General features: G+C 67.4%; 95 protein-coding genes, 1 rRNA gene and 1 riboswitch. Of the genes, 30 read left to right on the top strand and 66 right to left on the bottom strand.

Features of this window, described 5'->3' with window-relative positions; translation table 11 throughout:
• The first annotated feature begins 88 nt into the window (after positions 1-88).
• A complete protein-coding gene (locus AC5O77_RS07460; protein ID WP_071228577.1) occupies positions 89-469 on the top strand; it encodes a YbjQ family protein in 381 nt (126 codons plus the stop codon).
• Positions 470-517: 48 nt separating this feature from the next.
• Here the strand turns inward: AC5O77_RS07460 and AC5O77_RS07455 are convergent, their stop codons facing one another.
• Positions 518-3,244: a bifunctional acetate--CoA ligase family protein/GNAT family N-acetyltransferase gene (locus tag AC5O77_RS07455; RefSeq protein ID WP_494506665.1), complete on the bottom strand. Its 2,727-nt coding sequence runs from the start codon at positions 3,242-3,244 to the stop codon at positions 518-520.
• A 143-nt stretch (positions 3,245-3,387) separates the two neighbouring features.
• Positions 3,388-4,758 (bottom strand): magnesium transporter, encoded by a 1,371-nt coding sequence (mgtE, locus tag AC5O77_RS07450; protein WP_494506664.1) that lies wholly within the window; start codon positions 4,756-4,758, stop codon positions 3,388-3,390.
• A 346-nt stretch (positions 4,759-5,104) separates the two neighbouring features.
• Between mgtE and AC5O77_RS07445 the strand changes: the two genes are divergently transcribed.
• Complete coding sequence (locus AC5O77_RS07445) at positions 5,105-6,883, top strand: monovalent cation:proton antiporter-2 (CPA2) family protein (protein WP_494506663.1); 1,779 nt, start codon at positions 5,105-5,107, stop codon at positions 6,881-6,883.
• Positions 6,884-7,092: 209 nt separating this feature from the next.
• Here the strand turns inward: AC5O77_RS07445 and AC5O77_RS07440 are convergent, their stop codons facing one another.
• The 28 genes from AC5O77_RS07440 to AC5O77_RS07305 all read right to left on the bottom strand — a co-directional run bounded on the left by AC5O77_RS07440 (position 7,093) and on the right by AC5O77_RS07305 (position 34,540).
• Positions 7,093-10,431 carry an ankyrin repeat domain-containing protein gene (locus tag AC5O77_RS07440; RefSeq protein WP_125893369.1) on the bottom strand — a complete coding sequence of 1,113 codons (3,339 nt, stop codon included), beginning with the start codon at positions 10,429-10,431 and terminating at the stop codon, positions 7,093-7,095.
• Entirely contained in the window at positions 10,424-10,684 is a 261-nt protein-coding gene (locus AC5O77_RS07435) for a YcgL domain-containing protein (RefSeq protein ID WP_107431495.1), read from the bottom strand. Before AC5O77_RS07435 ends, AC5O77_RS07440 begins: the two co-directional genes overlap by 8 nt.
• A gap of 160 nt (positions 10,685-10,844) precedes the next feature.
• Complete coding sequence (locus tag AC5O77_RS07430) at positions 10,845-11,285, bottom strand: hypothetical protein (RefSeq protein ID WP_010482305.1); 441 nt, start codon at positions 11,283-11,285, stop codon at positions 10,845-10,847.
• A gap of 62 nt (positions 11,286-11,347) precedes the next feature.
• Positions 11,348-12,586, bottom strand: a complete 1,239-nt coding sequence (locus AC5O77_RS07425; RefSeq protein WP_494506662.1) for a beta-ketoacyl-ACP synthase — start codon at positions 12,584-12,586, stop codon at positions 11,348-11,350.
• The gene (locus tag AC5O77_RS07420; RefSeq protein WP_012512461.1) at positions 12,586-13,317 is read right to left on the bottom strand and encodes a 3-ketoacyl-ACP reductase FabG2; all 732 of its coding nucleotides are present in this window, start codon (positions 13,315-13,317) and stop codon (positions 12,586-12,588) included. Before AC5O77_RS07420 ends, AC5O77_RS07425 begins: the two co-directional genes overlap by 1 nt.
• On the bottom strand, positions 13,314-13,769 hold the full coding sequence (locus AC5O77_RS07415) for a hotdog family protein (RefSeq protein ID WP_012512462.1): 456 nt from the start codon (positions 13,767-13,769) through the stop codon (positions 13,314-13,316). Before AC5O77_RS07415 ends, AC5O77_RS07420 begins: the two co-directional genes overlap by 4 nt.
• Positions 13,766-14,950 (bottom strand): beta-ketoacyl-ACP synthase, encoded by a 1,185-nt coding sequence (locus AC5O77_RS07410; RefSeq protein WP_494506661.1) that lies wholly within the window; start codon positions 14,948-14,950, stop codon positions 13,766-13,768. Before AC5O77_RS07410 ends, AC5O77_RS07415 begins: the two co-directional genes overlap by 4 nt.
• Positions 14,947-15,504 carry a DUF3261 domain-containing protein gene (locus AC5O77_RS07405; protein WP_494506660.1) on the bottom strand — a complete coding sequence of 186 codons (558 nt, stop codon included), beginning with the start codon at positions 15,502-15,504 and terminating at the stop codon, positions 14,947-14,949. Before AC5O77_RS07405 ends, AC5O77_RS07410 begins: the two co-directional genes overlap by 4 nt.
• Complete coding sequence (locus AC5O77_RS07400; protein ID WP_014038928.1) at positions 15,492-16,742, bottom strand: NAD(P)/FAD-dependent oxidoreductase; 1,251 nt, start codon at positions 16,740-16,742, stop codon at positions 15,492-15,494. The genes AC5O77_RS07405 and AC5O77_RS07400 overlap by 13 nt, the downstream gene beginning before the upstream one ends.
• A 53-nt stretch (positions 16,743-16,795) precedes the next feature.
• Positions 16,796-19,171, bottom strand: a complete 2,376-nt coding sequence (locus tag AC5O77_RS07395) for an MMPL family transporter (protein ID WP_494506659.1) — start codon at positions 19,169-19,171, stop codon at positions 16,796-16,798.
• Entirely contained in the window at positions 19,143-19,769 is a 627-nt protein-coding gene (locus AC5O77_RS07390) for an outer membrane lipoprotein carrier protein LolA (protein WP_277778831.1), read from the bottom strand. Before AC5O77_RS07390 ends, AC5O77_RS07395 begins: the two co-directional genes overlap by 29 nt.
• Positions 19,766-20,197: an acyl-CoA thioesterase gene (locus tag AC5O77_RS07385; RefSeq protein WP_071228589.1), complete on the bottom strand. Its 432-nt coding sequence runs from the start codon at positions 20,195-20,197 to the stop codon at positions 19,766-19,768. The genes AC5O77_RS07390 and AC5O77_RS07385 overlap by 4 nt, the downstream gene beginning before the upstream one ends.
• Positions 20,184-21,734: an HAL/PAL/TAL family ammonia-lyase gene (locus AC5O77_RS07380; protein ID WP_494506658.1), complete on the bottom strand. Its 1,551-nt coding sequence runs from the start codon at positions 21,732-21,734 to the stop codon at positions 20,184-20,186. The genes AC5O77_RS07385 and AC5O77_RS07380 overlap by 14 nt, the downstream gene beginning before the upstream one ends.
• A complete protein-coding gene (locus AC5O77_RS07375; protein ID WP_494506657.1) occupies positions 21,724-22,665 on the bottom strand; it encodes a lysophospholipid acyltransferase family protein in 942 nt (313 codons plus the stop codon). The genes AC5O77_RS07380 and AC5O77_RS07375 overlap by 11 nt, the downstream gene beginning before the upstream one ends.
• Position 22,666: 1 nt before the next feature.
• Positions 22,667-23,437, bottom strand: coding sequence for a glycosyltransferase family 2 protein (locus AC5O77_RS07370; RefSeq protein WP_071228592.1), 771 nt, complete (start codon positions 23,435-23,437; stop codon positions 22,667-22,669).
• Positions 23,427-25,112 (bottom strand): ApeI family dehydratase, encoded by a 1,686-nt coding sequence (locus tag AC5O77_RS07365; RefSeq protein WP_494506656.1) that lies wholly within the window; start codon positions 25,110-25,112, stop codon positions 23,427-23,429. Before AC5O77_RS07365 ends, AC5O77_RS07370 begins: the two co-directional genes overlap by 11 nt.
• On the bottom strand, positions 25,105-25,656 hold the full coding sequence (locus tag AC5O77_RS07360; protein WP_012512473.1) for a COG4648 family protein: 552 nt from the start codon (positions 25,654-25,656) through the stop codon (positions 25,105-25,107). Before AC5O77_RS07360 ends, AC5O77_RS07365 begins: the two co-directional genes overlap by 8 nt.
• Positions 25,657-25,678: 22 nt before the next feature.
• The gene (locus AC5O77_RS07355) at positions 25,679-25,936 is read right to left on the bottom strand and encodes an acyl carrier protein (RefSeq protein WP_006402206.1); all 258 of its coding nucleotides are present in this window, start codon (positions 25,934-25,936) and stop codon (positions 25,679-25,681) included.
• A 17-nt stretch (positions 25,937-25,953) separates the two neighbouring features.
• Positions 25,954-26,211, bottom strand: a complete 258-nt coding sequence (locus AC5O77_RS07350) for a phosphopantetheine-binding protein (RefSeq protein ID WP_005411610.1) — start codon at positions 26,209-26,211, stop codon at positions 25,954-25,956.
• Positions 26,198-26,995, bottom strand: a complete 798-nt coding sequence (locus AC5O77_RS07345) for a lysophospholipid acyltransferase family protein (protein ID WP_006402207.1) — start codon at positions 26,993-26,995, stop codon at positions 26,198-26,200. Before AC5O77_RS07345 ends, AC5O77_RS07350 begins: the two co-directional genes overlap by 14 nt.
• Positions 26,988-27,731, bottom strand: coding sequence for a beta-ketoacyl synthase chain length factor (locus AC5O77_RS07340; RefSeq protein WP_494506655.1), 744 nt, complete (start codon positions 27,729-27,731; stop codon positions 26,988-26,990). The genes AC5O77_RS07345 and AC5O77_RS07340 overlap by 8 nt, the downstream gene beginning before the upstream one ends.
• A gap of 217 nt (positions 27,732-27,948) precedes the next feature.
• On the bottom strand, positions 27,949-28,962 hold the full coding sequence (gene cydB, locus AC5O77_RS07335; protein ID WP_494506654.1) for a cytochrome d ubiquinol oxidase subunit II: 1,014 nt from the start codon (positions 28,960-28,962) through the stop codon (positions 27,949-27,951).
• Between the two features lies 1 nt (position 28,963).
• Complete coding sequence (locus tag AC5O77_RS07330) at positions 28,964-30,361, bottom strand: cytochrome ubiquinol oxidase subunit I (RefSeq protein WP_049462287.1); 1,398 nt, start codon at positions 30,359-30,361, stop codon at positions 28,964-28,966.
• 128 nt (positions 30,362-30,489) lie between these two features.
• A complete protein-coding gene (locus AC5O77_RS07325; protein WP_494506653.1) occupies positions 30,490-31,689 on the bottom strand; it encodes an ABC transporter permease in 1,200 nt (399 codons plus the stop codon).
• Between the two features lies 1 nt (position 31,690).
• Entirely contained in the window at positions 31,691-32,989 is a 1,299-nt protein-coding gene (locus AC5O77_RS07320; protein WP_494506652.1) for an ABC transporter permease, read from the bottom strand.
• 318 nt (positions 32,990-33,307) lie between these two features.
• A complete protein-coding gene (locus AC5O77_RS07315; RefSeq protein ID WP_012512479.1) occupies positions 33,308-33,523 on the bottom strand; it encodes a hypothetical protein in 216 nt (71 codons plus the stop codon).
• A complete protein-coding gene (locus AC5O77_RS07310) occupies positions 33,520-34,173 on the bottom strand; it encodes an RNA polymerase sigma factor (RefSeq protein WP_494506651.1) in 654 nt (217 codons plus the stop codon). Before AC5O77_RS07310 ends, AC5O77_RS07315 begins: the two co-directional genes overlap by 4 nt.
• Positions 34,174-34,210: 37 nt before the next feature.
• On the bottom strand, positions 34,211-34,540 hold the full coding sequence (locus tag AC5O77_RS07305; protein ID WP_005414880.1) for a hypothetical protein: 330 nt from the start codon (positions 34,538-34,540) through the stop codon (positions 34,211-34,213).
• Positions 34,541-34,707: 167 nt separating this feature from the next.
• Here AC5O77_RS07305 and AC5O77_RS07300 point away from each other — a divergent pair, with 167 nt between their 5' ends.
• The 7 genes from AC5O77_RS07300 (at position 34,708) to AC5O77_RS07270 (ending at position 43,460) form a co-directional block, all read left to right on the top strand.
• Positions 34,708-37,077: a S9 family peptidase gene (locus AC5O77_RS07300; protein WP_494506650.1), complete on the top strand. Its 2,370-nt coding sequence runs from the start codon at positions 34,708-34,710 to the stop codon at positions 37,075-37,077.
• Positions 37,074-37,493 carry an NUDIX hydrolase gene (locus AC5O77_RS07295; protein WP_494506649.1) on the top strand — a complete coding sequence of 140 codons (420 nt, stop codon included), beginning with the start codon at positions 37,074-37,076 and terminating at the stop codon, positions 37,491-37,493. Before AC5O77_RS07300 ends, AC5O77_RS07295 begins: the two co-directional genes overlap by 4 nt.
• A 30-nt stretch (positions 37,494-37,523) precedes the next feature.
• The gene (locus tag AC5O77_RS07290; RefSeq protein ID WP_494506648.1) at positions 37,524-38,084 is read left to right on the top strand and encodes a hypothetical protein; all 561 of its coding nucleotides are present in this window, start codon (positions 37,524-37,526) and stop codon (positions 38,082-38,084) included.
• Positions 38,085-38,119: 35 nt separating this feature from the next.
• The gene (locus AC5O77_RS07285; RefSeq protein ID WP_494506647.1) at positions 38,120-39,238 is read left to right on the top strand and encodes a hypothetical protein; all 1,119 of its coding nucleotides are present in this window, start codon (positions 38,120-38,122) and stop codon (positions 39,236-39,238) included.
• Between the two features lie 37 nt (positions 39,239-39,275).
• The gene (locus tag AC5O77_RS07280; RefSeq protein WP_494506646.1) at positions 39,276-40,892 is read left to right on the top strand and encodes a hypothetical protein; all 1,617 of its coding nucleotides are present in this window, start codon (positions 39,276-39,278) and stop codon (positions 40,890-40,892) included.
• Between the two features lie 54 nt (positions 40,893-40,946).
• Positions 40,947-41,843 carry an oxygen-dependent coproporphyrinogen oxidase gene (hemF, locus tag AC5O77_RS07275; protein WP_094002267.1) on the top strand — a complete coding sequence of 299 codons (897 nt, stop codon included), beginning with the start codon at positions 40,947-40,949 and terminating at the stop codon, positions 41,841-41,843.
• A 96-nt stretch (positions 41,844-41,939) separates the two neighbouring features.
• The gene (locus AC5O77_RS07270) at positions 41,940-43,460 is read left to right on the top strand and encodes a hypothetical protein (protein ID WP_494506645.1); all 1,521 of its coding nucleotides are present in this window, start codon (positions 41,940-41,942) and stop codon (positions 43,458-43,460) included.
• An 89-nt stretch (positions 43,461-43,549) separates the two neighbouring features.
• Here AC5O77_RS07270 and AC5O77_RS07265 read toward each other — a convergent pair whose 3' ends face one another.
• Complete coding sequence (locus AC5O77_RS07265) at positions 43,550-44,029, bottom strand: DUF421 domain-containing protein (RefSeq protein ID WP_032129193.1); 480 nt, start codon at positions 44,027-44,029, stop codon at positions 43,550-43,552.
• Positions 44,030-44,357: 328 nt separating this feature from the next.
• Positions 44,358-47,132, bottom strand: a complete 2,775-nt coding sequence (polA, locus tag AC5O77_RS07260; protein WP_494506644.1) for a DNA polymerase I — start codon at positions 47,130-47,132, stop codon at positions 44,358-44,360.
• Between the two features lie 98 nt (positions 47,133-47,230).
• On the opposite strand from polA, the gene AC5O77_RS07255 reads away from it, so the two are divergent.
• Positions 47,231-47,515, top strand: coding sequence for a DUF2782 domain-containing protein (locus AC5O77_RS07255; RefSeq protein WP_005411628.1), 285 nt, complete (start codon positions 47,231-47,233; stop codon positions 47,513-47,515).
• A gap of 134 nt (positions 47,516-47,649) precedes the next feature.
• Here AC5O77_RS07255 and AC5O77_RS07250 read toward each other — a convergent pair whose 3' ends face one another.
• Positions 47,650-48,096 (bottom strand): universal stress protein, encoded by a 447-nt coding sequence (locus AC5O77_RS07250; RefSeq protein ID WP_005411629.1) that lies wholly within the window; start codon positions 48,094-48,096, stop codon positions 47,650-47,652.
• Between the two features lie 183 nt (positions 48,097-48,279).
• Between AC5O77_RS07250 and AC5O77_RS07245 the strand changes: the two genes are divergently transcribed.
• A complete protein-coding gene (locus AC5O77_RS07245; protein WP_494506643.1) occupies positions 48,280-48,426 on the top strand; it encodes a hypothetical protein in 147 nt (48 codons plus the stop codon).
• An 84-nt stretch (positions 48,427-48,510) separates the two neighbouring features.
• Here the strand turns inward: AC5O77_RS07245 and AC5O77_RS07240 are convergent, their stop codons facing one another.
• The 7 genes from AC5O77_RS07240 to rpmB all read right to left on the bottom strand — a co-directional run bounded on the left by AC5O77_RS07240 (position 48,511) and on the right by rpmB (position 55,566).
• Complete coding sequence (locus AC5O77_RS07240) at positions 48,511-49,092, bottom strand: hypothetical protein (protein WP_494506642.1); 582 nt, start codon at positions 49,090-49,092, stop codon at positions 48,511-48,513.
• The gene (locus AC5O77_RS07235) at positions 49,089-49,757 is read right to left on the bottom strand and encodes a hypothetical protein (RefSeq protein ID WP_494506641.1); all 669 of its coding nucleotides are present in this window, start codon (positions 49,755-49,757) and stop codon (positions 49,089-49,091) included. Before AC5O77_RS07235 ends, AC5O77_RS07240 begins: the two co-directional genes overlap by 4 nt.
• 81 nt (positions 49,758-49,838) lie before the next feature.
• Positions 49,839-52,031 (bottom strand): DNA helicase II, encoded by a 2,193-nt coding sequence (gene uvrD / locus AC5O77_RS07230; protein ID WP_006402493.1) that lies wholly within the window; start codon positions 52,029-52,031, stop codon positions 49,839-49,841.
• 9 nt (positions 52,032-52,040) lie between these two features.
• Positions 52,041-53,462 carry an FAD/NAD(P)-binding protein gene (locus AC5O77_RS07225; RefSeq protein ID WP_494506640.1) on the bottom strand — a complete coding sequence of 474 codons (1,422 nt, stop codon included), beginning with the start codon at positions 53,460-53,462 and terminating at the stop codon, positions 52,041-52,043.
• A 45-nt stretch (positions 53,463-53,507) separates the two neighbouring features.
• Complete coding sequence (cls, locus tag AC5O77_RS07220; RefSeq protein WP_494506666.1) at positions 53,508-54,926, bottom strand: cardiolipin synthase; 1,419 nt, start codon at positions 54,924-54,926, stop codon at positions 53,508-53,510.
• 225 nt (positions 54,927-55,151) lie between these two features.
• Complete coding sequence (gene rpmG, locus AC5O77_RS07215) at positions 55,152-55,319, bottom strand: 50S ribosomal protein L33 (RefSeq protein ID WP_170272460.1); 168 nt, start codon at positions 55,317-55,319, stop codon at positions 55,152-55,154.
• Positions 55,320-55,329: 10 nt separating this feature from the next.
• Complete coding sequence (gene rpmB, locus AC5O77_RS07210) at positions 55,330-55,566, bottom strand: 50S ribosomal protein L28 (protein ID WP_005411638.1); 237 nt, start codon at positions 55,564-55,566, stop codon at positions 55,330-55,332.
• 278 nt (positions 55,567-55,844) lie between these two features.
• Between rpmB and AC5O77_RS07205 the strand changes: the two genes are divergently transcribed.
• Positions 55,845-57,059, top strand: a complete 1,215-nt coding sequence (locus AC5O77_RS07205) for a nucleotide disphospho-sugar-binding domain-containing protein (RefSeq protein WP_494506639.1) — start codon at positions 55,845-55,847, stop codon at positions 57,057-57,059.
• Positions 57,060-57,072: 13 nt separating this feature from the next.
• Here the strand turns inward: AC5O77_RS07205 and dnaQ are convergent, their stop codons facing one another.
• Both dnaQ and AC5O77_RS07195 read right to left on the bottom strand, forming a co-directional pair.
• Positions 57,073-57,582: a DNA polymerase III subunit epsilon gene (dnaQ, locus tag AC5O77_RS07200; protein ID WP_049462269.1), complete on the bottom strand. Its 510-nt coding sequence runs from the start codon at positions 57,580-57,582 to the stop codon at positions 57,073-57,075.
• A gap of 55 nt (positions 57,583-57,637) precedes the next feature.
• On the bottom strand, positions 57,638-58,531 hold the full coding sequence (locus tag AC5O77_RS07195; RefSeq protein WP_478445232.1) for a LysR family transcriptional regulator: 894 nt from the start codon (positions 58,529-58,531) through the stop codon (positions 57,638-57,640).
• A gap of 108 nt (positions 58,532-58,639) precedes the next feature.
• On the opposite strand from AC5O77_RS07195, the gene AC5O77_RS07190 reads away from it, so the two are divergent.
• The 5 genes from AC5O77_RS07190 (at position 58,640) to AC5O77_RS07170 (ending at position 65,588) form a co-directional block, all read left to right on the top strand.
• Positions 58,640-59,038, top strand: coding sequence for a RidA family protein (locus AC5O77_RS07190; protein ID WP_478057934.1), 399 nt, complete (start codon positions 58,640-58,642; stop codon positions 59,036-59,038).
• A 482-nt stretch (positions 59,039-59,520) separates the two neighbouring features.
• Positions 59,521-59,856, top strand: coding sequence for a hypothetical protein (locus AC5O77_RS07185; RefSeq protein ID WP_478057933.1), 336 nt, complete (start codon positions 59,521-59,523; stop codon positions 59,854-59,856).
• A gap of 56 nt (positions 59,857-59,912) precedes the next feature.
• Positions 59,913-61,166, top strand: a complete 1,254-nt coding sequence (locus AC5O77_RS07180) for a TolC family protein (protein ID WP_032130522.1) — start codon at positions 59,913-59,915, stop codon at positions 61,164-61,166.
• A complete protein-coding gene (locus AC5O77_RS07175; protein WP_329894023.1) occupies positions 61,163-62,368 on the top strand; it encodes an efflux RND transporter periplasmic adaptor subunit in 1,206 nt (401 codons plus the stop codon). The genes AC5O77_RS07180 and AC5O77_RS07175 overlap by 4 nt, the downstream gene beginning before the upstream one ends.
• Before the next feature lie 10 nt (positions 62,369-62,378).
• Positions 62,379-65,588, top strand: a complete 3,210-nt coding sequence (locus AC5O77_RS07170; protein WP_494506638.1) for an efflux RND transporter permease subunit — start codon at positions 62,379-62,381, stop codon at positions 65,586-65,588.
• 133 nt (positions 65,589-65,721) lie between these two features.
• Here AC5O77_RS07170 and AC5O77_RS07165 read toward each other — a convergent pair whose 3' ends face one another.
• From AC5O77_RS07165 to AC5O77_RS07125, 9 genes are all read right to left on the bottom strand, one after another.
• On the bottom strand, positions 65,722-67,494 hold the full coding sequence (locus AC5O77_RS07165) for a DUF885 domain-containing protein (RefSeq protein ID WP_478057931.1): 1,773 nt from the start codon (positions 67,492-67,494) through the stop codon (positions 65,722-65,724).
• A gap of 257 nt (positions 67,495-67,751) precedes the next feature.
• Positions 67,752-68,099 (bottom strand): lipid-A-disaccharide synthase N-terminal domain-containing protein, encoded by a 348-nt coding sequence (locus AC5O77_RS07160; RefSeq protein WP_032973852.1) that lies wholly within the window; start codon positions 68,097-68,099, stop codon positions 67,752-67,754.
• A complete protein-coding gene (locus AC5O77_RS07155; protein WP_006402840.1) occupies positions 68,099-68,821 on the bottom strand; it encodes a glycosyltransferase family 2 protein in 723 nt (240 codons plus the stop codon). The genes AC5O77_RS07160 and AC5O77_RS07155 overlap by 1 nt, the downstream gene beginning before the upstream one ends.
• A 90-nt stretch (positions 68,822-68,911) precedes the next feature.
• Positions 68,912-69,877, bottom strand: coding sequence for an NAD-dependent epimerase/dehydratase family protein (locus tag AC5O77_RS07150; protein WP_494506637.1), 966 nt, complete (start codon positions 69,875-69,877; stop codon positions 68,912-68,914).
• Positions 69,878-69,923: 46 nt separating this feature from the next.
• On the bottom strand, positions 69,924-70,664 hold the full coding sequence (locus tag AC5O77_RS07145) for a suppressor of fused domain protein (protein WP_478057929.1): 741 nt from the start codon (positions 70,662-70,664) through the stop codon (positions 69,924-69,926).
• Positions 70,665-70,790: 126 nt separating this feature from the next.
• A complete protein-coding gene (locus AC5O77_RS07140) occupies positions 70,791-71,714 on the bottom strand; it encodes a ParB/RepB/Spo0J family partition protein (protein ID WP_019338308.1) in 924 nt (307 codons plus the stop codon).
• Positions 71,714-72,511 carry a ParA family protein gene (locus AC5O77_RS07135; protein ID WP_032128472.1) on the bottom strand — a complete coding sequence of 266 codons (798 nt, stop codon included), beginning with the start codon at positions 72,509-72,511 and terminating at the stop codon, positions 71,714-71,716. Before AC5O77_RS07135 ends, AC5O77_RS07140 begins: the two co-directional genes overlap by 1 nt.
• Before the next feature lie 112 nt (positions 72,512-72,623).
• The gene (gene rsmG, locus AC5O77_RS07130; protein WP_012512505.1) at positions 72,624-73,262 is read right to left on the bottom strand and encodes a 16S rRNA (guanine(527)-N(7))-methyltransferase RsmG; all 639 of its coding nucleotides are present in this window, start codon (positions 73,260-73,262) and stop codon (positions 72,624-72,626) included.
• Between the two features lie 39 nt (positions 73,263-73,301).
• Positions 73,302-73,901: a 4'-phosphopantetheinyl transferase family protein gene (locus AC5O77_RS07125; RefSeq protein WP_494506636.1), complete on the bottom strand. Its 600-nt coding sequence runs from the start codon at positions 73,899-73,901 to the stop codon at positions 73,302-73,304.
• Positions 73,902-73,985: 84 nt separating this feature from the next.
• Here AC5O77_RS07125 and AC5O77_RS07120 point away from each other — a divergent pair, with 84 nt between their 5' ends.
• On the top strand, positions 73,986-74,237 hold the full coding sequence (locus AC5O77_RS07120; RefSeq protein ID WP_005411656.1) for a GlsB/YeaQ/YmgE family stress response membrane protein: 252 nt from the start codon (positions 73,986-73,988) through the stop codon (positions 74,235-74,237).
• Between the two features lie 103 nt (positions 74,238-74,340).
• On the opposite strand, the gene xth is transcribed toward AC5O77_RS07120, so the two are convergent.
• From xth to AC5O77_RS07100, 4 genes are all read right to left on the bottom strand, one after another.
• Positions 74,341-75,123 (bottom strand): exodeoxyribonuclease III, encoded by a 783-nt coding sequence (gene xth / locus AC5O77_RS07115; protein ID WP_478057928.1) that lies wholly within the window; start codon positions 75,121-75,123, stop codon positions 74,341-74,343.
• 193 nt (positions 75,124-75,316) lie between these two features.
• Positions 75,317-76,726: a coniferyl aldehyde dehydrogenase gene (locus tag AC5O77_RS07110; protein WP_494506635.1), complete on the bottom strand. Its 1,410-nt coding sequence runs from the start codon at positions 76,724-76,726 to the stop codon at positions 75,317-75,319.
• A gap of 184 nt (positions 76,727-76,910) precedes the next feature.
• Entirely contained in the window at positions 76,911-78,575 is a 1,665-nt protein-coding gene (locus tag AC5O77_RS07105; protein WP_494506634.1) for an MFS transporter, read from the bottom strand.
• Positions 78,576-78,706: 131 nt separating this feature from the next.
• Positions 78,707-80,134, bottom strand: coding sequence for a DcaP family trimeric outer membrane transporter (locus AC5O77_RS07100; RefSeq protein WP_049399159.1), 1,428 nt, complete (start codon positions 80,132-80,134; stop codon positions 78,707-78,709).
• Between the two features lie 245 nt (positions 80,135-80,379).
• On the opposite strand from AC5O77_RS07100, the gene acs reads away from it, so the two are divergent.
• The 4 genes from acs (at position 80,380) to AC5O77_RS07080 (ending at position 84,650) form a co-directional block, all read left to right on the top strand.
• Positions 80,380-82,323: an acetate--CoA ligase gene (gene acs, locus AC5O77_RS07095; RefSeq protein WP_049462254.1), complete on the top strand. Its 1,944-nt coding sequence runs from the start codon at positions 80,380-80,382 to the stop codon at positions 82,321-82,323.
• A 121-nt stretch (positions 82,324-82,444) separates the two neighbouring features.
• Positions 82,445-83,110 (top strand): response regulator transcription factor, encoded by a 666-nt coding sequence (locus AC5O77_RS07090; RefSeq protein WP_005420420.1) that lies wholly within the window; start codon positions 82,445-82,447, stop codon positions 83,108-83,110.
• Positions 83,111-83,278: 168 nt separating this feature from the next.
• Positions 83,279-83,650 carry a hypothetical protein gene (locus tag AC5O77_RS07085; RefSeq protein ID WP_478445240.1) on the top strand — a complete coding sequence of 124 codons (372 nt, stop codon included), beginning with the start codon at positions 83,279-83,281 and terminating at the stop codon, positions 83,648-83,650.
• Positions 83,651-83,896: 246 nt separating this feature from the next.
• Positions 83,897-83,986: riboswitch (yybP-ykoY riboswitch) on the top strand.
• A gap of 88 nt (positions 83,987-84,074) precedes the next feature.
• Complete coding sequence (locus tag AC5O77_RS07080; protein WP_032128462.1) at positions 84,075-84,650, top strand: manganese efflux pump MntP; 576 nt, start codon at positions 84,075-84,077, stop codon at positions 84,648-84,650.
• A 93-nt stretch (positions 84,651-84,743) separates the two neighbouring features.
• On the opposite strand, the gene AC5O77_RS07075 is transcribed toward AC5O77_RS07080, so the two are convergent.
• Both AC5O77_RS07075 and AC5O77_RS07070 read right to left on the bottom strand, forming a co-directional pair.
• A complete protein-coding gene (locus AC5O77_RS07075; RefSeq protein WP_494506633.1) occupies positions 84,744-88,190 on the bottom strand; it encodes a hybrid sensor histidine kinase/response regulator in 3,447 nt (1,148 codons plus the stop codon).
• Positions 88,191-88,362: 172 nt separating this feature from the next.
• Entirely contained in the window at positions 88,363-90,510 is a 2,148-nt protein-coding gene (locus tag AC5O77_RS07070) for a S46 family peptidase (protein ID WP_494506632.1), read from the bottom strand.
• A gap of 263 nt (positions 90,511-90,773) precedes the next feature.
• Here AC5O77_RS07070 and AC5O77_RS07065 point away from each other — a divergent pair, with 263 nt between their 5' ends.
• Complete coding sequence (locus AC5O77_RS07065; RefSeq protein ID WP_478057922.1) at positions 90,774-91,535, top strand: hypothetical protein; 762 nt, start codon at positions 90,774-90,776, stop codon at positions 91,533-91,535.
• Positions 91,532-92,632 (top strand): hypothetical protein, encoded by a 1,101-nt coding sequence (locus AC5O77_RS07060; protein WP_478057921.1) that lies wholly within the window; start codon positions 91,532-91,534, stop codon positions 92,630-92,632. The genes AC5O77_RS07065 and AC5O77_RS07060 overlap by 4 nt, the downstream gene beginning before the upstream one ends.
• A 52-nt stretch (positions 92,633-92,684) precedes the next feature.
• Here AC5O77_RS07060 and AC5O77_RS07055 read toward each other — a convergent pair whose 3' ends face one another.
• From AC5O77_RS07055 to glyQ, 4 genes are all read right to left on the bottom strand, one after another.
• A complete protein-coding gene (locus AC5O77_RS07055) occupies positions 92,685-96,545 on the bottom strand; it encodes a translocation/assembly module TamB domain-containing protein (RefSeq protein WP_317218075.1) in 3,861 nt (1,286 codons plus the stop codon).
• Positions 96,542-98,338, bottom strand: a complete 1,797-nt coding sequence (locus AC5O77_RS07050) for an autotransporter assembly complex protein TamA (RefSeq protein WP_012512516.1) — start codon at positions 98,336-98,338, stop codon at positions 96,542-96,544. The genes AC5O77_RS07055 and AC5O77_RS07050 overlap by 4 nt, the downstream gene beginning before the upstream one ends.
• Positions 98,339-98,582: 244 nt before the next feature.
• Positions 98,583-100,658, bottom strand: a complete 2,076-nt coding sequence (glyS, locus tag AC5O77_RS07045) for a glycine--tRNA ligase subunit beta (protein WP_478057920.1) — start codon at positions 100,656-100,658, stop codon at positions 98,583-98,585.
• Positions 100,659-100,745: 87 nt separating this feature from the next.
• A complete protein-coding gene (gene glyQ / locus AC5O77_RS07040) occupies positions 100,746-101,657 on the bottom strand; it encodes a glycine--tRNA ligase subunit alpha (protein WP_006403404.1) in 912 nt (303 codons plus the stop codon).
• 83 nt (positions 101,658-101,740) lie between these two features.
• Between glyQ and AC5O77_RS07035 the strand changes: the two genes are divergently transcribed.
• From AC5O77_RS07035 to AC5O77_RS07025, 3 genes are read left to right on the top strand one after another with little or no spacing between them, the layout of a single operon-like run.
• The gene (locus AC5O77_RS07035; protein ID WP_478057919.1) at positions 101,741-103,576 is read left to right on the top strand and encodes a GspE/PulE family protein; all 1,836 of its coding nucleotides are present in this window, start codon (positions 101,741-101,743) and stop codon (positions 103,574-103,576) included.
• Positions 103,548-104,294, top strand: coding sequence for a glutamine amidotransferase (locus tag AC5O77_RS07030; RefSeq protein ID WP_012512519.1), 747 nt, complete (start codon positions 103,548-103,550; stop codon positions 104,292-104,294). Before AC5O77_RS07035 ends, AC5O77_RS07030 begins: the two co-directional genes overlap by 29 nt.
• A gap of 51 nt (positions 104,295-104,345) precedes the next feature.
• Entirely contained in the window at positions 104,346-105,257 is a 912-nt protein-coding gene (locus AC5O77_RS07025; protein WP_065723752.1) for a BPSS1780 family membrane protein, read from the top strand.
• Between the two features lie 89 nt (positions 105,258-105,346).
• On the opposite strand, the gene tatC is transcribed toward AC5O77_RS07025, so the two are convergent.
• The 4 genes from tatC to AC5O77_RS07005 all read right to left on the bottom strand — a co-directional run bounded on the left by tatC (position 105,347) and on the right by AC5O77_RS07005 (position 107,802).
• Positions 105,347-106,096 (bottom strand): twin-arginine translocase subunit TatC, encoded by a 750-nt coding sequence (tatC, locus tag AC5O77_RS07020; protein WP_006403544.1) that lies wholly within the window; start codon positions 106,094-106,096, stop codon positions 105,347-105,349.
• The gene (gene tatB, locus AC5O77_RS07015; RefSeq protein ID WP_006403547.1) at positions 106,093-106,590 is read right to left on the bottom strand and encodes a Sec-independent protein translocase protein TatB; all 498 of its coding nucleotides are present in this window, start codon (positions 106,588-106,590) and stop codon (positions 106,093-106,095) included. Before tatB ends, tatC begins: the two co-directional genes overlap by 4 nt.
• A gap of 15 nt (positions 106,591-106,605) precedes the next feature.
• Positions 106,606-106,833 (bottom strand): Sec-independent protein translocase subunit TatA, encoded by a 228-nt coding sequence (gene tatA, locus AC5O77_RS07010; protein WP_478057918.1) that lies wholly within the window; start codon positions 106,831-106,833, stop codon positions 106,606-106,608.
• Positions 106,834-106,908: 75 nt separating this feature from the next.
• Complete coding sequence (locus AC5O77_RS07005) at positions 106,909-107,802, bottom strand: lipid-binding SYLF domain-containing protein (RefSeq protein WP_478057917.1); 894 nt, start codon at positions 107,800-107,802, stop codon at positions 106,909-106,911.
• 165 nt (positions 107,803-107,967) lie between these two features.
• Here AC5O77_RS07005 and hemH point away from each other — a divergent pair, with 165 nt between their 5' ends.
• From hemH to AC5O77_RS06990, 3 genes are all read left to right on the top strand, one after another.
• Positions 107,968-108,930 (top strand): ferrochelatase, encoded by a 963-nt coding sequence (hemH, locus tag AC5O77_RS07000; protein ID WP_049462244.1) that lies wholly within the window; start codon positions 107,968-107,970, stop codon positions 108,928-108,930.
• Positions 108,927-109,781 carry an alpha/beta fold hydrolase gene (locus AC5O77_RS06995; RefSeq protein ID WP_032128450.1) on the top strand — a complete coding sequence of 285 codons (855 nt, stop codon included), beginning with the start codon at positions 108,927-108,929 and terminating at the stop codon, positions 109,779-109,781. Before hemH ends, AC5O77_RS06995 begins: the two co-directional genes overlap by 4 nt.
• A 290-nt stretch (positions 109,782-110,071) precedes the next feature.
• The gene (locus tag AC5O77_RS06990; RefSeq protein WP_478057916.1) at positions 110,072-112,177 is read left to right on the top strand and encodes a methyl-accepting chemotaxis protein; all 2,106 of its coding nucleotides are present in this window, start codon (positions 110,072-110,074) and stop codon (positions 112,175-112,177) included.
• A 451-nt stretch (positions 112,178-112,628) separates the two neighbouring features.
• Here the strand turns inward: AC5O77_RS06990 and rrf are convergent.
• Positions 112,629-112,743: ribosomal RNA gene (rrf, locus tag AC5O77_RS06985) — 5S ribosomal RNA — on the bottom strand.
• Between the last annotated feature and the right edge of the window lie 160 nt (positions 112,744-112,903).

The following is a 112,903-nucleotide window of genomic DNA, read 5'->3' as shown; positions in this document are numbered from 1 at the left end:
AGATGTGTATAAGAGACAGATGCTCGACTGCTCCACAGCCAGTCGAGCATGGCTCGACTCTACAGAAAGCAACGACACGGACGCGACCATGGCAGACCCCTACAACAGCGGCTCCCCTTCCCCGCCCGCGCTGCGCTTCGACGATGCGCTGGTCACCACCGCCTTCGAGCTGCCCGGCCATCGCGTCGTGCGCAATCTGGGTGTGGTCCGCGGCATCACCGTGCGCTCGCGCTCGATCGTCGGCAACTTCCTGGGCGGCATCCAGACGATCTTCGGTGGCAACATCACCATCTACACCGAGCTGTGCGAACAGGCCCGCGAGGAAACCTACCGCGACATGGTCAAGCACGCGCGGCAGCTGGGCGCCAACGCGATCATCGGCATGCGCTACGACGCCACCGACGTGATGACCGGGCTGACCGAGGTGCTGTGCTATGGCACGGCGGTAGTGGTGGAACCGCTGCGTTGAAGCCGACGTTCCGCCGGGCATGGCCCGGCGCTACCGGCGTGGTAACGATCACGCCGCCGGCGGGGGTGCGGGCACCTCGACCTGCTGCACCGGCAGGGTCACCATCATCACCGTCGGATCGTCTGGATCCAGCCTGGTCTTGAAGCCCAGGCTCTGGCACATCGCCAGCATGGTGCTGTTCTCGCGCAGCACCTGGCCTTCGACCACGTCCAGGCCCAGCCACTTGGCGTACTCGATCATGATCGCCATCAACCGCCAGCCGATGCCGTGGCCCTTCAGGTCCGAACGGATCAGGATGCCGTACTCGCCACGGTGGTAATCGGCATCGGCGTGCAGGCGCACCGCACCCAGCATTTCGCCACTGCGTGGCTCGATCGCCACCAGCGCGATCGAGCGTGCGTAATCGAGCTGGGTCAGGCGCGCGATGAACTCGTGGCTGAAGTGCTTCACCGACTGGAAGAAACGCAGGCGCAGATCCTCGTCACTGACGCGGGCGAAGAACGCACGGAACAGTGCGTCGTCCTCCGGCCGCACCGGGCGCACGAAGGCACGGCCGCCATCGGACAGCTCGATGGTGCGCTCCCACTCCTTCGGGTACGGGAATACCGAGAAACGCGGATGGCCGCGGCCCTTGTGCAGGATGCGCGACGGCGCCACCGCTACGCGGGCATCGAGGGCGAGGATGCCCTTGCCGTCGACCAGCAGCGGGTTGATGTCCAGCGTGCGCACTTCGGGGATATCGGCAGCCAGTTGTGCCAGCTTCACCAGCGCCAGCGCCAGCGCGCGCTCATCGGCGGCCGGCACATCGCCATAGGCCTTGAGGATGCGCGAGGCGCGGGTCTGGCCGATCAGTTCATGGGCCAGGCGCAGGTCCAATGGCGGCAGCGCCAGTGCCTTGTCGTTGATCACTTCGACTGCGGTACCACCACGGCCGACCACGATCACCGGGCCGAACGTCGCGTCATCGGCGATGCCGACGATCAGTTCGCGCGCCTTCGGGCGGACGATGGTGGGCTGTACCAGCAGGCCATCGATGCGTGCATCCGGCCGCAGCTGGCGTGCGCGCGACAGGATCGCGTTGGCCGCGCTCTGCACCGCCGGCAGCGTGGACAGGTTGAGGCGCACACCATCCACTTCGGACTTGTGCGGAATATCCGGCGACAGGATCTTCAGTGCGACCGTGGCACCGCGTTCCAGCAGCGGCTGCGCCAGATCCATCGCCTCGTGCGCATCGCGTGCATGCATCACCGGTGCGGAGGGAATGCCATAGGCCTTGAGCAGTTCATGCGTGGCCAGCGGGTCCAGCCACTGCTGGCCGTTGGCCAGGGCGGCATCGACCACTGCGCGCGCGGCGGCCGTGTCGACACTGAAATCCTGCGGCAGGCTGGGCGGCGTTTCCATCAACGCGTTCTGCGCTTCGCGGTAGCGCACCAAGTGCTGGAAGCCACGTACGGCTTCGGCCTCGGTCGGGTAGGTCGGGACGCGTGCCGCGTTGAGCGTGGCGGTGGCCTGATCGTCGTTGCCCAGCCACACCGCGAAGACCGGCTTGTCGCGGTGATGGCGCGGCCGCAGGCCGAGCGTGCGGGTGAGCGCTTGCGCGGCGTCGGCCGATGACGTGAACGCGGTCGGCACGTTCACCACCATCACCGCGTCATTCTCGTTGTCGGCCAGCAGCGCTTCGATGGCCGCGGCATAGCGGTCACCATCGGCATCGACCACGATGTCCACCGGATTGCTGCGCGACCAGCCCTGCGGCAGCACCGCGTCGAGTTTCTCGATGGTGCTGTCGGACAGGTTGGCCAGCGTGCCACGCAATGCGATCAGCTGGTCCACCGCAAGGCGACCCACGCCACCACCGTTGCTGAGGATGGCCAGGCGGCGACCGGGGAACGTCCCCAGCCGACCCAGCGATTCGGCGGCAGTAAACAGTTCGTCCAGCGCACCCACGCGCAGCAGGCCGGCGCGGTTGAAGGCAGCACCGTACACATCATCGGCGCGGGCCAGGGCCTGCACATGGGTATCGCGGCTGCCCGGCTGCACGCGCTCGGCACGGCCGGACTTCACCACCACCACCGGCTTGGCACGCGCGGCGGCACGCGCGGCCGACATGAACTTGCGCGCATCCTTGATCTGCTCGACGTAGAGCAGGATGGCGCGGGTACGGTAGTCGGTGGCGAAGTAATCGAGCAGGTCGCCGAAGTCGACGTCCATCGTGTCGCCCAGCGAGACCACGGCGGAGAAGCCGACCGAGCGCGCCACACCCCATTCCACCAGCGCAGCGGCAATGGCCGAGGATTCGGAGATCAGCGCGAGGTCACCGGCCTGCGGGAAGTGCGCGGCGATGCTGGCATTGAGCCGCGCATGCGGTGCGATCACACCCAGGCAGTGCGGGCCAAGGATGCGCAGGCCGTGCTTGCGCGCCACCGTTTCCACCTGTTCCGACAACGAGCCCGGGCCTTCGCCCAGGTGCGCGGTGAGGATGATCGCGGCCTGCACGCCGCGTTCGGCGGCGGTGCGCACCACCTGCGGCACGATCGCCGCCGGTGCGGTGATGACGACCAGGTCCGGTACCCAGTCCAGATCCTTCAACCGCTTGATCGTGCGGATGCCATCGATCTCGGCATGCCGCGGGTTGATCCACGCCACCTTGCCAGGGAAGCCGGTACCGCGTAGGTTGCGCATCACCGCGCGCCCGGCCGAACGCTCACGCGGACTGCCGCCGATCACCGCGACCGACTGCGGACGAAACACGGACTGCAGGTGGTAGGTACTCATGCGCCTACGGTACCCAAAAAAGGGGACGGAGGGGATTAAGTCGTTTGTGCCTCATGTGCCTTGAACGACTTAATCCCCTCCGTCCCCTTTTTGTTCTGCGTGCCGACCAAGGTCGGCACCTACCGGAGCACGGTGGTTCCGGCTTACAGCAGCGTGCCGTGCAGGATCATCGCGGCGATGCTGAAGTAGATCACCAGGCCGGTCACGTCCACCAGGGTGGCCACGAACGGCGCCGAAGCGCTGGCCGGGTCGAAGCCGAACCGCTTCAGGATGAAGGGCAGCATCGAGCCGGACAGCGAGCCGAAGGTGACGATGCCGACCAGCGCGGCGCCGATGGTGATCGCCAGCAGGATCCAGTGTTCGCCGTAGTCGTGCAGGCCGCCCAGCTGCCAGATCACGATGCGCACGATGGCCAGGCAGCCAAGGATCGCGCCCAGCACCATGCCGGTGGGCACTTCGCGCAGGGCCACCTTCCACCAGTCACGCAGGCGCAGTTCGCGCAGTGCCAGGCTGCGGATCAGCAGCGAGGTAGCCTGCGAGCCGGAGTTGCCGCCCGAACTCATGATCAGCGGGATGAACAGGGTCAGCACCACGGCGCGCGCCAGTTCATCCTCGTAGTGCTGCATCGCGCTCGCGGTCAGCATCTCACCCAGGAACAGCACGCTCAACCAGCCGGCGCGCTTGCGCAGCATCTCGAAGAAGCTGATCTGCATGTACGGCTTGTCCAGTGCCTCCATGCCGCCGAACTTGTGCGCGTCCTCGGTGGATTCCTCGATCAGCGCATCGAGCACGTCGTCCACGGTGACGATGCCGAGCATCTGCTGCTGCGCGTCGACCACCGGGATCGCCAGCAGGTCGTGGCGGCGGATCAGCCGCGCCACCTCTTCCTGGTCCATCAGCGCATCCACCGTCACCGGCGGATTGACCTGGGCCACATCCAGGATCGACTCCTCGGGCAGGCCGGTGATCAGCCGGCGCATGGTCACTACCTGCTGCAGTTGCTGGCTGGCCGGGTCCAGCACATAGATCGCGTACACCGTCTCGCGGGTGCGCTCGACCTGGCGGATGTGCTGCAGGGTCTGCGCAACGGTCCAGCTTGCGGGTACCGCAACGTACTCGGTGGTCATCAGCGCGCCGGCGGTGTTCGGCGGGTAGCTGAGCAGCTTCTGGATGGCCTGGCGGGCATCGGTGCCGAGCAGCGGGATCAGCCGCGCGCGTTCTTCCTCATCCAGCTCGTGGACGATGTCGGTGGCACGGTCGTCGGCCATCAGCCCCAGCAGGGCCGCGGCGCGTGCCGGCGGCAGCGCGGCCACCAGCTCGCCGCTGCGGTGCAGCTCCGGTGCTTCGAGCATCTTCACCGCGCGCGGCAACGGCAGCGCCGCCAGCGTTTCCGCAGCGCGCGTCAGTTCCAGCGTATTGAGGAATTCCACCGCGTCGGCGGTGTTGTAGTTCGCCAGGGGTGCGGCCAGTGCGGCGGCATCGGCCACCGGGCGCAGCAATTGCTTCTGGTTCATCGGTTTTGCCTTGTGGGGGTGCGACCTCGCGCAACGCCAACGCAGGCAAACCGTCCCGATGTCAGGCGGTGGCCATCGCTGGCGTCGAACGAGGTCGACTTCTACTGTCGCTGGACATGGGTTGGGGACTCCGGGATGCGTGTGCCGGCGGACGCGCCGCCAGCGGCGGGCAGTCTGGACCCGTGGGCCATGCAGGTCAACCCGGCAGCCTTGCGCAGGGCGCCTGCCCGGCAGGTTGTTCTCGTGCATACACAGGCCGGCGCGCATAATGACGCGGTGGCACTCGCCTCCCCTTCCCCCACCCGAACGGACACACCGCGGGCTTCCCCGATGACCAGGTATTCCCATGCATAGCGGTGGTCTGGAACTGGCCCTGGTGCTGCTGCTCGCGGCGGTCATCGCCGTGCCGGTGTTCAAGAAGTTCGGCTTCGGCGCGGTACTGGGCTACCTGGCGGCCGGTGTGGTGCTGGGCCCGGACGGGCTGGGCTTCGTGCAGGACGCCGACCGCATCCTCGGCGCCGCCGAGATCGGCGTGGTGATGCTGCTGTTCGTGATCGGTCTGGAACTGTCGCCGGCCCGCCTGAAGGTGATGCGGCGCTCGGTGTTTGGTGCCGGTGCGGCACAGGTGGCGCTGTCCGGGCTGGTGCTGGGCGGCCTGCTGCTGCTCGACCATTTCCAATGGAAGAGCGCACTGGTGGTGGGCGTGGCACTGGCTCTGTCGTCCACCGCGGTCGGCCTGCAGCTGCTGTCAGAACACAAGGCGATCAACAGCGACCATGGCCGGCTCGGGTTCGCCATCCTGCTGTTCCAGGACCTGATCGCGATTCCGCTGCTGGCGGCCATCCCGCTGCTGGGCGGGGTAAAGAACGAGACCCTGCGCTGGGAAGACGCCGCCGTTGCCCTCGGCGCGCTGGCGGTGGTGATCCTGTGCGGGCGACCGGTGCTGCGCAGGGTGTTCAGCATCATCGCGCGTACCCGCAGCCCGGAAGTATTCACCGCCACCGCACTGCTGGTGGTGCTGGGCACCGCCTGGTTCATGCAGGAGGCCGGCCTCAGCCCCAGCCTGGGCGCGTTCCTGGCCGGCGTGCTGCTGTCCGATTCGGAGTTCCGGCACGAACTGGAAGCGCAGATCGAGCCGTTCAAGGGGCTGCTGCTGGGGCTGTTCTTCATTGCGGTGGGCATGGGCATCGACCTCGACCGCATCGTTACCGAGCCGTGGCTGATCGCCGCCGGCGTGGCGATCCTGCTGGTGGTCAAGTTCAGCCTTCTGTATGTGATTGGCCGTATTGCAAAGCTCAGTTCACGGCACTCGCTGCTGCTGGGCAGCGTGCTGTGGCTGGGCGGCGAATTCGCCTTCGTGGTGTTCAACGAAGCGCAGCGCGCGCACCTGCTGGGCAACGCCAACCATGACCGGCTGGTGGCGATCGTCGGCCTGTCGATGGCGATCACGCCGCTGCTGATGATCGCGCTGCTCAAGCTGCTCGGCCAGGAGAAGGCAACGCCGCGCGAGGCAGCCGAGGCAGACAAGGTGGCACCGGACAACCGGCCGAAGGTGCTGATTGCCGGCATGGGCCGCTTCGGCCAGGTCATCGCGCGCCTGCTGACCGCGCAGAAGGTGCCGTTCGTGGCACTGGAAGCGAACCCCGATACCGTGGCCGACCTGCGCCGCTTCGGCAACCAGCTGTACTACGGCGACCCGACCCGGCCGGAGATGCTGCGCGCGGCCGGCGGCGAGCACATCGATGTATTCGTGATCACCGTGGACGACCCGGAGACCAACCTGCGCGCGGTGCGCATGGTGCGCCGGTTGTACCCGGACGCGAAGGTGCTGGCGCGCGCACGCAACCGCCAGCATGCGTGGCGCCTGATGGACATGTCGGCTGAGCCGTTCCGCGAAGTGTTCGGCACCAGCCTGGAAATGAGCGGGCGCGTGCTGACTGCATTGGGTGTTGCACCTGAAGTGGCTGAACGCCACGTGCAGCGCTTCCGTGAGCACGACGAGCAGCTGCTGCGCGACCAGTACCTGGTGTACGACGACGAGGCTGCAGTGATCCAGACCTCGCGCGATGCACGCAACGACCTGATGCACCTGTTCGAGGCCGACGCGGAAAGCGACGGCAAGTAGGCGTGCCGACCAACGGTCGGCACCCACCACAGATTGCGGTAGTGCCGGCCGCTGGCCGGCCGCCTCGAAATTCCGGTGGTTTCATGAGGTTGCCGGCCAGCGGCCGGCACTACCCACTGCGGATTCCGGCAGTAGATCCACGCCATGCGTGGATGCTTTGGATTCCGGACACGATCATCCACGCATGGCGTGGATCTACTGGGTCCCGATCAGCCGTTGTCGCGCAGGAACCGCGCCATCGACGAGACGCCCGGCACGCGTGGTTCGAACTCGCCGGCCACGTCGATGAAGCCGCGCATCACCGCGATCTCGCGCGGGCTGCGGTTGAGGCTGTCGCGCACTTCCGGGTCGGCACCGGCGCGCAGCAGGCGCTGCACCAGCAGTGGCAGGCCGTGCAGGGCGGCCAGATGCAGCGGGCCGAAACCGCGCGGATCACGCACGTCCAGGCTCACGTCCTCGTCCAGCAGGCGCTCTACCGCCGCCATCACCACCTGCTCGTCGCAGGCGGTACCCGGCTCGGCACGCGCACCCAGCAGCAGCAGCAGCGGCGTGACCGAACCGGCGGCGGCCTGGTCCGGTTCGGCACCGGCCAGCAGCAGGGTGTCGAGCAGGGCCAACAGGCGCGAGCGGTCGCGGGCACTGAAACCGTACAGCGCGGCACAGTGCAGCGGGCCCAGCTGCTGCGCGTCACCGGCATGCACGTCGGCACCGGCGGTGAGCAGGCGCGCGACGATGTCCGGCAAGCCAAGCGCCGAGGCCAGCATCAGCACGGTCACCCCGCCCGGCAGGCGGTGTTCCAGCTTGGCGCCGGCGTCGAGCAGGGCCGATACGATGTCCACCTGGCGCATGCTGACCGCCGCCGACAGCGGCGTCGCGCCACTGGCAGCGGCGTGCTGCGGATCGGCGCCGCGTGCCAGCAGCAAGTCGGTTACTGCCAGATGGCCACCACCGGCCGCACGCAGCAGCGCGGTGCAGCCCTGTGCGTCGACTGCGTCGACGGCAAATCCCAGATCGATCAGGCGGCGCACCGCATCGACGTCACCAGCCATCGCGGCGGCCGGCAGATCGGCCTCGCGCAGGGTGCGGCGCGGCAACGGCCACACCCGCCAGTCGAGCCAGTCGGCCAGGTCACGGCGACCGATCGACAGCGCCACGCCCAGCGGCGTCTGCCCATCGGCGGCACGTGCTTCCGGCGAGGCACCGTGCTGCACCAGCAGCTTCAGCGCGCCTTCGCGGGCCAATGCGGTGGCCAGATGCAATGCGGTCATGCCATGGCTGTCACGCGCTTCACGATCGACACCGGCCTTGAGCAGGGCCTGCTGCAGGCGCAGCCAGCCCAGGCGCACTGCCAGCGACAACGGCGGGTCACCCGCCGGCGAGGCCGCGAACGGATCGGCACCACGTTCCAGCAGTTCCAGCGCCAGCTGCTCCAGGCCGCGGGCGGCCTGATCGTGCTGTGCGCAGGCGGCAAGGAAGCGCGCCAGGCCACCGCGTCCGGCCGGCGACAGGCCGCGCTGCAGCATGACCTGCAGCGCCGGCACCGCATCGATGCCGCGCGACAGCAGCGCGAACATCGGCGTGTCGGAGCAGGCGTCACGCACGTAGGGATCGGCGCCGTGGCCCAGCAGCCAATCGACCGCACGCGGCTCCAGTGCCAGTTCCGGATCGAGCAGCAGGCCACCCAGTTCTTCCGGCTGGCACAGCTTGGCCAGCGCGGCCATGCCATCGGTGTTGCCGAAGCCCAGCGCTTCGCGCAGCAGGGTCAGCGGCGGACGGTCCGGCAGCAGGCCACTGGCGCTGGCGGCTTCGCCGCGCTCGGCCAGGCCATCACTGACGGCGGCCGGCAACGGATAGGACGGGTCCAGCAGGGCCACAATCGCCCAGCGACCGGCTTCGGCGGCGTAGTCCACCGCACGGCGGCCAACCGGATCGGTGGCATCGGCGGCGATGCCCAGCTCGACCAGGCGCTTGATCAGCAATGGCGAGACATCCTCGGCCATCGCCGCCAGCTGCACCGCGTTGCGGCCTTCGCCGTCCACCGCAACCAGATCCGGCTTGTGCGGCAGCAGATGCTCGACCACGGCAGCGCGACCGGCACGGGCCGCTTCCAGCCACGGCGTACGGCCCAGCGCATCGCGCGCTTCCAGGTTGGCGCCAGCGCCGAGCAGCACGCCGATGATCTCGACGTGGCCAGCCAGTGCGGCCTCATGCAGCGCGCTGCGGCGCTGGCGATCACGCGCGTCAGCCCGCGCCTTGTGCTTGAGCAGCAGCTGCACGCCGGCCGGATCGTCGTCTTCGGTGGCGGCGGCGGCCAGCAGCACCGGCGTACCCTCGGCCGGTTCGCTGCGCGCACCGCGTTCGAGCAGGAAGCGGGCCAGGCGCCAGTTGCCGACCTGGCAGGCCACGGCCAGCGGCGACCAGCCCTCGTTGTTCAGCGCGTCGACTTCGGCGGCGGCATCGCGCAGCAGCGCGGCCACGCCCGGGTCGGAACTGCGTGCGGCATGGTGCAGCGGAGTGTTGCCATCGCTGTCGATGGCACGCGAATCGGCACCGTTGGCGAGCAGGGTCATCACCGCTTCGGGACGGCCGTGCCAGCTGTCGCGGGTGGCGGCCAGCAGTGGGGTCATGCCCCGGTGCGGCGCATTCACATCGACGCCGCGGGCGATCAGTTCGCGCAGCAGGCGCAGGTCCGGCAGCACCGCCGCCAGCACTGCCAGGCTGCGCTGGTCGCGCCAGTTCGGGTCCGGCAGCGCATACGGATCGGCACCGGCCTGCAGCAGCTGCAGGCCCCGGTCGATGCGGCCATGGCGGGCGGCTTCATACAGGGCCGGGGTCAGCTCCTGCGGCGCCATCGCCTCCAGCGGCGCGGTTTCGGCCGCAGCGGCGAACATCGGTTCGTGCTCGTTGCCGGCGCTGGCCAACGGGCTCGCGCGCAGCGACACCAAGGGTGCCGGCGCCACCCGCTGCAGCAGCAGGTGCAGTACCGGAGACAGCAGCACCACCGCCAGCGCGGCGGGCCAGCGCGCGCCTTCCGGCAACAGGCCCGGCCAGGCCGGCAGCACCACCAGCGCGGCCAGCGCGATCACCAGCGCGGCGACACCGAGACCGCGCCAGGCGGTCAGGTCGCGTCCGGCCAGCGCCTGCCAATGCTGGGCGAGATTGCCATCCAGGCGTTCGACATCGTTCCACAGCGGCCAGGTGCGCCAGGCCGCCAGCAGGCCGGCACTGACCAGCACGCTCAGGCCCAGCACCGCGGCCAGGCTGCCGCTGTCACGCAGCGCCGCCAGCGGCCAGGCCAGCAGCAGCGCCAGCAACAGCGGCGCTGCCGTCCACAACGCCAGCAGCGCCGGCAGGTCCTGGCGCGCGACGATCTTCAGCGGCAGCAGCGCGCGGCTGCGACGCCACCACGACACACCCAGCGCGAACGCCGGCTGCGCCAGTGCCGCAAGGATGGCGCCCGGAACGCCGCCCACGGCGGCGCCCAGCGCCAGTACGGCACCCACGGCGAAGGCGATCGACAGGGCGCGCGGACGGGACGTGTCAGTCATAGTGGCGCGGCATCAGGCTGGCCACCGACGGCGGCACCTGCAGGTAGAACCCGCGCTCGCTCATTTCGCTGCGGACCTTGTCCGGATCGGCCTGGGCCAGGCGGCGCTGGGCATCCAGGGCCACGTCCAGGACGAAGGCGAGCGTCCCCAGCGAGGTGAGCAGCGGCGCAGGCAGCGCGCTGAAATCATCGCGACGGGGAACGTAGACGTAGGTGTCCGGCTTGAGTTGGCTTTTATAGACGTAGGCGTGCATGTCCGCGGGACGATAACCCGGGAAGAGCCATGATTGTGTCGGAAAGCCGACACCGGGGAAAGCCGTCAGCCGACGATGGCGGCGTGATCGGCGGCGTTTCCCCGGCGGGATTCAGCAATGTGGCGACGGCGTTCAGCCAACGCCGCCGCCACACGGGCGCTTACTTGACCTTGGCGTAGGTGCCCTTCAGCGCGACACCGGCGAGGATCGCACCGGCATAGCATTCGTAGTTGGTGCTGCTCTTGAACTCGTTCTTCTTGTAGTAGCTGACGATGTCGACCACGGCGTTGGCGCCGCGCGACTTGGCACCGTCCTGCAGCGCGCGCAGCGCCGACAGCGCGACCCAGCGGCAGGCCTCGGCATCGCTCTTGTTGGCGGCGTTGGTCTTCTTGTTGGTCACGTCTTCGCCCAGGCGCTGCTGCACGCTGACCGGCTGGCCGGCCAGGTAGAAGCGGACGCTGCCGTCGATGCCGGCGTCCTTGGCAGCCTGCGAGCTGACCAGTTCCTGCAGGGACTGCTCCACGCGGGTATCGCGGGCAGAAGCGGTGGAGGCCAGGGCCAGCAGTGCGGTGGCCGTGGCGATCATCAGGGTGCGGCGCATCGGAACATCTCCTTGTCGAGGGTGCGGGTAGGTTGCGGGAACAGCGGCGGTGGGGCGGTGGATCACTCGCGCCAGCGGCGGAACACCAGCGAGGTGTTGATGCCACCGAAGGCGAAGTTGTTGCTCATCACGTACTCGGCCTGCAATTCGCGACCTTGGCCGGTGATGAAGTCGAGCTGGCCACAGCGTGGATCGACCTCGGCCAGGTTCAGCGTGGGCGCGAACCAGCCGGCGCGCATCATCTCGATGCTCATCCAGGCCTCGAACGCACCGCAGGCACCCAGCATGTGGCCGACGTAGCTCTTCAGCGAGCTGATCGGCATGCGGCTGCCGAATACCTGCGCGGTGGCCTGGGTCTCGGCGATGTCACCGTGGTCGGTGGCGGTGCCGTGGGCGTTGACGTAGTCGATCTGCGCCGCGTCCAGCCCGGCATCCTCCAGCGCCAGGCGCATGGCCTGGGCCATGGTGTCGGCACTGGGCTGGGTGACGTGCTGGCCATCGCTGTTGGTGCCGTAGCCGACCACCTCGGCAAGGATGGTGGCGCCACGTGCCTGCGCGTGCTCCAGGTCTTCCAGGATCAGCGTGCAGGCACCCTCGCCCAGCACCAGGCCATCACGGCCGGCATCGAACGGGCGCGGCGTGGTCTGCGGCGCATCATTGCGCACGCTGGTGGCGAACAGGGTGTCGAACACTGCCGCGGCAGTGGCATCGAGCTGCTCGGCACCGCCAGCCACCATCACCGTCTGCTTGCCGCTGCGGATCGCTTCGTAGGCCGCGCCCACGCCCTGGCTGCCCGAGGTGCAGGCACTGGAGGTGGTGTAGACGCGCCCGGACAAACCAAAGAACACACCGATGTTGACCGGCGCGGTGTGGCTCATCATCTTCAGGTAGGTGGTGGCACTGATGCCGTCGGTCGTGAACTCGTTGAGCATGCGGCCGAATTCACCGGTGGCCTCGTGGCTGCCCGAGGACGAGCCGTAGGCCACGCCGGTGCGGCCACTGCGCAGCACCGGGTGTTCGTGCAGGCCAGCCTCGCGCAGTGCCATCTCGGTGGCGCGCACCGACATGATCGCGACCTTGCCCATCGAGCGGGTGGTCTTGCGGTTGTAGTTCGGCGGCAGCTCGAAGTCCTGCGCCGGCGCGGCCAGCTTGGTGTTCAGGCCGGCATAGACATCCCATTCGGGCATCGTGCGCACGGCATTGCGGCAGCTGCGCAGGTGCGCTTCGATGGTCGGCCAGTCGTGGCCGAGCGGACTGATGGCGGCCGCACCGGTGACCACCACGCGACGATCGGCAGCCATCAGAGCATGCCTCCGTTCACCGAGATTACCTGGCGGGTGATGTAGCCGGCCGGCTCGGACAGCAGGAACGCCACCGTGGCCGCCACTTCGTCGGGACGACCGACGCGGCCGGCGGGAATCAGCTTGAGCGCGTGTTCGATCACTTCATCGTTGAGCATTTCGGTCTCGATCAGGCCCGGGGCCACGCAGTTGACGGTGATCTGGCGGCTGGCCAGTTCCAGCGCCAGCGCCTTGGTGGCACCGATGATGCCGGCCTTGGCGGCACTGTAATTGACCTGGCCGCGGTTGCCGGCCAGCCCGGACACCGACGACAGGGTGACGATGCGGCCCGGCTTGCGCCGCCGCACCATCGGCATGATCAGCGGATGCAGCACGTTGTAGAAGCCATCCAGGTTGGTGTGGATGACCTGGTCCCAATCCTCCGCCGACAGCGCCGGGAAGGCGCCATCACGGGCGATGCCGGCATTGCAGACCACGCCGTAGTACGCGCCGTGCGCTTCGACATCAGCCTCCAGCGCGGCGCGTGCGGCCTCGCGGTCGGCTACGTCGAACGCCAGCACGCGGGCCTGCTGGCCCATGGCCTGGATCTCGGCCACCACGGCCTGTGCCTCTTCCAGGCGGCTGCGGCAATGCACCACCACGTCGAAGCCATCGCGCGCGATGCGCAGCGCGATGGCCCGGCCGATGCCCCGGCTGGCGCCGGTCACCAGCACGCTTCGATTCCCTGTCATGCCTGTCCACTCTCCAGATAGGCCATCGCGTCGGCCGGTTCGAACACCGACACGTTGGCTGTCGCCCATTCGTCCTCGCCCGCCAGGATGCGGCAGGCGAACATCCCCAATCCATTGTCACCCAACAGCTCGCAGCGCGCCTGTACGCGCAGCCGCGAACCGCTGGGGAAGCTGCTGCGCGCGCTGCTGTAGCGGCGGCTGCCGAGCAGGAAGCCCAGCTGCGGCGGCTTGCCGGCCGCACGCGCGCGGCAGCCGGCCCAGGCCGCGATGGCCTGCGCCATGTATTCGATGCCGACCCATGCCGGCACCTGGCCATCCTCGACGAACAGGCCGGCCTCGGGCACCACCAGTTCGGCCTCGAGGGCGTCCTGGTCCCACTGCGTGATGCACTCCAGCAGGCACATGTCCTGGCGATGCGGCACCACGTCCTCGATCGCGTACAGCGTGTTCATCGACGCTCCAGTGCCAGCACGGCATTGCTGCCGCCGAAGGCGAACGAATTGCTCAGCACCCGTCGCGGCGGCTGCGCCAGGCGGGAGCCCGGCGCGACCAGCGGCAGCACCGGCAGTGCGGGGTCGGCCACGCCGTCCCACCAGTGCGGTGGCAGCTGCTGCTGCGGGTTCTCGGCCAGCAGGATCCAGCACAGCGCCGCCTCGATCGCGCCCGAGGCACCCAGCGTATGGCCGGTCAGCGGCTTGGTCGAACTGGCCGGCACGCCATTGCCCAGCACCTGCGAGACCGCCAGGCTTTCCATCGCATCGTTGTGCCCGGTGGCGGTGCCATGCAGGTTCACGTAATCCACTTCGTCGGCGCCCCAGCCGGCGCGCAGCAGCGCCTGCTGCAGGGCGTCGATGGCCCCCATCCCCTGCGGATCGGGGGCGGACATGTGATGGGCATCGGCCGATTCGCCCCACCCGGCCAGGCACACCGGACCCGGCTCGCGGGTAAGCAGGAACAGCGCGGCGCCCTCGCCGATGTTGATGCCGGAGCGGTGCTGCGAGAACGGATTGCAGCGCAGTGCCGACACCGATTCCAACGCGCTGAAGCCGGCCACGGTAAAGCGGCACAGCGAATCGGCACCGCCGGCAATCACCGCATCGACGATGCCGGCGCGCAGCATCCGGGCGGCCGACATCAGCGCCTTGGCGCTGGACGAGCAGGCGGTGGACAGGGTCCATGCCGGCCCCTGTGCACCACTGCGCTGGCGCACGAACTGCGCGGCGGTGCCCATTTCCTGCTGGGCGTAATCGAAGCCCTGCGGCCACTGGCCCTGTTCGGCGTGGCTGCGCAGGGCCTGCTCGGATTCACCAATGCCCGAGGTGCTGGTGCCCAGCACCACCGCCACGCGCTCGGCACCATGGCGGGCGATCGCGGCGGCCACCGCCGGTGCGATCTGCGCCAGTGCCACGTCCAGCAGGGCGTTGTTGCGCCCGCGCAGGGCCACCGGCAGGTCCTCCAGCGCCGGCAGCGGCGTGCGCACCTCTCCCAGCGCCAGGGTGCGCCCCGGCAGCAGGCTGTCGTTGTCGCTGAGCCCGCCCGGCACATCGGCGAACATCGCCGACGCGACCGCGGCGCGGCCATCGCCAAGCGCACAGACCACGCCCAGGTCGTTCAGGTAGATCGGTGCGCTCATTGGTCCGGCCCGGCCATGTCGATCGATTCGATGCGCAGGGCGTAGCCTTCGGCGCGGTTGTCCAGCTGCACGCTGCCGTCGTCCAGGCGCTGCAGCTGCAGCCACACCGTGCCGTCGCGCGACAGGCTGCGCTGCCGGCCGTCATCCCTCACCTGCCAACCGGCCGGCAGCGCGGCGGCAATGGCCGCGGTCGGCCACAGCGCGAACTGCAGGTCATCCAGCACGCGCTCGGCACGCACCTGCGGCGGCAGCCACGGTGCGCGCTGCTGGGTCAGCTGCTGGCCGTCCCACTGCAGGCGCACGCCGGTCTGTCCCATCGCCTGCACCGCCAGCTGCACCTGCTGCGCATCGGCTTCCAGCAGAGCATCCAGGTCGCGCTCATGCGTGCCGAACCGGAAATGCAGCTGCTGCTGCAGTGCCAGCGGCGCCGGCAGGCTGGCCGGCGACAGGCGCAGCGGCGGCAGTTCCACCTGCGGCTTCGGCATGCGGCCGGCACAGGCGGCCAGCAGCAGGCACAGCAACAGCGCTGCAGTACGGGCGATCACGCGCTGCACAGCTGCTCCAGCACGCGCATGCGACGGCCGCTTTCATCGGCCACGTACGGGTTGTTGGTATCCCAGGCGTAGCCGGCCAGGATGGAACTGATCATGTCGCGCACTTCAGGCTGCTGCTGCGGGTGGTAGATGATCTTCTGGAAACCGCCTTCGTACCAGCTTTCGACGAAGCGGCGGAAGGTCTTCACGCCGGCGCGCAGCGGGATCGAGAACTCGGTTTCCCAGTCGACGGTTTCGCCGGCATAGCGGCGCGCGAGGCACTCGCTGGCCAGCTGCGCGGACTTGAAGGCGATGGTGACGCCGGAGGAGAACACCGGGTCGAGGAACTCGCCGGCATTGCCCAGCAGGGCGTAGCCCGGGCCCCACAGCGAACTGACATTGGCCGAGTAACCGGTGATCCGGCGCACCGGCAGCACCGCCCATTCGGCGTTGGCCAGCAGCCGGGTCAGGTTCGGGTCCTCGCCGACGATGGCCTGCAGCTTCTGCAGGTCGTCGCCCTCGTAGCGCTCGAAGAACGACGGCTCGGCGACCACGCCCAGCGAGCAGCAGCCGTTGGAGAACGGGATCGTCCAGTACCAGACGTCGATGTGCTCGGGATGGGTGGTGATCAGGATCTTGTTGCGGTCGAAGTCCGCTTCGGCCGGAATGTTGTCGCGCACGTGGCAGAAGATCGCCCCGCGCACCGGGAAGTTGGACGGCGATTCCAGCTGCAGCAAGCGCGGCAACAAGCGCGCGAAACCGGATGCATCGAGGATGAAATCGGCCTCGATGCGGTACTCGCTGCCATCCGGGCGACGCACGGTCACCGCCGGCTGCTCGCCCGCTTCGACCGACAGCACTTCATCACCGAAGCGCAGCGTGGTGCCCATGCGTTCGGCACCGCGCGCCAGCACGTTGTCGAAGTCGGCGCGCTGCACCTGGTAGGTCGTGCCCCAACCCGGCGAGAACTTCTTCCTGAAGTCGAACGCGGTGCGCGCCTCGCCATGCACGAAGGCGGCGCCGTTCTTGTGCTGGAAGCCCGCTTCGACCACGTCCTGCAGCAGGCCTGCCGCTTCGATGTACTCCATGCTCTGCGGCAGCAGGCTTTCACCGATCGAGAAGCGCGGGAACTGCTGGCGCTCCAGCATCAGCACCTGGCGGCCCTGCTGGCGCAGCATCGCCGCGGCCACCGAGCCGGCCGGGCCCGCGCCGATGATCAGGATTTCAGTACGTTCGACAGCATCCACAGCAGTATTCATCGGTGCGTCCTTGTTGCTCGATCAGGTGGAAAGAAGGAAGTCGGAAGACAGGTTCAAGCTGGCGGCAGGTCATGTGGCGGCGGCCGGAACAACGGCGAGATCAACCAGACCAGGCCGATGCCGAACAGCAGGGTCAGGCCGAACGCGCGCAGCGCCGGGGTCTGCGACAGGCCCAGCAGGCCGAACGACAGCCAGGTGCTGGCCGCGCCCACGCACACTGCCAGCCAGGCGCTGGCATCGCCACGGTGCTCGATCAGGAAGATGCCGTAGTCGATGCCCATGCCCAGCAGCAGCATCAGTGCCAGCACGTTGAACAGCTGCAGCGGCTGGCCGAACAGACCCAGCAGGCCCAGGGTCAAGGCACCGGCAATCAGGGTCGGCGCGAACACGCGCCAGGCCTGGCGGCGGTAGCGCAGCCACAGCGCGCCGAACACCAGCGCGATGCCGACCAGCAGCAGCCCACCCATCAGCTTGCGGTAGTGGCCCAGCAGCGTGGAGAAGTCGGCGGTGCGGTCCACCCAGCGCACACCCGGCAGGCCTTCGGCCGCGCCCTGCAGGGTGGTCAGCGCATCGGCGCGCGACAGGTCATCGACCATCACCACGCTGATCATCTGCCCACCGACCTCGCCCACCCACAGATGACGGAACGGCTGCGAGGCCGGCGAGGCCAGGAAGGCTTCGGCGCTGAGCGGCGCTGCCGCGAACTGCGGTCGCTGCAGCGGCTCGCCCACGGCCTCGGACACGGCTGACAGCACGCCGGGTTCCACCTTCGCGGTCAGCGCGGCATCGGCCTGCTGCCGCGACGGCGACGGCAGCCAATCGCTGATCGCGCGATAGCCACCAATGCGCTTGTCGTTGGCCAATACACGCAGGCGTTCGGTCAGCGCTTCTTCGCGCTGCAGCAGCTGCGCGGCATCGGCACCCTGCACCAGGTAGAACTGCGCCGGGCTGGGCATGCCCAGCAACTGGCTCAGGCGGATCTGCTGCGCCATCAATGCCGGCGGCGACGACTGCAGGCTGCGCAGGTCGTCGTTGCTCTGCAGGCGCGCGATGCCGATGGCAGACAGTGCCAGCGTGATCACCACGAACATAGTCACCGCGCGGCGGCCATGCAGGCGCGGGAAACGCTCCAGCGTGTTGCCCAGCCACTGCGAGAAGCGGGTCTGGCGGATCTCGCCACCATCCAGCCACGGGAACCAGAAGATCACCGTGAGGAAGGCGGCAGCCAGGCCGACCACCGAGAACAGCGCCATCTGGCGCAGGCCCGGGAACGGGGCCAGGCCCAATGCCAGGTAGGCCAGCGCACTGGTCAGCAGGGCCAGCCACAGGCCAGGCAGCAGATGCCGCAGCAGCTTCCAGCGACGATCGGCCGGCTCGGCCTGGCGCGAGGCAAACCAGTGGATGCCGTAATCCTCGGCCACGCCCACCAGCGATGCACCGAACACCAGGGTCAGCACGTGCACCTTGCCGAACACCAGCACGGTCACTGCCAGCGCCACGCCACAGCCGATCAGCAGTGAGGCGGCGACCAGCAGGATCGGCCGCAGCGAGCGGAATGCCAGCCACACCAGCAGCAGCACCGCCGCCAGCGACCCCCAACCGATGGTGTTGATCTCCTGGTTGGCCTGCACCGCGGCCGCTTCGGCGTGCAGTGGCACGCCGGCATGCAGGATTTCCAGCTCCGGCGCCGCTGCCGTGGCGGCCTGCCCGGCGCGTTCCAGCAGGCCATCGAGATGGCGCTCGCCGTCCAGCTGGAACGCCGAGCCGGGCGTATCGAACTGCAGCACGGCCCAGTGCCTGCCCTCGGCTTCAAGCAGGCCGTCATCGCCCAACCGCAGCCCCGACCCCTGCGCCTGCTGCTGCCACCATTGCGACCACAGCGACAACGGGTCCTGCCGCCAGTCGGTCAGGCGCGGCGCGCCCATCAGGCCGTACAGCGCGGCCAACGCCTGTTCGGCCAGCGCGCCCGGCTCGCTGCCCTGCAGCTGCTCGCGCTGGGCCGGGGTCAGCAGGCGGTCACGGTACGGCGCGTAGAACGCGCGCGCCTCATCGAACCAGCCTTCGATCGAGCCGCTGGGTACCAGCAGGGCGTGATCGGCGTCCTTGGCCATGGCCGCGGCAAAAGCCGTCTGCGCACGCTTGGCGGCGGCGCCGTCCTTGCTGCCCAGCAGCACCACCACCTGCCGCGAACTGCCATCGGCAATGCGCCGGGTGACATCGCTCAACAGGCGGTCGTGTGCATCCTGCGGCAGCAGGGCGAGGATGTCGGTGTCGATCCGCGATTGCTGGCTCCACAGGCGCCACTGCTGCGCACCCATTACCAGCAGCACCAGCAGCCAGGCGATGCCCAGCCAGTGCCACCAGCGCCGCAACCGGTCCGGTGCGTTCGATGCCGCGGCCTCACTCAAAGCGGCGGGCCTCGTCGGCATTGAGCGTGGCCGGCGTCTCGCTCAACGCGCTGAACTGGATCTGCGTGCGGTCCTTGTTGGCCTCCACGATCTCGACCTGGCGCACGTAGCGGTCGCCCTGCAGGGTCAGCGATTCGAAAGCCTTGGCCAGCATCGCCGACTTCGGCGTCAGGCGCAGCCGCCAGCCCTGTCCTTCACGGCTGGCCGCCACGTTGAACTGGCTGGACAGCGCCTGCACGTCGCCACTCATCAGCGCGAACATGATCGCGTTCACCGAACGCATCGCCGGTTGCTGCCGTGCATCGAGTTCGACGCGGGTGCTGCCATCGCGCTGGCGGCTGAGGATGCGGTCGGCGGTGACCACCACCTCGGAGGGGAACGGCTTGAGCGTGGACCAGATCACGCCGTGCTGACGCGCGACCACGAAGCGGCCCTGCGAACGCAGCGGATTCTTGAAGCCGCTGACCTGCTTTTCCTGGCTGAACTGGCCACGCAGTACATCCGGCCGCGCCACCGCCTGGGTGATCGCATCGATGGCGGGGTCGGCCGCCTGCACCAGCGGTGCGGCCAGCAGCAGCGCGCACAGCAGCGCACGGGCGAAACGGTTCGCTCGGTTCATGGCGCAGGCACTCCCAGGCGTTCCCACAGCACCGGCGGGCACTGGTACAGCATTTCCTTGCTGGCAGCGTCCACCGCAACCTGGATGGTCATCGCGCGGGTCAGCACCTGGCCGCTCTGCGCATCGAGAATCTCGTACTCGATCTTCAGCCGGTTCTCCCATTCCACGATGCGCGCGATCACGCGCAAGGCCTGGTTGAACAGCAGCGGGCGCACATATTTCACCCGCGCATCGACCACCGGCCACAGGTAGCCCGATTCGAGCATCTGCGGGTAGTCGTAGTCGTAGCGCCCGAGCAGCGCGCAGCGCGCGATCTCGAAGTACTTGAAGTAGTTGCCATGCCAGACCACGTTCATCGGATCGCAGTCATGGAAGGCCGGGGTCAGCGAAATCTCGCCGGCCCGTTCGATTGCTTCATTCACCGGCATACAGCTCCCAACGTTGCGCGCGGATCTCCACCAGCAGTTCCCGCAGTTCGCGATCCAGCGCGCGGTCTTCTTCAACCAGGGCGATGCGCTGCCCCAGGTCGGCGTACATGTCGGCCAGACTGCCATGCAGCTGCGCGTTCATGCCAACCCGTTCGCGCAGCGCCAGGCCCTGGCGGGCAGCGATCAGCATCGCGGCCACCACCTGTTCAGTCAGCTCGATCACGCGCAGGCAATCGCGCGCGGCAATGGTGCCCATGCTGACCTTGTCCTGGTTGTGGCATTCGGTAGAGCGCGAGAACACGCTGGCCGGCATGGTCTGCTTCAGCGCTTCGGCGGTCCACGCCGAAACGCTGATCTGCAGCGCCTTCAGGCCATGGTTGATGGCCGCGCGCGGGCCGGTGGCCGCCGACAGGTTGGCCGGCAGGCCGTGGTTGTAGCGGGCATCGACCACCAGTGCCAGCTGCCGGTCGAGCAGATCGGCAACGTTGGCCACGGTGTTCTTCAGGGTGTCCATCGCCAGCGCAATGTGGCCCCCGTAGAAGTGGCCGCCATGCAGGATGCGCTCGCCGTCGGCATCGATCAGCGGGTTGTCGTTGGCGCTGTTCAGTTCGGTTTCGATCAGCTGGCGCAGGAACGGCAGGCTGTCCTCCAGCACGCCGATCACATGCGGCGCACAGCGCAGCGAGTAGCGGTCCTGCAGGCGCTGTTCATTGCGCGGCGGACGCTCGCTGTGCAGGTCGCTGCGCAGGCGCGCGGCGATGCGGCCCTGGCCCGGGTGCGGCTTGGCGGCGAACAGGGTTTCGTCGAAGTGATGCGCGTTGCCGTCGCTGGCCAGCACGTTGAACGCGGTCAGCCGCGTGGCCATGCGCGCCAGGTAATCGGCGCGCTGCCAGGCCAGGCAGGCCAGGCCGGTCATCACGGCGGTACCGTTCATGATCGCCAGGCCTTCCTTCGGCCGCAGCTTCAACGGGGTCATGCCGATCTTCGCCAGCACATCCGCCGCCGGCTGCACGCGGCCGTCGTGCAGCACCTCGCGCTCGCCGCACAGCACCGCGGCCACGTACGACAGCGGGGTCAGGTCACCGCTGGCACCCACCGAGCCCTCGGCCGGAATCATCGGCAGCACGTCGTGCTGCAGCAGTGTGGCCAGGCCTTCCAGCAGCGGCACACTGACACCGGACATGCCACGCACCAGCGACGCCAGGCGCGCAGCCAGCACCGCACGGGTCTCGACCGGGTCCAGGTAACGGCCCAGGCCACAGCCGTGGTACGTGTACAGGTGGTGCGGCAGCTCAGCCACCAGCGCCGGCGGGATGTTCACCGTGCACGAGTCGCCGTAGCCGGTGGTCACGCCGTAGATCACGCCGTCCTCGCGCAGCAGGCGGTCGAGGAAGTCGGCACCGCGCTGGATATGCGCGCGGAACGCCGGCGCCTCGCTCAGTGCGGCCTCGCACTGGCGCTGGGCCAGGGCAACCACGTCTTCAATGGTCAACGGTGCATCGCCAAAGCGGCACACGGGTACGGCGTCAGTCGTCATGCGGAGCCTGATCCCAGAAGGGGAAGAAGTTGAACCAGTCCAACGGGGACTGGATGACCTGGAGTTCCAGCCAGCGCGCGAAGCGCTGTGCCTGTTCGGCCAGTGCGGCATCGCGCGAGCCACGTGGCAGCGCGATGCGTTCGGCGAACTGTTCAAACGCCACGCGATAGCCCTCGCCCTGGTGCAGGCAGGCCATGGTGTAGACCGGGCAGCCCAGCGCGGCGGCGAGCACGTAGGCACCGATCGGGAACGGGGCGCGGTGGCCAAGGAAATCGGCAATGACGCTGCGGCCGCCCTGCACCGGCGTGCGGTCGCCGACGATGGCGACGAAGCCACCGGCCGCCACGCGCTCGGCCAGCATCATTGCCGTGGCCGGGCCCATTTCGGTTACCTGCACCAGCTCCACCGCCGCCAGCGGGTCCAGCCGCTGCAGCAGGCGGTTGAAGCGCTGCGCATGCGCGGTGTGCACCAGCACGGTGATGCGGAACCCCGGCACCTGTTCGGCCAGTACCTGGCACAGCTCCAGGCAGCCGATGTGCGCGGTCAGGATCAGCCCGCCCTCGCGGCGCGCGATCTTTTCCAGCACCAGGTCGCGATGCAGGTGGATGCGTTCGGCCGGATAGCGTCCGCCCAGGCCGAGGATCTTGTCCAGCATCGTGTCGGCAAACGCGAAGAAGTGGCGCAGGCTGTCACGCCGGGTCGGCGCGCGACCCAGCGCACCGCTGTGCGCCTGCAGGCGCTGCAGGTACTGCATCGAGGCCTGGCGGCCAACGCGGTTGCCCAGCCAGTGGCAGGCCACCACCGGCCACACGCACAGGCGGAACGGCCAGCGCCCGAACCAGCGGTGCACCCAGCACAGGAACAGCACGCCGGCCACCGAGGTGGATTCGCCGATGTCGGCCCAGTGCGGGGCCCCCTGCGCGGCCGCCATCTCAGCGCTGCCCCCGCAGGCGGCGCCACAGCAGGCGCGGTGCGCGCCAGAGCATGCCGAAGAACAAGCGGGTGTGCATGCGGCTGATGCGCACGTTGTCGCGCCACACATCGAAGTGCGAGACGCCATCGGATGGATAGGTCACGCGCGTGGCCAGGTGCTCGACCGGCAGGTGCCGCCAGTACAGGCGCACCATCACTTCGGTATCGAAATCCATGCGCCGGCCGATGGTTTCTTCACCGATCAGGCGCAGCACCGGCGGCAGCGGATACACGCGGAAGCCGCACATGGTGTCGCGCAGATGCAGCGACAGCGTGTTGATCCAGACCCAGATGTGGGTCGCGTAGCGGCCGTACAAACGCGCCTTGGGAACGCTGGCGTCGTAGGCCGGAATGCCACAGATCACCGCCTCGGGATGGGCGCGCGCCGCTTCGATGAAGCGTGGCAGATCGCGGGTATCGTGCTGGCCGTCGGCATCGATCTGCAGCACGTGGCTGTAGCCTCGCGCGCCGGCTTCGGCGAAACCGGCCAGCATCGCCCCGCCCTTGCCCTGGTTGACGTCCAGGCGCAGCAGGTCGACGCCCTGGCGCTGTGCCAGCGAACGCAATGCTGCCGCGCACGCCTCATGCGAGCCATCGTCGATCAGCAGGCATGGCAGGCCGGCGGCCTGCACGCCGTCGACCACCGCCGCGATGGCGTGCTCGTGGTCGTAGACGGGAATCACCACCAGTGGCGCGAACGCGGCACCGGCAACGGCCGGATCAGTCCGCATCGGCGAAGACCACTTTGCCGCTGGCATGCACACCGTGGCTGGAGGTGTAACGGAAGGCCATCACGTTGCGTGCGGCATCCCAGTCCAGCTGCAGGGTCAGCTCATCGCCCGGGCGGGCCACGTGCTGGAACTTCACCGCATCCATGCGCAGGAACACTGCCGGCATGGCGAACACCTGGCGGCCAAACCGCACCGCCCAGTCCAGCTGCGCCACGCCGGGCAGGATCGCCGCCTGCGGGAAGTGGCCCTGGAACGGTCGCAGCGCCGGGTCCAGGGTCATCCGCAGCGTGGCGCTGGCCGCATCGCGGTGATCCCAGACCGGCACCGGCATCAGCGGCTGGAACAGCGCTGCCAGTGCCGCCTGGGTGACCTTGCCCTGTGCGTTGATCGGCAGCGCCGGCACCAGCCGCCAGCGGCGCGGTCGGGTGACCGCGTCATGAGCCTGTGCCAGGCGTGTGCCAAGGCGCTGGCCCAGCGCGCGGCGCGCGGCCTCACCGCCCTCCAGCAGCGTCGGGTCGGCCGGTACCACCACCGCGGCCAGCTGCTCGCGCTGCCCGGGCAGCACCAGCACGCGCACGTCATCCACTTCGGCGTCTTCGCGCAACGCACGTTCCAGTGCATCCAGCGAAACGCGGCGCTCTTCAATCTTGACGATGCGGTCGGCGCGGCCCAGCAGGCGGAAGCGGCCATCGGCCAACGCTTCAACGCGGTCCTGGGTACGCCACCAATCCGGGGTTTCCAGATGTGCGGAGGCCACCGCCAGGCAGCCCTCCTCGATGCGCCACTGCACGCCGGGCAGCGGCTGCCACGGCGGCAGGTCGGTGTCCCAGCGGCGCCAGGCGATGCCGCCGGTCTCGCTGCTGCCATAGACCTCGGTCGGGGCCACGCCCAGCCACTGCCGCACCTGGCGTGCGGCGTCTTCCGGCAGCGGGCCACCGGAGGAGAATACCGCGCGCAGGCGGCCATGCAGGCTGGCCCAGTCGAGCTGCTCGGGCAGGCGCTTGAGGTGGGCCGGGGTCGCGACCAGCACCGTATCGGTACCGGCCAGCGCACCCACCAGATCTTCGTGGAAGAACCGGCGTGGATGGATCAGGCGGCCGGCAGCCAGCGGCCACAGCACGCGGAACAGCAGGCCATAGATGTGCTGGTGCGACACCGTGCCATGCACCTGCACGCCTTCCAGCTGCGTGCCGAACGCAGCCTGCAGTGCGTCCACCTCGCGCGTCAGCTGGTCCATGCGCTTGTTGATCGCACTGGGCTGTCCGGTGCTGCCGGAGGTGAACACGCACAGCTCGCAGGCGCGCTCGTCCAGCGCCTGAAGACCCTCGTCCGGTGCGGCGTCCAGCGCCGCCAGCGGACAGTAATCGGCGGACACGTCGCCTGCGAAACCACTCACCTGCGGCTGCAGCGCCTGCAGCGTGGCCGGCAGGTTGTCGGCAGCCAGGAACACCCGCTTGCCGGCATGCCAGGCACCGAACAACGCAGCGGCAAAGGCCACCGCATCATCGAAATACAGGGCCCAGTCACGGCCTTCGGCCGCCGCAAACGCGGCGCGCCAGGCCAGTACGCGCTGGCGGAAGCGGGCGTGGTCGATCACCTCGCCATCGCAGACGCCAACGCTTCGATGCGGCCGCGCCTCCAGCAGCAGCCGGTCCAGGGCAATCCACTCAGCCATGCGCGTGCGCCGCCTTCACCCGCCGCCGCACCAGCCACTCACCTGCGAACAACACGCCCATCATCACGTACGCCAACAATCCGTTGTAGAGCATCCAGACCCGGTCCGACGCGTACAGCGCGGTCAGCAGGGCCAGGCTGCCGTTGAGAACGAAGAAGCCGCACCACACCTGGGTGACACGGCGGGTATAGGCCACCGCGAACGGGGGCAGGTCCGGTTCCTGCAGCCGTGCCAGGCGTTCCACCAGCGGCGGGCCGAAACGCAGGCTGGTGCCGAACACCGCCAGCATCACTGCGTTGACCAGCGCCGGGTACAGCTTCAGCGGCAGGGCCTGGTTGAGCACAGTGGCCAGCACCGCCAGCAGGCCGGTGCCGGCGGCCGCGGCCCACCACAGCGGCTGGCGCGTACTCAGCGCGCGCAGCAGGGCCAGGGTGAACAGCAGCAGCGACAGCCAGCGTGGCTCGAAGCGGCCCATCGCCAGGTACACCAGCACCGGGTAGGCCAGCGAGATCGCAGCCACCACGACGGTGCGTGCGCGTGCCATGGTGGAGCCGCCGGCGCTGCGGTCAGGCGGCTGCCTGGTCCGGCAGCAGCCTGTGCACCACATCGACGATGTCCTGCACGGTACGCACGGCCTTGAACGCTTCCGGCTGCAGGTTGCGGCCGAGCAACGGCTTCAGCTGAACGATCAGGTCGACCGCGTCGATGCTGTCGATGTCCAGGTCGTCGTACAGGCGGGCCTCCGGGGTGATCCGGGCGGTTTCGATCTCGAAGCTGTCGGTCAGGATGCTGACGATGCGTTCGAACAGTTCATTCTTGGTCATGGCAGGTCCTGGCACCGTTACGACTGGCGGGCGGCGACGAACTCGCCGAGCGCGCGCACGCTGGAGAAATGGCGACGGGTTTCTTCCGAATCGGCCGAGAGGCTCACACCGTACTTCTTCTGCAGCGCCAGGCCCAGCTCCAGCGCGTCGATCGAATCCAGGCCAAGGCCCTCGACGAACAGTGGGGCGGTCGGATCGATGTCCTCCGGCGTGATGTCCTCCAGCGAAAGGGAGGAAATGATCAATTCCTTGATCTCGTGCTCAAGTGCTTGCACGGTTCGGATCTCCAGACAGGTCGAAATAACGAGAAAGGTGCTCGGTGACGCGACGGGCTGCCAAGGCATCCCCCCTTGGCGAGTCGTCTTCGGCCAGAAATGGCGCGATCGGGATATCTTCGCCGATCTGCAGCCGAACGTGAAAGCGACGTGAGGGGACACGATACCACTTCTGCCCCTTGGTCAGCGTTGGCGGGCTGCAGGTGATCCGCACCGGGGTGACGTCCAGGCGGCCCCGTACGGCGATGTTGGCGGCCCCACGCTGCAGCCGCGGCGGCTGCCCGGGCACGCTGCGGGTGCCCTCCGGGAAGATCACCAGGGTGCCGCCGGCATGCACCGCGGCCACGCAGTCATCGACCAGGCCGGCGCCATCGTCATTGGAGATGTAGCCGGCGGCCCGTACCGGACCGCGCATGAACGGGTTGCAGGCCACGGCCCGCTTGACCACGCAGTCGGCGTTGGGCAGCAGCGAGATCAGGCAGACCACGTCGATCAGGGTCGGGTGATTGGCCAGTACCAGCAGGCCGTCGCGCTGCAGGCGTTCGCCGCCCTCGATCTCGTAGGTCATCACCCCCAGCCCGCGCATCAGCCGCAGATGGCTGGCGAAGGCGGCCTGGACCACGCGGCGGGCCCGGCGGCGGCGGACCACCGGGTCGCGCATCAGCAGCAGCACCGGCATCACCAGCACGCCCAGCAGCAGGCCGCCCAGGCCAAATGCGACAAAGCTCAGGCCGGTGCCAAACACCCGCCAGGCATGGTCGAGGCGGCGCAGCAGCTCAGCCACGGCGGCTCCAGCGCCAGCGCTGGCCGTGGGCCACGTGTTCCAGCGCCGGCGCGCCGGACAACAGGAACCGGTGCAGGTCCAGCGCATGCGGCAGCAGGCCGGGCGCAGTGCTGGCCTGGGCGTCGGCCGGCTGCCACTGCAGCGACAGCGTCGGTCGGCCCTCTGCCGGGGCGGTCAGGCGCCAGCACCAGGCAAAGAACGGGTCGGGTTCGTCGGCGAACGTCGCGTAAATTTCCGGAAGTGGCGACTCATAGACCACCACCCGCACCTCGCGGGCACCGTCGGCCAGCAGGCCGACGGCCTCCAGGCAAGCCGTCTCCACCGTGGCTTGGCCCGCCGCCAGCGCCAGGTAGTTGCCGCGGTGGCCGCGGGCGATGGAATACAGCGCGGCAATCGCGTTGTGCACGGACAGGCCGAATCCGGTCGGCGACAACGGCTCGTCGGCGGCCAACGCACCCAACAGGTCCATCGAACGGGCCACGTCGCCGTGGCGGCTGGCGAACACCAGCGGCACGTCACTGTCGGCGCCCTGCCCGTCCTCGCACCAGCACGCGGCCTGGATCGCCATCCGGCCCAGCCGCTCGATGCGGCGGCGCTGCATCGCCGGCACTTCGGCCAGCGCCGGCGTGTCCGCGCCATGCGGCGGGTACGGCGCATCGGCCCAGCCCAGCCACTGGCTACGCTCACTCAGGCCGGGCGCCCAGGCGGCCCAGTCGACGATGGAGAATTCGATCATTTAGCGATGGTGCTTCAACGGGAGAACGATAGGCACGAGCCATTACGGCGACGCGCGGCGGCCCCCCGTTCCTGCAGCCGTGCGTCCGTCCAGGACGTCGCCGGCTGCCCCCCTGGCCGCCGGAAAGGAGCGCACGCTAGCACGTCCCGCCCAGGGTGTGCAGGTTTCACATTCCCCAACACGGGGCCCGGCACCGGCAGGCCCCGTGTTCAATCGATCAGTGGTAACCGGTGTCGGCGTGCACCTTGCCGCGGAATACCCGGTAGGACCACGCCGTATAGCCGAGGATGACCGGCAGCAATATGACCAGCCCGACCAGCGTGAAGCCCAGCGACGACGCCGGCGCGGCGGCCTGCCACAGGGTCATCGACGGTGGCAGCAGATAAGGCCACATGCCCAGCACCAGGCCGAGGAAGCCGAGCACGAACAGGGCCAGGCTGAGCAGGAACGGCGGCAGGTCGCGGCGCGGGTGGGTGGCACTGCGCCACAGCGCGGCGGCCACCGCCAGGGTCAGCAGCGGCACCGGCGACAGCCACCAGAAGTTGCCGTCGCTGAACCAGCGCGCCATCAGGCGCGAATCGAGGAACGGCAGCCAACTGCTGACCAGGCCCATCGCCGCGATCACCGCCACCACCAGCGGCCGGGTCATCTGCCGCGCCAGCGCCTGCACGCGACCTTCGGTCTTCAGGATCAGCCAGGTGCTGCCCAGCAGCGCATAGCCGGCCACCAGCGCGGCACCGGTCAGCATCGCGAACGGGCTGAACCAGGCAAACGGCCCGCCCTGATAGACACCGTCCACCAGCGGGATGCCCTGCACCAGGGTGCCGAGGATCACGCCCTGGGCAAACGTGGCCAACAACGAACCGAGGCCGAACGCCACGCTCCACAGCCGGCGCGATCGATGCGCCTTGAAGCGGAACTCGAAGGCCACGCCGCGGAACACCAGCGCCACCACCAGCAGCAGCACCGGCAGGTACAGCGCCGACAGCAGCACCGCATACGCCTTCGGGAACGCCGCCAGCAGGCCGGCGCCACCGAGCACCAGCCAGGTCTCGTTGCCGTCCCAGATCGGCGCGGCGGTGTTCATCATCAGGTCCAGCTGTGCCTCGTCCTCGGCGAACGGGGCAAGGATGCCGATGCCGAGCACGAAGCCGTCCAGCACCACGTACATCAGCACGCCGAAGCCGATCACCGCGAACCACGCCACCGGCAGCCAGGTCATCAGGTCCATGTCAGCGCTCCTCCAGCGGTTCATCGGCGGCCGACAACGGACGTGCCGGGGTATGGCTGCCATGGTCCAGCGACGGCCCCTCGGCATACGGCTGCGGCCCATGGCGCAGGATCTTCACCAGGTACCAGATGCCCCAGCCGAACACGAAGGCATAGCCAACCACATAGACACCCAGCGACAACGCCGTCATCCACGCACTCTGCGGGCCGACCGCATCAGCGGTGCGCAGCACGCCATACACCACCCACGGCTGGCGCCCCATCTCGGTGACGAACCAACCCGACAGCAGTGCGATGAAACCGCTGGGCAGCATCCAGTTCCAGCCGCGCAGCAGCCACGGCGAATCCAGCAGCTTCCTGCGCCACAGCTGGAACGCTGACACCCAGGCCAGCAGCAGCATCAGCGTGCCCAGCCCGACCATGATGCGGAAGGCGAAGAACACCGGCGTCACCGGCGGCCGTTCGCTGGCCGGCACCGAGGTGAGCGGATCGAAGGTGCCGTCCAGGCTGTGGGTGAGGATCACGCTGCCCAGCTTCGGGATGGCGACTTCGAAGTCGTTGCGCTCTTCTTTCTCGTTCGGCAGCGCGAACACCACCAGCGGCACGCCCTCGCCTTCCTGGGTTTCATGCCAGTGCGCTTCCATCGCCGCGATCTTCATCGGCTGATGCTTGAGCGTGTTCAGGCCATGCATGTCGCCGACGAAGATCTGTACCGGCACCGTCAGCGCCGCGAACGCCACCGCCGCGATCAGCATGCGCCGTCCGGCCTCGACATGTGTGCCCTTGCGCAGGTACCACGCGCCGACGCCACCGATCACGAAACAGGTGGTGATGAACGAGCCCAGCGCCATGTGGGCCAGGCGATAGGGGAACGAGGGGTTGAACACCACCTGCCACCAGTCCACCGGATGCACGATGCCGTTGACCATCTCGTAGCCGGCCGGTGTATGCAGCCAGCTGTTGGACGACAGGATCCAGAACGTGGAGAACAGCGTGCCCAGCGCCACCATGCAGGTGGAGAAGAAATGCAGGCGCGGCGAGACCCGGCCCCAGCCGAACATCATCACGCCGAGGAAGCTGGCTTCCAGGAAGAACGCGGTCAGCACCTCATAGGTCAGCAACGGACCGATGACCGTACCGGCCACCTCGCTCAATCGTGGCCAGTTGGTGCCGAACTGGAAGGCCATGACGATGCCGCTGACTACGCCCATGCCGAACGACACGGCGAAGATCTTCTGCCAGAAGAAATACAGCTCGCGCCACACGGGCAACTTCGTGCGCAGCCACCGCCATTCGATGAAGGCCAGCCAGCTGGCCGTACCGATGGTGAAGGCGGGGAACAGCACGTGGAAACTGATGACGAATCCGAACTGGATCCGGGACAACAACAACGCGTCCAAGGGACGCCTCCTGCCAGCTGCCGGTGGGATACCGCACCACTTTAGGTGGATATTGTTAAAACGGGATGCGACCGGGTGACGCGCTGCTTCACTTTGTCGCAGGGAAGCTGGATGACAGAATGAACGGGCTACAGGGGCTTCAGCAAGGTCAAGGGCGGCTCCTTGGCGATTCGCAGGGCCCGGGGTACCAATGCAGTCAAGCAGGCCGCCATCACCAGTACGACAGCGCTCGATATCGAGAACCACATTGAACCTGTGATGCCATCCTGTGGCGGCCCTATCCACTGCAACGACAACGCGCCGAGCAGGGCGCCCAGTGTGGTGAACAGTGAAACTTCGAACATGATTTCGGCAAAGATCACTGAGCCGCGAGCACCGAGTGTCCGTCGAACCCCAATGGAGTGCCGGCGCCGATCAAGCCAGGCGCCTACGACTCCGGAAACCCCGGCCATCAGCACACCGAGAACGATGGCCGTCATGACCGCGAGCACGGTCGTAGCGAAGCGATTAGCTTTGACGTAGGCGTCGCGATATCCCGCCAGCGTCTCGACACCGGTCGAATTCACGATCCGATAGGGCCGCTGCAGCGCATCGACAGTGCGATCAAGCGATGAACGATCAACCTCCGACTTCCACTTCGCCAGATAATAGCGACTGGCGCCCGTGGGAAGGCCCGGAAGCAGCGCCCACTGCGAGTCCCGCTCATTGCCTCCTGGTGCCGGTCCAGCAACAGACGCAAATACGCCCACGATGACCCGGCTGCTGCCGGGGCCGAAATACAGGTGGCGGCCAACAGCACTCTCCGTTCCGAACAGACGGGCAGCCAGCGCTTCACTGATCAGCACTATCGGAGCACCTTCAGCCATGTCGTCCTCTGTGGCATCCCGTCCCAGGACGATTCCCGCGCCCAGCATCGCCAGCAAGCCAGAGCTGGCAGTTGCCACGGGAATGCGATCACATCCAGCAACGTCTGTCGTACCCGCGTTCATCGAGTACGCCATGGCCGACTCGCTGGTGCACACGCCGTATCGATGGGCTCTTCCCCCGAACGGAATAGCGTCGCTCACAACCGTGTCCTGAACACCGGGCAGCCGGATGGCGGACAGGTCTGCCCGCAGCACTGCAGCATCAGCGCCTTCTTCGACATCCGAGACCCTGACCACACCAATCGATACTGCGTCCCGGATGCTGCGGGTGTTCAATCTGGCGAAGCTGTCCAGCACAGATTGCAGTGCGAACGCACATGCCAGGCTTGCAAGCGCAGCCTGCACTGCAAGCAGTGCGGCGCTTCCCAGATGTCGTCGAGTCTCCCTCATTGATTCGAACATTTCAGGCAGCCCCCTTCGCGAAGGCACTCGACAGTGAGCTGACCCTGCAGATTTCAAACGATGGGACCAATGAACAGAGCAACGTCGTGACGACTCCCAGACCAGCCGCCATCAGCATTGCTCCGGCATGCATCGCTGTTATCGCGCTGGGCAGAACGTCTCCCGCAGCAACCACCCGGATTCCCAGCGTATAGGTGACGACAGCGAGCGCACTGCTTGCGACGCCCGCCGCGATGGATTCCCACATGAGCTGGATGAACACGTCTCGGCGTCGCGCCCCCAGTGCACGTCGAATCGCGAGCTCCCGCCGACGGCGCCCCAGACTGAAGCTCAGCAGCGCCGCCGCGTTGACGATGCACACGCCGAGAAGGATCAGCGACAACCGAAGCTGCATCCTGGCCTGCTCCGGAACCAATCCCAGCCTGTCCAGCCAATCCATCAACGGCCAGAGTGCCACCTGCTGGGCGCCTGGCTCGATCCGAAGCCCCTTTTCCTGCGCATAGGCGTTCAGACTCGCGCGGTAAGCGGCGACGTCATCTGCGGTGGGCAGCCACGCCCACAATTGAAGCCAGGAAACGTTGGCCCCTGCAGGATCCGTGTCCTGGTCACCACCCCAGATCGCCGTCCCGTCCACAACGGTCAGCTTGTCTGCGATTGCGGTTTCAAGCGGCAGGTAGATCTCGTCAGGCTCCACAAACGGTCTGCGTGTGAGGTCTCCCTGAAACATAGGCACCGGATGCCAATCCTCCGCGACACCCACCACGGTATAGGTGCGTCTGCCCAGTTCCAACTGATGACCAACACAGCCCTCTGCACACTCGCGCTCTGCGAGCGCACGCGACAGAACCACGATTCGGCTCGCAGCATGCCCCTCCTCGGCGGTCCATGCGCGCCCTTGAACAACGGCAATGCCAAGGACACTGAAGACTTCGGACGTGGCGAACCTGGCGCGCAGTCTTGCGCTGGACTCTCCCGGCCGGGAGAGCGTCACCGCGCCCCCTGCCATTGCTGCCTGCTTCCACGTCCGGCCTTGGTTCAGAAGCACCTTCGCGTCTGGCCAGGTCAGTGACTGACCAGGATCCGGAGAGCCACTGCGCAGTGCATCTGGACGCGCGTCAAGGTAAGGGCGGAACAGTGCCGAGCTCCGGCCTGGAGCGGGATCCGACGATGCCTGGAGAACAATGGAAAGCATCACGGTGGTGATCCCTACCCCCGCACCCAGCATGAGAGCGATTGACAGATGAGTGCCGACTCGCTGCTTGAATCGGGCAAGCGAAAGCTGGACGTAGTAGAGCATCATCCAACTGCATCCGGCATTGGCTTACTCGCGCACCTGTCCATGTGATTCTCACTCCATGCCTTTGGAAGCTGATGGTTGAGAATCTCTGATTGTGAAACTGCGCCTCAAGTGGAGACATGGAATTTGCAACTTTCCTCAGGAAACACACGCAGCTCGTAGGTTCTGGATAGAGCCACCGACACTGATGACGAGACCGAGGTGACGGAATCTGACGCGGAAGACCAACTGTCGATTTGCAGACAACGCCCGATGCCTGGCCATCTGATCAGGTGTTGGAGGAAAAAGCGTCCAGAATCAGGTGCAGGCGTCAGCGTTCTTCTAGACCCAGAAATACCAGACAGCTGCCGCCACCAACGCCCCCAACAACACCACCTGCACCACCACATAACCCACGCCACTATCGCGCGATTCAGCGGCAATGCGCTTCTGCAGCGCCTCGCTCACATCCGGCGTTTCTTCCTGCTGCGTCTGCTCACGCAACGCCTGCGCCAGCGCGCGTTCTTCCGCATCGCGAGGGTCGGTCGATGGGCTCACAGCAGTTCTCCGGCGGCGGCATGCCGCGTCAGTTCCTGCTTCAGGACCTGGCGCGCGCGGTGAAGGTGGCTCTTGATGGTACCGCGTGCCAGCCCGGTCACCTGCTCGATCTCGGCCAGGTCGAAGTCCTCCAGGTAGTGCAGGCCGACGATCAGGCGCTGCGGTGCACTCAACCGCTCCAGCGCCACGCCAAGATGGCGCCCCGCCTGCAGCGCCTCGCTCAGTTCAGCCGGCCCCGGTCCTTCATCGCCGATTCCCAGTTCCTCCGGCACCTCCACCGCCACCATCCATTGCGCCTCCAGCCGCCGCCGGCGCAGGTGCTGCAGCGCGGTGGTGTAGGCCACCCGGGAAACCCAGGTGCGCAGCGAGGATTCAAAACGAAAGCGGTGCAGCTGGCGGAACACGGCCAGGAAGGTCTCCTGCAGCAGGTCGGCCACCTGATCGCGGTCGCCCACCATGCGCCCGATCACATGTGCGCAGGTGCGCTGGTGGGTCTCGACCAGCTGCGAAAACGCCGCCTGCGAGCCATCGATGATGGCCCGCACCAGGGCCTGGTCCGCATCCAGCGGTGCGGCGGGTGCCGCCGTCTCCGCTGCATCGTGGCGGCGACGGCCCCGCAGTGCCGACAATGCTTCGCCGAGCAGGCTCATCTGCGGGGCGCCCCCTGTGCCCGTGACATGGGCCGGCTCAGCCCTTGCGTGCGGCGGGGCGGGTGAAGTGCCAGGCCAGCAGCTGGCCCAGACCAGCACTGCCGACCAGCGCGGCGGCGGCACCGAAGGTCAGGTCACGGGCACCGATGGCTTCCAGCAGGGCCATGGCCAACGCCAGGCAGACCAGGCTGATGCCCCAGCGCAGCGCCCCCTGGCGACGGCGTTCTTCTTCCAGCACGGCCAGCGAGCGGATCACTTCCTCCGGCACGTGCGGGGCCACCAGCTTGCTGCGGGCGCGGGCATCGGCAATGGCGTGGATCGCGTAGGCGATGCAGATGAAGAGAGTGATCGGGATCAGTTCCTGCATGGTCGGGCTCCTGTTCGGTGGATGATGCGGGTTCAGGAGAATGGATGCGCGAGGCCGGCTACCGGTTGCACCACTTTGCCAATCCCGCTGCCATGACCTGTGGCCCCTGCCCCGGGCCCTTGCGGCTGCTACGCTTGGCCGGTTTCCTCTTCTGGTGCCGTCCGCCCATGTCCCGAGTGCTGCCCCTGTCCCTCCTGTTGTCGGCCGTGCTGGCCGCACCGGCTGCGCATGCCGCGCCGACGCCGATCACCATCGAACAGGCCATGGCCGACCCGGACTGGATCGGTCCGCCGGTCGAGAAGGCCTGGTGGTCGTGGAACAGCCAGCAGGTGGAGTACCAGCTCAAGCGCAGCGGCAGCCCGGTGCGCGATACCTTCCGCCAGCCGGTGGCCGGTGGCGTGGCCGCGCAGGTGGCCGATGACCAGCGCGGCACCCTGGACGTGGCCGAGCCGGTCTACGACCGCAGCCGCAGCCGCAGCGCCTTCGTCCGCAATGGCGACGTGTTCGTGCGCGACCTGCGCAGCGGCGCGCTGACCCAGCTGACCCGCAGCAACGAGCGCGCGGGCAACGTGAACTTTGCTGCCGACAATGGCGTGATCTGGCGCGTTGGCCAGAACTGGTTCCACTGGACCGCCGCCAGCGGCGTGCAGCAGGTGGCCAGCCTGAAGGCCGAGAAGGATCCGCGTACGGCGCCGAAGGCCGATGTGCTGCGCGACCAGCAGCTGCGCACGCTGGAAACCCTGCGCCGCGACCGCGACCAGCGCGAAGCACTGAAGGACCAGGACCAGCGCTGGCGCCAGGCCGACCCGACCCGCGCGCCGGGTCCGGTGTACCTGGGTGCCGACGTGGAGATCGGTGACAGCGTGCTGTCGCCGGACCTGACCCACCTGATCGTGGTGACCAAGCCGAAGGACTTCGACGACGGCCGTGGCGGCAAGATGCCGCTGTACGTGACCGAGTCGGGCTACGAGGAAACCGAAGACACCCGCACCCGCGTCGGCCGTAACGGCTTCGAGCCGCACACCCTGTGGTACGTGGACGTGCGCACCGGCAAAGCCGAGAAGGTCTCGCTGTCCAGCCTGCCCGGAATCGCCACCGACCCGCTGGCCGAGCTGCGCCGCAAGGCCGGCAAGGATGCGCTGAAGGGCGACCGCAGCGTGCAGGTGATGAGCGACTTCATGGGCGGTGGCATCCGCTGGAGCGCCGACGGCCAGCAGGCCGCGGTGATGCTGCGTGCCAACGACAACAAGGACCGCTGGATCATCAGCGTCAACGCTGCCGATGGCCGCGTGCAGAACCGCCATCGCCTGACCGACAGCGGCTGGATCAACTGGGGCTTCAATGATTTCGGCTGGATGGCCGATGGCCGCACGCTGTGGCTGCTGTCGGAGGAATCGGGCTTCTCGCACCTGTACACCCAGGCCGGCACCGCCAAGCCGCAGGCGCTGACCGGTGGCAAGTGGGAAACCTCGGCGCCGGTGCCGTCGGCCGATGGCAAGGGCTTCTACTTCCTGTGCAACCAGCAGGCCCCGCATGACTACGAAGTCTGCGCGGTGGACACCGGCAGCCGCCAGGTGCGCGAGCTGACCAGCCTCAACGGCGTGGAAGACTTCTCGTTGTCTCCGGACGGCCAGCAGCTGCTGGTGCGCTACTCCGGCGCCTACCTGCCGCCGCAGCTGGCCGTGCTGCCGAGCACCGGTGGCCAGGCCCGCGTGCTGACCGACACCCGCACCGCCGACTACAAGGCGCGCCAGTGGATCCAGCCGAAGCTGGTGGCAGTGCCGTCCAAGCATGGTGCCGGCGTGGTCTGGGCCAAGTACTACGAACCGGAAAACAAGGAACCGGGGAAGAAGTACCCGATTGTGATGTTCGTGCACGGCGCCGGCTACCTGCAGAACGTGCACCAGCGCTACCCGGCCTACTTCCGCGAGCAGATGTTCCACAACCTGCTGGTGCAGAAGGGCTACATCGTGCTGGACATGGATTACCGCGGCAGCGAGGGCTACGGCCGCGACTGGCGTACGGCGATCTACCGCAACATGGGCCACCCGGAACTGGAAGACTACAAGGACGGCCTGGACTGGCTGGTCGATACCCAGCAGGGTGACCGTGATCATGCCGGCATCTACGGCGGTTCCTACGGCGGCTTCATGACCTTCATGGCCCTGTTCCGCTCGCCGGGCACGTTCAAGGCCGGCGCCGCGCTGCGCCCGGTGGTCGACTGGCACCAGTACAACCACGGCTATACCAGCAACATCCTCAACACCCCGGACATCGATCCGGAGGCGTACCGCGTGTCCTCGCCGATCGAGTACGCGCAGAACCTGCAGGACAACCTGCTGATCGCCCACGGCATGATGGATGACAACGTGTTCTTCCAGGACTCGGTGAACCTCACCCAGCGCCTGATCGAACTGCACAAGGACAACTGGTCGATCGCTCCGTACCCGCTGGAGCGCCACGGCTACGTCCGCGCCGATTCCTGGCTGGACCAGTACAAGCGCATCCTCAAGCTGTTCGAGCAGAACCTGAAGTGAGCAACGCCGCGGCCACGATCCACATCGTGGCCGCGGTCATCCTGGATGACCGCGGCCGGGCGCTGGTGGTGCGCAAGCACGGCGTTGACCGTTTCATCCAGCCGGGCGGCAAACCCGAAGCCGGCGAAGCACCGCTGCAGGCGCTGGCCCGCGAGCTGGACGAGGAACTCGGCGTGCAGCTGTGCGTCGAGACCGCCGTCTCGCTGGGCACGTTCGAAGACTGGGCGGTGAACGAGCCCGGCCACCGCGTGCAGGCCCAGGGCTGGTGGGTGCAGGTGGACGGCATGCCACAGGCACGCGCGGAGATCGCTGAACTGGCCTGGGTGCCGCTGCAGCCACCGCACGGCCTGCCCTTGGCACCGCTGAGCGAACACCATATCCTGCCGGCCGTCGCCACCCGGGTGACGGCCCGCTGAGCGCGCGGGCACCGATTGCAAGGACACCGGATGTCAATGTCGATCCCGCCGATTCCTTCGCTGGTCCAACCGACCTATCACGCCTGGGTGCGCCCGATCGCACACGCCTCGTTCTGGCTGTCACTGCTGCTCACGGTCTACTTCGTGATGCAGGGACTGCTGCTGTGGCCACTGCACAACCTTCCGATCTGGCACCTGGTTGAGAGGGAAGTGCAACTCCAGCACCTGCACAGCCTGATCTGGCTTCTGGCGCATCCGGTGGCCGCGTCGATGATCGTCGCACTGCTGTGCCTTGCCTCGACACTGGCCAGCTGGGGACTGCTGCGCGAGCGCAGCTGGGGCCTGTGGAGCTTTGCGGCGATCCTGCTGATGAGTGCATTGACCAACTTTGCGATCGCCGGGTGGCTGGACGTGTTCATGCGCGACGTCATCCCGTTTCTCTCCGACGACGCCGTCCTGCAACAGGAACTCCATCTGAAACGCTGGTTGATCACGTTGACCATGGTGGCCATGTCATTCGTACTCCTCGGCCTGCAGGGTTGGCTGGCCTGGCGCCTGCTGCGACCAGACATCCGCTCGGGCTTCCACTGAGCCACACCCCTTTCCCGCACGACAAGGACCGTCGCATGCGCTTGCTGACCCTTCTCCCCGCGCTGCTGCTGTTCGCCGCGCTGCCTGCCGCCGCCGATGCGCTGCGCTGTGGCGAATACCGCAGCACCGACGGTGGCATGGCGCTGATATTCACATCACCCAGCAGCGGCTACCGCCGCGACGACGGCAGCGAGCCGGAGCCGCTGTGGGTCGATCGCAGTGCGGCGCAGGCCCGACTGGTCATGCTCGACGATGGCGTGGCGCTACCGGTCCGGATCAGTGCCGATGGGCAGCGCATCGAAGACGACGTGGTGGTCTACACGCTGCGCCAGTCCCGGGACTGCGCCGTCGAACCCAGTGCGATTGCCGGCAGCTGCCGCGCCGCCGGCAGCCACTGCATTGCGCAGCTGCCCACGGCTTCGCCCAGCCAGGCCCAGCGCGCGTGCAGCGAAGGCGTTGGCGCGGGCTGCTCGGCGCTGCTGCGACAACTGCGGGATGACAGCCCAGCGAAGGCCACCGACGACGTCGGTGCCACGGGCTTTGATCGCCCGCCTGCCTGCCGCGAACACACGCCCGGGCATGACCCGCAGGCCTGCGAGGCGCTGACCAATGATGCATTGGCTGCTGCCATGCAGCGGGTGAATCAACGCCTGCTGCAGGAAGACGAAGACACACTGGATTCGCCGCTTCCGGCCGCTGCACGCGATCAGCTGCAGCAGCGGTGCCTGCAGCACCGCAGTGGCCGCTTCTGCGTGGAAGTGGCCGCGCAGCAATTGAACGCGCTGGAACCTGCGTTGGCAGTGCAGGCCCTGCAGGTGGTCTGCGATGCGGGCCGCGTCAGTGCCTGCGGACGTACCGCACCGCTGCGTGAACTCGGCACCGACCTGCGCCTGGTGCCGTTGCAGCGGGTGCCGTGCGGCCGTTACCAGGCTGACGGTGGCGTGATCGACATGCTCGACTTCGATGATGGCGCGCGTGCCCGCCTGCACGAAGGCGCCGTCCAGCTGCAGCAGAACGGCGAAACCCTTGTGCTGCACCAGCTCGGCAATGGCGACCTGCTCGGCATGGACAACCAGACGGCCTACCAGCGTTACCAGCTCGTGCCCGGCACGGCACAATGCACGCCCCCGCGCGAGGGCCAGGGTTCGCCGTAGCGCCAGGAGCTTCCCGTTCGATCGTCAAGGAGACGACATGCATTCACCCGCACCGCGCCGCCGCTGGCTGGCCTGGGTCCTGCTGCTGGCCGCGCCGATGGCTGCCGCACAGTCACCACAATGCGGCCTGTTCAAGGCCGACGAAGGCAGCGGCACGCTGCGCATCAGCTCACCGAACCGCGGCGAGCAGAAGCACTTCGGCAGTGCGCCGTCTCCGGTCGCGTTCCAGCAGATCGACGGAAAGCTGCAACTGGTGAACCTGGAGTACGGCCTGCCCAGCGCGCTGCAAGTGCGCGATCGTGGCCGCACGGTCGAGGTGGATGGCACGGTCTACCTCCTGCAGGCGCCCGCACAGTGCGCCGCAGCCGCCACGCCGGCTGCAGGCAGCTGCCTGGCTGATGCGGCGGCGTGCCTGGACAACCGTCGCGAAGCGACCCCGGCCGCCCTGGAAGCGGGGTGTCGGGAAGGCGTGCCCGGCATGTGCCTGCAACTGGCTGATCGTTGGCATGAGGAAGCCAAACCCACGGTCGAGGCCGATCCCGCCCTGGCAAAGGCAGCGCTCGACGCCGCCCTGTCCGGCATCAAACTACCCCCCGCCTGTGACAACGGTGGCTTCGAACAGGGAACCCCGGCGTGTGCCGCCGCACTCGAGGCCGACCCGGCAGTGCAGGAGCAGCTGGTCAAGGCCGCGATGACGGCCGCCATGACCGAAGCCATGGTGACGATGACGGCGCCGACCGTGCCGGTGATCATTCCAGCTGAGCGGCGGCAACAGTTGTTGCGGTTGTGCCGCGAGGTAGCGCACGGCGGCTTCTGCACCCGCGTGGCTGAGCTGTCCTGGGACGCGGGAGATCCCCAGCAGGCGGTGCAGGCCCTGGCTGCAGCCTGCACCCCCGGCAATGACACCGCCACCTGCGAGCGCCTGCCGGCGTTGCAGGCAGTGGGCGCATCGCTGCGACCGCAGCCCGCGACTGCATTGCCCTGCGGCAATTACCGGTCCGACGGCGGCCTGATGGACACGCTGAATTTCGGTGACGCCGGCCTGGTCGGTGTGGGCTGGAGCAGCCATCTTCGCGCACGCGTCGAAGCGGGCGACATCCGCATCCATCACGACCGGGACGGTGACTTCGTACTGCGCCCGCTGCCCGGCGGCCAGTTGCTGGGCCTGGATAACTGGACCCGCTTCCAGGTGTTCGTCCCCACCGGCGAGGGCCCGACCCGGTGCAGTGCAACGAAGCAGTTCAAGGTGCTGCCACTGCCGCAGGATTGCCCGCTGGCGCTGGCCAACGAGGGCGGTGCCGAAGCCTGCTGCGCGCAGGGCAAGCTGCAGGGCTGCAACATTCTCGGCAACCGCCTTGCGCTGTCCGGGAACTGGCTGCAGGCCGCCGAGCACTACACCACGGTCTGCCGCGCCGGCGTGCGCGAAGGGTGCGAGAACCTGGTGACCGCGCAGGGCAACGGCGCGGAACTGGACGCACGGGCAACCCTGGGGCAGCTGTGCAAGGCCGACCGCAGCGGCCTGCACGTGGCCTGCGACGTGCTCGGCACCCAGAACTGGGAGCTGATCACGCTGGGTGGTGCCCTGCAGAAGGCGGTTGATGAGGCAGCCGTGGACGACGCTCCGGCGCCGCGCAACTCCAACCGCAAGCGCTGAGCCGGCCAGGGCCTGCCCGCAGCTTCGGGCGGGCCCTGCGGTAAAGTACGCGCCATGAACGAATTCGAGCGCGTGCGCGCCTATCTCACCGACCTGCAGGACCGCATCTGTGCGGCGATCGAGGCCGTCGATGGCCAGGCCCGCTTCCAGGAAGACCTGTGGCAGCGTGCCGAGGGCGGTGGCGGGCGTACCCGCGTGCTGCGCGACGGTGCGGTGTTCGAGCAGGCCGGCATCGGCTTCTCCGACGTGGCCGGCAGCCGCCTGCCGCCATCGGCCTCGGCCAACCGTCCGGAACTGGCTGGCGCCTCCTGGCGTGCCACTGGCGTGTCGCTGGTGTTCCACCCGCTCAACCCCTACGTGCCGACCACGCATGCCAACGTGCGCTTCTTCCAGGCGCAGCGCGACGGCGAAGTGGTGGCCAGCTGGTTCGGCGGTGGCTTCGACCTGACCCCGTTCTATCCGTTCGACGAGGACGTGCAGCACTGGCACCGGGTCGCGCGCGACCTGTGCGCCCCGTTCGGCGATGAGCGCTATGCCGCGCACAAGCGCTGGTGCGACGAGTACTTCTTCCTGCGCCACCGCAATGAAACGCGCGGCGTCGGCGGCCTGTTCTTCGACGACCTGCACGGTGACTTCGAGCGCGATTTCGACTATCTGCGTGCGGTCGGCGATGGCTTCCTGGATGCCTACCTGCCGATCGTGCAGCAGCGCAAGGACACCGCCTACGGCGAGCGCGAACGCGAGTTCCAGCTGTACCGTCGCGGCCGCTACGTGGAATTCAACCTGGTCTACGACCGCGGCACCCTGTTTGGCCTGCAGAGTGGTGGCCGCAGCGAAAGCATCCTCATGAGCCTGCCGCCGCGGGTGCGCTGGGAGTACGGCTTCAGTCCGGAAGCGGGCAGCGCCGAGGCGCGCCTGGCCGATTACCTGGTGCCGCGCGACTGGCTCTGACCTTCCGGCGCCACGCCTGACGCGTGGCGTCTTCTCCTGCCTGTGGTGCGCCCTGCACCGGACAGGTCCTGCTTTGCCTCCTTCAAGGATGACCCCATGCCTGCTGCTGTTTCCCTCCGCCCCCGCGCTGCGGGCTGGCGCTCCCTGCTGTTGCTCGCACTGGCCTCGGCCAGCCTGCCGGCTGCCGCGCAATCGATGGCCTGCGGCACCTACAAGGACAGCGACGGCACTATCACGCTGACCATCGAGAGCGAAGGCCACGCCTTCCTGTCCGGCCCCTACCAGGCCACCGAGGAGCTGCGCATCGCCCGCCAGGAAGACGTGCTCGGCACCGGCAACCTGTCCACGGGACGCCTGGAAAACTGGTTCTTCTCGGACAACGACCGCACGATCAACACGCCCTATCGCGAGTTCACCCGTGAGCACGCCGCCGCCTGCAAGACGATGCCCGAGCCCATCGAAGATGGTTGCGTGATGAACACCTCCGAGTGCCTGGAGGCGCTGCCCGAGGCCGCACCGGTGAAGCTGCACGCCTGGTGTGCCGAGGGCGTGGGCGCGGCCTGCTCCCAGCTGTTGGAGACCTACCAGCAGCAGGCCAAGGACGCTGCCCCGGCGCCTGCACGGGCCGAGCCGCCGAAGCCGGAGATCTGCAAGGAGGATTCCGCGTCCTTCAACGCCGAGGGCTGCAGGGCGATCGCCGAGGTGGTCGGGCTGGAGATGATCGGCAAGTCCCTGCTCGGGCTGCAGCATTCGGTTGATCCCGTGTTGCCGTCCGCGCAGCTCGATGAGCTGGCCGCACTGTGCCGGCAGCAGCACGGCGAGACCTTCTGCGCCGACGTTGCCGAGGTGCTGTGGAGTGGCGGGCGCCTGTTGCAGGCCCACGAAGCGCTGCAGCTGTCGTGCGCGCAGCGCGCCGATGGCGTGGCCTGCGGTCGCGCCAAGGCGCTTGCCAGCCTGGCCGCTGCGCCGGTCGCTTCACTGGCTCCGGTGCCGGCCACTGCGCTGCCGTGTGGGAGCTACGAAGCCGAGTACGGTGTGCTCTCGCAGCTGCGCTTCCTCGATGGCGGCCTGGTTGAGGCCGAGGGCCGCGACCAGCGCCTGCGCGCGCGCCTGCAGGACGGCCGCATCCTCATCCGTCCCGATGTCGGCAGCGACTTCGTGCTGCAACCGCTGAAGAACGGAAACCTCGCCAGCGTCGACGGCGGCAACCGCTTCGCCTACTACGAGCGCAAGCCCGCCGCAGGCAATGCCAGCTGCACGCCGCCGGTGACGTTCGTGGAAATCCCGCTGCCACTGGATTGCCCCACCCTGGCACGCAAGGACGGCGCCAAGGCCTGCTGCACCGAGGGCAAGCTGCTCGGCTGCAAGGTTGCCGGCGAAGCCCTGTTCGAGGCCGAGAAATGGGCCGCGTCGCTGCCCTACTTCGAGACGCTGTGCGGCGCCGGTGTCCGCGAAGGGTGCCTGGCATTGGCAGCGGTGTATTCGCATACCGCCGACCCGAAGATCCCGCAGGCCATGGCGGCGCTCTGCGCGAAGGATGGCAAGGGCACGCATGTGGCCTGTGATGTGGACGCCACCCGCAACTGGCCGGCACTGAAGGCCGAAGCCGCGCTCTGAGGGCGCGGGAAGGGGTACCCGTAGCGTCGAGCTTGCTCGACTTCTGCTGGCAGTGGATGGAAACAGTCGAGCAAGCTCGACGCTACACGTCAGGTGCTCTTCCTGGGGATGATGGTGATGTGCCCGTTGATCTCCAGCAGGGCCAGCTCGACATCCTCCACGCCCAGGCAGCCCTGCTGGCGCATGGCGGCCTCGAAATCGGCGCGGGTGACCTGCTCACGGCGCAGAACGGCGTCGAACAGGCGCCCATCACGCGCGATCACTACCGGTTCTCCTTCCACCAGGCGCTCGATGCGCCGGCTGCGGGTACTGACCCAGCCCACCCCATAGTTGAGCAGGATCAGGGTGGCCGCCAGCAGCAGGCCGCCGCCCAGCGAGGTATCGGTACCCAGCAGCGCGTTCTGCACCGCGTTGCCCAGCAGCACCACCAGCAGTACGTCGAACGGGGTGATCTGCCCCAGCGGGCGCTTGCCGCTGAGCCGGACCATGCCCAGCACCACGACATAGACCACCACCGCGCGCAGGATGAACTCCCACCACGGCATCGCCAGTGCGAACAGGTCGGGCATTGTCTTCCCCTGCGGAGCGGTGGCCCAGCGTGGCGCAGGCCACGGCATCTGGCAACGGCACAAATAAAAAGCCCCGCTGACCAGGGGGAGGTCAACGGGGCCGGGGAACGGGCACTTGGGGAGGAGTCCCCGTTCCGAGATCTGCTCCAGGGGATGGGAGAGATCCACAACAGGCGTTGCGCCTGTCGAGAGTTATAGAAGCACTCCGAACACTAACGGTTCGTGAAGGGGCCCAATTTAATGAACCTCCATCAGGGCAACATTCATGATCGAGTCAGAAACCTCTGACCAATGAACGAATTCACGTCGTTTTCGGCCTGAAACACCCTCAGTGTGCTTCGTCCCAATTGTTGCCGATGCCGGTATCGACCACCAGCGGCACCCGCAGTTTGGCCGCTTGCGACATGCGCTCGACCACCTGCAAACGCAACTCCTCGACGAAACTGCTTTCGGTTTCGAACACCAGTTCATCGTGCACCTGCAGGATCATCCGTGCCGGTGCGCCGCTGTCACGCAGCCACTGGTCCACGTCCCCCATCGCGCGCTTGATGATGTCGGCGGCGGTGCCCTGCATCGGCGCGTTGATCGCGGCGCGCTCGGCACCGGCGCGCAGGCCCTGGTTACGTGCATGAATGTCGTTCAGGTACAGGCGGCGGCCGAACAGGGTTTCCACATAGCCCTGGTCGCGGGCCTGCTGGCGCATTCGCTCCATGAAATCACGCACGCCCGGGTAGCGGCTGAAGTACAGCGCCACGTAGTCCTGCGCCTGGCCACGGTCGATGCCCAGGTTGCGCGCCAGGCCGAAGGCGCTCATGCCGTACATCAGGCCGAAGTTGATCGCCTTGGCCGCGCGGCGCTCGTTCGGGGTCACTTCCTCCAGCGTGCGCCCGAACACCTCGGCGGCGGTGGCGCGGTGGACGTCGGCGCCCTGCTCGAAGGCACGCACCAGGCCCGGGTCCTCGGACAGGTGGGCCATGATCCGCAGCTCGATCTGCGAATAGTCGGCCGCCAGCAGCTGGAAGCCCTCCGGGGCGATGAACGCACGGCGGATGCGGCGGCCATCCTCGGTGCGGATCGGGATGTTCTGCAGGTTCGGGTCTGACGAGGACAGGCGGCCGGTGGCGGCACCGGACTGGTGGTAGCTGGTATGCACCCGGCCGGTGTCCGGGTTGACCATCTCCGGCAGCTTGTCGGTGTAGGTGCTGCGCAGCTTGGCCAGGCCCCGGTAGTCCAGGATCACCCGCGGCAGCTCGTGCTGGTCGGCGATCGCCTCCAGCGCCTCTTCATTGGTGCTGGGCTGACCCTTCGGGGTCTTCACCACCGCCGGCAGCTTCAGCTCATCGAACAGCACCGCCTGCAGCTGCTTGGGCGAATCCAGGTTGAAGCTACGGCCGGCCAGCTCGGTGGCCTTCTGCTGCGCGGCCAGCATGCGCGAGGACAGGTCCTGGCTCTGCCGGCGCAGTTCATCGGTGTCGATCCGCACGCCATTGGCTTCGATCGTGGTCAGCACCGGTACCAGTGGCATCTCGATGTCGCGGTACACGTTGTCCAGCGCCGGCTCGGCCAGCAGCTGCGGCTGCAGCGCGCGGTGCAGGCGCAGGGTGATGTCGGCGTCCTCGGCCGCATAGCGGCTGGCTTCGTCGATGCCCACCTGCGAGAACGGAATCTGCTTGGCGCCCTTGCCGGCCACATCCTCGAACTTGATGGTGTTGTAGCCCAGGTAACGCAGGGCCAGCGAATCCATGTCGTGGCGGGTGGCGGTGGAATTGAGCACGAAGCTCTCGAGCATGGTGTCGTCGTGGTAGCCCTGCACCTCCACGCCGTGGCGGCGCAGCACATGCAGGTCGTACTTGCCATGCTGGCCCAGCTTCTTCTTCGCCGGGTCCTGCAGCACCGGGCGCAGTGCGTCCAGCACCTGCTGCATCGGCAGCTGCGCCGGCGCGCCCGGGTAATCGTGGCCGACCGGAATATAGGCGGCCTTGCCCGGCTCGACCGCCAGGCTGATGCCCACCAGGCGCGCACGCATCGCGTCCAGCGCATCGGTTTCGGTATCGAAACTGATCAGGTCCGCCTGCTGCAGGCGCTCGACCCAGGCCTGCAGCTGCTCGGCGGTCAGCACGGTCTCGTATTCACCCGGTGCGGCCAGCGCCGGATCCAGCGTGCCGGCGGCCGGTGCCTCGGCGCTGCCACGGGCGAAGCCGGCGGCGGTGCCACGCAGGCTCGGCGTTGCTTCGCTGGCGGCCGTCGGCGCCGGCAGCGGTGCACCCAGCTCCTTCAGCGCCTGGGTGAAGCCGTAGCGCGCATACAGCTCGGTCAGCTCCGGCACGTCCTGCTCGCGCAGGGCCAGCGTGGTCGGGCTGGCGTCCAGCTCCACGTCGGTGCGGATGGTCACCAGCTCGCGGTTCAGCGGCAGGCGCTCCAGCGCGGCGCGCAGGTTCTCGCCGATCTTGCCCTTCATGGTCGGCGCGGCCGCCATCACCCCGTCCAGGTGCTGGTACTCGGCCAGCCACTTGGCGGCGGTCTTCGGCCCGCATTTCTCCACGCCCGGCACGTTATCGACGGTGTCGCCCATCAGCGCCAGCAGGTCGATGATCTGGTCGGCGCGCACGCCGAACTTCTCCATCACTGCGGCATCGGAATCCATGCGGCTGCCGGTCATGGTGTTGACCAGCTCGATGCCCGGGCGCACCAGCTGGGCAAAGTCCTTGTCGCCGGTGGAAATGGTCACCTTCAGTTCCTGTGCCACGCCCTGCAGGGCCAGCGTGCCGATCACATCATCGGCCTCCACGCCGGGAATGCGCAGGATGCTGATGCCCAGCGCTTCGACGATGCGGCACATCGGCTCGACCTGGCTGCGCAGCTCATCGGGCATCGGCGGGCGGTTGGCCTTGTACTGGTCATACAGGTCATCGCGGAAGGTCTTGCCCGGCGCATCGACCACGAACGCCACGTAGGCCGGGCGCTCCTTCAGTGTCGAGCGCAGCATGTTGACCACGCCGAACAGCGCGCCGGTGGGTTCGCCCTGTGCATTGGACAGGGGCGGCAGCGCGTGGAACGCGCGGTACAGGTAACTGGACCCGTCGATCAGGACTAATCTGCTCATGGGTCGATTCTACGCGCCCGTGCCTGCACTGCGACGACACGGCACAGCCGCGGCGATGGGGCATAATCAAGGCTCTTTCCAGGCAAAGGCCCCCGCCGATGAAGACCCTGATGCTGGCTTCCCTGCTCCTGCTCGCTGGCTGCGCCAGCATGGGTGGCGCGGGCGCTCCCCCGGTGGACGTCAAGGGCGCGGATGTGTCCAAGCGCACCATGGACAACGGCGATGTCATCGAGGAATACCGCGTGTCCGGCCAGCTGCGCATGGTCAAGGTGACCCCGTCGCGCGGTGCCCCGTTCTACATGTACGACAAGAACGGCGATGGCCGTTTCGACAACGACAAGGACGGCGTGTCGCCGGTGTACTGGAAGCTGTACAGCTGGTGATGTGACCGGGGTCGGATCCCTGCGATTCAGTAGATCCACGCCATGCGTGGATGGGCCCCTGCCGGCCCTACAAAAGATGACGCCGGCGCGCATCCTGCGGCCGGCGTCGGGTCCCCTCCCCGGGAACGCTTGTATCAGCGGATGACCAGCACCGGCAGCGTGCTGCGTGCCAGCACTTCAGCGGTCTGGCTGCCCAGCAGCACACGGGTCACACCACGGCGGCCATGCGAGGTCATCACGATCAGGTCGCTGTTGCGCTCGCCGGCGGTCTCGATGATGCCGTCAGCCGCATAGCGGTCCAGCACGTGCACCGGGTTGGCGGTAATGCCCTGCTCGGCGGCCTTGGCCAGCGCCGGCTGCAGCACCTTCTGCGCACCTTCCTCGCGGTCGGCCTTGTACTCAGGGCTGTTCATGTAGCCCACGCTCCAGCCCATGGCGTCGTACATGCCGACGGCCCACGGCTCGGAAACGGTCACGATATCGACCTCGGCGTTGAGGTCCTTGGCCAGCTCCAGACCCTTGGCCAGGCCCTTGTCGGCCAGCTCGGATCCGTCGGTGGCAATCAGGATGCGCTTGTACATGGTGGGGCTCCGTGGCGGTCTGCCAGATGGGAACAACACCATTGCACACCGGATGTGCAGGGCGCGCCTTGAGCAGGATCAATCCGGCGCCGCGCAGCGGCGTGTGCGCACCGCCGGCTTGCGTACGCGGACACCGCAGCGCAAGCTGGGTGGGCGGCGCGCCGCCGCCTTGGGAGAACCCGCATGCAGGACAGCAAGCCGACATCACGAAGCCCCCTCAGGATCATCCTGTGGAGCCTCATCGCCGCCTTCGTGCTGTTCTACGGCGGCTATCATCTGGGCAAGGACATGGCGCTGCGTGACAACGCCCGGCAGTCAGCCGGCCGATAACGCTCTTCTGTAGAGCCGAGCCATGCTCGGCTGCTTTTCCCGCCAGAAGCAGCCGAGCATGGCTCGGCTCTACATTTTCTACCCTCAGGCGATCTGCACCACGCGTGCGTTCTGGCACAGCGGGTAGCTGCCGACGAATTCAGAAATCGCATCACGCATCGCCTCGAACGATTCGCCGTACATGTACAGCGCCGTTTCGGTCGGGCCCTGCCACCAGCTGCAGATCTCGCCCAGGCCATCGATGCGCTCGGACAACTGTTCGAACACGTGGTTGGAATCGCACTGCTCGTAGACCTCGTCCGGCAAGGTCAGGCCATCCAGGTAGATGCCCAGGCCCTCGGTCACGCCGAAGCTGCGGTCGGCCTCGCCCGCACCCTGCAGCTGCGAACCCTTCGGCGCACCCAGCTGTTCCAGCAGGTCGATCAGCTTCGGCACGCCGGCCGCATCGACCAGGGCAACTTCGATATCACCGTATTCGACCTCGCCGAGGTCGGACATCGCGGTGCCGCCGCCGGTGATCCCGCCGACCTCGGCCGCCTGCAGCAACGCATCGAGCGGATCCTCGAACAGCTCGTGGCGATGCTCGGGCTGCAGCTTGGCGTTCAACTTCACGGTGACGTGCAGCGTGGGTTCGCTACCCCCGATGGATGTGCCTGAGGACGTCATGACCGGTTTCGCTTCATTGATAAAGATCTGATTCTCGCAGCTTCCGACGAAAGACGCAGCCGAGCTGACTTAAATTTTACATCTTGATAGGAACCAGCCTTGAAGTTGAGGCTGGTCTCTAATTCCTTCAACCGGGTATCCCCGTTGTCAGTTGACTCAACGAAGGCCTTAGCTACGTAAGGATCGCGCAGCAGTTCAACAATCATCGTACTGAACATTGACTTCTTAGCGAGGTGAAGATCGAGCGCATCCTCAATGAAGGCGGCGTACCAAGAGTTAATCAGCCTGTTCCCGTCCGCCTCTTCAACCGACAAACTGAGGGAAAACTGCATCAACTGATTGTAGAGATTGGCCAGATAGCTCCACTGCGCGGAGAATCGCGCATAGAACGCGACGTACGTTCCTGCAAACACTGCGCCCGCCCAGGGCAGCACTTCACCAAGATCACTCTTCAATTGCTCAACTGAGAATGAAAGAACCGTGTCTTTATCCAAATAGGCCTTCGCTGGCGTTGCAACAAGAAGAATCAGGAATGTGACCCACAGCGATCGGAACAGAACCGCAGTTCCTCCGTTCGCTCGGTTCGTCAAGAAGAATTCACCGGACAATACAAAGACGACGGATTCCTGAAATTTTTGCCACCGACTTGCACATTTACTGGCCACTTCATTCCCCACTGAAATTAATCGCCGCCAGCTGTAGAGGGTAGAGGATGCAGGCCGGAAAAAGGAGATCGTCCCTAGAAATCAGATCACCGTCAGGTTGGCATACGCCATCACCAGCCACTTGCTGCCGGCATCGGCAAACTCGACCTGCACGCGGGCGTGGGCACCGTTGCCTTCGTAGTCGGTCACCATGCCTTCGCCGAACTTGGGATGGGTGACCAGCGCGCCGAGCTTCAGCGGCGGTGCCTCGATCGAGGCATGGCCCATCACCCGGCTGGCGCCCATCGAGGCCGGCCGCGAGACCTGCACCTTCGGGCGCACTTCGTGCAGCAGCTCGCGCGGAATCTCGCGCAGGAAACGCGACGGCAGGCTGTAGTTGTCCTGGCCGTGGATGCGGCGCGATTCGGCGTAGCTCAGCACCAGTTTCTGGCGTGCGCGGGTGATGCCCACGTAGGCCAGGCGGCGCTCTTCTTCCAGCCGCCCGCTTTCCTCCAGCGAACGCGCGCTGGGGAACAAGCCTTCTTCCAGGCCGGCCAGGAACACCAGCGGGAATTCCAGGCCCTTGGCCGAGTGCAGGGTCATCAGCTGCACGCCCTCTTCGCCCGCCTGCGCCTGGCCCTCACCGGCCTCCAGCGCGGCATAGGCCAGGAATGCGACCAGCTCGTCCATGTCCTCGCCCACTTCCTCGATGTCGTCGGCGCGACGCACGAAGCGCGAGGCCACCGAGACCAGTTCGTCGAGGTTGTCGGTGCGCGATTCCGAGTCCAGCGCATTGCGGCTTTCCTTGCTCCAGTGCTCGCGCAGCTGCGAGCGGGCCAGCACGTGGTCCACGCGCTCGGCCAGGGTCATGTGCAGGGTCTGCGCCTGCAGCTCGTTGACCAGCACCAGGAAGCCGGCCAGCGCATTGCGCGCACGTGCGGCCAGTGCGCTGCCCTGGGTGACCAGCATGGTCGCTTCCCACAGCGAGATGCCCTGCGCGCGCGCCTCGCGGCGCACTTCGTCCAGCGTGCGGTCGCCGATGCCACGCGTCGGCGTGTTGACCGCGCGCTCGAAGGCGGCGTCATCGTTGCGGTTGGACAGCAGGCGCAGGTAGGCCAGCGCATCCTTGATTTCGGCACGCTCGAAGAAGCGCATGCCGCCGTACACGCGGTACGGCACCTGTTCGCTCAGCAGCGCCTCTTCCAGCGCGCGCGACTGCGCGTTGCTGCGGTAGAGCACGGCCACTTCGGTATAGCTGCCACCGTCTCGCACCCACTGGCGCGCGCGCTCGACGATGTAGCGCGCCTCGTCCATCTCGTTGTACGCCGCGTACAAGTCGATCGGCTCGCCGTCGCCGCTGTCGGTCCACAGTTCCTTGCCGATGCGGTCCGGGTTGTGCGCGATGACCGCGTTGGCGGCGCCGAGGATGTTGGCCGTGGAGCGGTAGTTCTGTTCCAGGCGGATGGTCTGCGCACCCGGGAAGTCGCGCAGGAAGCCCTGCACGTTCTCGACCTTGGCACCGCGCCAGCCGTAGATGGCCTGGTCATCGTCACCGACCACGAACACGTGGCCGGAATCGCCGGCCAGCACGCGCACGAAGGCGTACTGGATGGCATTGGTGTCCTGGAACTCGTCTACCAGGATCTCGCGGAAGCGCGCGCGGTAGTGCGACAGCAACGCCGGGTTGTCGCGCAGCAGCTCATGCGCGCGCAGCAGCAGCTCGGCGAAGTCGACCAGGCCGGCGCGGTCGCAACGCGCCTGGTACTCGATGTAGGCCTGGCGCATGGTTTCAAGCCACGCGTCGTGCGGTTCGGGCTGGATGTGCTGTGGGCGGCGGCCCTCGTCCTTCTGCGCGTTGATCCACCACGCGATCTGCTTGGCCGGGTACTTGCCGTCATCCAGTTCCAGCGCCTGCACCACGCGCTTGACCAGCCGCAGCTGGTCGTCCGAATCCATGACCTGGAAGCCTTCGGGCAGCTTCGCGTCCTGCCAGTGCAGGCGCAGCAGGCGGTTGGCCAGGCCGTGGAAGGTGCCGATCCACATGCCACGGCTGCCATTGGGCAGCTGTGCGTCGATGCGGTGGCGCATTTCGCCGGCCGCCTTGTTGGTGAAGGTCACCGCGAAAATGCCGTGGGTCGGCACGCCATCGACTTCATGCAGCCAGGCGATGCGGTGGGTGAGTACGCGGGTCTTGCCGGAACCGGCACCGGCCAGCACCAGGTGGTGGCCGGGGGGAGCGGAGACGGCTTCGCGCTGGGCCGGGTTCAGGCCATCAAGCAGGTGGGAGACATCCATGCCCCCATTTTACGGCATCGCCGTCGCGGCTCCTGCGACCACCTGGGTTGCCAGTGCCTGCGCCTGCTGACGCAGTTCAGGCACCGCCAGGCTTTCCCACAGGCTGCCGATGCGCAGGCTGCCGAGCACGCCCAGCCGTGCCTGCGGCTGGCCACCGGCGGCACACAGGCGATCGCCCGGCACCGTGCTGTCCAGGCCCAGCCCGTGCGGGCCGGGGCGCGCCAGCCCATCGGCCTGCAGCTGCTGCAGCAACGGATTGCGCAGCGCGCTGGCGCGGGTCTCCACGCCGGTGGCGTTGATCACCCCGCTGATCGTCCACTGCTGTTCATTGCCCGAGGCATCGCGGCCGGACAGCTGCAGCGCATTGCCGTCGCGCCAGACGCGTTGCAGGCGGGACCGGTGGATACGCAGCTGGCCGCTGTCCTGCAGCGCCTGCAACTGCGCATCCACTTCTTCGGCGATGCGGTGGCGATGCACGTCCCAGTAGCGCACCACATGGCGCAGGAAACGACGCTGGTCGGCCTCGTCGAGGCTGCACCACAGCGCCTGGCCGTGTGGGCGGATGCGGTCCATCACGCCCTGCCACGGCAGGCCGTCGGCTTGGGCTTGGCGTGCGAACCCGCGCAGTGCGCGCAGGCGCTGGCGCAGGTTCATGGGCAGCAACGTAGCCGGATCAAACGTGGGCAGACCCCCGTGCGCATGCGGCAACGGCAGCAGGCCATGGCGCGAGATCACATGCAGCGGGCCGGTGTGGCCGGCAGCGACCAGCGCCAGCACGGTGTCGGCCATGCTCAGGCCGGAGCCGACAATGGCCACAGCCTGTTCGCCGGCCAGGGTGCGCACACCGTCGTAGTCCCAGGCCTCGATCACATCGTCGGCAGGCAGCGCATCGGCGCCGGCCACCGGCAGCGGGCGCATGCTGTTGCCGGTGGCGAGCACCGCCTGCGCGGCGTGCAGCGTGTGGCCATCGCCGAGTGTCAGCTGGTAGCCGTGGTCATCCGGCTGCAGGCCCAGTACCGGCTGCGCGATCACCTGCAGCTGCGCCGGGCTGGCCGCGGCGGCGTCCTGCAGGCGCTGCTGCAGGTACGCGGCGAAATAGTGGCGGCACACGTAACGCTCGCCCAGCACCTCGCGCGCCTCGCCCGGGTAGGCGTTGGCGGCCACCAGGTAATCGAGGAAATCGCCGGGCTGGTCGGCAAACGCACTCATCTTCGCCGCCGGCACGTTCAGCAGATGCTCCGGCCACGGCGTGGCATAGGCGATGCCCTGCGCCAGCTGCGAAGCCGGCTCGAAGATGGCCAGCGCCAGCGGCGTGTGGGCCTGGCGCAATACCTGGATCGCCACCAGCACCCCGGCCGCACCACCACCGATGATTGCCAGGTCCAGTTCGCCATTACGCGGTGAATCAGTCATGTGCCGATTGTAGGCCATCGGCGATGACAGGCCGGATTGCCGAAATGGGCGGCCGGCATTGCCTTACATCAACGCATCTGCCAAGCGTGCGATGCCTTCGCGGCTGCGCCGCCACGTGGGGCGACTGCGCCACTGCTGCAGGTCCAGCTGCCGCGATTCACGCAGGTAGCCATCCTCGATCTCGCACAACTGCTGCACCAGCGCGCGGTCGTAGCAGATCAGGCCGATTTCGGCATTCAGCGCGAACGAACGGATATCCATGTTGATCGAGCCGAGCACGGCGATGTCCTCGTCCACGCTCATGTGCTTGGCGTGCAGGAACTGCGGTTCGTACAGGGCGATGCGCACGCCACAGCGCAGCAGCTCGTCGTAGTACGCCTCCTGCGCCCACGAGGTCAGCCGCTGGTTGTTGCTGGCCGACAGGATCAGCTGCACCTGCACACCGGACAATGCGGCGATGCGCAGCGCGCTCAACGTGGCTTCGTCGGGCACGAAGTACGGGGTGACCATCACGAGCCGCCGCCGCGCCAGGTGGATCAGCGCCGCCACCGCATCGCGTGCGTTGCTATAGGGATATGCCGGCCCGCTGGGCAGCAGCTGGGTGGCGATGTCGTCGCTGCACTCGGGCACATCGGCGATCACGTCCAGGCGCTGGCCGGTTTCCATGTACCAGTCACTGGCGAACACCGCTTCAAGATGCGCCACCGCCGGGCCGCGCACGCGCGCCACCAGCTCGCGGTTCGGGTGGCCGGGCACGAACCCGGGGCCGGCCAGGTTCTGCGAACCGACGTAGGCCACTTCGTTGTCGATCACCGCGATCTTGCGGTGATTGCGCAGGTCCATGCGCCCGCTGCGGCGCCAGCGCAGGCCGCCGGGCAGCATCGCGCGCACCTCGATGTCACGCGCTTCAAGGCGCTTGCGATAGGCGCGCAGACCGCGCTTGGCACCCACCGCGTCGAGCAGCACACGGCATTGCACGCCACGCGCGGCGGCACGCTGCAGCGCCTCGACCATCGCCTCGCCCACCGCGTCATCGAACATCAGGTAGTACAGCAGGTGCACGCGGTCTTCGGCCTGGTCGATGTCGGCGATCAGCGTGTGCAGCGATTCGTCGTAGTCGGTCAGCAGGTCCACCGCGTTGCCGTGCACCGGCATGAAGTCGCCCTGGCGCTGCACCAGCGGCACGATCTCGGCGCAGGCAGTGTCCGGCTGCGGGGTCCAGCGCAGGCGATGCTGCAGCGCCTGTTCCTCGCGGATGACTTGCGAGGCCTCGGCCTGGCGGCGGATGCGCTCGCGCGACAGCCACGGGTGGCCGAACAACAGGTACAGCGGCAGGCCCAGCAGCGGCACGAAGCCGACCAGCAGCAGCCAGCTGCGCGCCGCACCCGGCGTGGTGCGGGTGGGAATCCAGCACAGCGCGACCAGCCGGATCAGCCAGTCGATCAGCAGCAGGTAGGAACCCAGCAACCACTCGAACAGCATCGCGTCGCCCGTCGGGAGGTGATGGGCCATTCTGCCCAGCGGGGTGTGTAGAGTCGAGCCGCGCTCGACTGCTTTGAAGCCGTGTGCCAACCAAGGTTGGCACCTACCGGGGGAGTGTGCCGACCAACGGTCGGCACCCACAGGCACCCACCGGCCCCACCGCCAGGCATGAAAAAACCCGCCACAAGGGCGGGTTTCTTCGCGGGGATCAGCAATCCTTGCGGATTACTTGATCTTGCCTTCCTTGTACGGGACGTGCTTGCGCACGACCGGATCGTACTTGGAGAATTCCATCTTCCCCGGGGTGTTCTTCTTGTTCTTGTCGGTCGTGTAGAAGTGACCGGTACCAGCGGTCGAAATCATACGGACCTTATCGCGCTTGCCTGCCATGATCGTCTACTCCTCAGACCTTTTCGCCGCGCGCACGCAGCTCAGCCAGAACGGAATCGATGCCGTTCTTGTCGATGGTGCGCAGTGCATGCGCGGAAACACGAAGCTTCACCCAGCGGTTTTCGCTGGCAACCCAGAAGCGGCGCTCGTGCAGATTCGGCAGGAAACGACGACGGGTCTTGTTGTTGGCGTGCGAGACGTTGTTACCCGTCTGCACTCGCTTGCCGGAAACCTGGCATACGCGGGACATTGCGCACCTCGATAGTAAGTTGTGTCAGCCCGTAGCCCGGGAGACGGCGGCCTCGATGGTTGCCCACCACACGTCAAGAGAATCAAAGGGTTACGCTGGCGTTGGGCGGCCGGGGACGTGCTCCCGGGGGCGCCGCCCGGTAGAAAACCGGACACAGCGAGCCGCGCATTATGCACGGGTTCAAGCACTTGCGCAAGTTACCCACAGGCCTGGACTGAACCGGGAGAGCCGGGAGCCCACCAACCGGCATACTGGCCCGGTTCACTGCGGAGCTTTCCATGCGGCTGCTGGCCCTGACCTACGGAACCGAAGGCGATACGCGTCCGCTGGCCATGCTCTGCCATGGGCTGATTGGCGCAGGCCACGAGGTGACACTGCTGGCCGATGGCGGCACGCTGGGCAGCGCGCAGGCGCTGAATGTGCCCCATGCGTCCCTGGAAGGTGATATCCATGACGAAGTGGTCGCGCTGGTCTCGCGTGGCAACGGTGTTGCCGCCGCCAGTAGCGGACTGGCACGGATGGCGCTGCAGCATGTCACTGGCTGGATGCGGCAGGCGGACGCGGCGGCCGAGGGTTGCGACGCGATTCTGACAGGGGGGCTGGCGGCCTTTGTCGGCATGAGTGTGGGCGAACGCCGGGGTCTGCCGGTGATCGGGACCGGCATGATTTCACTGACCCCGACGCGTGCCTTCCGCTCCCCGTTCCTGCCGCCGGGACGCTCGCCGGGCTGGTTGAACCGGGCCAGCTATGGGCTGGTCAACGGCCTGATCTGGCGCCAGTTCCGCCAGCCGATCAACGAGGCCCGCAAGCAGCTGGGGCAATCGCCGCGCCGCTCGCTGTGGTCCGGCCTGCCGATGCTCTATGGCATCTCGCCGCAGCTGCTGCCGCCACCGACGGACTGGCCGGCCGACCACATCGTCTGTGGCCAATGGCGGTTTCCTGATGCGCCCTGGACGCCGCCGGCCGATCTGCAGGCCTTCCTCGACGCCGGACCGCCGCCGGTCTATCTGGGCTTCGGCAGCATGACCGGCTTTGATCGCGAACGCGTGTTGCCGGCCCTGCTGCAGGCGTTGGCACCACGCCGTGTCCTGCTGTTTCCCGGCTGGGTGGGACTGCCTGCGATGCGCTTGCCCGATTCTGTCTTCGTCCTGGGCCCGACCCCACACGAAGCGCTGTTCCCGCGTTGCGCATTCGCCATCCACCACGGTGGCAGCGGCACCACGCATTCGGCCTGCCGCGCCGGCATTCCTTCACTGGTGATGCCGTTCGCCGCAGATCAGTTCTTCTGGGCCGATCGCCTGTATCGGTTGGGCGTAGCACCGGCACCGTTGTCACCGAAGCGACTGGATGCAGCAGCGCTGGCAGCAGCCATCACCTTCGCTGAAACCGAAGCAACACGCGCACGCGCGGCGGCCTTGGGCGTGGCGATGAACAGTGAGGACGGGGTGGCATGTGGCGTGGCAATGATCGAGCGCTGGTTGCGGCTGATGTAACGGCGACCAGGCCTCAGCGCAGATGCGGAATCACCTGGGCCAGTAGATGGGCATCCTTCAACGCGCCGTGCAGGCCGCGCTGGCTGGGAATGCGCAGGCGCTGCAACACGTCGTCCAGTTTATTGCCCTGGCCTGGCCAGCGCCCGCGCGCCAGCTTCAGGCTGCAGGTGATGCGGCAATGCTGGGCCAGCGTGCCGGGGATGCCAGCCAGGCGCAGCTCGTTGTCCAGGAAGCCCACATCGAAGGTGGCGTTGTGCGCGACCATCTCGCTGCCACGCAGGAACTCCAGCAGCTCGGCGGCCTTGCTGGAGAACAGTGGCTTGCCCACCAGCATCGCGTCGCTGATGCCGTGCACGCGCTGCGCGCCCCAGTCCACCTTGCGCTGCGGCTGCAGGTAGGTGTGGAACTGGCGGCCGGTGAGCTGGCCATCGATCAGTTCGACGGCACCGATTTCGATCACCCGGTGCCCCAGGCGGTGGGAGATGCCGGTGGTTTCGGTATCCAGTGCGACGATGCGGCTCATCAGGGTGTGCGTTCTCCAGTACGTGCAGCCGGATTTTCGCACGCGACCGATGCACTCACCCCAACGCTTCCACCACCCAATCAATGAACACCCGCAGCCGCTGGCTCATGTGCCGGTTGGGCGGGAACATCACATGCATCGGCATCGGTGGCAGCTGCCAGTCCCGCAGCAGCGGCAGCAGCTCACCACGCGCCACGTGCGGTTCGGCCATGTAGCTGGGCAGCGCCACCACGCCGAGCCCCGCCAACGCAGCCGCCAGATAGGCGTTGCCGTCGTCGAAGCTGACCGTATAGCGGCCCTGCACCTCGACGCGCTCATCGCCACGCTGTGCAGTGAACACGCGGGCGCGGCCACTGCGCGGGCTGAGGAAACCGACCATGTGGTGATCGGGCCCTTCCAGCGCGCGCGGGTCGGTCGGCACGCCGAAGCGCTGCACATAGCCCGGGCTGGCGTGGAAGCCGATCGGCAGCGCAGCAAGCGGCCGCGCCACCAGCGCCGGGTCGGCTGGAGTGCCACCACGGATCACGCAATCGACGTTGTCGGCGATGACGTCGACCTCGCGGTCACTCACGCCGATGTCCAGCTGGATCTCCGGGTAGCGCGCCTGGAAATCCGGCAGCGCCGGTACCAGCCGCAAGCGCGCGTACGGCCCGGGCACATCCACGCGCAGGCGTCCGCGCGGTTGGGTGGCCGCGTCGCCCAGCCCGCCCTCCACCTCTTCCAGCTCGGCCAGCAGGCGGGCGATGCGCGGGTAATAGGCCGCGCCATCGGCGGTGACGCTGACCCGGCGCGTGGTGCGGTTGAGCAACCGCAGCCGCAGGTGCGCCTCCAGCTGCTGCACCAGCTGGGTGGCCGTGGTGCGGCTGATCTGCAGGGTCTGCGCGGCGCGGGTGAAGCTGCCGGTTTCCACTACTCGGGCAAAGGCGCGCATCGCCTCGAAACGGTCCATGGCTGGCCATGATTGTTTGGAATTGGCAATCAATCTAGGCCGATAATCGCAGTTTATCCAGACAGCGCTGGCGGGGAGGATGGCGTTCTCTCCCACGGGATCTTCCCCATGTCACAGCGCGATGTCGTTTTCCCTGCCGGCCGCCAGGCCCTGTACGAGCGCAACCGCTACTCGCCAGCGATCCGATCCAACGGCTTCCTGTTCGTTTCCGGCCAGGTCGGCAGCCGCGAGGACGGCTCACCCGAGCCGGATTTCGAAACCCAGGTGCGCCGCGCCTTCGAGAATCTCAACGCGGTGCTGGCCGCCGCCGGCCGCACGTTCGAAGACGTGGTTGATGTGACGGTGTTCCTGGTCGACCCCGAGAAGAACTTCGAGAAGGCCTGGGCGATCGTGCCCGAGTACTGGGGCGAGGCGCCGCACCCGACCCTGACCGGTATCGGCGTGACCTGGCTGTACGGGTTCCAGTTCGAGATCAAGGTGATCGCGAAGCTGCCTGCAGACCGGTAGTGCCGGCCGCCGGCCGGCAGCAAGGTGTCGGGGGTCGAAAAGCGTGTCGACCAAGGTCGACACCTACCAGGGCAGTCGGCGTGACCTGGCTGTACGGGTTCCAGTTCGAGATCAAGGTGATCGCGAAGCTGCCGTGATACGGGTAGTGCCGGCCGCTGGCCGGCAGCAAGGTGTCGGGGGTCGAAAAGCGTGTCGACCAAGGTCGACACCTACCAGGGCAGTCGGCGTGACCTGGCTGTACGGGTTCCAGTTCGAGATCAAGGTGATCGCTAAGCTGCCTGCAGACCGGTAGTGCCGGCCGCTGGCCGGCAATGTGTCGGGGGTCGAAAAGCGTGTCGACCAAGGTCGACACCCACCAGGGCAGGAGGTCGGCACCTGCCAGAGCTGGCGTGTCCGGCCCACCTGAACGGGAGGTTCCGACGAATTCCCGAGGTGGCCATTGATATTGTATCCGGCGAAAACCGCTTGCTAGCCTCCCCTCCATGCGCCGGATCACCCGCCAACTGCGTACGTACCTGATGATGCTGCTGATGGCGGCATTCGTGGTCGTGCCGGTGGCCGACGCACTGGTGTGTGCGGTGGAACCGCATGCCAGCAGCGCCCATGTCGAATCCCTCGCGGACGATGCAGGCGGTGACAGCGAAAGCAAGCACACGGGTGCCTGCACGCATAACCACTGCCACCACTCCACGCTGAGCCTGCCGGCGAACGATTTCGCGGCCTTCGGTACGCCACTGCCGGCGCGCTGGATGAATGCCGGCGACGCGGCGACCTATGCGGTCGCCCAGGATGAATTGACGCGTCCCCCCCGGGCGTGAGTTGAGCGCGTCCCGCAATCGCGGGCTCCCGTTTCACTCACAACCGGAATCCCCCTATGTCGATCCTGACACCTCGGTCGCCGCGCGCGGCCGGGCTGGTCGTCGCTGTACTGCTGGGCCTTGCCCCGGCAATGCAGGCGTCGGCGCAAGCCGCCCCTTCCTACGACACCCTGCTTGAACGCCTGGACCAGCTGCCCGGTACCCGTGTGGGAACGGCACTGGCCGAGGCCGCCGATGCGCGTGCCGACCAGGCCCGTGCGTTGCCCAATCCTTCCCTCTCCTACTCCGCCGAAAACGCCTGGGGCACCGGCTCCTATGGCGGCATGGGCAAGGCCGATACCGTGCTCACCCTGTCCCAGCCGCTGGAGGTCTGGGGCCAGCGTGGCGCGCGTGTCCGTGCGGCCCGCGCCGAGGCACAGGCCGCCAACCTGCGTGGTGCCCAAAGCCGCAGCGACGTGGCCAGCCAGCTGGCGGTGGTCTACGCACAGGCGGAAAGCGCACTGCGCCGCTACACCCTGGCCGAAGAAGCACTGACCCTCACCCGCGATGACGCCAACGCCGTCAACGCGATGGTCAAGCAGGGCCGCGAACCGCAGCTGCGTGCGGTGCAGGCGCAGAGCGAAGTGGCCAACGCCAGTGCTTCACTGGATGAGGCACAGGCCTTCCGCGATGCCGCGCTGGCCCGCCTGGCCGGTGCCGCGCTGCTGGATGCGCCGGTGCAGTCGATCGACGACAGCCTGCTCGACCGGGCCCCGCCGCTGCCGCGTGGTGCAACAGACGTGGCACTGGCGGTGCGCATCGCCGAAGCCGAAGCCGATGCAGCCGGCAAGCTGGTCGATGTGGAGCGCAAGCGCGCCCTGCCCGACCTCAGTGTCACCGCCGCACAGACCCGCTTCCGCGAAGGCGGCGAGCGTGCCTACAACCTCGGGGTCAGCCTCAGCATCCCGCTGTTCGACCGCAACCGCGGGGGCATCCGCGCCGCCAATGCCGACCAGCGCGCCGCCGAGGCCCGCCTGGACCAGCAGCGCCGCGACAGCGAGGCAGCACGTCTCTCCGCCGTAGCCGGACTGAAAGCCGCCGGAAGCCGGACCCGTGCCGCCGATGAAAGCGTGGTCGCCGCCGAAGAGGCGTATCGCCTGGCCCGCGTCGGCTTCGACGCCGGACGCATCTCGCAGCTGGAACTGCGCAGCACGCGCAGCGCCCTCATCGCCGCCCGCGGCACCGCCGTGGATGCGCGCCTGTCGCGCGTCGGCGCGGAAATCGATCTTGCCCGCCTTGAGGGGCGCGCACCTTTTGTGGAGGCCAAATGACTCTCTCCCGTACTTTCCCGCTGATCGGCGGCGTGCTGCTGACCATGCTGCTGGCCGGCTGCGCTGGCAACGCGCAGACGCCTGCCAATGAAGACCCCGCTGCGGCCAAGGCCGGCACCGACGATGGCCACGGCCATGCCGCCGACAGCAAGGAGGCCAAGGCGGAAACCGCCAAAGCCCCCGCCGACGCCGATGAAGGCGTGGTGCAGCTGACCCAGGAACAGATCAAGGCCTCCGGTATCGAAGTGGTCGCGATCGGTCGCGGTGGCGGTGGCTCGACCCGGCTGTCCGGCAGGGTCGAGCCCACCGTGGGCGCCCGCGCTTCGGTTGCCTCCACGGTGACCGGCCGCGTCGAGCGCGTGCTGGTCGCGCCGGGCACGGCGGTGAAGCAGAACCAGGCACTGGCCATCGTGGTCAGTGGCGAGGCCGCGGTGTTCCGCGCCAATGCGCTGGCCGCCTCGGCCGAAGCAGAAGCCGCGCGCCTGGCCTATGGCCGCGACAAGGCGCTGGTCGACCAGGGCGTGGTCGCCCGCCAGGAAATGGAAACCTCGCGCGCACGTTCGCTGGCGGCACAGGCCCAGGCCGCCGCCGCGCAGGCCCAAGCCGCCGCCAACGGTTCGCCGGACAGCAGCGGTCGCGTGCGCATCACCAGCCCGGTAGCCGGCATCGTCGGCAACGTGCAGGTCACCCCGGGTGGCGTGGTCGCCGCCGGCAGTGCGGTGGCCGACGTCGCCGACCCGACGATGAACGAGCTGGTGTTCACCGCACCGCCGGCGCTGGCCGCGCAGGTCACGCCGGGCATGAAGCTGGAAGTGAGCGTGCCGGGTGGCAGCTTCACCGCCACCGTCACCGGGTCGGCCGCCGATGTCCGCCAGCAGGGCGGCGTCGCGGTGATCCGTGCCACGCCGGTGGATGCCGCGCTGCCGCCGGCCGGTTCGCCGGTATCGGCGGTGGTCGTCACCGAAGGCCAGGATGGCTCGCTCAGCGTGCCCGCCGATGCGGTGCAGAACGTCGATGGCAGCAGTGCGGTGTTCGTCGCCGTCGAAGGCGGCTTCAAGGCGCAGCCGGTGCTGGCTGGCCGTCGTGCTGGTGACCGTATCGAGATCCTCGGTGGGCTGACCGGCAACGAGCGCATCGTCGGTGCCAACGCCTTCCTGCTCAAGGCCGAACTGGCCAAGGGCGAAGCCGAGCACGGCCACTGAGGAGGCGACCATGTTCAAGCTGATCATTGAAACAGCGGTACGCCACCGCTGGCTGGTGGTGTTCATGGCGGCGCTGATCGCCGCCGTGGGCCTGTTCCAGCTGGGCAAGCTGCCGATCGACGCGGTGCCGGACATCACCAACCGCCAGGTGCAGATCAACACGGTGGCACCGGCGCTGACGCCGGAACAGATCGAACGGCAGGTGACCTACCCGCTGGAAACCGCGCTGGCCGGCATTCCCGGCCTGACCACCACGCGTTCGCTGTCGCGCAATGGCTTCTCGCAGGTGACCGCGATCTTCACCGATGCCACCGACATCTACTTCGCCCGCCAGCAGGTAGCCGAACGCATGCGCGAAGCATCGGAAGACCTGCCCGATGGCGCGTCGCCGATGCTGTCGCCGGTCACCACAGGCCTCGGCGAAGTGCTGATGTGGACGGTGGACTTCACCGCGTTCGATCCAGCCAAGCTGGCCAAGCCGGGTGAAGCCGGCTGGCAGGCCGGTGAGGTCTACCGCACGCCCGAAGGCAACCTGCTGCGCACGCCGGAAGAACGTGCGACCTACCTGCGCACCGTGCAGGACTGGATCATCGCGCCGCAGATGCGCTCCAGCCCCGGTCTGGCCGGCGTCGATACAGTCGGCGGCTACGTCAAGGAATACGGCGTACATCCGGACAGTGCAAGGCTGGCCGCGCACGGGCTCGGCCTGGCCGACCTGGTCACGGCCCTGCAGCGTTCCAACGTGCAGGCCGGTGCCGGCTTCGTACAGCGTGCCGGCGAAGGCCTGGTGGTACGTGCCGATGGCCTGGCGCTGACCACCGACGATCTGGCGCAGGCCCCGGTGGCCACCCGCAATGGCGTGGTGGTGCGCGTGGCCGATGTGGCCGACGTTGACCTGAGCCGCGCACCGCGCCTGGGTGCGGCCAGTCGCAACGGCCACGAAGCCGTGCTCGGCACCGCGCTGATGATCGCCGGCGGCAACAGCCGCACCGTGGCGCAGGCAGCTGCGGCGCGCCTGGAACAGGTCAACAAGTCGCTGCCGGCCGACATCGTGGCAGCACCGGTGCTGGACCGCAGCGTGCTGGTCAATTCCACCATCAAGACCGTGGCCAAGAACCTCACCGAGGGTGCGCTGCTGGTGGTGGTGGTGCTGTTCCTGCTGCTGGGCAACCTGCGTGCAGCAACGATCACCGCGCTGGTGATTCCGCTGTCGTTCCTGTTCGCAGTGATCGGCATGAACCGCTTCGGCATCAGCGGCAACCTGATGAGCCTGGGTGCGCTGGACTTCGGCATCCTGGTGGACGGTGCGGTGATCGTGATCGAATCGACGCTGCTGATGCTGGGCCAGCGCCGCGCCGAACTGGGCCGTGCATTGACCGCGATGGAACGCCTGCGCGTGGCCGCTGATTCGGCGCGCAAGATGGCACGCCCGGCGGCCTTCGGCCAGCTGATCATCCTGCTGGTGTTCGCGCCGATCCTTACCCTGGAAGGCGTGGAGGGCAAGACGTTCCACCCGATGGCGGCCACGTTCATGCTGGCCATGATCGGTGCCTTCATCTTCTCCTTCACCTTCGTGCCGGCGATGGCCGCACTGCTGGTGCGCGAGCCGAAGGTGAAGGACGGCGATGCACATGCTGACGATGGCGAGCACGAAACCAAGCTGATCCGCGTGCTGCGTGCGCGCATCGAACCAGTGGTGCGCAAAGCCGTGGCGCATCCGCGCACGGTGCTGGCCGGTGCGGTGATGATGGTGGTGGTGGGTATCGGTTCGTTCTCGCTGCTGGGCCGCGAGTTCATGCCGACGCTGGACGAAGGCAACGTGGCGATGCAGGCCCTGCGCGTGCCGTCGACCTCACTGGAGCAGTCGCTGGCAATGCAGCTGGCACTGGAAAAGGCGATTGCCAAACAGCCGGAAGTGGAAACCGTGTTCTCGCGTACCGGTACCGCCGAGGCGGCGATCGACCCGATGCCGACCAACATCTCAGACAGCGTGATCGTGCTCAAGCCGCGCAAGGACTGGCCGGATCCGAAGCTGGGCAAGGATGCACTGGTGGCACGCTTCGAGAAGCTGGCCGGGCAGCAGCTGGGCAACAGCTTCGAGTTCAGCCAGCCGATCGAGCTGCGCTTCAACGAGCTGATTTCCGGCGTGCGTACCGACCTGGCGGTGATGATCTTCGGCGATGACTTCAGCCAGCTGCAGAAAGTGGCCGACCAGGTGGCGTTGAAGCTGCGTGCGGTGAACGGTGCGGCCGACGTGCGGGTGGAACAGATCTCCGGCCTGCCCACGCTCAACGTGGCGATCGATCACGTGGCGGCGGCGCAGTACGGCCTGACCGCGGCGGATGTGAGTGACGCGCTGGCCACCGGCATCGGTGGTACCGCCGCCGGCAAGATCTTCGAAGGTGATCGCCGCTTCAACGTGGTGGTGCGCCTGGACGATGCCTCGCGCAATGATCCGGACCAGCTGGCCTCGTTGCCGATCGCCACGCCTGCAGGCCTGGTGATTCCGCTGTCGTCGGTCGCGCGCATCACGGTCAGCGAAGGACCGAACCAGATCAGCCGCAACAACGGCAGCCGCCGCGTGGTGGTGCAGGCCAACGTGCGTGGCCGCGACCTGGGCGGCTTCGTCGGCGAAGCGCAGGCAGCGGTGGCCGACGTGGCACTGCCGCCGGGTGCGTACCTGACCTGGGGTGGCCAGTTCGAGAACCTGCAGCGCGCGGAGAAGCGGCTGGCAACGGTGGTGCCGGTGGTGTTCCTGCTGATCGGCAGCCTGCTGTTCATGGCGCTGCGCAGCGGCAAGGAAGCCATTCTGGTGTTCAGCTGCGTGCCGTTGGCGCTGGTCGGCGGCATTCTCGCGCTGCTGCTGCGGGGCATGCCGTTCTCGGTGTCGGCGGCGGTCGGCTTCATCGCCGTGTCCGGCGTGGCCACCTTGAACGGCCTGGTGCTGATGCAGGCGATCCGCGAGCGCCTGGATGCCAGTGACCTGCCGCTGCAGGCGGCGATCAACGGCGCCTCCAGCCGCATCCGCGCGGTGCTGACCACGGCGCTGGTGGCGATCGTCGGCTTCATTCCGATGGCGATCGCCAGCGGTTCCGGTGCGGAAGTGCAGAAGCCGCTGGCCACGGTGGTGATCGGTGGCCTGATCACCGCCACCGTGCTGACCCTACTGGTGCTGCCGACCTTTGCAGCACGCGTGGCTAAGCCGCGGGCAGTGGGCTGAAAGACCACGGGGTCGGATCCTGCGATCCGACCCCGTTTTCCGATCCCTGGTAGTGCCGGCCGCTGGCCGGCAATGTCGAACGTTTGCGGTGCATGCGGGTTGCCGGCCAGCGGCCGGCACTACCCTTGCACGGTCAGGCCTTCTTGCGTTCGGCGATGTAGGCTTGGATCTGCTGTTCCAGCACCGGCAGCGGCACCGAGCCCTGCTTGAGCAGGGTGTCGTGGAAGCCCTTGATGTCAAACTTGTCGCCCAGCTCCTTCTCGGCCTGCGCACGCAGGCGCACGATGGCGATCTCGCCCAGCTTGTAGCTCAGCGCCTGGCCCGGCCAGGAAATGTAGCGGTCCACTTCGGTGGTCACTTCATGCTCGCTCAGCGCGGTGTGGTCACGCAGGTAGGCCAAGGCCTGCTCGCGGCTCCAGCCCTTGCTGTGCACACCGGTGTCGATCACCAGGCGCGTGGCGCGCCACATTTCGTAGGTCAGGCGGCCGAAGTCCTCATACGGGGTTTCGTAGATGCCCATTTCCACGCCCAGCTTCTCGCAGTACAGCGCCCAGCCTTCGCCATAAGCGGAAATGTAGGCGTTGCGGCGGAACTCGGGCAGGTTCTTCTGCTCGGCGGCAATGGCACCCTGCAGCGCGTGACCCGGATCGGACTCATGCAGGGTCAGCGCCGGCAGGTTGTACAGCGGGCGCGACGGCAGGTTGTAGGTGTTGAGCCAGTAGGTGCCCATGCCACCGCGGCCGGCGGTCCAGAACGGCGCGATGTCCGGCGGCACCGGCACAATGGTGAAGCGGGCGCGCGGCAGCGTCATGTACTTGCCGAGCTGGCCATCGGCCCGCTTGGAAATCCACGCGGCACGCGACAGCAGCTCTTCCGGCGTCTTCGCATAGAACTGCGGATCGGTGCGCAGGAAGGTCAGGAACTCGGCGAAGCTGCCCTTGAACTTCACCTGCTTGATGATGTCGTTCATTTCCTTCTGGATGCGTGCAACTTCATCCAGACCGATGCGGTGGATCTCGTCCGGCGACAGGTCCAGCGTGGTGTATTCGTGGATCTGCTGCTTGTAGTACGCCTTGCCGCCCGGCATCGCTTCGGCGGCCAGGGTGGTGCGCGCCTGCGGCACGTACTCGTTGACGAAGAAGGTGCGCAGCTGCTGGAACGCCGGCACCACCTTGCCGCTGATCGCTTCACGCACCTGCGCCTGCAGCTTGGCCTGCTCTGCGGCCGGAATGCTGTTGGGCAGCTTCTTGAACGGGGCGTACAGCGGCGATTCGGTCGGGTCTTTCAGCTCGGCGACGGTGGCGATCGACACCTCGCGGCCATCGAGCACCGCGCGCGGCACGCTGAAACCTCGCTTCAGGCCGGCGCGCATGTTTTCGGTCTGCTGGCCGAAATAACGCGGCACATCATTCAGGCGGGCGATGTAGTTCTGGTAGTCCTGCACGGTCTTCATCTCGCGCCGGGCCATGAAGGACAGGTTGGACCAGAACGACGAGTCGGCGTTGAACGGCATCTCGTAGCCACGCAGACGCGTTTCTTCGGCCAGGTTGAACACCTGGTCACGGTAGATCGCGTAGTTGACCTGGTTGTCGGGCGACAGAGTCTTCGGGTCGATTTTCTTCAGCGCAGCGAGGGTTTCATCCCACACCTTCAGGCGCGCCTGCTGCGCGGCCGGGCCGACGTCGGGCATGCGGGTGGCGTTGGCCGGGGCGTCTTCGTCCTCGCTGGCCTCACCACCGCCTTGCTGGCGCCACTTCCATTCCTTTTCGTACAGCGCGCGGAAGGCGGCATCGGCGGGCGATTCGGTGGCCACGCTGGCCGGTGCGGCGGCGGCTGGTGGCGCGGCCAAGGCCATGGCGGGGGTGGACAGGGCGAGCAGCAGGGCGACAGCAAGACGGGTTTTCACGAGCACAGGTTCCCGGGAAGGCAGACCCCGATGATGGCATCGCCCACGGCCCATGGCATGGGACGAAGGTCCTGCCTGCGCAGCAGACCGGGGCGCCGGTAGCGGCCAACCTTGGTTGGCCCCCCAAACCCAGCGCCGACCAAGGTCGGCATCTACCGTAGCGTGGCAGACCGGAGCTCCGGTAGCGGCCAACCTTGGTTGGCCCCCAAACCCAGCGCCGACCAAGGTCGGCAGCTACCGGATGAGGCCCCGAAGACCTAGTGGCTGGCCTTGTCCCGCTTCCAGCCCCGGTGCTTGATGTCCAGCTGCAGGCTGTACAGCGCGGTGAATGCCGGGAACAGGTTCTGCAGCACGCCCACCGAGTCCTGCTTGGCCGAGAACAGGAAGTAGCTCAGCGTCATCAGGCTGCCGACCACGCTCATGTACCAGAACAGGCGCGGGATGACCGGCTTGCCAGCGCGCTTGGAGGCCACGAACTGGACCAGCCAGCGCCCACCGAACATCAGCGCACCGGTGTAGCCGATCAGTTTCCAGCCGGTCACATGCAGGCCGGTCCAGTACAGCCAGGTCAGCGGCTGGTCGAGCCAGTGCAGGGCCAGGCCCATCATCGCTCTTCCACCGCGGTGCGCTTGCTGCGGGTGATCAGCCACGCCACGCCGCGCAGATCACGGATGCCGACCAGCGCACGGCCCAGGTTGTTGTACTTGGAAACGCCGGCGGTACGGTGGCGATGGTTGACCGGCACGCTGGTGGTCTTCCAGCCGGCGCGCTGCATCAGCGCCGGCAGGTAGCGGTGCATGTGGTCGAAGTACGGCAGGTCGAGGAACGCGCTGCGCTCGAACAGCTTGATACCACAGCCGGTGTCGGGGGTGTCGTCGCGCAGCATGCGCGCGCGGATGGCATTGGCCCACTTGCTGGCCCAGCGCTTGCTGCCGCTGTCCTGGCGGTTGACGCGCCAGCCGGCGAACAGCTTCACCTGCGCCGCTGCGGCATCACGTGCAGCCAGCAGCTTGGGAATGTCGGCAGGATCGTTCTGCCCGTCACCATCGAGAGTCGCGATCCACGGCGCCAGGGCGTGCTTGACGCCGGTGCGCACCGCCGTGCTCTGCCCACTCTGGTTCACGTGGTGCAGCACCCGCAGTTCCGGGGTGGTGGCCTTCAGGCCCTGCAGCACTGCCAGGGTGTCATCGCGCGAGTGGTCATCGATGTAGACGATCTCGAACGGCAAGCGGCCACGCAGAGCAGCGGTGATTTCGGCCACCAGTGGCGCGACGTTGTCGCGCTCGTTGAACACGGGGACGACGACGGAAAGCTCGGGTTGGCTCATGGGGGGACTCGGCCAAGAGGGAACAAAGACCGCGCATTCTCCGAAGCCAAGGTTATCCGAAGATGAATCCGGCTGTGTGAGGATCCCTCCTCAGGCGCGGTCGCCAAAATACTCGCGGCACCACTGCACGACGGGCGGCAGCCCCGCTTCGATCGGGGTCACCGCGTCGAAGCCGAATGCGTCATGTGCACGCCGGGTATCCGCCATCGTGCGCACCATGTCGCCCGGCTGCATCGGCTTGTAGACCTTCTGCGCAGGGCGGCCGGCAGCCTGCTCGATCACGCTGATGAAGCGCTCCAGCTCGACCGGCGTATGGTTGCCGAGGTTGAACACCCGGTGCGGCACCGGACCATCGGCCGGATGCGCGAGCGCGCCGAGGATACCGGCCACGATGTCGGAGACATGTGTGAAGTCGCGCTGCATGCGGCCTTCGTTGAACACATCGATCGGCCGCCCGGCCAGCACCGCGCGCGAGAACAGCAGCGGCGCCATGTCCGGCCGGCCCCACGGGCCATACACGGTGAAGAAGCGCAGGCCGGTGGCATGCAGGCCGTACAGCTGTGCGTAGGTGTAGGCCATCAGCTCGTTGGCTGCCTTGGTCGCCGCGTACAGCGAGCGCGGCTGGTCCACGCGCTGGTCCTCGGAGAACGGCGGCGTAGCCGAATCACCGTAGACCGAACTGCTCGACGCATACACCAGGTGCTGCACGCCACGGTGGCGGCACAGCTCGAGCATGTTGACGAAACCGACCAGGTTGCTGTCGACGTAGGCCTGCGGATTTTCCAGCGAATAGCGCACGCCGGCCTGTGCAGCCAGATGGATCACCGCGGTCGGCTTCACCTCGTCGAACAGCGCAGCCAGGCCCTGCTGGTCGGTCAGGTCCAGGGTGCGCAGGTCCAGCGTCGGGCACAGCGCGGCCACGCGGTCGCGCTTGATCTGCGGGTCGTAGTAGTCGTTGAAGTTGTCCAGGCCGACCACCGGCCGGCCCGCCTCCAGCAGCGCGCGGGCGGTGTAGGCACCGATGAAGCCGGCAGCGCCGGTAAGCAGGATGGTCATGGCAGGGGCCCGGAAGCAGAAATTCAGGCCCCTGATGTTACCGGTCTCAGAACAAACCGAAACGCTTCCTGGCGACGTTGACCCGGCCCGGCTCGATCACATCGTTGATCTGTTTCGCATCGAAGCGGTCGAGCAGGACGTCGTCGCCCTTCTTCAGCTTCAGGTCCATCTCTTCCGGATACAGCGGAACCAGGCTCATGAAGCTGATGGTCCTGCCGTCGTCCAGTTCCAGCGTGGCGAAGTCCTCCGGGGTAGTCACCGGGGGCAGCACGATGGCGCCGTCGAAGCCCACGCCGGGCGCATAGGGCTCGCTGGGATGGCCGTTGGGAATGGTGTGGCCGAAGCCCAGCCAGGTGTCGTACTCATGCGGCAACCGCGCCATGCCCTTCAGCAGGCGCACCGGCCAGTAATTGCGCTCGTCCTCGAAGGCGTCCTGGGACATCGGCCAGTCGGCCGGCAGGGTCACCATCAGCTCCATGTAGCGCGGCACATCCGCGTCCACGTCGGCGGGCACGGTCATCGGCAGGTCGCTCATGCCGGAGGTGACCAGGCGCAGGTACGGGCAGTGGTCATTGGCCGGCACCACGTGCACGTCAATGTGCACCAGGTCGGAAATGAGTTCGTGCAGGACCGTGGCGATCGGTCCGAGATGGCGCTCGATATGGCCGCTGATCGCTTCGATGTGCTGCTCTTCGCCGATGGCGAGCACAAAGTCCTTTTCGCGCCGGTGCCTCAGTATCTGGGTACCGTCCGGGCTGACGTCCTCGTACTCGTATTCGTTGCTCATGTCCTGCTCCCTGGATGAGGCCACGGACCGGAGAGCAGTGCATCCCCCGGCGCGCGCGGCGGTGCGTTCCCTGTCATCTGCAGGACGCGGCAGGAACAGGCCGCATCCCCTGGCGCTGCGCCGGGCTCAGCCCTGGCGCGTACGCAGTTTTTCCAGCACGCCGTCCAGGGTATCCAGGTCGGTGTAATGGATGATCAGCTTGCCCTTGCCGCCGCGGCCGTGGCTGATCGCCACCTTGGCACCCAGCGCTTCGGACAGTTCGGTTTCCAGCGAGGCGATGTCGGCCTGCTGCACTTTCGGTGTGGCGACCGGGCGGTTGCTCGGCACCTTGCCGGCCGCGAAGGCCTGCGCACGGCGCTCGACCTCGCGCACCGACCAGCCTTCATCGGCCGCTTCCTGCGCCAGCTTGCCGGCCAGCTCGGGGGCCAGGGTCAGCAGCGCGCGGGCATGGCCCATTTCCAGGCGGCGGGTTTCCAGCAGCAGGCGGATTGCCACCGGCAGCTCCAGCAGGCGCAGCAGGTTGGACACCGCCGCACGCGAGCGGCCGACGGCCTCGGCAGCCTCGGCATGGGTCAGGGTGAATTCGCTGATCAGGCGCTGCAGCGCTTCGGCTTCTTCCAGCGGGTTGAGGTCTTCGCGCTGGATGTTCTCGATCAGCGCCATCGCGATGACGGTGCGGTCTTCCAGCTCGCGCACCACCACCGGCACTTCGTCCAGGCCGGCCAGCTGCGAGGCGCGCCAGCGGCGTTCACCGGCGACGATCTCGTAGTTGCCCGCCGGCAGCTGGCGCACCAGGATCGGCTGGATCACGCCCTGCGACTTGATCGAATCAGCCAGCTCGGAGAGCTTGCCCTCGTCCATCTCGCGGCGCGGCTGGTACTTGCCCGGCTGCAGCTGGCCGACGGCCAGCTTGCGCAGCACCTCACCCGGCAGCGGCTCGATCACCGCAGTGGTGGCCTGCACCTGGCTGACCGCCCCCTTGGGACCGAGCAGGGCATCCAGGCCACGGCCGAGGCCTCGCTTCTTGGCTGCCGGCTTGCTGCTGGTCATCAGACGGTCTCCACGGCCTTGGCGGCCTTGTTGCGTTCGTTGTTGCGGCGGATGATCTCGCCGGCCAAGCCCAGGTAGGCCACGCCACCGCGCGAGGCGCGGTCGTAGCCGACGATGCTCTGGCCATGGCTGGGTGCCTCGGCCAGGCGCACGTTGCGCGGCACGATGGTGCGGAACACGCGGTCGCCGAAGTGCTCGGTGAGCTCGGCCGAGACCGCGTTGGCCAGGTTGTTGCGCACATCGAACATGGTGCGCAGCACGCCTTCGATCTCCAGCGCCGGGTTGAGGTTGGCACGCAGCGCTTCGATGGTTTCCACCAGCGCGCTCAGGCCTTCCAGTGCGTAGTACTCGCACTGCATCGGTACGATCACCGAATCGGCGGCGGCCAGCGCGTTGAGCGTCAGCAGCGACAGCGCCGGCGGGCAGTCGATCAGGATGTAGTCGTACTCGTCGCGGATCGGTGCCAGCGCGCGCTTCAGGCGCTGCTCGCGCTCGCTCTGCGCCATCAGCTGGATCTCGGCCGCGGTCAGGTCGATGTTGCCCGGCAGCAGGTCGTAGCCTTCGGCCGTCTGCACGCGCACATCGGCGGCGCTGGACTCGCCCAGCAGCAGATCGTAGGTGGAGGAGACCAGCTCGCGCTTGTCCACGCCACTGCCCATGGTCGCGTTGCCCTGCGAATCCAGGTCGACCAACAGCACGCGCTTGGGTGCGTTGGCCAAGGAAGCGGCCAGGTTGACGGCGGTCGTGGTCTTGCCGACGCCACCCTTCTGGTTGGCGATGGCGATGATGCGGGCCATGCGGGTGTGCCTCGTCGACGTGTGCTGGGACCGGTCATTATGCGTACAACCGGGCCCTTGCGGAAATCGTGGATCGCCAACCTCTTGTTCCACAAGGGGCTGGCGACGGGAATCAGGGACCTGTAACAGTGACCAGGTGGCGTTCGCCGGCCAGGCCGGGCACGCTCAACGGGGTCACCTCGCGCACCTGCCAGCCAGCCGGCAGCTCCGCGATCTCTTCATGCGGGTAGACACCCTTCATGGCCAGCAGCACGCCACCGGGGCGCAGCAGGTGGCCACCAACGCGGACGATGCCGGCCAGGGTGTCCATCGCACGCGCGGTCAGCTGGTCGTAGTGGCCAGCTTCGTCCAGCGCCTCGGCGCGCGATTCGGCCACGCGGGCATTGCCCAGACCGAGCTGGCGCACGGCCTCGCGCATGAAGCGCGCCTTCTTGCCGTTGCTCTCCACCAGGGTGACCTGCAGGCCCGGGCAGGCGATCGCCAGCGGGATGCCAGGCAAGCCGGGGCCGGTGCCGAGGTCGGCCAGGCTGCCATCAGCCACGAACGGCTGCATCGCCAGCGAGTCGAGCAGGTGACGGGTGACCATCTCCTGCGGGTCGCGGATGGCGGTGAGGTTGTAGGTGCCGTTCCAGCGGTGCAGCAGGGCCAGGTAGCGCAGCAGCGGCGGCGCCAGCGCGGCGTCCAGGCCCATGCTGGCCAGGCCCTGTTCCAGCGTGGCAGCCACGCTGGCGGGAAGTGGGTGTTCGCTCATGCCGCCATTATCGCCGGTTTTGCGCGCTGATTCCCCGCTTCAGTGCGGATACCAGGCCAATGCCGCACGGAACTGGCCGGTGGCCTGCCATTCGTGCAGGTGCCAGCGCGCGGCCTCGCCCAGTTCCGGGTCGCACCAGCGCAGGTGCAGGGCGCCATCGGCCCCCGGTGCCAACTGCAGGCGGTGCAGGCCGAACGAGATGCCCTGCCCGTGCGCCTTCAGCATCGCTTCCTTGGCGCACCACACGCGGAAGAACCAGTGCTCGCGCGCGGCCTCGTCCAGGCTTTCCAGCCAGGCCACTTCCGCGGGGTGGAAGAAACGCTGCACGATCTCCAGCAGGCGGGCCCGCGGCCGCAGCAGCTCCAGGTCCACGCCCAGCCGCACGCCTTCGCCCAGCGCCACCAGCAGCACCTCGCCGCTGTGGCTCCAGCCGGTGCCGTAGTGGGCCAACGCGCCGCTCAGCTCCGGCCGGCCCTTGTCATCGCGGACCAGCGGCAGCGTGTCCGGGTCGGCGCCCAGCGCCTGCGCCAGCACCTGCCGCGCCTGCGGTTCGCCGCGGTGGCCCGGCACGTGCGGGCGCCGCCAGACCGTCACCGGACCGAAGCGCCACGGGCCGTCGAGGGTGGCTGGCAGGCTCATCCGCACGCGCCCATCACGCAATTCCACGACGGGTTCACGGCCGTGCGCGTCAACTGGTCAAAGTTCCCCACCGGAGGTTCGATCATGGGCATCATCATCTGGCTGATCGTCGGCGGCATCGTAGGCTGGCTGGCCAGCATCATCATGAAGCGCGATGCCCAGCAGGGCATCATCCTCAACATCGTGGTCGGCATCGTCGGCGCGCTGATTTCCGGCTGGCTGTTCGGCGGCGGCATCAACGAAGCGATCACCATCCGCACCTTCCTGTTCTCGCTGATCGGTGCGGTGATCCTGCTGGCGATCGTCAACCTGTTCACCCGCAAGAGCATACGGTGATCTGATGGTAGTGCCGGCCGCTGGCCGGCAGACGTTTCAGAACGGGCCCGGCAATCGTCGGGCCCCGTTCTGTAGAGTCGAGCTTGCTCGACTGCATGGGAGATCAGTCGAGCAAGCTCGACTCGACTTCCACCCACGCCGGCGCATGGTCGCTCGGGCGCTCCCAGGTACGCGGCTCACGATCAATGCCCGAGGCCACCGCACTGCCCTTCAGCGCATCGGAGACCAGGGTCAGGTCGATGCGCAGGCCCAGGTTGCGGCGGAAGCCAGCGGCACGGTAATCCCACCAGCTGAAGGTGCCCGCCTCGTCATTGTGCAGGCGGAAGCCATCGTGCAGGCCCAGCTGCAGCAGCTTGTTGAGCGCGCCGCGCTCGGCGGTGGAGGTCAGGATGTGGTTCTCGTTCCACACCTCCGGGTCGTGCACATCGCGCGCGTCTGGGGCGATGTTGAAATCGCCCATCACGATCAGCTTCGGGTGCCGCTGCAGTTCTTGGGCGATCCAGGCATGCACCGCCTCCAGCCAGCGCAGCTTGTAGTCGTACTTGTCGGTGCCGATGTCCTGGCCGTTGACCACGTACAGGTTGATCACCCGCAGGTCGCCGAAGGTACCGGCGATGACGCGCTTCTGTTCGTCCTCGAAGCCGGGAATGCCGATCTGCACGTCCTGCGCCGGCTCACGCGACAGCAGCGCCACGCCGTTGTAGGTCTTCTGGCCGGCGAACACGCTGCGGTAGCCCGCGCCGATCAGCGCCGAATCGGGGAACTTGTGGTCCTCCAGCTTGGTTTCCTGGATACCGACGATGTCCGGGCCGAAGTCCTTGAGCCACTGCTCCAGGTGCGGCAGGCGGACATTGAGCGAATTGACGTTCCACGAGGCGATCTTCATGGGAGCCATTCTACCCGGCCCAGGTTTGGTAGACGCCAACCTTGGTTGGCGCATGGGGTTCACGCGTGCCAACCAAGGTTGGCACCCACCGGAAGGGGCCGCGCGGGTTGGCACCCACCGGTAGTGCCGGCCGCTGGCCGGCAACCCCATGAACCGTCGGCAAGACCCTGCAGTTGCCGGCCGGCGGCCGGCACTACCGCAGCAACAGCTTCAACAACCCCGCAATCTTCGAATACGGCGGCCGCAGCCGGTCGCTGGCCGCCCAGCGCGACTGCCACAGCACCGGCAGTCGCTTGCTCATTGCATCGAACCCGGCCCGGCCGTGGTACGCGCCCATGCCGCTGGCCCCCACCCCGCCAAACGGTAAACCATCGGCGGCGAAGTGCAGCAGCGTGTCATTCACCGTCACCCCGCCGGCCACCACCTGGCCGAGGATGCACTCCACCGTCGCCATGTCGTGGCTGAAGGGATACAGCGCCAGCGGCCGGTCGCGGGACAGCACGTCGGCCAGCGCCGCATCCAGATCCGGGTACGCCCGCACCGGCAGGATCGGCCCGAAGATCTCCTCGCGCATCAGGTCCAGGTCGTCCGGCGGGTCCAGCACCACGGTCGGCACCAGCAGGCGCTCACGGTCGGCACGCGCATCATCCACCTGCGCCAGCGGAATCACCGGCACGCCACGCTCGCGCGCCTGTGCCAGATAACTCTGCAGTCGCTGGTACTGGCCTTCGTTGATGATGCGGGTGTAATCGCCGGCATCGCTGAAATCGCCGTAGCGCTCGCGCACCTGCTGCTGCAGCGCCTGCACGAACTCGCGCTGGCGTGCGGTGTCGATCAGCACATAATCCGGCGCGATGCAGGTCTGGCCCGCGTTGAACCACTTGCCGGTGGCCAGCCGCGCTGCGGCAGTGTCCAGCGGGAAATCGCGGCAGACGATGGCCGGCGACTTGCCGCCCAGCTCGAGCGTGACCGGCACCAGATGCTCGGCCGCGGCGGCCATCACCTTGCGGCCGACGGCCGTCGAGCCGGTGAACAGCAGATGGTCCAGCGGCAGCGAGGACACCGCCGCGGCCACATCCGCCCCACCCTGCACCACCGCCACGCGATCGGGCGGGAACACACTGGCCAGCAGATCGGCCAGGAACGCACTGGTGTGCGGCGTGTGTTCGGAGGGCTTCAACAGCACGTGGTTGCCGGCGGCAATCGCGGTGGCCAGCGGCACTAGTGCCAGCGTGACCGGGTAGTTCCAGGGCGAGATCACCCCGACCACGCCCAGCGGCGTCGGCCGCAGCTGCGCGCGCGCCGGCCACAGCCGCCAGCCCGCCCCCACCCGCTGCGGCTTCGACCAGCGGCGCAGGTGGCGGCGCAGGTGGTCGATGGCCGACAGCACGCTCATGCCATCGGCCAGCTTCGATTCGACGTGGGCGCGATGGCCGAAGTCCTCGGCGATGGCCTGGGCCATTTCGTCCAAGCGCGGCTTCAGTGCCTCGCGTAGACGGCGCAGGTCATTCTCGCGCTGGTCCAGCGATGGACGCTGCGACTGCCAGGCACTGCGCAGGGTGTGCAGGATGGCGGGGAGGTCTGCCGGCGTGGTGGTGGTCATGGCCCGACTATACGGCGTGCTGTGCAACGCAATGGTAGTGCCGGCCGCTGGCCGGCAGCCCCATGGATCTCCGGCAGGCATCGTGTATTTGCCGGCCAGCGGCCGGCACTACCAAAAAGAGGGCCGCGGTCTGCACCGCGGCCCCCGGAACCCGGTGGGTGCCGACCGTTGGTCGGCACGCCGGTTACTTGGTGATATCCACGTCCTTGGTCTCGCGCAGGAACAGGCCGCCGATCACCACCGACATCAGCGCGATGATGATCGGGTACCACAGGCCGTAGTACAGGTTGCCGGTACCGGCCACCAGCGCGAACGAGATCGCCGGCAGGAAGCCACCAAACCAGCCGTTGCCGATGTGGTACGGCAGCGACATCGAGGTGTAGCGGATGCGGGTCGGGAACAGTTCGACCAGGTAGGCGGCGATCGGGCCGTAGACCATGGTCACGTACAGCACCAGCAGCCACAGCATGAAGATCGTGCCGGCGATGTTGATGCGGGCACCATCGGCCTTGGCCGGGTAGCCGGCGGTGGTCAGGGCGGTCTTCAGTTCCGCACCGAAGGCATCGGCCTTGGCCTTGCCGTCTTCCTTGGTCAGGCCGGCGGCCTCATACGAGGTGACGCTGGCACTGCCCACGTTCACCATCGCCAGCGAACCGGCGGCGGCGGGCTGCACGTCGTACGGCACACCGGCCTTGGTCAGCGCGGCGGTGGCCACGTCGCAGGAGCTGGTGAACTTGCGCAGGCCCACCGGATCGAACTGGAACGAGCAGGTGGCCGGATCGGCAACCACCAGCGCCGGCGAGTTGGTGCGGGCTTCTTCGATGGCCGGGTTGGCGAAGTGGGTCAGGCCCTTGAAGATCGGGATGTAGGTGACGGCGGCCAGCAGGCAGCCGGCGAGGATGATCTTCTTGCGGCCGATACGGTCGGACAGCCAGCCGAAGAAGATGAAGAACGGCACGCCCAGCGCCAGCGCGGCCGCGATCAGCAGGTAGGAGGTGGTGGCGTCGACTTTCAGCATGCTGCTGAGGAAGAACAGCGCGTAGAACTGGCCGCCGTACCAGACCACGGCCTGGCCGGCTGCGGCGCCGAGCAGGACCAGCAGCATCAGCTTCAGGTTGCCGCCCTTCAGGCTGTCACGGAACGGCGTCTTGGAGCCCTTGCCCTCGGACTTCATCTGCTGGAACAGCGGCGACTCGCTCAGCTGCAGACGGATCCACACGGACACGCCCAGCAGCAGGATCGAGACCAGGAACGGAATACGCCAGCCCCAGGCTTCGAAGGCCTCATTGCCGAGGAAGTAGCGGCAGGCCAGGATGATCAGCAGCGACATGAACAGGCCGAGCGTGGCCGTGCACTGGATGAAGCTGGTGTACAGGCCGCGCTTGTCGTCCGGCGCATGCTCGGCCACGTAGGTGGCGGCACCGCCGTACTCGCCGCCCATCGCCAGGCCCTGGGCCAGGCGCAGGATGATCAGGATCACCGGTGCGGCGAAGCCGATCGAGGCGTAGTTGGGCAACACGCCGACCAGGAAGGTCGAGATGCCCATGATCAGGATGGTGACCAGGAAGGTGTACTTGCGGCCGATGCGATCGCCGAGGCTGCCGAAGAAGGCCGCGCCGAACGGACGCACGAAGAAGCCGGCGGCGAAGGCCAGCAGGGCGAAGATCATGCCCGTGGTTTCATTGACGCCACTGAAGAACTGCTTGGCGATGATCGCTGCAAGCGAGCCGTACAGGAAGAAGTCATACCACTCGAAGACCGTACCGAGGCTCGAGGCGAAGATGACTTTCTTGTGGCCCTTGGTCAGGGTGCCCGCCGCATTGTGCGGGCTGGATGCAGTGCTGGACATGGGACGTTTTCCCTCTGTAGATGCCGACCTGGGTCGGTGGGTGCCGACCGTTGGTCGGCACACAATTCGGTAGGTGCCGGCCTTGGTCGGCACCCTATCTCGGTAGGTGCCGGCCGCTGGCCGGCACGCTCTTAGAAGCTGTACTTGGTGGTGAACTGCAACCGGGTGATGTCACCCTTGTTGCCGTTCTCCACTTCGCGACGGCCGTACATCAGCTCCGCACCGATATCGACCTTGGGCAGCGGCGAGTAGAAGATGTTGCCGCGGATGCTCTGCACGCTTTTGGTCACCAGCGGGCCGAGGATGCTGTCGTTGTCGTAGTCGCTGCGCGCGTAGATCAGGTTGGTGCGCAGCTTCGGCGAGAACGCATGCCGCCAGCCCACGTAGCCGGCAAGCACGCCGGTCGGGTTGAGCTCGTCGCGGGCAACGTCGTAGGCACTGTCGGCGGTGATGCCCAGGCCGATGTAGCGGGCGATGCCTTCGCCGCCGGTCAGCTGGTAGTGCAGCGAATCGCTGTCGCCCATCACCCACTTGCCGCCCAGTGTCAGGCCGCCGGCCACCTTGTCGGCCTTGGCGCCGGTGGCCTGGTTGTCGACCTTCAGCTGGCGGACGATGCCGCCGACACCGAAGGTGCCCCAGTCGCCCTTCCAGCCATAGCGCATGGTCAGATCAGGCAGGCTGCCACGATCGGAGTTGGCGCTGGCGTTGGTCCAGGCGCCGGTGACCGGGTTGCGGGTACCGGTGAGCGTGGTGGTTTCCGGGTTTTCCAGCGCGACGCTGAAGCCGCCCTGGGTGTAGCGCACCTGGGCCTGGCGCACGAAGATCACGCCGTCGGTGGGGCCGACGAAGTCGACCGCTTCCGGCAGTGCGGCCGCGTCCATGAAGTTGGACCAGGTCTGGCCGGCCATCCAGTTGTTCCAGTACATGTAGGCGTGGCGCAGGGTCACACCGTAGGTATTGGTCGCGGTCTGGTTGCCCAGCGAGTTGCCGAAGAAGTCCATCTCGAAGAACGCACCGGCCTTGTTGCCCGATTCGCTCACGTTGTCGATGCCCAGGTTGAAGCGCGAGAACTTGGCGTGGGCGTTGAAATCGGTGCCCGAGCGCTTGCCGCTGCCACCGGCGCCTTCCACCGGGGTCTGGCCCGGCAGGTACAGCGAGCGGCCGGTGGCGTCGTCGGCCAGCTGGCCATCGCTGGTCTGGGTGGCGAGGAAATCGGCCTTGATGAAGCCGCCGATCTTGACCGTGGTACCCGGCGCGGCGCCCGGGGTGATGGTGGTGACCTGGATCGGCTGCTTGCCCGCCGGCACCGAGGCGACCGGCTTCTGCTCGGCCTGCACCGTGCGGACTTCGGTCACCGCCTGCTGGGTCTGGCTGATCTGGGTCTGTTGTTGTTGCTGCGAAGACAGCAGCAGCTGGACCTGGCGTTCCAGTTCGGCAACGCGTGCTTCCAGCGCTTTCTCTTTGGCGGTCTCAGCGAACGCCATGCCCGGTGCGACCAGGGCGACCAACAGGCAGGCCGCCAAAGGTTTGCGCACGGCTTTCAACGTACGGTGGCTCATGTTGCCCTCTCTCCCAAGTGGCAAGGTGATGCCGCGCGTGGGGCACGGTCGAGCCGAGACTGCGGGGCGATTATGTATAGCGGCTATTCGCCATTGGTCGAACCCGGCCCTGCTGGGCGCTCACTTTCGACCATGGTCTAACCAGAGTGGTGACGCGGCCGGGGGTGGATGGGGCAAACTGAAGGGGATCGGTCGCTGCGATGCTGCGACCGCACATACAAAGTCAACGTGCAAGTGAGGGTGCCATGGCTGATATCTACCCCGTCGATCCGCAGTTCGCCGCCAAGGCACGCATCGACAAGACGTCGTACGAACAGCAGTACCAGGCTTCGGTGACCGACCCGGATGGTTTCTGGGGCAAGGCCGCCGAGCGCCTGGAGTGGATGCGCAAGCCGACGAAGATCAAGAACGTCAGCTACGACCTGTCCGATTTCCACATCAAGTGGTTCGAAGATGGCGAGCTCAATGCCAGTGTGAACTGCCTGGACCGCCAGCTGGAGAAGCGTGGCGACAAGACCGCCCTGCTGTTCGAGCCGGATGGCCCGGATGCACCGGCGCAGCACGTGACCTATCGCGAGCTGTACGAGCGCACCTGCCGCCTCGGCAATGCGCTGCGCAACCTCGGGGTCAAGAAGGGCGATCGGGTCACCATCTACCTGCCGATGATCGTCGACGCCGCCGTGGCCATGCTGGCCTGTGCGCGCATCGGTGCGATCCACTCGGTAGTGTTCGGTGGCTTCGCACCGAACTCGATCGCCGACCGCGTCAGCGACTGCCAGAGCAAGCTGATCATCACCGCCGACGAGGGCCTGCGCGGTGGCCGCAGGATTCCGCTGAAGGCCAACGTCGATGCTGCGCTGAAGCTGCCCGGCACCAATACCGTGGAAACCGTGCTGGTGGTGCGTCACACCGGCGGCGCGGTCGACATGCAGGCGCCGCGCGACCGCTGGTTCCACGATGTGGTGGACAGCCAGCCGGCCACCTGCGAGCCGGAACGCATGAACGCGGAAGACCCGCTGTTCATCCTCTACACCTCCGGTTCCACCGGCAAGCCGAAGGGCGTGCTGCACACCACCGGCGGCTACCTGCTGTACGCGGCCTACACCCATGAAGCGGTGTTCGACCTTCGCGAGGACGACATCTACTGGTGCACCGCCGACGTCGGCTGGGTCACCGGCCACAGCTACATCGTGTACGGTCCGCTGGCCAACGGCGCGACCTCACTGATGTTTGAAGGCGTGCCGAACTACCCGGACACCTCGCGCTTCTGGAACGTCATCGACAAGCACAAGGTGTCGATCTTCTACACCGCCCCGACCGCCATCCGCGCACTGATGCGCGAAGGCGAGGAGCCGGTGAAGAAGACCTCGCGAGCCTCGCTGCGCCTGCTTGGCAGTGTTGGCGAACCAATCAACCCGGAAGCCTGGCGCTGGTACTACGAGGTGGTCGGCGACAGCCGTTGCCCGATCGTCGATACCTGGTGGCAGACCGAAACCGGCGGCATCCTGATCTCGCCGCTGGCCGGCGCGATGGACCTCAAGCCGGGCTCGGCCACCCTGCCCTTCTTCGGCGTGCAGCCGGCGCTGGTCAACGCCGATGGCGAGATCCAGGACGGCCCGACCGAGGGCAACCTGATCATCCGTGATTCCTGGCCGGGCCAGATGCGCACGGTGTACGGCGACCATCAGCGCTTCATCGATACGTATTTCCGCACCTACCCGGGCAGCTATTTCACCGGTGACGGTTGCCGCCGCGACGAAGACGGCTACTACTGGATCACCGGCCGCGTGGACGATGTGATCAACGTGTCCGGCCACCGCATCGGCACCGCCGAAGTGGAAAGCGCTCTGGTCTCGCACCCGAAGGTGGCGGAAGCGGCCGTGGTCGGCTTCCCACACGACGTGAAGGGCCAGGGCATCTACGCCTACGTCACCCTGGTGGCCGAAGAGGCTCCGAGCGACGAGCTGCAGAAGGAACTGGTCGCCTGGGTACGCAAGGAGATCGGCCCGATCGCCACGCCGGACCACCTGCAGTGGGCGCCGGGCCTGCCGAAGACCCGCTCGGGCAAGATCATGCGCCGCATCCTGCGCAAGATCGCCGAGAACGCACCGGACCAGCTTGGCGACACCTCGACCCTGGCCGATCCGTCGGTGGTGGCGTCGCTGGTGGACGAGCGCAAGGTGCGCTGATGGTGTGACCGCAGGCGCAGGACGCGCCAAGGACGTGGCCGGGAGGAGGGACCCGGCCGTGTCCGAACCGTCCTGCACCTGCCATCACGTCGCTCTTTTTCCTGATCGATAAGCTCGACCCATGACCACCCTCCTGATTGCCGATGACCACCCGCTGTTCCGCGAAGCCCTGCGTGGGGCGGTACAGCGGGTCATCCCCGGCGTGCAGCTGTTCGAAGCCGACAGCGTGGAAGCGCTGTACGCGCTGGCCGACCAGCACAACGACGCCGACCTGGTCCTGATGGATCTCAACATGCCCGGTGCGCAGGGTTTCAACGCGCTGGTGCACATGCGCTCGCTGCATCCGCAGCTGCCGGTGGTGGTGGTGTCCGCGCGCGAAGAAGCCACGGTGATGCGCCGCGCGCTCGACCACGGCGCGCTGGGCTTCATTCCGAAGTCTGCGGATTCTGACACCATCGGCCACGCGCTGGGCACCATCCTCGATGGCGAGACCTGGGCACCGCCGGAAGCGCACAACGTGCCGCCCACCGGCAGCGAGGAACGCGAAGTCGGCCAGCGCCTGCGCGAGCTGACCCCGCAGCAGTTCCGCGTTTTGCAGATGCTGGGCGCCGGTCGCTTGAACAAGCAGATCGCCTACGACCTCAACGTGTCCGAAGCGACGATCAAGGCCCACGTCACCGCCATCCTGCGCAAGCTGGGCGTGACCAACCGCACCCAGGCCGTGCTGATGGCCGGCAAGCTGGCGATCGACGACGACGCCATCGTGCTGCCGCCGGAAGAAGACTGAAGGTAGTGCCGGCCGCTGGCCGGCATTGGCCTGAAACCGCCTGAAATCGCTTCGGTAGGTGCCAGGCTTGCTTGGCACTTTTGCCCAGCCCCGCCGATGACGCAATCAGCTCTGGCGGGATGATGGATTCGGTCTCAAGCTGGAAGTTCCAACTTCCCGCCCGGAACGATGGACACCTGGACACTGATCGATACCGACGGCTTGAAGATTGGTGTAGTCCAGTGCTTCCGATATGAATCCTGGCGCGTGAGTGGCAGGTTCATGCCTGATCTCGGCTATTCAAGGTACCAGCGGCTCTTCGCCGATCTTGAATATGCAGCCAATGAGCAGTTGTTCACCCATGTCGACGATCTCGAGAGAAGCATCGCTGCATTGCGCATTCGTGCAGTGGGGCCCAGCGGGGAGGACGATCCGCAGCGGGTTGCGAATCTGCAGATCATGCGTGACTGGTGTCAGTTCCAGATCAGTTCAATGACCCGCCCAGCCGTTGAGCAACCTCTCGCCCTGCCCTCAACAGAATCGAAAGTATCCGCACGTTGATCGCTTTCGTTCGCGAAGGCTGTCCGGATGGTCCCAGGCCTCCAGGCATGGCACAGCACCATCAGGCACTGCTCCGGTAGGTGCCAAGCTTGCTTGGCACGCTTTTGACGTTGCACCTGCCGGCCAGCGGCCGGCACTACCAGGCACCGCTGCGCTCTCGATATAGCCATCGCTATACAAACCAGCCCTGCCTGCGCGTTTCGCTGGAAATGCGCCGTGCATGAATCGCGATGCTAAGCTGCGCGTCCCCTTGGGGAGTAGCCGGATTCCTACGCAGGAATCGTCCACGTCAACATACTCGGCCAGTGCGCCGTGGCGTGGACAACCATGATGGTTGGCGAGACCAGCGGCCCGCGCGCGCAACGTCAGGTTGGGCGCGAGCGCAGGCCGTGCGTCCGTCCTAGCCCGACCTCAGCCGCCGCCCATGTCCCCCATTTCGATCCTCCTGATCGGCTTTGCCATGTCCACCGATGCCTTCGCCGCTGCAATCGGCAAGGGTGCGGCCATGCGCAAGCCGGTGTTCCGCGATGCACTGCGTGCCGGCATCATCTTCGGCGTCATCGAGGCGATCACGCCCATCATCGGCTGGCTGCTCGGTCGGGCCGCCCTGCAGTACGTCGAAGCCTTCGACCACTGGATCGCCTTCGGCCTGCTCGGCGCACTGGGCATCCACATGATCTACAACGGCCTGCGCCCGGACAGTGCCGACGAAGACGAAGACCCCTCACAGCACCACGGCTTCTGGAAGCTGGCGCTGACCGGTTTCGCCACCAGCATCGACGCGATGGCGGTGGGCATCGGCCTGGCCTTCATGGACGTGCATATCGGCGTGATGGCCGCGGTGATCGGCCTGTGCACGCTGACCATGGTCACCGTCGGCATCATGCTCGGCCGCGTGCTGGGCAGCATGGTCGGCAAGCGTGCCGAGATCATCGGCGGCGTGATCCTGGTGATCATCGGCGCGACGATCCTGTACGAACACCTGCATGGCCTGGGGTAACGCTTCCGCGATTACGTGGTTGCCGGCCAGCGGCCGGCACTACCAGTGCATCACATCCACGCATGGCGTGGATCTACTGCCAAGCGGCCGTCACTACTGCGCATCGCGCAGCGCGCCCAGGAAGGCGCGCAGCGAGGCCGGCTTGATCGGCTTGGTCAGCACGCGGTAGCCGCGTTCGCGCGCCATCCGCTTCAGCTCGTCGCGACCATCGGCGGTAAGCAGTGCGCCCGGCAGCGGGTAACCGGCCGCCTCGCGCAGCGCCACCAGCGCATCCAGGCCATCCATGCGGTCGTGCAGGTGGTAATCCACCAGCATCACCTGCGGGCGCTCGACGATCTTCTCCAGCGCCTGGTCGACGGTGGCCGCAGTGATCACCTGCACTTGCCAACGGCCCAGCAGTGCGCGCATGCCGTCGAGGATCTCCTCGTCGTTGTCCACGCACAGCACACGCAGGCCCGCCAGCGAATCGCTGCGTACTGGCGCGGGGACGGTCTGTGCGGGTGTGGCCAGCTCGGTGTAGCCCGGCAGCGGCGCCACCCGCGGCAGGATGATCGAGAACATCGAGCCCTTGCCGACCCGGCTGCGTGCGTTCAACCGATGGTCGAGCAGGCGCGAGATGCGTTGGCAGATCGACAGGCCCAGGCCCAACCCCTGTTCGCCCCAGTCGAATGGTTGCTGGTAGCGGTGGAACTCGTCGAAGATCTGACGCATATGGTGCTCGGGAATGCCGGGGCCGGTATCCCACACCTGCAGTTCCACTTCATCGCCGCGCTGGCGCACGGCCAGCACGATGCGACCCTGGCGGGTGTAGCGCAACGCATTGGCCAGGAAGTTCTGCAGCACGCGGCGCAGCAGGCGGCGGTCACTGCGTACCCATGCCGGGCGCGCGAACAGGTCCAGGCGCAGGCCACGGCCGGCCGCGACCGGGGTGTACTGCGCGGCCAGTTCGCGCATCAGCGCACTCACGTCGAACTCGCCGATCACCGGGTGCAGGCCACCGGCATCCAGCCGCGACACATCCAGCAGGCCATCGAGCAGCTCTTCGGCCGCACGCAACGAAGCGTCCACACGCTCGGCCAGATGCTTCTGCTCGTCACTCACGTGATCACTGTCGCGCAGTGCCGAGGCGAACAGGCGCGCAGCGTTCAACGGCTGCAGCACGTCGTGGCTGATCGCCGCCAGGAAACGGGTCTTCGACTGCTGCGCGACCTCAGCCTCATGCGAGCGCTCGGCCACGCGCTGTTCCAGCGTCTCGTTGGCTTCCAGCAGTGCTTTTTCCGCGTGCTTGTAGTCGGTGATGTCGTTGTAGCTGGTCACGTAACCGCCGCCGGGCAGCGCCTGGCCACGCATCTCGATCACCTTGCCATCGCTGCGGGTGCGCTCGAACACATGCGGTGAACCGGCACGCATGTAGCCGATGCGGCGGTTGATCTGCACTTCGATATCACCCTCGCCCAGCTCGCCGCGCTCCGCGTTGTAGCGGATCAGGTCGGCCACCGGGCGGCCCACGTAGAGCATGCCGTCGGGGTAGCCGAACATGTCCTGGTAGCGGCGATTCCATGCGGTCAGCCGCATGTCCGGATCGACCACGCTGACCCCGGCGCTGATGTTCTCCAGCGTGGTCGACAGGATTTCGCGGTTGAAGCGCAGCTCCTGCCCGGCTTCGTCCAGCACGGCCACCACTTCGCCCAGATCCATGCCCGAGCCACGCAGCAGGCTGGTCAGCAGCAGGCGTGCCGACGCCGCACCGATCGAGGCGGCCAGCAGGCGCTCGGTGAACTGCACCCACGGCCGGTCCGCGGGCGCCGAGGATTGCAGCTCGCGGCCCAGCGACTGCGCCTGCTCGAAGAACGAACGCCGCGCATGGCGCTCGCCAACCACGCGCGAGGCCAGTGCCAGCAGGTCACCCACGTGCACGTGACCGGGCCAGCCACCGGCCACCGACGGACGCTCGGCATACGGATCGAGGAACGGCGCGGCGCGAAGCCGCTCGTCGACACCGGGCCGCCAGCGCGCGGACACCAGCATCATCGTCGCCGCGTTGACCAGCAGTGACCAGAAGGTGCCGTGGGTCAGCGGATCCCAGCCGGTCATGCCGAACAGCTGCTGCGGGCGCAGCCACTCGATGCCGAACGGGCCGTGCTGCACCCATGCGGCGTCGACCCAGCCGGCCATGGTCATCGCCGGCAGCAGCAGGGTGTACAGCCAGGTGGCGAAGCCGAGCAGCATGCCCACCTCGACGCCGCGCCGGCTGGCACCGCGCCAGTACAGGCCGCCGATCAGGCCGGGCGCGAACTGCGCCACCGCCGCGAACGCCATCAGGCCGTACGAGGCCAGCGTGCTGTCGTTGCTGCTGGTGCGGTAGTAGCTGTAGGCCATCAGCGCCAGCAGCAGGATCGCCAGGCGGCGGATCCACAGCACGCGCGAGGCGACGTCGGCGGCCTCCTGATGGTCGCCACTGCGACGCAGCAGCACCGGCATCACCAGATCGTTGCTGACCATGGTGGCCAGCGCGATCGACGACACGATCACCATGCCGGTGGCCGCCGAGAAGCCGCCCACATAGGCGATCAACGCCAGCGCATTGCGGCCTTCGGCCAGCGGCAGGGCCAGCACCATCGAGTCGTCGGCGACGCTGCCGCCGGTACCGAACAGGGTCACGCCGGCGGTGGCGATCGGCAGCACCATGCCCGAGATCAGCACCAGGTAGCCGCCGAACATCCAGCGCGCGCGGCGCACATCGCGCACGTCACCGCACTCGACCACCGCCACGTGGAACTGGCGCGGCAGGCAGATGATGGCGAGGAAACTGAGCAGGGTCTGCGAGATGAAACCCACCGGCGGCAGGCCGGTGAACAGCGTATGCACCGACTCGACCACCGCGTCGGTGCGGTTGCTCAGCCACAGGTAGGCGAACACGCCCACGGCCAGCATCGCCAACAGCTTGATCACCGATTCGAAGGCGATCGCCAGCATCATGCCGTGATGGTGTTCGGTGGCATCGACCTGGCGGGTACCGAACAGGGTGGCGAACAACGCCATCAGCAGCGCCACGTACAGCGCGGGATCGGTGAAGAAGCCGGTCGGGCCGGTGTTGCCGGTCAGCACCTGCAGGCTCATCGCCACCGCTTTGTACTGCAGGGCCAGGTACGGAATGATGCCGATCAGCGCGATGATCGCCACCAGCGCCGCCAGCCGCCGCGAGCGGCCGAAGCGCGAAGAGATGAAGTCGGCGATGGACACCACGTTCTGGCTGCGCGCGATCAGCGCCAGGCGCTCGATGATGCGCCAGCCGAACAACAGCAGCAGCAGCGGGCCGATGTAGATCGGCAGGTAGCCCACGCCGTTGCGCACGGCGGTGCCGACCGCGCCGTAGAACGTCCACGACGAGCAGTACACGGCCAGCGCCAGGCTGTAGACCACCGGCCGCAGCCACGGCCGGTCGGGATACATCGGCCGACGGTCACCCCACCACGCCACGCCGAACAGCAGCGCGGCATAGGCAACCGAGACCAGCAGCAGGATCCAGCTGGAGACCACGCGCGCGTTTCCGTCAGGACAGGGGCCAGTAGATCACGACCGTTGGTCGTGAGGGTAGGTCACGGCGGTGGGTCATGGCGGTGGGTCACGACCGTTGGTCGTGACGGAGGCATCCATGCCCACCAACGGTGGGCACCCACCAAAGGAGGTGCGCACCCACCAGGAACCGGTCTTATTCCGCCGGCACGCCCATTTCCTTCAGCAGTTCCGGCGCCGGGTAGACCTTGGCCAGCAGCCAGCGCAGGTAGCGCATGTCCACGTGCACGGCGCGCTTGTAGCGCGGGTCGAACCACCAGCTGGCGCTGACCGATTCCCAGTTGCTGTCGAAGTTCAGGCCGATCAGTTCGCCCTTGGCGTTGAGCACCGGCGAGCCGGAGTTGCCGCCGGTGGTATCCAGGTTGGTCAGGAAGTTGACCGTCTGGGTCTTCAGCGCCGGGTCGGCGGTGCTGCCGAAGTCACCCTTGGCGATCGCGGCCAGCAGCGGCTTGGGCGCATCGAACGGATAGGCGTTGGTGTTCTTCTCGACGATGCCGGCCACGGTGGTCACCGGCGAGTAGGTCACGCCGTCGCGCGGATGCAGCGCCTCGACCTTGCCGTAGCTGATGCGCAGGGTGCGGTTGGCATCCGGATACACCGCGCGGCCCTGCTTGGCACGCCAGGCGAACAGCGCCTGCATGTAGGCCGGGCGCAGGCGCAGCTGCTCGCCTTCGCGGGTCTTGCTTTCGTTCTCGATGCGCAGCTGCGCGGCCACCAGCGGGCCAGCCACGGTGATCAGCGGATCGGCAGCCAGCGCCTTGCCTTCCCGTGCAGCAGCGAAGCGCGACAGGCGCTGTGCCTCCTCACCCAGTTGGGTGCCGGCGTACAGGGTATCCAGCGCCGCTGCCAGCTGCTCCGGGGTACGGCCGAAGGCCGTATCGAACTCGGCCACGCGCTGCGCGTCCGGCAGCTTCTGGTAGCGGGTCAGCAGGGTGGTCAGCAGCGCCTTCTCGACTTCCGGTGCGTAACGGCGCTGGACCTGCTTGAGCACGCCTTCGATCATCGCCTGGTCGCGCTGCTGGAAACCACTCTCGCGCTGCGCGTCCGGCTTGGCCGATTCGATGCGCAGGCGTTCCAGCAGCAGCGCCGAGCGCAGCAGCTGGCTCTGTGCGGCCATCTGGTCCAGCAGCAGGTCACGCTCGCCCACCGCCGCACCCTGCGACAGGTTGGCCAGCAGCGCCTTGATGTCGCCCTGGTACTTGCGGTCGGTGGCAGCCAGCATCGCCGTCTCGTCGGCGGCACGCTGGGCCTTGGCGTCGCTGCGCAACAGGCCTTCCAGCTCACCGGCGGCGCGCTTGCGGTTGTTCTTCAGCGACTGCAGCTGTGAGGCGTAGCGGGTGCGCGCCTGCGCGTCCTTGGCGCTGGCGGCCTCGATGGTGTCGATCATCTGCTGGAACACCGATACGCGGCGCGGCAGCACGGTATCGATCTGGCCAGCGAATTCGGCCGCGGTACGGTGGCGGTAGGTGATGCCCGGGTAACCGGCCAGCATCGCGTAGTCACCTTCCTTCGGACCTTCCACCGACATCTGCAGGTGCGCCGGCGCCTGGTAGGGCACGTTGTCCTTGCTGTACGCGGCCGGCTTGCCGTCCTTGCCGACATAGGCGCGCAGCAGGGTGAAGTCGCCGGTGTGGCGCGGCCACATGAAGTTGTCGATCTCGTCGCCGTAGTTGCCGATCGCACGCGGCGGCGCGTAGACCAATCGCACGTCGCTCAGTTCCAGCTGCGCGATGCGGTAGAAATCGGTGCCGTAGTACATGTTGGCCACCGAGCAGCGCACGCTGCCGTCCTTCTCGCACTCGGCCACGATCTGCTTGCTGGCCGCATCCACGGCATCGAAGTAGGCACGGCCGGTCTTGCCACGCGCCTGCGCCAGCACCTGGTCGGTCACCTTGTCGAAGCCGACGGTGACCAGCACGCGGAAGTCCGGGTTGGCCGGGCGCTCGTCGGCGCGGTCCCTGGCGATGAAGCCACCATTGATCAGGTCGTGCTCGGGCGAGCTGTTGTACTGGATCACGCCCATCGCCACGTGGTGGTTGGTCAGCAGCAGGCCGTCCGACGATACGAACGAGCCGGTGCCGCCACCGGCACGCACCACCGCGCTCAGCGGCGGTGCGGTGACATTGGCCAGGTCGGCCGGATTGCCCTTGAAGCCTGCGGCCTGCAGCGGCTTGGCCAGCTCCGGCAGCTGGGTCGGCATCCACATGCCTTCATCGGCGTGGGCGCCGGCGGCGAGGGTCAGGCCCAGGGCCAGGGCAGTGGGAAGGGCTTTGCGTGGTGACATGGGGCAATCCGGTACGACAGAACAGCCCGGGACCATAGCCGCTGGGGCCGGATGGGGCAACGGCCGATGGTTGGGGGCGCCAATGCTGGCTAGAATCAGGCACGGATACCAGGGAAGGACCGATGATCGCAGGAATCGATCTGGGCACCGCGCATTCGCTGATCGGCGTGAAAAGCGCCGATGGGGCAGTTCTGTGAACGGGCCGGCTACGCGCCGCTCAGCAGCGGAAATCCTGCGTGGCAAGCCGCAAGGAATCACGACGCATGAATGATGAAGCCGCAGTGACAGGGCCATCTGCCGCCGAGGCGCTTGCCGACCGCATCGTCCGCAACGGGCAGCACCGCGATCCAGCAGACTTCGCAGCCTGGCTGCAGCAGTCCCCGGAACTGCAGGCACCCGCGGATGCCGGCGCGGTGAAATTGGCAACCTGGCAACGGCTGATGAAGGGCACCACGCCGTTCCCGCAGGCGAACTTCGAACAGCTGGCCAATCACTTCCTGTGGTATGACCGGGACAATATCCGCGAGTGCTACGACATGGCCGCCCTCGGCCACAGCATGCACGTGTGCTGGTTGCTGGTGCCAGGCAACGAGGCCGCACTCGCCCGTTACATGCATCGCGAGAATGCGCCGGTTTCGGTGGCGCAGGCGCGCATTCGTGTCGCACGGCTCAGTGGACCCTGGCACCCAATGCGCGCGCGCATCCAAGCGCTGTCCGCGCGCACGCGGCGCGAGATGCATGAAACACTGCATTATCTGGTCAGCTTGCCTGTCATGGCGCATGTGTCGCCCCCGCCCCCATTGCAGCGCAGGCAGGTCTTGTTCTGGGCGGCCGCATGCGATGCCCTGCGCCGTTCCGTGTCGTCCCGCAGGCGCTTCACCTGGCGAACGGTGGCTCTGGCACTGCTTCTGGCGTGCGCCCTGCTGGCCACCATCGCCATCCTCTGCGGGGCGTCTTCCGGCTCCCCGTGCAATGCAGACCGTGATCGTTCAAACCTGCTGCCCCCACAAGAGGCAACCCCATGAGCAACTGGTTGGACCTGCTGGAGCGCGCCAAAGCCACCGACCCGCAGTCTTTCGCGGTATACCTCCAGGGCCTGCACAGCCAGTGGTCCCTGGACGAGCGCGATGAAGCAAGCACCAGGGTGCTGCAGGCGCTGCGCGCGCGGCAGGCCCCCATGAACCTGTCCGCAGCAGCGGCGCTTTACCAGGCCTTCGGCTGGGACGAAGAGGACTGTGGCCCGGCACCAGGCGAGCTGCACGAGCTGGCCGAACACGCCTGGCAGGACTGGCTGCAGCTACCCGCGCAGATCGACATGCTAGCCCAGCAGATGGAGGCGCGTGGCGGACGCTGGACCAGCCACGATGACGCTGCGAGCCGCCTCAGGCAGCTACGCGAGCCGCGTTCGGACCTGCACAATCTGATGTCCGCGCTGCCGCTGCGCGTGCCGCGCCAGGCCGCAGCGTTGATGGACGTACTGGGCTGCCAGGAGGACCGCCCTGTACCGCCCGGCATCGATCCAGGCCAAGCCCGTTTCTGGGCCGGCGTCAGCGATATCACCTACCTCCCTGCGGCACAGCTGTCATTGCTGCGTGCGCTCTTGGCAAGCCTGGTGCTGACGTTGGTGGCCTTCATCGCGTTGGCCACCACCCAGATCGCCAGCATGCTGCTGCCCTACCAGTCGGAGGAGCAGCGCAGGGCGATCGTGCTGGGCACGGCAGTGCTGGCGCCACTGCTCGGCACTCTGCTGGCCATTGGCCTGCGTCACCTGTTCGTCTGGCAGAGCGCCCCTGAAGAACCGTCTTTGCCACCTTCCTGGCTGCGTTGGCTGACCCTGCCGGTCGCCTGCGCTGCCATCGCAGCGGCCGGTACCACCGTCTACCTGTGGGTGCCCTCGCCTTCGCTGTGGCTGGCACCGTTGTGCTGGCTGCTGGCCTGGACCGTGCTGACCACAGCGTGGATCCGCTACCAACTGCGCCGGGGCAAGTCCGTCCGCATGGCATTGCCAGTGTCATTCCTGGTGATGCTGTCCGTGCTCAGCGTGCTGCCGGCGCTGCTGGGTACGCTGCTGCTGTGGAGCTTGGACCTGTTCGGCTACCGCCAGCGGCTCCGTCGCAGCTGAAGAAGCCGGGGGTCGGATCCCTATCAAGGAAAGGGCGCCGACCCCGACCCGGTCATTTTTCCCGCCGCCAGTTGATCGACCCACGGTTTTCCACCGTGCTCGATTCCACTTCCACGTCGAAGCCGCGACGCAGCAGGTACTTCAGCGTGATCACCGAACCGGCACCGACCAGCGACACGCCGTAACCGACGTACAGCTTGGGCGAGATGTACTTGCCGACGCCGATCACCGAGCCACCCAGCGCGCGCGACTGGCTCACGCCGGCATCGTCCAGGCCCAGCTTGGCACCCAGCTGCGAGGCCAGCAGGCCGCTGCCGGCCGACAATGCCGCCGAGGCCGCATTGACCTGCTGCGTCTGGTCGCTGCTGGCGCCGGTCAGGCTGCGTCCCAGCACCAGATAAGCCAGGGCTTCGGACTGCGACATCGCCGGATCGGACCACACGTCCGCACGCGGCTGCTGCGCACGCCCGGTCACGTCGATACCAGCAGTGACATCACCGATCCGGCGCTCGGCACGGATGTTGATGCGCGGGTCGGACACCGCGTTGTAGTTCCAGGTGAGGTTGCCGCGGGTGATGGTCAGGTCCTGCCCGTACGCCTTGTAGCGGCCACTCACTTCCAGCCCACCATTGGCGGTCATCTCGCGGCCAGGCTTGGCCCAGACCTGCATCTTGCCGGTCAGTGCGCCCTTCAGGCCGAAGCCGGTCATCTTCACCTTGTCACCGAGGCTGACGGTCAGCTCCATGTCCAGCGGCGAGGTACGCGACTCTTCCGGATCGGCCGGGTCGAGCACCACCACGTCTTCGGACACCGAGGTGCCGCGGTCCAAGCGCTCCAGATCGATGTCGGCCTCGGGCACGTGCACGGTGCCACGCAGCTCCATCGCGGCCTTGGCCAGGGTGAAGTCGAGGTTGGGATTGGCGACGATGCGCAGCTCGCTGGTGTTGGACAGCAGAACGTTGTCGCCGTGGATCTTCAACTGCAGCGGCTGTGCATCGCCGAACCACGACAGGCCACCATCCACGTACAGCGTGCCCTGGCCGGAGTTGGCCTGCGCGGTGATCTTGGCCGAACCATCGGGCTGGGCCACGAAGCTGCCCTTGCCCTGGTCGAAGGTCAGGCCGAGTGCCGGGAATTCACCCTTGAAGTTGCTCAGCTGCGCGTCACCGCCCAGCGAGGGCTGGCCACGCGTGCCGCGCAGGCTGACGTGGCCTTCGATCAGGCCGGTCGGTCGCACGATGTCCGGCGAGAACAGCTCCAGCCAGTACAGCCGCGACATGTTGAGATAGAGCTCGCCGTTCAACGGCGCGCTGGCTTCCCAACCGGTCTGCATCCTGGCATCGACGAAGCCGTTGCCCTGGAAGCCCATGCCCAGGTAGCCCTTGATGCTGGCCGGGGTCATGTCGAGCTTGAGCGAGAACTGGTCGTAGCGCACCAGCTCGCCACGGGTGGTGTCGCCCACGGCATTGCGGTTCTCACCCAGGCGCACGCCGCCTTCCTTCGAGCGCACTTCCACATGGCCTTCCCAGGCGTTGCCGCGCGGGCGGATCTGCGCATCCAGGCTGACATCGCCACGCAGGTAGATGCGACGGCCGGACTGCGGCGGCAACCACGGCTGCACCAGCGCCAGTGGCAGCGCATCACTGCGCACCACCAGGCCCTCGCGCGGCCAGTTGGCCTGTGCGCACAGTGTGCCGCTGCTGGCGGCGGCCAGGCAGGCTTCGCCCAGCGTGTAGTTGCTGCCGTTGATCGCGAACGCCGCCGGTGCACGCAGCGACCAGGCATCGCCCTTCACCGGTGCGATGCGCAGCGCGGCCAGCTCGCCGCGCCACTGCGCGCCCTGCTGGCGCACGCTGCCCTGCAGCTCGATCGCGCCCATCTCGTTGCGGGTCTGCGCGGCCAGGCGCAGGTTGGAGACACTGCCCTGCGCATCCACATTCAAGCGTTCCAGCAGCATGCCGGCATTGACCTGCTGGCCCTGGATCGCCAGCGTGCCGCTGTCGCCGCGCCACGGCAGGTGGCCCTTGATGCTCACGCTCTCGGCGCCGTAGCCGTCCCAGTTGAGGTTGTTGCCGACCAGGTCGGCTGTGATGTCCGGCGCATCGCGCGGGCCCTTCACCTGTACCTGGCCACGCAGGCCGCCATCGGCGCCCGGCAGCAGGTCACTCAGCTGCAGCGGTTCGAAACGCGCATCGATGTCGAGGCGGTCACCGACCTTGCCCGAAGCGGTCACCCGGCTGCTGCCCAGGGACAGCTTCAGGTCACCCTGGCCCTGCGCGCCCTGCAGCGCGAACTTGCCCTGTGCGTCCAGGTTGCGCTGACGCAGCACGCCCTTCAGCGACGGCAGATCGACCGTGGCTTCCAACGTGCCGGCGGTACCCGGCGGTGCGTTTGCCGGCGGCGGCAGCTGGCGGCCCTTGGAGGCCAGGTTGCCGGACAGGCGGCCATTCCAGCCCGGCACGAAATAGCCGGGGTCGAAGTCCTTCAGTGTGGCCTTGGCATCCCAGTCCAACTGCGGTGCCCACGCCACCTGGCCTTCCACCTGCAGCTGGCCACCCGGGGTCTGCGCCTGCAGCTGATGGATCGACGCGGCCTGATCGTTGCCGCGCACATCGAAGTGCAGCTGTGCCTTCTGCGCGTCGCGCTCGACCTCGGCGCGGCCGATCGCCGCCCAGGCCTTCAGGGTACCGGCCAGGCCGAAGCGTGCTTCCTTCAAGGTGACCGGCACCGGGGCGCTGCCGGCGGTATTCGGGTCCGCCGCTGGCACGTAGGTCAGGTCATGTGCGACCACCGAGAAGTTGAGCTTCTGCTGGCCTTCCTGGCTGAAATCGGCGGTGCCTTCCAGCCGCGCCTCACCGCCAAGACCCTTCACCAGCAGCGGTGAGACTTTCAGCACCTGGTCCTGCAGCGACACCACCGACGGTGCCAGTTCCAGTTCCTGATCGCCCTGTTTCACCTTGCCACGCAGGTTGGCGTTGCCACCCTTGCCGGCGGCGGTGAAGTCCAGTGCCAGCGGCGCGATCGCCGAGCTGGCCAGTGCCGGCGACAGCAGCGCCAGATCCAGCTCGTCACTGCGGATGCTGGCGCTCCAGCTCGGATCGGTGCGGCCATCGAACACCAGCATCGCGTGCAGCGGCTTCGGCGCGCGCCCGGCTACGGCCACTTCCATGTGCGACAGGTCACCGCGCGCGACCAGGCCGACGGTGGCGGCCGTGCGGCCACGCGGCGCCGGCAGCACCGCGGTGACGGTCACATCGGTGTCGTAGTCCTTGGCCGGGATGTAGCGGCCCTGGGCAGTGAAATTGCCCATGTCGCTGTCCACCACCAGCTTGTGTGCCTGGAACTCGCCATTGGCGATCTCGATGCCGCCGCGCACGCGACTGATGTCGATCACCGGCTCGTTGGCCTGGCTGATGCGGAAGCCGTCGATGGCGATGGCATCGGCCTGGATCGCCAACGGCATTTCGATCTGCGGCAGCGAATCGGGCCACGACGGCAGCTTGAACGGCTCGTCACTCTTGGCCAGGTTCAATGTCGCGTTGGTCAGCTCCAGCTTGTCCAGCAGCAGCTTGCGGCCCAGCAGCGGGCGCAGGTCCGGCTCCAGATGGGCGCGCTCGGCGTGGAAATGGATGTCGTCGTAGCGGAAGTCGACGTTGTACAGGGTCAGCGGACCGGCCACCGGGCCGTCCACCTTGTCCCAGGTGAAGCTGGCGCCCACCGGCAGCCGCGCCACCACCTGTGCCAGCAGCACATCGCGGCCGGCCACGGTCTGCAGCAGCCAGTACACCGCCAGCAGGGCCAGCAGCACCAGCCCCAGCACGCCCACACCGGACCAGGCCCAGAAGCGGCGGCGACGGTAGAAGCGCACGCGCGGCGGCGTGGTCGGGTTCGGAGTGGGTGCGGGCGTACTCACAGGTCCGCTCCGATGTTGAGGTACAGCTGGAACTGCGAATCCGGGTTGTTCAGGCCATGCGCGATATCCACGCGCACCGGGCCCACCGGCGATTTCCAGCGCACGCCGAAGCCGACGCCGGTATGCAGATCGATGGTGTTGTCGAAGGCGCTGCCGGTATCGACGAACACCGCCGCACCCCACGGGCCACCATTGAAATAGTGCTCGTACTCGGCCGAGCCGATCACCAGGTTCTTGGCGCCCAGCGCGTACTTGTCCGGTGCCGGGGTCCGCGGGCCCACCTCGCGATAGGCATAGCCGCGGATGCTGCGGTCACCACCGGCGAAGTAGCGCAGGCTGGGCGGCATCGCTACCAGATCACTGGTCCAGGTGGTGCCACCCTCGCCGCGCAGGATCAGGCGGTTGCTTTCACCCACCGGGATGTACCAGCGCAGCACGGCGTTGGCTTGCACGAAGCTGGTATCCGAGCCGGCGCCCTCGACGCCGGCACGCATTGTCGCGGTACCGCTGATGCCCTTGCGCGGGAACATTTCGTCGTCGACGTTGACGTAGTCGGCCACCATCTGCGGGTAGACCAGCGTCGAGGTGTTGTAGACCGCGTCGGTGAACTCGGTACCCGAGGCATAGCGCCAGCGCTCACGCAGCGCGTTGATCGAGGCGATCGCGGTCCAGTGCTCGTTGATCTCGCCGCTGCGGCTGGCGATCAGCTTGAAGTTGCGCAGGTCGATGTAATCGGTCTGCTCGTCATAGGCACTGGCTGCGAAGGTGTACCAGCCATCAAGCCATTTGAAGGCGGGAATACGGTAGCTGGTGACCAGGCTCTTGCGCCTCTGTGCATAGTCCAGCTGCGTGTTCATCTTGTGGCCGCGGTTGTTCAGCCACCGCCGCTCGATGCCACCGCGCACACCCGGGCCACTCTCGCTGCCGTAGCTCAGGCCGGCGGTGTAGATGGTGCGCTTGGCGCGGGTCAGCTTCACGTCCACCGGCACATCGCCGTTCTCGTCGGCCTGGTCCGGCCGCGGCTGGATGTCGATCACGCTGAAATAGTCCAGCTTGGTCAGCGACTCGCGCAGCCGGTCCAGCTTGCCCTCGTGGAAGTAACTGCCCTGGTCCCAGTAGACCAGCGGGTCGAACAGCTTGTCGACGAAGTAGTCCTGCTCGAAACGCACCGGGCCCATGTTGTAGCGGCGGCCGCTGTCCCAGGTCAGGTCGATGTCGGCAGCGTTGTCGGCACGGGTGATCTGCACCTGGCGCTGGGTGTAGTCGGCGTCGAAGTAACCGCGCTCGGCCAGGCGGCGGGTGACGGTGATCTTGCTGGCCTCGTACTGGGTATGCACGAAGCGCTGGCCCTTGCGCGGCTTGAACTTGGCCAGGTCGTCCTGCAGGTACTGGTCGTACATCGCCGGGCCGGTGATGTCGATGTGCTCGCGGCGCACGGTCACCGGGGTGCCCTTGTCGACATGGATCAGCACGCGTACGTGCTCGTCCTCGCGCGGCGCCTCGACCTTGATCACCGGGTTGTAGTACCCGAACGGTTCCAGTGCCTGGCGGGTCTGCCGCTCGGCCTGTGACAGCAGGTACTCCAGGCGCGATTCGCCCTGCTCCTTGCCGATCGTGTCGTACAACGACAGCGATTCCTGGATGTTCTCGATGATTGCGGCGTCGTCGCCCTTGTCCAATCCCTTGATGTCCACCTTGTCGATGGTGCCGCGCGCATGGGCCACGGAGGTGGCGGCCAGCGTCAGGACCATCAGCGGCAGGGCGTATTTCTTTGGCTGCATGCGGCACAGCATACCGACCGAAGGTGACGATGCGAAATGCATCACGTCATTGGGGATCGGTTGTTAAGTGGCGGTCAAAATACGCGCCTTTGTGGCGATCATCGCAATTGAAGGCGAGGATGCCGGCATCGCGCGCGATGCCGGCAATGACCCCGATGGACATCCGCCCGGTAGCGCCGGGCCATGCCCGGCGAGCGCGCAGCGCGGCCTGCAGGAAAGCCGCCGGGCATGGCCCGGCGCTACCTGCGGTGGATGATCAGCTCGACAGATGCTCGATCGCCGCCACCTTGCCCAGGCGCTCGCCCAGCATCGTCAGCAGCGCCAGGCGGTTGCCACGCAGGGCCGGATCCTCGGCATTGACCATCACGCCATCGAAGAAGGCATCGACCTGCGGGCGCAGCCGCGCCAGCCGTGCCAGCACGGCCACGTAGTCCTTCTGGTGCAGGCTGGTGCCGGTGTCGTCGATGGCCGCGGTGACCGCTTCGGCCAGCGCTCGCTCGGCGTCTTCCTGCAGCAGCGTCGGGTCGATCTGGCCCGGAATGTCGCCTTCGGCCTTGCGCAGGATGTTGCGGATGCGCTTGTTGGCCGCAGCCAGCGCCTCGGCTTCCGGCAGCGCGGCGAAGGTGCCGATCGCATCCAGTCGGCGGTCGAAGTCGTACAGCGAGGCCGGCTTCAGCTCGGCTACGGCGTTGAAGTGCGTGGCCGGCACGCCCTTGTCGCTGTAGTAGCCCTTCAGGCGGTCGAGGATGAAGTCGTACAGCTCGCCGACGTCGGCCTGCACGTTGCGCGCGGCCAGGCCGGCGTTGGCGCTGGCCAGCAGCGCGCGCAGATCCAGCTCGAAACCGCTTTCGATGATCGTGCGGGCCAGGCCCAGCGCGTTGCGGCGCAGGGCGAACGGGTCCTTGTTGCCAGTCGGCTTCAGGCCTGCGGCGAAACCACCGGCCAGCGTGTCCACGCGTTCAGCAATCGCCAGCACCTTGCCCAGCGGCGACAGCGCGATGTCGTCACCGCCGAAGCGCGGCTGGTAGGCCTCGTCGATGGCCAGCGCCACGTCCTCCGCTTCGCCGCCGGCCACGGCGTAGTGGCGGCCGGCGATGCCCTGCAGTTCCGGGAACTCGTTGACCATGCGCGACTGCAGGTCGTTCTTGGCCAGCTCGGCCGCACGTTTGGCCTGTGCGGCGTCGGCGCCGACCTGCGGCGCGATCACTTCGGCCAGCGCAGCCACGCGCGCCACCTTGTCGGCCACGCTGCCCAGCTTGGCCTGGTAGGTCACTGTCTTCAGGCCGTCACCCATCGACACCAGGCCCTGCTTCAGGTCCTCGTCGAAGAAGAACTTGGCATCGGCGAAGCGCGGGCGGATCACGCGCTCATAGCCCTTGGCCACTTCGGCCACGTCCTTCGATTCGATGTTGGCGATGCCGATGAACTTCTCGGTCAGGGTGCCGCTGTCATCCAGCACCGGGAAGAACTTCTGGTTGATCTCCATCGTCTCGATCAGCGCTTCCTGCGGCACCGCCAGGAACGCGCGCTCGAAGCTGCACAGCACCGCCGACGGCCATTCGACCAGGTTCACCACCTGCTCCAGGTTGTCGTCGGTGATGCGGGCGCTGCCACCGGCCTTGGCCGCAGCGGCCTCGACCTCGGCAACGATGCGCGCACGGCGTTCGCTCGGGTCGACCAGCACGAACGCGGCACGCAGGGCTTCAACATAATCCTGCGGCTGGGCCAGCGACACCGCCTGGTCGTGGTGGAAACGATGGCCACGGCTGACGCGACCGGCCTGCAGGCCGAACAGCTCGGCTTCAACCACGTTGGCACCGTGCAGCAGCACCAGCCAGTGGGCCGGGCGCGCGAAGCCCCAGGCGTGGTCACCCCAGCGCATCGGCTTGGGAATCGGCATCGCCGCGATCGCCTCGCGCAGGATCTCCGGCAGCAGGCTGGCAGTGCTCGCACCCGGGGTCATCGCGCGGTGCACGAAACGCTCACCCTTGTTGTCGGTGGTCTTCTCCAGCGCGGTCCAGTCGATCCCGGCCTTGGCGGCGAAGCCCTGCAGGGCCTTGGTCGGCTGGCCTTCGGCGTCCAGCGCGATGTTCAGGTACGGGCCCAGCACTTCGCTGTGCTGTTCCGGCTGCTCCAGGCCGACGCCCGGCAGCAGCACGGCCAGGCGGCGCGGGGTCGACAGCGGGCGCGCATCGCCCAGTTCCAGCGCGACGCCGCGCTTGCGCAGGCCTTCGACGACACCGTCGAAGAACGCCTGGGCCAGGCCCGGCAGCGCCTTGACCGGCAGCTCCTCGGTGCCCAGTTCGATCAGCAGGGGGGACAGTTGGCTCATCGGTTCGATCCTGTGGTGGGGGCGCAGCGCGCAACGCGTCCGGCGCCCCGGGTAGTGGGTGAAAAGCGGGTCGGTGCAGGAAGGCGGTCAGGCCTTCTTCGCACCCGGGAAGCCCAGCTTCTCGCGCTGCTCGTAGTACGCCTTGGCCACCGCCTGGGCCAGCGCGCGCACGCGCAGGATGTAGCGCTGGCGCTCGGTCACGCTGATCGCGCGGCGCGCGTCCAGCAGGTTGAAGGTGTGGCTGGCCTTCATCACCTGCTCGTAGGCCGGCAGCGGCAGGTTCACTTCCACCAGCTTCTGCGCTTCACGCTCGCAGGCATCGAAGCGGTGGAACATCTCTTCCACGTCGGCGTATTCGAAGTTGTAGGTGCTCTGCTCCACCTCGTTCTGGTGGTAGACGTCGCCGTAGGTCACCGGCTGGCCGTCCGGGCCGTAGGTCCAGACCAGGTCGTAGACGTTGTCGCAGTTCTGCAGGTACATGCACAGGCGCTCGAGACCGTAGGTGATCTCGCCCAGCACCGGGCGGCACTCCAGGCCACCGGCCTGCTGGAAGTAGGTGAACTGGGTCACCTCCATGCCGTTGAGCCAGACTTCCCAGCCCAGGCCCCAGGCGCCCAGCGTCGGCGATTCCCAGTTGTCCTCGACGAAGCGCAGGTCGTGCACCAGCGGATCGATGCCCAGTGCCTTCAGCGAATCCAGGTACAGCTGCTGGATGTTGTCCGGCGCCGGCTTCATCGCCACCTGGTACTGGTAGTAGCGCTGCAGACGGTTCGGGTTCTCGCCGTAGCGGCCGTCGGTCGGGCGGCGCGAGGGCTGCACGTAGGCCGCGTTCCAGCTCTCCGGACCGATCGCACGCAGGAAGGTGGCCGGGTGGAAGGTACCGGCGCCCACCTCCAGGTCGAGCGGCTGGATGAGCACGCAGCCCTGCTGGGCCCAGAACTGGTTCAGGGTCTGGATCAGGCCCTGGAAGGTGATCGGAACGGTCGGGGTCGCGGACATGCGTACGAGTCTTGGCCGGCAAGGGGGTGCGTTAGTATAACGGCCGACCTGCGGGGCATTCCGTACCCGGGAGGAGCAGGCAGATGGAACATCGGCTGCCGGTGGGCACGCCCGGCGAGGCTGGCGGCGTACCGCTGCCGTGGGGTCGCCTGCAGTTCGAGCAGATTGCCGCGGCCCTGATCGCCGATGGCCTGGTGGCCGAGCAGGACCGCGAGCGCATGCGCTTTTCCGCGCAGGGCGCACGCAACGCCAGTGAAGTGCACCCGCTGGTGCTGCTGTCCAACCTCAAGCTGGCCGCCAACGGCGGTGGCGAACTGACCCTGGAGCGCCTCACCGAGTGGCTGGCGCAGCGCACCGGCAGCCGCTACCTGCGCATCGACCCGACCCGGGTCGACGTCGCCGCGGTCACCGCGCTGGTCTCCCATGCCTACGCTCGCCGCCACCGTTTCCTGCCGTTGGCGGTGGATGCCGAGCGCGTGCTGGTGGCCACCAGCGAGCCACTGGTGCAGGAATGGCGCCGCGACCTGCAGCACCTGACCCGCCGCCGCATCGAGCTGGCGGTGGTCAACCCGCTGGACCTGCACCGCTACACCATGGAGTTCTACGGGGTGACCCGTTCGGTGCGCGGCGCCCGTGGCGACGTGCGTGGCGAAGCCAACACCACCCTGCCCAGCTTCGAACAGCTGGTGGAGCTGGGCCGCACCGGCGACGTCAATGCCGACGACCAGCACATCGTGCATATCGTGGACTGGCTGCTGCAGTACGCCTACGAGCAGCGCGCCTCGGACATCCACCTGGAGCCGCGCCGCGAAATGGGGCGCATGCGCTTCCGCATCGACGGCGTGCTGCACAAGGTGTTCGAGGTACCGCCGGCGGTGATGACCGCGGTGGTCAGCCGCATCAAGGTGCTCGGCCGCATGGACCTGGCCGAACGCCGGCGCCCGCAGGATGGCCGCATCAAGACCCGTTCGCCGGGCGGCCGCGAGGTCGAGATGCGCCTGTCGACCATGCCCACCGCCTTCGGCGAGAAGTGCGTGATGCGCATCTTCGACCCCGATGCCGCGTTCAAGAGCATCGACCAGCTCGGTTTCAGCCCGCAGGAGGCCGCTGGCTGGAATGCACTGGTCGAACGCCCGCACGGCATCGTGCTGGTGACCGGCCCGACCGGCTCGGGCAAGACCACCACCCTGTATTCCACGCTGAAGCGCCTGGCCACGCCGGACGTGAACGTGTGCACGGTGGAGGACCCGATCGAGATGATCGCGCCCGAGTTCAATCAGATGCAGGTGCAGACCAACATCGACCTGGATTTCGCCAGCGGCGTGCGCACCCTGCTGCGGCAGGACCCGGACATCATCATGATCGGTGAGATCCGCGACCTGGAAACCGCGCAGATGGCGGTGCAGGCCTCGCTGACCGGGCACCTGGTGCTGTCCACCCTGCATACCAACGACGCGCCCTCGGCGGTAACCCGCCTGCTCGACCTGGGCGTGCCGCACTACCTGCTGGCCAGCACCCTCAACGGCATCCTCGCCCAGCGACTGGTGCGCACGCTGTGCCCGCACTGCAAGCAGCCGCACAGCCTCGGCGCCGCCGACTGGGCGGTGCTGGCTGATAGCCATGCCGCATATCCAGATGCCGCCACGCCCTGTCGGCCGGTCGGTTGCCTGGAGTGCCGGCGCACCGGATTCCTCGGCCGCATCGGCCTGTATGAGTTGCTGCCATTGGGTTCGCGGCTGCGCGGGCAGATCCGCGCCGATATGGATCTGGCCGGTTTCACCCGCGCCGCGCGGTCTGAAGGGCTGCGAACCCTGCGTCAGGCCGGGCTTGAAAAGGTGGCGCAGGGGCTGACTACAATCGAGGAAGTCCTGTCAGTCCTGCCGCCCCCGGATGAACCCAGCCCCATTCCTGATCCTTGAAACCGGCCGCCCGGTGCCGTCACTGCGCCGCTACGGGCGCTTCCCGCACTGGATCCGCGTTGCCGCCGGGCTGGAAGAGCACGAGACGGTGGTGGTCGATGTCGAACACGGTGGTGACCTGCCCGACCCGCATGCCTTCGCCGGCGTGCTGGTGACCGGCTCGGCTGCCTTCGTCACCGACCATGCCGAATGGAGCGAGCGCAGTGCAGCGTGGCTGCGCCAGACCGCCCACGACGACCTGCCGGTGTTCGGCATCTGCTACGGCCACCAGCTGCTGGCGCACGCGCTGGGCGGCGAGGTGGCCTATAACCCGGCCGGCCGCGAGTCCGGCACGATCGAGCTGGAACTGCAGCCGCAGGCCGCGCAGGACCCGTTGTTCCAGGGCCTGCCGCAGCATTTCGCCGCCCATGCCACCCACCTGCAGACGGTGCTGCGCGCGCCGGACGGTGCCGAGGTACTGGCGCGCTCTCCGCTGGACGGCTGCCATGCCTTCCGCTGGGGGCGCCAGGCCTGGGGCGTGCAGTTCCATCCCGAGTTCGCCACCCACCACATGCGCGGCTACGTGCGTGCCCGCGCCGACTGCATCGGCCGCCACGGCGGCTGCGCCCGCAGCATCGAGCGTGCGGTCAGTGCCGCACCGCTGGCCCGCCAGCTGTTGCGCCGCTTCGTCCGCCAGGCGCGGCTGTCTTCAGCCCAGCCGGCGACAAAACAGGGATAATCGGCGGCACGGGTGACTGCCCGGCCCCCTTTCTGTCCCTCCCGGATGTCCATGAAAGAGATTCGCAAGCTGCCGGCCTCGGCGGGCGCTCAATGGTTGCTCGATACGTTCTCCCTGTACCGGCGTGCGCCGCTGCAGCTGGCCCGGATCGGCCTGACCTGGCTGCTGGTGAGCTGGGTGGTGACCCTGCTGTCGACGCTGATTCCCGGTGCCGCCGGCATGGCCGTGCAGCTGATGACCCTGGCCATTTCGCCAATCATGTTCGGCGGCATGCTCTATGCCGTGGGCGAGATCGACGAAGGCCGCCCGGGCCTGGCCTCGCACCTGCTGCAGCCGATCCGCGACCACCGCGTCAGCCACCTGCTGGTGCCGCTGGCGATCCAGGTGCTGGCGGTGCTGCTGCTGGGCGCACTGTTGTTCATGATGATCGGCCGCGAGGGCTTCACCGCCTTCAGCGAGGTCATGACCAAGATGGAAGAAATCAGCCGCAGCGGCCAGCAGATCAAGCCGGACGACGCGGCCGCACTGGTCGCCAACCTGCCGGCCAAGCGCATCGCGCTGTGGATGCTGCTGGTGTTCCTGAGCGCGGTGGCGCTGTCGCTGGCGATGTTCACCCAGCCGGCGCTGGTGGTGTTCGACAAGCAGAGCGGCATGCACGCGCTGCGCCTGAGCCTGCAGGGCTGCATCGAGAACATCGGCGCGATGATCGTGTTCGCCGTACTCGGGCTGATCGCCGCGTTCTGCATGTACATCCTGTTCGTGATCGTGATCCAGATCGCGATGCTGATCGGTGGCCCGCTGGCGGCGGCCTTCATCGCCCAGCTGGTGCTGACCACGGTGCTGATGCCGCTGTATGTCGGCGCGGTCTACGCTGCGTGGAAGCAGATGTTCGTGCACCGCGGCAGCCGCGCGGCCCCGCCGATTCCGACCACGCCGACCTCGAGCGACGTGTTCCACGCCTGACGACGGAAAAAGGGGACGGAGGGGATTAAGTCGTTTATGCCCAGTGTGTGCAGCTAACGACTTAATCCCCTCCGTCCCCTTTTTTTCTTTCAGGCGGCGGGTTTCTTCACTACCGACGACGGCACCAGCCAGCGTGCGGCGTGGATGCCCAGTTCGTAGAGCAGGCACATCGGAATCGCCAGCATCAGCTGCGAGACCACGTCCGGCGGGGTCAGCACCGCCGCCACCACGAAGATGCCGACGATCGCGTAACCGCGGCCTTCCTTGAACTGCTGCGGCGTCACCCAGCCCAGCAGCACCAGGATCACCATCGCCACCGGCAGTTCGAAACTGCCGCCGAAAGCGAAGAAGATCGCCAGCACGAAGTCCAGGTAGGCGTTCGCATCCGGAGTGATCGCGATCACGTCCGGGCTGAAGGTGGTCAGGAAGTGGAACACCGCCGGCAGCACCAGGAAGTAGGCGAAGGCACAGCCGGCGTAGAACAGCAGCACCGACGACACCAGCAACGGCACCGCCAGGCGCTTCTCGCGCGCGTACAGGCCCGGGGCGACGAACGCCCACAGCTGGTACAGCAGCCACGGCACCGCCACGAACAGGGCGACGAAGAAGGTCAACTTCAGCGGGGCGAAGAAGGCGCCGGCGGGGTTGGTGGCGATCATCGTCTGCCCGTTCGGCAGCTGCGAGACCAGCGGTTCGGCCAAGGCGTTGTACAGCTTCTGGGTGAATGGCAGCAGGCCCAGCAGCACTACGCCCAGGCCCAGCAGCGCGCGTACCAGGCGTCCGCGCAGTTCCACCAGATGTTCGACCAGCGAGCTTTCGCCGAAGTCCTGTTCACTCATGGATGACGCTCCGTGCTCTGCGTCGGCGGCGTCGGGCCGGCTTCAGCGGACGTGGCAGGAACGGCCCCTGAAGAAACAACGCCTTCCGTAGCAGCCGTGGTCGAAACCGGTCCGCTGTCCTGTGCCGGCGCATCGGTCTCGGACGGCTGGCTCAGGTGTGGCGGCAGATCCGCCTGTGCGGGTGTACGCACCTCCTGCACAAGGTCATCGCCCTGCTGCTGCGCCTGCTGCGCTTCGCGGCGGATTGCTTCACCGCTGGCACGCAACTGGTTCTCGGTGTCCTGCATGCCCTGGCGCACGTCCTGCATCTGCCGCTTGATGTCCTCGGCCTGCAGTTCGCGCTCCAGTTCCTGTTTCACCGAATCCCACTGATTGCGGGCACGACGTACCCACAGGCCGGCAAAGCGGGCCGCCTTGGGCAGGCGCTCAGGACCGAGCACCACCAGGGCAACCACCGCAATCACCAGCAGTTCGCTGAAGCCGATATCAAACACCGCAACCGCTCCGGATCAGCGTGGGGTGCGGTCGTGCTCGTCCTGCGCGGTGCGCGAGGCATCCTCGCTGCGCGATTCATCGCCCAGCTGCGCGTTCGGCTTGTCCTCGTCGCGCATGCCCTTCTTGAATTCCTTGACCGCCGAACCGAGATCCTTGGCGCCGCTGGTCAGGCGCTTGGTGCCGAACACCAGCAGGACGATGGCCAGCACGACCAACCAATGCCAGATGCTGAAACTGCCCATAAAGACGCTCGTTACGTTAGTGATCAGGCTGTCGAGCATAGCGCACCGGGTGTTAGCCGGCGCGCGTGACGAAAGTCAGTTTCCGCCCAGCGTTTCCGTGCGGATTTCGCCGTCGTTGACCGGCTGGAAGCCCTGCTGCTGCTGCGGCGGGTTCTGCGGCACGTTCTGCAGCGGTGCGGTGGTGGCTTCGGCCGGGGCGGCCGGCGCTGCCTGAACAGGCGCCGGAGCAACCGCCGGGGCTGCTGCCGGGCGCGGCGCGCTACCGCCGTTGCCGCTGCGGTTGTTACGCGCGGCGTAGGTGGCCTCTTCCAGGCGGTCGCGGAACGTCACCACATCCATCGACGGCGAACCGGCGGCGCGGCCTTCGAAGATCATGCGCGGCGTGGTGTTGCTGCCGTAGGCGTCCAGGTTGGCGGCATCGTCGATCTGCAGCACCGCACCATCCAGGGCGACACCGGCGAACAGGCCGCGGGCGCGCGACCAGGACCAGATTTCGGCCTTCAGCTGACCGTCGGTGGCGGCGGCGGCATTGCGGCCGACCGGGCCGGCGGCGACACCCGCATCGGCGCCCAGCGTGAACTTGCCGTTGACCAGGTTGTCCAGGCTACGGTCGTTGCGGAACACCAGCACCACATCGGAGGACTGCACGCCGGCCTGGAAGCCGATGCTGCCGCCGGTGAGCTTCACGAACACCGGGTTGGACCAGGCACCGTTGGGCATGCGCACGGACATCAGGCCGTGGCCACGACGACCGCCAATGACCAGACCGGCCTTGATCGTGTCGGGAATGACGATGACCGCGCGGCCTTCGTCGAGCAATTTGTCCGGAATGCCCTGTTCAGGGATTTCCTGGATTTCAGCCAGCACGCGCACGGCATTGCGGGCACGCTGGTCTTCCTGCGGTCCGGCCATGGCCTGGCTGGACAGCAGGCTGGCGGCGATCAGCAGGGCTTGGATCGGGCGACGCATGGCAGGCTCCAGAAGTCAGTCCATAGGAAGATATAGCAAGTGACTGAAATTAGTAGTGTTGTCATGAATCCCCAATGAGCGTTCCCTGCTCACATTGATGCGCGCTATGCCTGCAATCCGAACCCTGCATCCCGGCGCGGCACCGGATCGGCGACAATACCGCTCATGCTCGACGCACCCGATACCGCCGTGCTGGCGGTCAACCTAGGCACGCCCGAGACGCCGACGGCCCCCGCCGTACGCCGTTACCTGGCTGAATTCCTGTCCGACCCCCGCGTGGTCTCGATCCCGGCACTGCTGTGGCAGCCGTTGCTGCGCGGACTGATCCTGCCGCTGCGCAGCAGCCGTTCAGCGGCCAAGTACGCCCAGGTCTGGCTGCCGGAGGGCTCTCCGCTGATGGTGCATACGCGCCAGCTGGCGCAGGCCATGCAAGCGCTGTTGCCGACCCTGACGGTGCGCCATGCAATGCGGTATGGCGAACCGGCGCTGGCCAGCGAACTCGACCGGCTGGCGGCCGACGGTGCGCGCCGCGTCGTGGTGCTGCCGCTTTACCCTCAGTACTCCACCACCACCACCGCCTCGGTCGAAGACCGCGTCGATGCCTGGCAGCGCCGCAATCCGGGCGTGACCGTGAGCCTGGTGCGCGACTATTCGGTCGATCCGGGCTGGGTCGACGCCGTTGCCGGCTCGATCCGCCGCTACTGGGAACAGCACGGTCGTGGCCAGAAACTGATGTTCTCCTTCCACGGCATTCCGCAGCGCCTGGCCGATGCCGGCGATCCGTATCCGCAGCGCTGCGAGGCCAGTGCGCAGGCCATCGCCAAGGCGCTGGAGCTGGGCAGGGACGACTGGCAGATGGGCTATCAGTCGCGCTTCGGCCGCGAGCGCTGGCTGCAGCCGTATGCCGAGCCCAGCCTGTGGGCGCTGGCCGAATCCGGCGTGAAGCAGATCGACGTGGTGTGCCCGGGCTTCGCCACCGACTGTCTGGAGACGCTGGAAGAAGTGGCACTGGGCTTCACCGAAACACTGGCCGAGCGCGGCGCGACGATGCGCTACATCCCCTGCCTCAACGCCGAACCGGAGCACGCGCGTGCGCTGGCACGGCTGGCCGTGGCGTCACTGGCATGAGCCTGCAGCCGTTTGAACTCGAGGTCGGTGGCGCGCGCGTCGCCGGCCTGCGCAACTACGGTGATGGCCCGCGCGTGCTGGCCCTGCATGGCTGGCTCGACAACGCGGCCAGCTTCGTGCCGCTGGCGCCGCACCTGTCGTCGTTGCAGCTGGTGGCCATCGACCTGCCCGGCCACGGCCACAGCGCGCATCTGCCGGCCGGTGCCAGCTACACCACGGCCGCCGCGATCTGTCACGTACTCGACGTCGCCGACGCGCTGGGCTGGGACCGCTTCAGCCTGCTCGGCCATTCGATGGGCGCCGGCATCGCCAGCCTCACCGCCTCGGTCAGCGACCGTGTCGAACGGCTGGTGGCGATCGAAGCACTCGGCGGCCTGCGTGGTCCTGAGGAAGAAACCGCCAACCGCCTGCGCGAGCATGTAAATGCCACACGCGCACTGGCACGCAAGCAGCTGCGCGTGTTCCCCGACCTCGCCGCGCCGATCCGCGCGCGGATGATGACCAACCAGCTCAGCGAGCGCTGTGCACGGCTGCTGGTCGAGCGTGGCGTGGAGCCGGTCGAAGGTGGTTACCGCTGGTGCAGCGACCCGCGCCTGATGCTGCCCACTGCGATCCGCCTCAGCGAAGGCCAGATCGACAACCTGCTGCAGGCCATCGCCTGCCCGACGCAGGTGATCTACGCCACACCGGCGCAGTCGTACTATCCCGAGCCGATGCGCAGCGATCGCCTGCAGCACCTGCGCGATGGCCGTCTGGCGGTGTTTGCCGGCAACCATCACCTGCACATGGAAGACCCGGAACAGATCGCGGGCGTGATCCTGCACTTCTTCAGCAACGGCAACGCCGGCTGAGCAAACGTATCCGCGCGCTTCACTCCGCGCGTTTGCGGCCGATACATCAGTTGCGGGCCCCTGCGTCCGCAGCACGCAGGTCCGGTCGGGCCTGCGGCGTGTGTCTGGTTCTGCAAGGAAGTCCGCATGCCCGCTCTGCTGCACCGTCACCCACAGGATGTGGCCACGGTGTCCCGTCTCCGCGTCGCTGATCGCGCCGCATTCCCCGAATTCCCGGCTCGCGCCCTGCTCACGCACTCCTGCGTGTGCCGCGGCGTGGCTGTTGTCGTTTGCTGATCCAGGAGTCGCCGATGTCCGTTGCATCCTCCCGCCCCCCCGATACCGCCCGAATGCCGCATCTGCAGCAGCTCGCGCGCCGCGCTGACCGTCGACTGCTGATCGGTAGCGCGGCGTTGACTGTGGCTGGCCTCGTGCTGGCCCTGCGTGGGCCCCACGTACCGGGCGCTGCGTTGGCCGCGGCCGCCGTACTGCCCGCCCTCTGGCTGGCCGGTCCACAGGCGGGCCGGGCCGTCGCCCGCAATGGCCTGGCATTGCTGTTGTCGCTGCAGCTGGCCTTGTTGTGCGCGATCGTCAGCCTGGCGCCGGCGTTGCCGGTCGCGTTGCTGCTGGGCGTGCTGCTCAGCCACCGCGATCGCCTGCCGGTATGGCTGGCCGGTGGTGTTGGCACCCTCGCCCTGCTGGTACCGCTGCTGCACGGCGCAGCCGTGGGACCGACGTTGCTGCAGGCGGGCCTGTTCGCCAGCCTGACCGTGTTCCTCGGCCAGGTCGCGCTGCGCCTGCGCCAGCAGACCGAGGCGCTTGGCCACGGCCCACGCCGCCTGGCGGCACTGGCGCGCGATATCGCGACGGGCACCGATCTGAGCGCACATGCGGATACCGCGGCCTATGCACCCGGTTCGCTGGCCCATGCACTGGCCGATACCGCCCGCCACGTGCAGGCGCAGCGTGGGCGCGAGGCTGACGCGCATGCCGAGAATGCGCAGATCCGCCAGGCGCTCGACGCCTCGCGCACCGCGATGATGATTGCCGACAACGACCACGTGATCCGTTACGTGAACCGCTCGGTGGTGGCCCTGCTGCGCAACCAGCAGGCAACACTGCGCCAGGCCTTCCCCGACTTCGACGCCGAGCGCCTGGTCGGCAGCAGCATCCACCGCTTCCACGCCAACCCGGACCGCATCCGCGCGATCCTCAATGGCCTGCAGGTCACGCACAACGGCAAGGTGCAGATCGGCCCGGTGCACTTCGCGCAGGTGGTCACCCCGGTGTTCGATGCGCAGGGCGTGCGCCTGGGCTTCGCCGTGGAATGGCATGACCGCACCCATGAACTCGCGCTGGAAAACGCCGTGGCCGGCATCGTCGCTGCGGCAGCGGCCGGTGATCTCGACCAGCGCCTGCAGGCCACTGAAGGTGCCAGTTTCCTCGATGGGCTGACCGGTGGCATCAACCAGCTGCTCGATACGCTCGGCAGCACCGTCAACGAAGTGCGGCAGATGCTCTCGGCACTGGCCAATGGCGATCTGGACCGGCGCATGCACGGCGAGTATCACGGTGCTTTCGCTGCCATCCAGCGCGATGCGAATGCCACGGCCGGTCAGTTGGCACGCATGGTCGGTCGCATCCAGGAATGTGCGGCGTCGATCAGTACCGCCGCCAGCGAGATTGCCGCCGGCAACGGCGCGTTGTCCGAGCGCAGCGAGCGCCAGGCCGCGCACCTGCAGGAGACCGCAGCATCGATGGAGGAACTCACCGCCACCGTGCGCCAGAACGCCGCCCATGCGCGTGAGGCCAGTGCGTTGGCAGCTTCCACGCAGAGCGCTGCCAGTGACGGCAACACGGCCATGCAGCGGGTGGTGAATACCATGCAGGCCATCGAAGGTGCTTCGAAGCGGATCGGCGACATCACCGGCGTCATCGACGGCATTGCCTTCCAGACCAATATCCTGGCCTTGAACGCAGCCGTGGAGGCGGCACGCGCCGGCGAACAGGGCCGAGGCTTCGCGGTCGTGGCCAGCGAGGTGCGGGTACTGGCGCAGCGCTCTGCGGCGGCGGCCCAGGAGATCAAGAAGCTGATCGACGAAGCCGGCCGCCAGGTGGGTGAGGGTGCCCAGCTGGTAGCTGACGCCGGCCAACGCATGCAGGGCATTGTTGGCGGCGTGGAGGATGTCAGCCACCTGATGCGCGAGATTTCCGCGGCGTCGCAGGAGCAGTCGATCGGCATTGAGCAGATCAACCAGACCGTAGTGCAGATGGATCAGGCCACACAGCAGAATGCGGCGCTGGTGGAAGAAGCCACCGCCGCCGCACGCGAGCTGCAGAGCCAGGCCGGCACACTGACCGAAGCGGTTTCGGTGTTCCGCCAGCAGGAACCGCACGAGGTCTCGCAGGCCGCCTGATCCGGGCCTTCAGTTCGATCCTGATCAAGACGGCGCCCGCAGGGCGCCGTCTTTTTGTTGCGTAGGCCTTGCTGCCAGTAGCTGCCAACCTTGGTTGGCGCCGTGGTTCCTCACGAAGGGCATCCACGCATGGCGTGGATCTACTGGTAGTGCCGGCCGCTGGCCGGCAATCACAGCCACGCGCACTGTCTGGGCCTGCTGCCGGGGTTGGCACCGATCTTTGCAGGGACAGCCATCCACGCACGGCGTGGATCTACTGTGGGTCCGCATGCCCTCGGTAGACGCCAACCTTGGTTGGCGCTGTGGCTACCCGCGGAGAATATCCGCGTATGGCCTGGATCTAACGGGCGATGTAACGCCATCGGGTTGCCGGCCAGCGGCCGGCACTACCCGCATTTCGCGCGCACAAAGAAAAACCCCGCTGCGTAAGCAGCGGGGTTTTGGGTGTAAACCCTGGCGATGACCTACTCTCGCATGGCTTGAGCCACACTACCATCGGCGCAGCTGCGTTTCACTTCCGAGTTCGGGATGGGATCGGGTGGTTCCACAGCGCTAATTTCACCAGGGAGGCGGTTGGAGCGTCGCCATCCGATACAGCCGGATAAGGCGCCTGCCTCTCGTAGTTCTTGTGACGTAGCGTGCACTTGGATGCTCTTACGACGTTGTCGTAAAGCCAAGGCAACTTGAGGTTATATGGTCAAGCCTCTCGGATCATTAGTATCAGTT

This window comes from Stenotrophomonas sp. INTA L402-1 (assembly GCF_059295135.1).
Note: the sequence above shows the minus strand (reverse complement) of the source record. Positions and strands in the feature narration are given on the sequence as shown.

Coding starts and splice junctions, on each gene's coding strand:
- AC5O77_RS07460 (WP_071228577.1), top strand. CDS start 89: ATGGCAGACCCCTACAACAGCGGCTCCCCTTCCCCGCCCGCGCTGCGC.
- AC5O77_RS07455 (WP_494506665.1), bottom strand. CDS start 3,244: ATGAGTACCTACCACCTGCAGTCCGTGTTTCGTCCGCAGTCGGTCGCG.
- mgtE (WP_494506664.1), bottom strand. CDS start 4,758: ATGAACCAGAAGCAATTGCTGCGCCCGGTGGCCGATGCCGCCGCACTG.
- AC5O77_RS07445 (WP_494506663.1), top strand. CDS start 5,105: ATGCATAGCGGTGGTCTGGAACTGGCCCTGGTGCTGCTGCTCGCGGCG.
- AC5O77_RS07440 (WP_125893369.1), bottom strand. CDS start 10,431: ATGACTGACACGTCCCGTCCGCGCGCCCTGTCGATCGCCTTCGCCGTG.
- AC5O77_RS07435 (WP_107431495.1), bottom strand. CDS start 10,684: ATGCACGCCTACGTCTATAAAAGCCAACTCAAGCCGGACACCTACGTC.
- AC5O77_RS07430 (WP_010482305.1), bottom strand. CDS start 11,285: ATGCGCCGCACCCTGATGATCGCCACGGCCACCGCACTGCTGGCCCTG.
- AC5O77_RS07425 (WP_494506662.1), bottom strand. CDS start 12,586: ATGGCTGCCGATCGTCGCGTGGTGGTCACCGGTGCGGCCGCCATCAGT.
- AC5O77_RS07420 (WP_012512461.1), bottom strand. CDS start 13,317: ATGACAGGGAATCGAAGCGTGCTGGTGACCGGCGCCAGCCGGGGCATC.
- AC5O77_RS07415 (WP_012512462.1), bottom strand. CDS start 13,769: ATGAACACGCTGTACGCGATCGAGGACGTGGTGCCGCATCGCCAGGAC.
- AC5O77_RS07410 (WP_494506661.1), bottom strand. CDS start 14,950: ATGAGCGCACCGATCTACCTGAACGACCTGGGCGTGGTCTGTGCGCTT.
- AC5O77_RS07400 (WP_014038928.1), bottom strand. CDS start 16,742: ATGAATACTGCTGTGGATGCTGTCGAACGTACTGAAATCCTGATCATC.
- AC5O77_RS07395 (WP_494506659.1), bottom strand. CDS start 19,171: ATGCCGACGAGGCCCGCCGCTTTGAGTGAGGCCGCGGCATCGAACGCA.
- AC5O77_RS07390 (WP_277778831.1), bottom strand. CDS start 19,769: ATGAACCGAGCGAACCGTTTCGCCCGTGCGCTGCTGTGCGCGCTGCTG.
- AC5O77_RS07385 (WP_071228589.1), bottom strand. CDS start 20,197: ATGCCGGTGAATGAAGCAATCGAACGGGCCGGCGAGATTTCGCTGACC.
- AC5O77_RS07380 (WP_494506658.1), bottom strand. CDS start 21,734: ATGACGACTGACGCCGTACCCGTGTGCCGCTTTGGCGATGCACCGTTG.
- AC5O77_RS07375 (WP_494506657.1), bottom strand. CDS start 22,665: ATGGCGGCCGCGCAGGGGGCCCCGCACTGGGCCGACATCGGCGAATCC.
- AC5O77_RS07370 (WP_071228592.1), bottom strand. CDS start 23,437: ATGCGGACTGATCCGGCCGTTGCCGGTGCCGCGTTCGCGCCACTGGTG.
- AC5O77_RS07365 (WP_494506656.1), bottom strand. CDS start 25,112: ATGGCTGAGTGGATTGCCCTGGACCGGCTGCTGCTGGAGGCGCGGCCG.
- AC5O77_RS07360 (WP_012512473.1), bottom strand. CDS start 25,656: ATGGCACGCGCACGCACCGTCGTGGTGGCTGCGATCTCGCTGGCCTAC.
- AC5O77_RS07355 (WP_006402206.1), bottom strand. CDS start 25,936: ATGACCAAGAATGAACTGTTCGAACGCATCGTCAGCATCCTGACCGAC.
- AC5O77_RS07340 (WP_494506655.1), bottom strand. CDS start 27,731: ATGATCGAATTCTCCATCGTCGACTGGGCCGCCTGGGCGCCCGGCCTG.
- cydB (WP_494506654.1), bottom strand. CDS start 28,962: ATGGACCTGATGACCTGGCTGCCGGTGGCGTGGTTCGCGGTGATCGGC.
- AC5O77_RS07325 (WP_494506653.1), bottom strand. CDS start 31,689: ATGTTCGAATCAATGAGGGAGACTCGACGACATCTGGGAAGCGCCGCA.
- AC5O77_RS07320 (WP_494506652.1), bottom strand. CDS start 32,989: ATGATGCTCTACTACGTCCAGCTTTCGCTTGCCCGATTCAAGCAGCGA.
- AC5O77_RS07310 (WP_494506651.1), bottom strand. CDS start 34,173: ATGAGCCTGCTCGGCGAAGCATTGTCGGCACTGCGGGGCCGTCGCCGC.
- AC5O77_RS07305 (WP_005414880.1), bottom strand. CDS start 34,540: ATGCAGGAACTGATCCCGATCACTCTCTTCATCTGCATCGCCTACGCG.
- AC5O77_RS07300 (WP_494506650.1), top strand. CDS start 34,708: ATGTCCCGAGTGCTGCCCCTGTCCCTCCTGTTGTCGGCCGTGCTGGCC.
- AC5O77_RS07290 (WP_494506648.1), top strand. CDS start 37,524: ATGTCAATGTCGATCCCGCCGATTCCTTCGCTGGTCCAACCGACCTAT.
- AC5O77_RS07285 (WP_494506647.1), top strand. CDS start 38,120: ATGCGCTTGCTGACCCTTCTCCCCGCGCTGCTGCTGTTCGCCGCGCTG.
- AC5O77_RS07280 (WP_494506646.1), top strand. CDS start 39,276: ATGCATTCACCCGCACCGCGCCGCCGCTGGCTGGCCTGGGTCCTGCTG.
- hemF (WP_094002267.1), top strand. CDS start 40,947: ATGAACGAATTCGAGCGCGTGCGCGCCTATCTCACCGACCTGCAGGAC.
- AC5O77_RS07270 (WP_494506645.1), top strand. CDS start 41,940: ATGCCTGCTGCTGTTTCCCTCCGCCCCCGCGCTGCGGGCTGGCGCTCC.
- AC5O77_RS07265 (WP_032129193.1), bottom strand. CDS start 44,029: ATGCCCGACCTGTTCGCACTGGCGATGCCGTGGTGGGAGTTCATCCTG.
- polA (WP_494506644.1), bottom strand. CDS start 47,132: ATGAGCAGATTAGTCCTGATCGACGGGTCCAGTTACCTGTACCGCGCG.
- AC5O77_RS07255 (WP_005411628.1), top strand. CDS start 47,231: ATGAAGACCCTGATGCTGGCTTCCCTGCTCCTGCTCGCTGGCTGCGCC.
- AC5O77_RS07250 (WP_005411629.1), bottom strand. CDS start 48,096: ATGTACAAGCGCATCCTGATTGCCACCGACGGATCCGAGCTGGCCGAC.
- AC5O77_RS07245 (WP_494506643.1), top strand. CDS start 48,280: ATGCAGGACAGCAAGCCGACATCACGAAGCCCCCTCAGGATCATCCTG.
- AC5O77_RS07240 (WP_494506642.1), bottom strand. CDS start 49,092: ATGACGTCCTCAGGCACATCCATCGGGGGTAGCGAACCCACGCTGCAC.
- uvrD (WP_006402493.1), bottom strand. CDS start 52,031: ATGGATGTCTCCCACCTGCTTGATGGCCTGAACCCGGCCCAGCGCGAA.
- AC5O77_RS07225 (WP_494506640.1), bottom strand. CDS start 53,462: ATGGCCTACAATCGGCACATGACTGATTCACCGCGTAATGGCGAACTG.
- cls (WP_494506666.1), bottom strand. CDS start 54,926: ATGCTGTTCGAGTGGTTGCTGGGTTCCTACCTGCTGCTGATCGACTGG.
- rpmB (WP_005411638.1), bottom strand. CDS start 55,566: ATGTCCCGCGTATGCCAGGTTTCCGGCAAGCGAGTGCAGACGGGTAAC.
- AC5O77_RS07205 (WP_494506639.1), top strand. CDS start 55,845: ATGCGGCTGCTGGCCCTGACCTACGGAACCGAAGGCGATACGCGTCCG.
- dnaQ (WP_049462269.1), bottom strand. CDS start 57,582: ATGAGCCGCATCGTCGCACTGGATACCGAAACCACCGGCATCTCCCAC.
- AC5O77_RS07195 (WP_478445232.1), bottom strand. CDS start 58,531: ATGGACCGTTTCGAGGCGATGCGCGCCTTTGCCCGAGTAGTGGAAACC.
- AC5O77_RS07190 (WP_478057934.1), top strand. CDS start 58,640: ATGTCACAGCGCGATGTCGTTTTCCCTGCCGGCCGCCAGGCCCTGTAC.
- AC5O77_RS07185 (WP_478057933.1), top strand. CDS start 59,521: ATGCGCCGGATCACCCGCCAACTGCGTACGTACCTGATGATGCTGCTG.
- AC5O77_RS07180 (WP_032130522.1), top strand. CDS start 59,913: ATGTCGATCCTGACACCTCGGTCGCCGCGCGCGGCCGGGCTGGTCGTC.
- AC5O77_RS07175 (WP_329894023.1), top strand. CDS start 61,163: ATGACTCTCTCCCGTACTTTCCCGCTGATCGGCGGCGTGCTGCTGACC.
- AC5O77_RS07170 (WP_494506638.1), top strand. CDS start 62,379: ATGTTCAAGCTGATCATTGAAACAGCGGTACGCCACCGCTGGCTGGTG.
- AC5O77_RS07160 (WP_032973852.1), bottom strand. CDS start 68,099: ATGGGCCTGGCCCTGCACTGGCTCGACCAGCCGCTGACCTGGCTGTAC.
- AC5O77_RS07155 (WP_006402840.1), bottom strand. CDS start 68,821: ATGAGCCAACCCGAGCTTTCCGTCGTCGTCCCCGTGTTCAACGAGCGC.
- AC5O77_RS07150 (WP_494506637.1), bottom strand. CDS start 69,877: ATGACCATCCTGCTTACCGGCGCTGCCGGCTTCATCGGTGCCTACACC.
- AC5O77_RS07145 (WP_478057929.1), bottom strand. CDS start 70,664: ATGAGCAACGAATACGAGTACGAGGACGTCAGCCCGGACGGTACCCAG.
- AC5O77_RS07140 (WP_019338308.1), bottom strand. CDS start 71,714: ATGACCAGCAGCAAGCCGGCAGCCAAGAAGCGAGGCCTCGGCCGTGGC.
- AC5O77_RS07135 (WP_032128472.1), bottom strand. CDS start 72,511: ATGGCCCGCATCATCGCCATCGCCAACCAGAAGGGTGGCGTCGGCAAG.
- rsmG (WP_012512505.1), bottom strand. CDS start 73,262: ATGAGCGAACACCCACTTCCCGCCAGCGTGGCTGCCACGCTGGAACAG.
- AC5O77_RS07125 (WP_494506636.1), bottom strand. CDS start 73,901: ATGAGCCTGCCAGCCACCCTCGACGGCCCGTGGCGCTTCGGTCCGGTG.
- AC5O77_RS07120 (WP_005411656.1), top strand. CDS start 73,986: ATGGGCATCATCATCTGGCTGATCGTCGGCGGCATCGTAGGCTGGCTG.
- xth (WP_478057928.1), bottom strand. CDS start 75,123: ATGAAGATCGCCTCGTGGAACGTCAATTCGCTCAATGTCCGCCTGCCG.
- AC5O77_RS07110 (WP_494506635.1), bottom strand. CDS start 76,726: ATGACCACCACCACGCCGGCAGACCTCCCCGCCATCCTGCACACCCTG.
- AC5O77_RS07105 (WP_494506634.1), bottom strand. CDS start 78,575: ATGTCCAGCACTGCATCCAGCCCGCACAATGCGGCGGGCACCCTGACC.
- AC5O77_RS07100 (WP_049399159.1), bottom strand. CDS start 80,134: ATGAGCCACCGTACGTTGAAAGCCGTGCGCAAACCTTTGGCGGCCTGC.
- acs (WP_049462254.1), top strand. CDS start 80,380: ATGGCTGATATCTACCCCGTCGATCCGCAGTTCGCCGCCAAGGCACGC.
- AC5O77_RS07090 (WP_005420420.1), top strand. CDS start 82,445: ATGACCACCCTCCTGATTGCCGATGACCACCCGCTGTTCCGCGAAGCC.
- AC5O77_RS07085 (WP_478445240.1), top strand. CDS start 83,279: ATGGACACCTGGACACTGATCGATACCGACGGCTTGAAGATTGGTGTA.
- AC5O77_RS07080 (WP_032128462.1), top strand. CDS start 84,075: ATGTCCCCCATTTCGATCCTCCTGATCGGCTTTGCCATGTCCACCGAT.
- AC5O77_RS07070 (WP_494506632.1), bottom strand. CDS start 90,510: ATGTCACCACGCAAAGCCCTTCCCACTGCCCTGGCCCTGGGCCTGACC.
- AC5O77_RS07065 (WP_478057922.1), top strand. CDS start 90,774: ATGAATGATGAAGCCGCAGTGACAGGGCCATCTGCCGCCGAGGCGCTT.
- AC5O77_RS07060 (WP_478057921.1), top strand. CDS start 91,532: ATGAGCAACTGGTTGGACCTGCTGGAGCGCGCCAAAGCCACCGACCCG.
- AC5O77_RS07050 (WP_012512516.1), bottom strand. CDS start 98,338: ATGCTGTGCCGCATGCAGCCAAAGAAATACGCCCTGCCGCTGATGGTC.
- glyS (WP_478057920.1), bottom strand. CDS start 100,658: ATGAGCCAACTGTCCCCCCTGCTGATCGAACTGGGCACCGAGGAGCTG.
- glyQ (WP_006403404.1), bottom strand. CDS start 101,657: ATGTCCGCGACCCCGACCGTTCCGATCACCTTCCAGGGCCTGATCCAG.
- AC5O77_RS07035 (WP_478057919.1), top strand. CDS start 101,741: ATGGAACATCGGCTGCCGGTGGGCACGCCCGGCGAGGCTGGCGGCGTA.
- AC5O77_RS07030 (WP_012512519.1), top strand. CDS start 103,548: ATGAACCCAGCCCCATTCCTGATCCTTGAAACCGGCCGCCCGGTGCCG.
- AC5O77_RS07025 (WP_065723752.1), top strand. CDS start 104,346: ATGAAAGAGATTCGCAAGCTGCCGGCCTCGGCGGGCGCTCAATGGTTG.
- tatC (WP_006403544.1), bottom strand. CDS start 106,096: ATGAGTGAACAGGACTTCGGCGAAAGCTCGCTGGTCGAACATCTGGTG.
- tatA (WP_478057918.1), bottom strand. CDS start 106,833: ATGGGCAGTTTCAGCATCTGGCATTGGTTGGTCGTGCTGGCCATCGTC.
- AC5O77_RS07005 (WP_478057917.1), bottom strand. CDS start 107,802: ATGCGTCGCCCGATCCAAGCCCTGCTGATCGCCGCCAGCCTGCTGTCC.
- hemH (WP_049462244.1), top strand. CDS start 107,968: ATGCTCGACGCACCCGATACCGCCGTGCTGGCGGTCAACCTAGGCACG.
- AC5O77_RS06995 (WP_032128450.1), top strand. CDS start 108,927: ATGAGCCTGCAGCCGTTTGAACTCGAGGTCGGTGGCGCGCGCGTCGCC.
- AC5O77_RS06990 (WP_478057916.1), top strand. CDS start 110,072: ATGTCCGTTGCATCCTCCCGCCCCCCCGATACCGCCCGAATGCCGCAT.